The 115,343-nt window shown below is 39.0% G+C and carries 123 protein-coding genes, 1 other RNA gene, 1 pseudogene and 1 riboswitch (2 of these 126 only partly in view); of the genes and pseudogenes, 86 read left to right on the top strand and 39 right to left on the bottom strand.

The features are described from left to right. Window positions 1-80, bottom strand: the 5' end (the start) of a protein-coding gene (locus tag O1450_RS12095; protein WP_269228611.1) for an agmatine deiminase family protein. It extends 1,018 nt beyond the left edge of the window; 80 of the gene's 1,098 nt are visible here — the first part of the coding sequence; its start codon is at window positions 78-80; its stop codon lies beyond the left edge, outside the window. Between the two features lie 232 nt (window positions 81-312). Between O1450_RS12095 and O1450_RS12100 the strand changes: the two genes are divergently transcribed. Together O1450_RS12100 and O1450_RS12105 are read left to right on the top strand one after the other, a co-directional pair. Then, complete coding sequence (locus O1450_RS12100; protein WP_269228612.1) at window positions 313-1,518, top strand: acetyl-CoA C-acetyltransferase; 1,206 nt, start codon at window positions 313-315, stop codon at window positions 1,516-1,518. A gap of 277 nt (window positions 1,519-1,795) precedes the next feature. Beyond that, window positions 1,796-3,931, top strand: a complete 2,136-nt coding sequence (locus O1450_RS12105) for a 3-hydroxyacyl-CoA dehydrogenase NAD-binding domain-containing protein (RefSeq protein WP_269228613.1) — start codon at window positions 1,796-1,798, stop codon at window positions 3,929-3,931. 90 nt (window positions 3,932-4,021) lie between these two features. Here the strand turns inward: O1450_RS12105 and O1450_RS12110 are convergent, their stop codons facing one another. Beyond that, on the bottom strand, window positions 4,022-4,372 hold the full coding sequence (locus O1450_RS12110) for a hypothetical protein (protein WP_269228614.1): 351 nt from the start codon (window positions 4,370-4,372) through the stop codon (window positions 4,022-4,024). Window positions 4,373-4,576: 204 nt separating this feature from the next. On the opposite strand from O1450_RS12110, the gene O1450_RS12115 reads away from it, so the two are divergent. Next, window positions 4,577-4,798 (top strand): hypothetical protein, encoded by a 222-nt coding sequence (locus O1450_RS12115; protein ID WP_004664735.1) that lies wholly within the window; start codon window positions 4,577-4,579, stop codon window positions 4,796-4,798. A 66-nt stretch (window positions 4,799-4,864) separates the two neighbouring features. Next, a complete protein-coding gene (locus tag O1450_RS12120; RefSeq protein ID WP_269228615.1) occupies window positions 4,865-5,719 on the top strand; it encodes a patatin-like phospholipase family protein in 855 nt (284 codons plus the stop codon). Between the two features lie 146 nt (window positions 5,720-5,865). Here O1450_RS12120 and O1450_RS12125 read toward each other — a convergent pair whose 3' ends face one another. Beyond that, window positions 5,866-6,561 (bottom strand): IS1 family transposase, encoded by a 696-nt coding sequence (locus O1450_RS12125; RefSeq protein ID WP_269228460.1) that lies wholly within the window; start codon window positions 6,559-6,561, stop codon window positions 5,866-5,868. 234 nt (window positions 6,562-6,795) lie between these two features. On the opposite strand from O1450_RS12125, the gene O1450_RS12130 reads away from it, so the two are divergent. Continuing rightward, a complete protein-coding gene (locus tag O1450_RS12130) occupies window positions 6,796-7,035 on the top strand; it encodes a hypothetical protein (protein ID WP_269228616.1) in 240 nt (79 codons plus the stop codon). Between the two features lie 68 nt (window positions 7,036-7,103). On the opposite strand, the gene O1450_RS12135 is transcribed toward O1450_RS12130, so the two are convergent. Both O1450_RS12135 and O1450_RS12140 read right to left on the bottom strand, forming a co-directional pair. After that, window positions 7,104-7,529: a GNAT family N-acetyltransferase gene (locus tag O1450_RS12135; protein WP_269230469.1), complete on the bottom strand. Its 426-nt coding sequence runs from the start codon at window positions 7,527-7,529 to the stop codon at window positions 7,104-7,106. Between the two features lie 17 nt (window positions 7,530-7,546). After that, window positions 7,547-8,764, bottom strand: a complete 1,218-nt coding sequence (locus tag O1450_RS12140) for a class I SAM-dependent methyltransferase (protein WP_269228617.1) — start codon at window positions 8,762-8,764, stop codon at window positions 7,547-7,549. 101 nt (window positions 8,765-8,865) lie between these two features. On the opposite strand from O1450_RS12140, the gene trhA reads away from it, so the two are divergent. The 3 genes from trhA (at window position 8,866) to lpxO (ending at window position 11,980) form a co-directional block, all read left to right on the top strand. After that, entirely contained in the window at window positions 8,866-9,507 is a 642-nt protein-coding gene (gene trhA, locus O1450_RS12145; protein WP_269230470.1) for a PAQR family membrane homeostasis protein TrhA, read from the top strand. A 103-nt stretch (window positions 9,508-9,610) separates the two neighbouring features. Continuing rightward, complete coding sequence (locus tag O1450_RS12150; RefSeq protein ID WP_269228618.1) at window positions 9,611-10,921, top strand: MFS transporter; 1,311 nt, start codon at window positions 9,611-9,613, stop codon at window positions 10,919-10,921. Window positions 10,922-11,074: 153 nt separating this feature from the next. Then, window positions 11,075-11,980, top strand: a complete 906-nt coding sequence (gene lpxO, locus O1450_RS12155; RefSeq protein ID WP_269228619.1) for a lipid A hydroxylase LpxO — start codon at window positions 11,075-11,077, stop codon at window positions 11,978-11,980. A gap of 58 nt (window positions 11,981-12,038) precedes the next feature. On the opposite strand, the gene O1450_RS12160 is transcribed toward lpxO, so the two are convergent. Further along, window positions 12,039-12,413 carry a hypothetical protein gene (locus tag O1450_RS12160; RefSeq protein WP_269228620.1) on the bottom strand — a complete coding sequence of 125 codons (375 nt, stop codon included), beginning with the start codon at window positions 12,411-12,413 and terminating at the stop codon, window positions 12,039-12,041. Between the two features lie 145 nt (window positions 12,414-12,558). Further along, on the bottom strand, window positions 12,559-15,294 hold the full coding sequence (secA, locus tag O1450_RS12165) for a preprotein translocase subunit SecA (RefSeq protein ID WP_269228621.1): 2,736 nt from the start codon (window positions 15,292-15,294) through the stop codon (window positions 12,559-12,561). Between the two features lie 335 nt (window positions 15,295-15,629). Here secA and O1450_RS12170 point away from each other — a divergent pair, with 335 nt between their 5' ends. The 3 genes from O1450_RS12170 to O1450_RS12180 all read left to right on the top strand — a co-directional run bounded on the left by O1450_RS12170 (window position 15,630) and on the right by O1450_RS12180 (window position 17,943). Then, entirely contained in the window at window positions 15,630-16,271 is a 642-nt protein-coding gene (locus O1450_RS12170; RefSeq protein ID WP_269228622.1) for a peroxiredoxin, read from the top strand. Between the two features lie 273 nt (window positions 16,272-16,544). Then, entirely contained in the window at window positions 16,545-17,354 is an 810-nt protein-coding gene (locus O1450_RS12175) for an MBL fold metallo-hydrolase (RefSeq protein ID WP_269228623.1), read from the top strand. Between the two features lies 1 nt (window position 17,355). Continuing rightward, complete coding sequence (locus O1450_RS12180; RefSeq protein ID WP_269228624.1) at window positions 17,356-17,943, top strand: dual specificity protein phosphatase family protein; 588 nt, start codon at window positions 17,356-17,358, stop codon at window positions 17,941-17,943. A gap of 154 nt (window positions 17,944-18,097) precedes the next feature. Here the strand turns inward: O1450_RS12180 and O1450_RS12185 are convergent, their stop codons facing one another. From O1450_RS12185 to trpA, 5 genes are all read right to left on the bottom strand, one after another. After that, window positions 18,098-19,033 (bottom strand): DUF6929 family protein, encoded by a 936-nt coding sequence (locus O1450_RS12185; protein WP_269228625.1) that lies wholly within the window; start codon window positions 19,031-19,033, stop codon window positions 18,098-18,100. An 88-nt stretch (window positions 19,034-19,121) separates the two neighbouring features. Then, a complete protein-coding gene (locus tag O1450_RS12190; RefSeq protein WP_269228626.1) occupies window positions 19,122-20,216 on the bottom strand; it encodes an SPOR domain-containing protein in 1,095 nt (364 codons plus the stop codon). After that, the gene (gene folC, locus O1450_RS12195) at window positions 20,207-21,493 is read right to left on the bottom strand and encodes a bifunctional tetrahydrofolate synthase/dihydrofolate synthase (RefSeq protein ID WP_269228627.1); all 1,287 of its coding nucleotides are present in this window, start codon (window positions 21,491-21,493) and stop codon (window positions 20,207-20,209) included. The genes O1450_RS12190 and folC overlap by 10 nt, the downstream gene beginning before the upstream one ends. Then, a complete protein-coding gene (accD, locus tag O1450_RS12200) occupies window positions 21,490-22,386 on the bottom strand; it encodes an acetyl-CoA carboxylase, carboxyltransferase subunit beta (RefSeq protein ID WP_004664767.1) in 897 nt (298 codons plus the stop codon). The genes folC and accD overlap by 4 nt, the downstream gene beginning before the upstream one ends. Further along, window positions 22,383-23,186: a tryptophan synthase subunit alpha gene (gene trpA / locus O1450_RS12205; RefSeq protein WP_269228628.1), complete on the bottom strand. Its 804-nt coding sequence runs from the start codon at window positions 23,184-23,186 to the stop codon at window positions 22,383-22,385. Before trpA ends, accD begins: the two co-directional genes overlap by 4 nt. 276 nt (window positions 23,187-23,462) lie before the next feature. On the opposite strand from trpA, the gene O1450_RS12210 reads away from it, so the two are divergent. Beyond that, window positions 23,463-24,794, top strand: a complete 1,332-nt coding sequence (locus tag O1450_RS12210; protein WP_269228629.1) for a Na+/H+ antiporter NhaC family protein — start codon at window positions 23,463-23,465, stop codon at window positions 24,792-24,794. Between the two features lie 35 nt (window positions 24,795-24,829). Here the strand turns inward: O1450_RS12210 and O1450_RS12215 are convergent, their stop codons facing one another. Then, complete coding sequence (locus tag O1450_RS12215; RefSeq protein ID WP_269228630.1) at window positions 24,830-25,852, bottom strand: AraC family transcriptional regulator; 1,023 nt, start codon at window positions 25,850-25,852, stop codon at window positions 24,830-24,832. Between the two features lie 114 nt (window positions 25,853-25,966). Between O1450_RS12215 and O1450_RS12220 the strand changes: the two genes are divergently transcribed. Next, the gene (locus O1450_RS12220; RefSeq protein WP_269228631.1) at window positions 25,967-26,842 is read left to right on the top strand and encodes a metal-dependent hydrolase; all 876 of its coding nucleotides are present in this window, start codon (window positions 25,967-25,969) and stop codon (window positions 26,840-26,842) included. A 385-nt stretch (window positions 26,843-27,227) separates the two neighbouring features. Here O1450_RS12220 and O1450_RS12225 read toward each other — a convergent pair whose 3' ends face one another. From O1450_RS12225 to O1450_RS12245, 5 genes are all read right to left on the bottom strand, one after another. Then, window positions 27,228-27,671, bottom strand: coding sequence for an immunity protein YezG family protein (locus O1450_RS12225; RefSeq protein ID WP_269228632.1), 444 nt, complete (start codon window positions 27,669-27,671; stop codon window positions 27,228-27,230). 221 nt (window positions 27,672-27,892) lie between these two features. After that, a complete protein-coding gene (locus O1450_RS12230; protein ID WP_269228633.1) occupies window positions 27,893-28,888 on the bottom strand; it encodes a DUF2804 domain-containing protein in 996 nt (331 codons plus the stop codon). A gap of 18 nt (window positions 28,889-28,906) precedes the next feature. Then, window positions 28,907-29,932: a GGDEF domain-containing protein gene (locus tag O1450_RS12235; protein ID WP_269228634.1), complete on the bottom strand. Its 1,026-nt coding sequence runs from the start codon at window positions 29,930-29,932 to the stop codon at window positions 28,907-28,909. Window positions 29,933-30,174: 242 nt separating this feature from the next. Continuing rightward, a complete protein-coding gene (gene trpB, locus O1450_RS12240) occupies window positions 30,175-31,419 on the bottom strand; it encodes a tryptophan synthase subunit beta (protein WP_269228635.1) in 1,245 nt (414 codons plus the stop codon). Further along, complete coding sequence (locus O1450_RS12245; protein WP_269228636.1) at window positions 31,400-32,059, bottom strand: phosphoribosylanthranilate isomerase; 660 nt, start codon at window positions 32,057-32,059, stop codon at window positions 31,400-31,402. The genes trpB and O1450_RS12245 overlap by 20 nt, the downstream gene beginning before the upstream one ends. Window positions 32,060-32,176: 117 nt before the next feature. Then, window positions 32,177-32,389: riboswitch (cobalamin riboswitch) on the top strand. A gap of 37 nt (window positions 32,390-32,426) precedes the next feature. Between O1450_RS12245 and O1450_RS12250 the strand changes: the two genes are divergently transcribed. The 3 genes from O1450_RS12250 (at window position 32,427) to O1450_RS12260 (ending at window position 35,672) form a co-directional block, all read left to right on the top strand. Beyond that, window positions 32,427-34,250, top strand: coding sequence for a TonB-dependent receptor plug domain-containing protein (locus O1450_RS12250; protein WP_269228637.1), 1,824 nt, complete (start codon window positions 32,427-32,429; stop codon window positions 34,248-34,250). A 95-nt stretch (window positions 34,251-34,345) separates the two neighbouring features. Next, window positions 34,346-34,933: a cob(I)yrinic acid a,c-diamide adenosyltransferase gene (locus O1450_RS12255; protein ID WP_269228638.1), complete on the top strand. Its 588-nt coding sequence runs from the start codon at window positions 34,346-34,348 to the stop codon at window positions 34,931-34,933. Window positions 34,934-34,952: 19 nt separating this feature from the next. After that, window positions 34,953-35,672, top strand: coding sequence for a glycerophosphodiester phosphodiesterase (locus tag O1450_RS12260; RefSeq protein ID WP_269228639.1), 720 nt, complete (start codon window positions 34,953-34,955; stop codon window positions 35,670-35,672). Window positions 35,673-35,701: 29 nt separating this feature from the next. Here the strand turns inward: O1450_RS12260 and O1450_RS12265 are convergent, their stop codons facing one another. After that, a complete protein-coding gene (locus O1450_RS12265; RefSeq protein WP_269228640.1) occupies window positions 35,702-36,229 on the bottom strand; it encodes an META domain-containing protein in 528 nt (175 codons plus the stop codon). Window positions 36,230-36,440: 211 nt separating this feature from the next. Between O1450_RS12265 and O1450_RS12270 the strand changes: the two genes are divergently transcribed. The 4 genes from O1450_RS12270 to O1450_RS12285 all read left to right on the top strand — a co-directional run bounded on the left by O1450_RS12270 (window position 36,441) and on the right by O1450_RS12285 (window position 40,736). Then, a complete protein-coding gene (locus O1450_RS12270; RefSeq protein WP_269228641.1) occupies window positions 36,441-37,610 on the top strand; it encodes an acyl-CoA desaturase in 1,170 nt (389 codons plus the stop codon). Window positions 37,611-37,752: 142 nt separating this feature from the next. After that, window positions 37,753-39,195 carry a protein adenylyltransferase SelO gene (locus O1450_RS12275; protein WP_269228642.1) on the top strand — a complete coding sequence of 481 codons (1,443 nt, stop codon included), beginning with the start codon at window positions 37,753-37,755 and terminating at the stop codon, window positions 39,193-39,195. 10 nt (window positions 39,196-39,205) lie between these two features. Further along, window positions 39,206-39,787, top strand: a complete 582-nt coding sequence (locus O1450_RS12280; protein ID WP_269230471.1) for a L,D-transpeptidase family protein — start codon at window positions 39,206-39,208, stop codon at window positions 39,785-39,787. 73 nt (window positions 39,788-39,860) lie between these two features. After that, complete coding sequence (locus tag O1450_RS12285; protein WP_269228643.1) at window positions 39,861-40,736, top strand: hypothetical protein; 876 nt, start codon at window positions 39,861-39,863, stop codon at window positions 40,734-40,736. A gap of 3 nt (window positions 40,737-40,739) precedes the next feature. Here the strand turns inward: O1450_RS12285 and O1450_RS12290 are convergent, their stop codons facing one another. From O1450_RS12290 to baeS, 4 genes are all read right to left on the bottom strand, one after another. Continuing rightward, complete coding sequence (locus O1450_RS12290) at window positions 40,740-41,813, bottom strand: hypothetical protein (RefSeq protein WP_269228644.1); 1,074 nt, start codon at window positions 41,811-41,813, stop codon at window positions 40,740-40,742. A gap of 38 nt (window positions 41,814-41,851) precedes the next feature. Beyond that, entirely contained in the window at window positions 41,852-43,237 is a 1,386-nt protein-coding gene (locus O1450_RS12295) for a hypothetical protein (protein WP_269228645.1), read from the bottom strand. Window positions 43,238-43,397: 160 nt separating this feature from the next. Then, window positions 43,398-44,084, bottom strand: a complete 687-nt coding sequence (locus O1450_RS12300) for a response regulator (RefSeq protein WP_004664800.1) — start codon at window positions 44,082-44,084, stop codon at window positions 43,398-43,400. Between the two features lie 46 nt (window positions 44,085-44,130). Next, window positions 44,131-45,801: a sensor histidine kinase efflux regulator BaeS gene (gene baeS / locus O1450_RS12305; RefSeq protein ID WP_269228646.1), complete on the bottom strand. Its 1,671-nt coding sequence runs from the start codon at window positions 45,799-45,801 to the stop codon at window positions 44,131-44,133. Window positions 45,802-45,932: 131 nt separating this feature from the next. Between baeS and O1450_RS12310 the strand changes: the two genes are divergently transcribed. The 4 genes from O1450_RS12310 to O1450_RS12325 all read left to right on the top strand — a co-directional run bounded on the left by O1450_RS12310 (window position 45,933) and on the right by O1450_RS12325 (window position 50,982). Beyond that, window positions 45,933-46,286, top strand: a complete 354-nt coding sequence (locus O1450_RS12310; protein ID WP_269228647.1) for a heavy-metal resistance — start codon at window positions 45,933-45,935, stop codon at window positions 46,284-46,286. Between the two features lie 330 nt (window positions 46,287-46,616). Then, the gene (locus tag O1450_RS12315) at window positions 46,617-48,419 is read left to right on the top strand and encodes an acyl-CoA dehydrogenase C-terminal domain-containing protein (RefSeq protein ID WP_269228648.1); all 1,803 of its coding nucleotides are present in this window, start codon (window positions 46,617-46,619) and stop codon (window positions 48,417-48,419) included. A gap of 161 nt (window positions 48,420-48,580) precedes the next feature. Then, window positions 48,581-50,362: an acyl-CoA dehydrogenase C-terminal domain-containing protein gene (locus O1450_RS12320; protein WP_269228649.1), complete on the top strand. Its 1,782-nt coding sequence runs from the start codon at window positions 48,581-48,583 to the stop codon at window positions 50,360-50,362. A gap of 122 nt (window positions 50,363-50,484) precedes the next feature. Then, on the top strand, window positions 50,485-50,982 hold the full coding sequence (locus tag O1450_RS12325) for a phosphate-starvation-inducible protein PsiE (protein WP_269228650.1): 498 nt from the start codon (window positions 50,485-50,487) through the stop codon (window positions 50,980-50,982). A gap of 40 nt (window positions 50,983-51,022) precedes the next feature. Here the strand turns inward: O1450_RS12325 and O1450_RS12330 are convergent, their stop codons facing one another. The 3 genes from O1450_RS12330 to O1450_RS12340 form a co-directional block, all read right to left on the bottom strand. After that, window positions 51,023-51,373 (bottom strand): RcnB family protein, encoded by a 351-nt coding sequence (locus O1450_RS12330; RefSeq protein WP_269228651.1) that lies wholly within the window; start codon window positions 51,371-51,373, stop codon window positions 51,023-51,025. A 356-nt stretch (window positions 51,374-51,729) separates the two neighbouring features. Further along, window positions 51,730-51,927 (bottom strand): hypothetical protein, encoded by a 198-nt coding sequence (locus O1450_RS12335; protein WP_269228652.1) that lies wholly within the window; start codon window positions 51,925-51,927, stop codon window positions 51,730-51,732. A gap of 1 nt (window position 51,928) precedes the next feature. Further along, on the bottom strand, window positions 51,929-52,666 hold the full coding sequence (locus O1450_RS12340; RefSeq protein WP_269228653.1) for a hypothetical protein: 738 nt from the start codon (window positions 52,664-52,666) through the stop codon (window positions 51,929-51,931). A gap of 148 nt (window positions 52,667-52,814) precedes the next feature. Between O1450_RS12340 and O1450_RS12345 the strand changes: the two genes are divergently transcribed. The 48 genes from O1450_RS12345 to O1450_RS12575 all read left to right on the top strand — a co-directional run bounded on the left by O1450_RS12345 (window position 52,815) and on the right by O1450_RS12575 (window position 85,129). Continuing rightward, window positions 52,815-53,090 carry a helix-turn-helix domain-containing protein gene (locus tag O1450_RS12345; protein ID WP_018678313.1) on the top strand — a complete coding sequence of 92 codons (276 nt, stop codon included), beginning with the start codon at window positions 52,815-52,817 and terminating at the stop codon, window positions 53,088-53,090. Further along, window positions 53,087-55,252: a Mu transposase C-terminal domain-containing protein gene (locus O1450_RS12350; RefSeq protein ID WP_269228654.1), complete on the top strand. Its 2,166-nt coding sequence runs from the start codon at window positions 53,087-53,089 to the stop codon at window positions 55,250-55,252. Before O1450_RS12345 ends, O1450_RS12350 begins: the two co-directional genes overlap by 4 nt. Before the next feature lie 56 nt (window positions 55,253-55,308). Then, complete coding sequence (locus tag O1450_RS12355; RefSeq protein ID WP_269228655.1) at window positions 55,309-56,049, top strand: ATP-binding protein; 741 nt, start codon at window positions 55,309-55,311, stop codon at window positions 56,047-56,049. 18 nt (window positions 56,050-56,067) lie between these two features. Next, entirely contained in the window at window positions 56,068-56,742 is a 675-nt protein-coding gene (locus O1450_RS12360) for a hypothetical protein (RefSeq protein WP_269228656.1), read from the top strand. Then, window positions 56,735-56,980 carry a hypothetical protein gene (locus O1450_RS12365; RefSeq protein WP_269228657.1) on the top strand — a complete coding sequence of 82 codons (246 nt, stop codon included), beginning with the start codon at window positions 56,735-56,737 and terminating at the stop codon, window positions 56,978-56,980. Before O1450_RS12360 ends, O1450_RS12365 begins: the two co-directional genes overlap by 8 nt. Beyond that, window positions 56,946-57,296, top strand: a complete 351-nt coding sequence (locus O1450_RS12370) for a LysR family transcriptional regulator (RefSeq protein WP_269228658.1) — start codon at window positions 56,946-56,948, stop codon at window positions 57,294-57,296. Before O1450_RS12365 ends, O1450_RS12370 begins: the two co-directional genes overlap by 35 nt. Further along, window positions 57,293-57,613: a hypothetical protein gene (locus tag O1450_RS12375; protein ID WP_269228659.1), complete on the top strand. Its 321-nt coding sequence runs from the start codon at window positions 57,293-57,295 to the stop codon at window positions 57,611-57,613. The genes O1450_RS12370 and O1450_RS12375 overlap by 4 nt, the downstream gene beginning before the upstream one ends. A 9-nt stretch (window positions 57,614-57,622) precedes the next feature. Then, on the top strand, window positions 57,623-58,240 hold the full coding sequence (locus O1450_RS12380) for a DUF3164 family protein (RefSeq protein ID WP_269228660.1): 618 nt from the start codon (window positions 57,623-57,625) through the stop codon (window positions 58,238-58,240). A gap of 9 nt (window positions 58,241-58,249) precedes the next feature. After that, window positions 58,250-58,417, top strand: coding sequence for a hypothetical protein (locus O1450_RS12385; protein WP_269228661.1), 168 nt, complete (start codon window positions 58,250-58,252; stop codon window positions 58,415-58,417). Beyond that, window positions 58,416-58,482: hammerhead ribozyme type II (locus tag O1450_RS12390), an RNA gene on the top strand. The genes O1450_RS12385 and O1450_RS12390 overlap by 2 nt, the downstream gene beginning before the upstream one ends. A gap of 4 nt (window positions 58,483-58,486) precedes the next feature. Then, a complete protein-coding gene (locus tag O1450_RS12395; protein ID WP_269228662.1) occupies window positions 58,487-58,738 on the top strand; it encodes a hypothetical protein in 252 nt (83 codons plus the stop codon). A 65-nt stretch (window positions 58,739-58,803) separates the two neighbouring features. Continuing rightward, window positions 58,804-59,007, top strand: a complete 204-nt coding sequence (locus O1450_RS12400; RefSeq protein ID WP_269228663.1) for a hypothetical protein — start codon at window positions 58,804-58,806, stop codon at window positions 59,005-59,007. Next, a complete protein-coding gene (locus O1450_RS12405; protein WP_269228664.1) occupies window positions 59,004-59,423 on the top strand; it encodes a hypothetical protein in 420 nt (139 codons plus the stop codon). Before O1450_RS12400 ends, O1450_RS12405 begins: the two co-directional genes overlap by 4 nt. Beyond that, complete coding sequence (locus O1450_RS12410) at window positions 59,420-59,818, top strand: gp16 family protein (protein ID WP_269228665.1); 399 nt, start codon at window positions 59,420-59,422, stop codon at window positions 59,816-59,818. The genes O1450_RS12405 and O1450_RS12410 overlap by 4 nt, the downstream gene beginning before the upstream one ends. Window position 59,819: 1 nt before the next feature. Beyond that, entirely contained in the window at window positions 59,820-60,236 is a 417-nt protein-coding gene (locus O1450_RS12415; RefSeq protein WP_269228666.1) for a Mor transcription activator family protein, read from the top strand. Between the two features lie 110 nt (window positions 60,237-60,346). Beyond that, window positions 60,347-60,811, top strand: coding sequence for a D-Ala-D-Ala carboxypeptidase family metallohydrolase (locus O1450_RS12420; protein ID WP_269228667.1), 465 nt, complete (start codon window positions 60,347-60,349; stop codon window positions 60,809-60,811). Between the two features lie 3 nt (window positions 60,812-60,814). Next, entirely contained in the window at window positions 60,815-61,396 is a 582-nt protein-coding gene (locus O1450_RS12425) for a DUF7940 domain-containing protein (RefSeq protein ID WP_269228668.1), read from the top strand. Next, window positions 61,393-61,737, top strand: coding sequence for a hypothetical protein (locus O1450_RS12430; protein WP_269228669.1), 345 nt, complete (start codon window positions 61,393-61,395; stop codon window positions 61,735-61,737). Before O1450_RS12425 ends, O1450_RS12430 begins: the two co-directional genes overlap by 4 nt. Continuing rightward, window positions 61,734-62,045 carry a hypothetical protein gene (locus O1450_RS12435; RefSeq protein ID WP_269228670.1) on the top strand — a complete coding sequence of 104 codons (312 nt, stop codon included), beginning with the start codon at window positions 61,734-61,736 and terminating at the stop codon, window positions 62,043-62,045. The genes O1450_RS12430 and O1450_RS12435 overlap by 4 nt, the downstream gene beginning before the upstream one ends. 2 nt (window positions 62,046-62,047) lie before the next feature. Beyond that, a complete protein-coding gene (locus tag O1450_RS12440; RefSeq protein ID WP_269228671.1) occupies window positions 62,048-62,593 on the top strand; it encodes a DUF3486 family protein in 546 nt (181 codons plus the stop codon). Further along, complete coding sequence (locus O1450_RS12445) at window positions 62,590-64,140, top strand: hypothetical protein (RefSeq protein WP_269228672.1); 1,551 nt, start codon at window positions 62,590-62,592, stop codon at window positions 64,138-64,140. Before O1450_RS12440 ends, O1450_RS12445 begins: the two co-directional genes overlap by 4 nt. Window positions 64,141-64,284: 144 nt before the next feature. Further along, entirely contained in the window at window positions 64,285-64,464 is a 180-nt protein-coding gene (locus O1450_RS16565; RefSeq protein WP_442865374.1) for a Com family DNA-binding transcriptional regulator, read from the top strand. Continuing rightward, window positions 64,442-65,380 carry a DNA-methyltransferase gene (locus O1450_RS12450; RefSeq protein WP_269228673.1) on the top strand — a complete coding sequence of 313 codons (939 nt, stop codon included), beginning with the start codon at window positions 64,442-64,444 and terminating at the stop codon, window positions 65,378-65,380. The genes O1450_RS16565 and O1450_RS12450 overlap by 23 nt, the downstream gene beginning before the upstream one ends. Before the next feature lie 76 nt (window positions 65,381-65,456). Beyond that, window positions 65,457-67,031, top strand: coding sequence for a DUF935 domain-containing protein (locus tag O1450_RS12455; RefSeq protein ID WP_269228674.1), 1,575 nt, complete (start codon window positions 65,457-65,459; stop codon window positions 67,029-67,031). Further along, window positions 67,031-68,626, top strand: coding sequence for a phage head morphogenesis protein (locus tag O1450_RS12460; RefSeq protein ID WP_269228675.1), 1,596 nt, complete (start codon window positions 67,031-67,033; stop codon window positions 68,624-68,626). Before O1450_RS12455 ends, O1450_RS12460 begins: the two co-directional genes overlap by 1 nt. A gap of 11 nt (window positions 68,627-68,637) precedes the next feature. After that, window positions 68,638-68,928 (top strand): hypothetical protein, encoded by a 291-nt coding sequence (locus O1450_RS12465; RefSeq protein ID WP_269228676.1) that lies wholly within the window; start codon window positions 68,638-68,640, stop codon window positions 68,926-68,928. Continuing rightward, a complete protein-coding gene (locus O1450_RS12470) occupies window positions 68,928-69,371 on the top strand; it encodes a phage virion morphogenesis protein (protein WP_269228677.1) in 444 nt (147 codons plus the stop codon). Before O1450_RS12465 ends, O1450_RS12470 begins: the two co-directional genes overlap by 1 nt. 196 nt (window positions 69,372-69,567) lie before the next feature. Further along, window positions 69,568-70,635 carry a phage protease gene (locus O1450_RS12475; RefSeq protein WP_269228678.1) on the top strand — a complete coding sequence of 356 codons (1,068 nt, stop codon included), beginning with the start codon at window positions 69,568-69,570 and terminating at the stop codon, window positions 70,633-70,635. A gap of 2 nt (window positions 70,636-70,637) precedes the next feature. Then, a complete protein-coding gene (locus O1450_RS12480) occupies window positions 70,638-71,039 on the top strand; it encodes a hypothetical protein (protein ID WP_269228679.1) in 402 nt (133 codons plus the stop codon). Beyond that, complete coding sequence (locus tag O1450_RS12485; RefSeq protein WP_269228680.1) at window positions 71,036-71,947, top strand: Mu-like prophage major head subunit gpT family protein; 912 nt, start codon at window positions 71,036-71,038, stop codon at window positions 71,945-71,947. Before O1450_RS12480 ends, O1450_RS12485 begins: the two co-directional genes overlap by 4 nt. Before the next feature lie 10 nt (window positions 71,948-71,957). Further along, window positions 71,958-72,383 (top strand): gp436 family protein, encoded by a 426-nt coding sequence (locus tag O1450_RS12490; protein WP_269228681.1) that lies wholly within the window; start codon window positions 71,958-71,960, stop codon window positions 72,381-72,383. Window positions 72,384-72,385: 2 nt separating this feature from the next. Next, window positions 72,386-72,997, top strand: coding sequence for a phage protein Gp37 (locus O1450_RS12495; protein ID WP_269228682.1), 612 nt, complete (start codon window positions 72,386-72,388; stop codon window positions 72,995-72,997). Window positions 72,998-73,008: 11 nt separating this feature from the next. Then, window positions 73,009-73,692 carry a hypothetical protein gene (locus tag O1450_RS12500; protein WP_269228683.1) on the top strand — a complete coding sequence of 228 codons (684 nt, stop codon included), beginning with the start codon at window positions 73,009-73,011 and terminating at the stop codon, window positions 73,690-73,692. Window positions 73,693-73,719: 27 nt separating this feature from the next. Then, window positions 73,720-74,013, top strand: coding sequence for a hypothetical protein (locus O1450_RS12505; protein WP_269228684.1), 294 nt, complete (start codon window positions 73,720-73,722; stop codon window positions 74,011-74,013). A gap of 83 nt (window positions 74,014-74,096) precedes the next feature. Continuing rightward, window positions 74,097-74,492 carry a hypothetical protein gene (locus O1450_RS12510; protein ID WP_269228685.1) on the top strand — a complete coding sequence of 132 codons (396 nt, stop codon included), beginning with the start codon at window positions 74,097-74,099 and terminating at the stop codon, window positions 74,490-74,492. A gap of 9 nt (window positions 74,493-74,501) precedes the next feature. After that, a complete protein-coding gene (locus O1450_RS12515; RefSeq protein WP_269228686.1) occupies window positions 74,502-75,311 on the top strand; it encodes a phage tail sheath C-terminal domain-containing protein in 810 nt (269 codons plus the stop codon). A gap of 121 nt (window positions 75,312-75,432) precedes the next feature. After that, a complete protein-coding gene (locus O1450_RS12520; protein ID WP_269228687.1) occupies window positions 75,433-75,807 on the top strand; it encodes a hypothetical protein in 375 nt (124 codons plus the stop codon). A 5-nt stretch (window positions 75,808-75,812) separates the two neighbouring features. After that, a complete protein-coding gene (locus tag O1450_RS12525; protein WP_269228688.1) occupies window positions 75,813-76,121 on the top strand; it encodes a hypothetical protein in 309 nt (102 codons plus the stop codon). A gap of 183 nt (window positions 76,122-76,304) precedes the next feature. Next, window positions 76,305-78,599: a phage tail tape measure protein gene (locus O1450_RS12530; protein WP_269228689.1), complete on the top strand. Its 2,295-nt coding sequence runs from the start codon at window positions 76,305-76,307 to the stop codon at window positions 78,597-78,599. 32 nt (window positions 78,600-78,631) lie between these two features. Then, entirely contained in the window at window positions 78,632-79,180 is a 549-nt protein-coding gene (locus tag O1450_RS12535; protein ID WP_269228690.1) for a hypothetical protein, read from the top strand. A 79-nt stretch (window positions 79,181-79,259) separates the two neighbouring features. Further along, complete coding sequence (locus O1450_RS12540; protein WP_269228691.1) at window positions 79,260-80,483, top strand: DNA circularization N-terminal domain-containing protein; 1,224 nt, start codon at window positions 79,260-79,262, stop codon at window positions 80,481-80,483. Then, window positions 80,473-81,609 carry a phage baseplate assembly protein gene (locus O1450_RS12545; protein WP_269228692.1) on the top strand — a complete coding sequence of 379 codons (1,137 nt, stop codon included), beginning with the start codon at window positions 80,473-80,475 and terminating at the stop codon, window positions 81,607-81,609. The genes O1450_RS12540 and O1450_RS12545 overlap by 11 nt, the downstream gene beginning before the upstream one ends. Beyond that, a complete protein-coding gene (locus tag O1450_RS12550) occupies window positions 81,606-82,046 on the top strand; it encodes a phage baseplate assembly protein domain-containing protein (RefSeq protein WP_269228693.1) in 441 nt (146 codons plus the stop codon). The genes O1450_RS12545 and O1450_RS12550 overlap by 4 nt, the downstream gene beginning before the upstream one ends. Then, window positions 82,046-82,420: a hypothetical protein gene (locus O1450_RS12555; RefSeq protein WP_269228694.1), complete on the top strand. Its 375-nt coding sequence runs from the start codon at window positions 82,046-82,048 to the stop codon at window positions 82,418-82,420. The genes O1450_RS12550 and O1450_RS12555 overlap by 1 nt, the downstream gene beginning before the upstream one ends. Window positions 82,421-82,422: 2 nt before the next feature. Further along, window positions 82,423-82,785: a phage GP46 family protein gene (locus O1450_RS12560; protein WP_269228695.1), complete on the top strand. Its 363-nt coding sequence runs from the start codon at window positions 82,423-82,425 to the stop codon at window positions 82,783-82,785. Then, window positions 82,786-83,829 carry a baseplate J/gp47 family protein gene (locus O1450_RS12565; protein ID WP_269228696.1) on the top strand — a complete coding sequence of 348 codons (1,044 nt, stop codon included), beginning with the start codon at window positions 82,786-82,788 and terminating at the stop codon, window positions 83,827-83,829. It begins immediately after the preceding gene. Continuing rightward, window positions 83,829-84,359, top strand: a complete 531-nt coding sequence (locus O1450_RS12570; RefSeq protein WP_269230472.1) for a hypothetical protein — start codon at window positions 83,829-83,831, stop codon at window positions 84,357-84,359. The genes O1450_RS12565 and O1450_RS12570 overlap by 1 nt, the downstream gene beginning before the upstream one ends. Further along, entirely contained in the window at window positions 84,359-85,129 is a 771-nt protein-coding gene (locus O1450_RS12575; protein WP_269228697.1) for a phage tail protein, read from the top strand. Before O1450_RS12570 ends, O1450_RS12575 begins: the two co-directional genes overlap by 1 nt. Before the next feature lie 145 nt (window positions 85,130-85,274). On the opposite strand, the gene O1450_RS12580 is transcribed toward O1450_RS12575, so the two are convergent. Continuing rightward, window positions 85,275-85,784, bottom strand: coding sequence for an RcnB family protein (locus O1450_RS12580; RefSeq protein ID WP_269228698.1), 510 nt, complete (start codon window positions 85,782-85,784; stop codon window positions 85,275-85,277). Between the two features lie 181 nt (window positions 85,785-85,965). On the opposite strand from O1450_RS12580, the gene O1450_RS12585 reads away from it, so the two are divergent. Further along, on the top strand, window positions 85,966-86,406 hold the full coding sequence (locus tag O1450_RS12585; protein WP_442865414.1) for a hypothetical protein: 441 nt from the start codon (window positions 85,966-85,968) through the stop codon (window positions 86,404-86,406). 25 nt (window positions 86,407-86,431) lie between these two features. Here the strand turns inward: O1450_RS12585 and O1450_RS12590 are convergent, their stop codons facing one another. Together O1450_RS12590 and znuD are read right to left on the bottom strand one after the other, a co-directional pair. Then, a complete protein-coding gene (locus tag O1450_RS12590; protein WP_269228700.1) occupies window positions 86,432-87,895 on the bottom strand; it encodes a phospholipase D family protein in 1,464 nt (487 codons plus the stop codon). 78 nt (window positions 87,896-87,973) lie between these two features. Then, on the bottom strand, window positions 87,974-90,040 hold the full coding sequence (gene znuD, locus O1450_RS12595) for a zinc piracy TonB-dependent receptor ZnuD (RefSeq protein WP_269228701.1): 2,067 nt from the start codon (window positions 90,038-90,040) through the stop codon (window positions 87,974-87,976). A gap of 135 nt (window positions 90,041-90,175) precedes the next feature. Here znuD and O1450_RS12600 point away from each other — a divergent pair, with 135 nt between their 5' ends. The 10 genes from O1450_RS12600 to O1450_RS12645 all read left to right on the top strand — a co-directional run bounded on the left by O1450_RS12600 (window position 90,176) and on the right by O1450_RS12645 (window position 100,177). Then, the gene (locus tag O1450_RS12600; RefSeq protein ID WP_269228702.1) at window positions 90,176-90,949 is read left to right on the top strand and encodes a DUF4184 family protein; all 774 of its coding nucleotides are present in this window, start codon (window positions 90,176-90,178) and stop codon (window positions 90,947-90,949) included. A 140-nt stretch (window positions 90,950-91,089) separates the two neighbouring features. After that, window positions 91,090-92,871: an aspartate--tRNA ligase gene (gene aspS, locus O1450_RS12605; protein ID WP_269228703.1), complete on the top strand. Its 1,782-nt coding sequence runs from the start codon at window positions 91,090-91,092 to the stop codon at window positions 92,869-92,871. A gap of 126 nt (window positions 92,872-92,997) precedes the next feature. Continuing rightward, window positions 92,998-93,219, top strand: coding sequence for a hypothetical protein (locus tag O1450_RS12610; RefSeq protein WP_004664817.1), 222 nt, complete (start codon window positions 92,998-93,000; stop codon window positions 93,217-93,219). Window positions 93,220-93,224: 5 nt separating this feature from the next. Continuing rightward, a complete protein-coding gene (locus O1450_RS12615; protein WP_269228704.1) occupies window positions 93,225-94,085 on the top strand; it encodes a lysophospholipid acyltransferase family protein in 861 nt (286 codons plus the stop codon). A gap of 104 nt (window positions 94,086-94,189) precedes the next feature. Next, on the top strand, window positions 94,190-95,248 hold the full coding sequence (gene rfbB, locus O1450_RS12620) for a dTDP-glucose 4,6-dehydratase (RefSeq protein WP_269228705.1): 1,059 nt from the start codon (window positions 94,190-94,192) through the stop codon (window positions 95,246-95,248). After that, a complete protein-coding gene (gene rfbA, locus O1450_RS12625; protein WP_269228706.1) occupies window positions 95,248-96,123 on the top strand; it encodes a glucose-1-phosphate thymidylyltransferase RfbA in 876 nt (291 codons plus the stop codon). Before rfbB ends, rfbA begins: the two co-directional genes overlap by 1 nt. Continuing rightward, window positions 96,120-96,980, top strand: a complete 861-nt coding sequence (locus O1450_RS12630; protein WP_269228707.1) for a WxcM-like domain-containing protein — start codon at window positions 96,120-96,122, stop codon at window positions 96,978-96,980. Before rfbA ends, O1450_RS12630 begins: the two co-directional genes overlap by 4 nt. Then, complete coding sequence (locus O1450_RS12635) at window positions 96,977-98,095, top strand: DegT/DnrJ/EryC1/StrS family aminotransferase (RefSeq protein WP_269228708.1); 1,119 nt, start codon at window positions 96,977-96,979, stop codon at window positions 98,093-98,095. The genes O1450_RS12630 and O1450_RS12635 overlap by 4 nt, the downstream gene beginning before the upstream one ends. Further along, the gene (locus O1450_RS12640; RefSeq protein ID WP_269228709.1) at window positions 98,092-98,937 is read left to right on the top strand and encodes a glycosyltransferase family 2 protein; all 846 of its coding nucleotides are present in this window, start codon (window positions 98,092-98,094) and stop codon (window positions 98,935-98,937) included. The genes O1450_RS12635 and O1450_RS12640 overlap by 4 nt, the downstream gene beginning before the upstream one ends. Before the next feature lie 19 nt (window positions 98,938-98,956). Continuing rightward, window positions 98,957-100,177, top strand: coding sequence for a glycosyltransferase family 61 protein (locus O1450_RS12645; RefSeq protein WP_269228710.1), 1,221 nt, complete (start codon window positions 98,957-98,959; stop codon window positions 100,175-100,177). Window positions 100,178-100,208: 31 nt separating this feature from the next. Here O1450_RS12645 and O1450_RS12650 read toward each other — a convergent pair whose 3' ends face one another. The 5 genes from O1450_RS12650 to O1450_RS12670 all read right to left on the bottom strand — a co-directional run bounded on the left by O1450_RS12650 (window position 100,209) and on the right by O1450_RS12670 (window position 104,697). Beyond that, window positions 100,209-100,988 (bottom strand): glycosyltransferase family 25 protein, encoded by a 780-nt coding sequence (locus O1450_RS12650; protein ID WP_241340057.1) that lies wholly within the window; start codon window positions 100,986-100,988, stop codon window positions 100,209-100,211. 81 nt (window positions 100,989-101,069) lie between these two features. Next, window positions 101,070-101,987, bottom strand: a complete 918-nt coding sequence (locus O1450_RS12655; protein ID WP_269228711.1) for a glycosyltransferase family 32 protein — start codon at window positions 101,985-101,987, stop codon at window positions 101,070-101,072. A 6-nt stretch (window positions 101,988-101,993) separates the two neighbouring features. Beyond that, a protein-coding gene (locus O1450_RS12660) for an IS5 family transposase (RefSeq protein ID WP_269228712.1) occupies window positions 101,994-102,795 on the bottom strand; the annotation gives its coding sequence in 2 pieces (ribosomal slippage) (window positions 101,994-102,530 and window positions 102,532-102,795; 801 coding nt in all). Window positions 102,796-102,936: 141 nt separating this feature from the next. Then, the gene (locus O1450_RS12665) at window positions 102,937-103,695 is read right to left on the bottom strand and encodes a glycosyltransferase family 25 protein (RefSeq protein WP_269228713.1); all 759 of its coding nucleotides are present in this window, start codon (window positions 103,693-103,695) and stop codon (window positions 102,937-102,939) included. Between the two features lie 3 nt (window positions 103,696-103,698). After that, window positions 103,699-104,697: a Stealth CR1 domain-containing protein gene (locus tag O1450_RS12670; protein WP_269228714.1), complete on the bottom strand. Its 999-nt coding sequence runs from the start codon at window positions 104,695-104,697 to the stop codon at window positions 103,699-103,701. A 375-nt stretch (window positions 104,698-105,072) separates the two neighbouring features. Between O1450_RS12670 and O1450_RS12675 the strand changes: the two genes are divergently transcribed. From O1450_RS12675 to O1450_RS12685, 3 genes are read left to right on the top strand one after another with little or no spacing between them, the layout of a single operon-like run. Continuing rightward, window positions 105,073-105,954 carry an ATP-grasp fold amidoligase family protein gene (locus tag O1450_RS12675; RefSeq protein ID WP_269228715.1) on the top strand — a complete coding sequence of 294 codons (882 nt, stop codon included), beginning with the start codon at window positions 105,073-105,075 and terminating at the stop codon, window positions 105,952-105,954. A 35-nt stretch (window positions 105,955-105,989) separates the two neighbouring features. Next, window positions 105,990-107,159 carry a nucleotide sugar dehydrogenase gene (locus O1450_RS12680; protein WP_269228716.1) on the top strand — a complete coding sequence of 390 codons (1,170 nt, stop codon included), beginning with the start codon at window positions 105,990-105,992 and terminating at the stop codon, window positions 107,157-107,159. Continuing rightward, the gene (locus tag O1450_RS12685) at window positions 107,156-108,181 is read left to right on the top strand and encodes an NAD-dependent epimerase (RefSeq protein WP_269228717.1); all 1,026 of its coding nucleotides are present in this window, start codon (window positions 107,156-107,158) and stop codon (window positions 108,179-108,181) included. Before O1450_RS12680 ends, O1450_RS12685 begins: the two co-directional genes overlap by 4 nt. Window positions 108,182-108,266: 85 nt before the next feature. Here the strand turns inward: O1450_RS12685 and O1450_RS12690 are convergent, their stop codons facing one another. From O1450_RS12690 to O1450_RS12710, 5 genes and pseudogenes are all read right to left on the bottom strand, one after another. Further along, window positions 108,267-109,022, bottom strand: coding sequence for a glycosyltransferase (locus tag O1450_RS12690; RefSeq protein WP_269228718.1), 756 nt, complete (start codon window positions 109,020-109,022; stop codon window positions 108,267-108,269). A gap of 173 nt (window positions 109,023-109,195) precedes the next feature. After that, a pseudogene (locus O1450_RS12695) lies at window positions 109,196-110,355 on the bottom strand (nucleotide sugar dehydrogenase). 143 nt (window positions 110,356-110,498) lie between these two features. Beyond that, entirely contained in the window at window positions 110,499-111,425 is a 927-nt protein-coding gene (locus tag O1450_RS12700; RefSeq protein ID WP_004664837.1) for a branched-chain amino acid transaminase, read from the bottom strand. Between the two features lie 26 nt (window positions 111,426-111,451). Then, entirely contained in the window at window positions 111,452-114,199 is a 2,748-nt protein-coding gene (glnE, locus tag O1450_RS12705; protein WP_269228719.1) for a bifunctional [glutamate--ammonia ligase]-adenylyl-L-tyrosine phosphorylase/[glutamate--ammonia-ligase] adenylyltransferase, read from the bottom strand. Between the two features lie 65 nt (window positions 114,200-114,264). Continuing rightward, window positions 114,265-115,343, bottom strand: partial view of a sensor histidine kinase gene (locus tag O1450_RS12710; RefSeq protein WP_269228720.1) — the 3' portion only. The gene runs 199 nt beyond the window's last position; 1,079 of the gene's 1,278 nt are visible here — the last part of the coding sequence; its start codon lies off the right edge, out of view; its stop codon occupies window positions 114,265-114,267.

Below are 115,343 nucleotides of genomic sequence, written 5' to 3' on the forward strand. Positions count from 1 at the left end.
ATATTCCGTCCAGATGAATCGCATCCACAAAATGGCAGCATGAATGCTATCAGGGCATAGTAAGACTTTGGTTTTATCATGTGCTTTCGCCCATCTTTTCTATCAATCATTTCCAAACATTAGTCTAATCGAAGATGTCGCTAGACATGTAAAAGAGCACCAAAGTTAACAATTTGATGGATCACTTGCTTAACCCATCAAATTGGCGAAAAACATCAAACTTGCCAATGTTTATCATCATTGCACTGCCACTTAAATTGAGTACACTCGAAGCACAATGATTTTTAATTTAAGGCAATACAAGGAACAGCTATGAGCGAGGCCTATATTATTGATGCCATTCGCACACCACGCGGAAAAGGAAAAAAAGACGGCTCATTACATGAAGTAAAACCAATTACTTTACTCACAACATTATTGAATGAATTACAACAACGTCACCAACTCGATACCTCTAAAGTCGATGATATCGTTTTAGGTTGTGTTACACCAATTGGTGATCAAGGTGGCGATATTGCCAAAACTGCTGCGATTGCCGCAGGTTGGAATGATGATGTTGCGGGTGTACAAATCAACCGTTTCTGTGCTTCCGGTTTAGAAGCAGTAAACTTGGCGGCACAAAAAGTTCGCTCAGGCTGGGAAGATGTTGTGGTTGCTGGCGGTGTAGAGTCCATGTCGCGTATCCCGATGGGTTCAGATGGTGGACCGTGGGCGCTTGATCCTGAAACCAATTTAAAATCATCTTTTGTACCACAGGGTGTGGGTGCAGACTTGATTGCAACCTTGGATGGTTATAGTCGTGCAGATGTCGATGCTTTTGCAGTTGGCTCACAACAAAAGGCCGCTGCTGCTCAAGCAAATGGTTATTTCGATAAATCAGTTGTGCCTGTGAAAGATCATGCAGGTGTAACAATCCTAGAAAAAGACGAATTTATCAAAGGAACGACCACTGTTGAAGGTTTGGCAAAACTGAATGCTAGCTTTGAAATGATGGGTCAAATGGGCTTCGATGCTATTGCTTTACAGAAGTATCCTGAAGCGCAAAAAATTAACCATGTGCATCATGCAGGCAACTCATCAGGCATCGTCGATGGTGCTGCGGTGGTGTTATTGGCTTCTGAAAAAGCAGTCAAAGAACAAGGTTTGAAACCACGTGCAAAAGTACTTGCAACTGCATTGGTGGGTACTGACCCAACCATTATGTTGACTGGTCCTGCTCCTGCTGCACGTAAAGCATTAGAAAAAGCAGGCTTAAGCATCGACGATATTGATTTATTTGAAGTGAATGAAGCTTTTGCTGCTGTGGTGATGCGTTTTATCACTGAATTGAAAGTTCCTGCCGAGAAAGTCAATGTCAATGGTGGTGCAATTGCGATGGGACATCCTTTAGGCGCAACGGGCGCTATGATTCTAGGTACGTTATTGGATGAATTAGAACGTCAAGGCAAGAAGCGTGGTCTAGCAACATTATGTGTGGGTGGTGGTATGGGCATCGCTACCATTATCGAGTTGGTGTAAATCACTCAAAACCTCCCTGAAATATGAGACTCGGAAACGTCATTCGCAACCTGCATAGTATCTACAATATATTGTTTCTGCGATAAATTGTATAAATGAAAGAATTGAACAGGTTTTGCGAATGACAATGGTTTTGCCTACTTTTGACGAAACAAAAGTAGGTCGAACCGAAGGTTTATCCTAAAACTAGATGAGAGCTTAACAAGACGCTGCGATGCTTATATTTACTTATGCAGGTCACTTACGATTAAGCTCATAAAATATTGGACGATGATGTATGAGCGCTATTAAATACGAAAAAAACGCTGACAATATTGTAATTCTTACCCTTGATTCATCGGGTCAATCTGCAAATACCATGAATGCAGAATTTCGTGACTCACTCAATGAAATCAGCCAAAAGCTGAAAGCTGAAACTGATCTAAAAGGCATTATTTTCCGTTCTGCGAAGAAAACCTTCTTCGCTGGTGGTGACTTGGATGAACTGATTCAAGTGCAACCTGAACATGCGACTGAATTTTTCAAAATGATTGAAAAACTCAAAGGTGACTTACGCACGATCGAAACTTTAGGCGTACCTGTCGTTGCCGCTTTAAACGGTACAGCACTTGGTGGTGGTTGGGAAATTGCTTTAGGTTGCCATTATCGTATTGCGATTAATGATCCAAAAACCAAGTTTGGTTTACCTGAAGTGACTTTGGGCTTACTCCCAGGCGGTGGTGGTATCGTCCGTATGGTACGTTTGCTTGGCTTACAAAATGCATTCCCGTTCCTCATGGAAGGTAAGCAATTTGGTGTCGATAAAGCAAAATCACTGGGTTTGGTACATGACACGGCTGAGAATGAACAAGAGCTTTTAGAAAAAGCGATTGCTTGGGTGAAAGCTAATCCGAAATCACAACAACCTTACGATGTGAAAGGTTACAAGATTCCAGGTGGCGACCCTAAAACCCCTGCGGTTGCGCAAGTGCTTGCGATTGCTCCTGCCATGCTGCGTGACAAAACCAAAGGCTGTTACCCTGCGCCCGAAGCAATTATGGCTGCCGCAGTTGAAGGTGCGCAAGTCGATGTGGATACCGCTTTACGTATCGAGTCACGTTACTTCACTCAACTGACTGTCGGTCAAGTTTCTAAAAACATGATCGGTACATTTTGGCATGGTCTCAATGCTATTAAATCAGGTGCCAGCCGCCCTGCTGATGTTGCAAAATGGCAAGTCACCAAAGTCGGAGTGCTGGGTGCAGGCATGATGGGTGCAGGGATTGCCTACTCAACCGCAATCAAAGGTATTCCTGTCGTACTCAAAGATGTGTCTGTGGAAAATGCAGAAAAAGGCAAAGCTTATTCACAAAAACTTCTTGATAAGCGTGTTTCACAAGGTCGTATGTCAGCCGAAAAACGCGATCAAGTGTTAGCACTGATTACTGCAACGGCGGATGCGGCAGATTTGCAAGGCTGTGACTTAATCATTGAAGCAGTATTTGAGAATCAAGAACTCAAAGCTAAAGTGACTCAAGAAGCTGAACAATATTTGGTTGAAGGTGGTATTTTTGCTTCAAATACCTCAACTTTACCAATCACAGGTTTGGCAACTGCAAGTAAAGATACCAAGAACTTTATTGGCCTACATTTCTTTAGCCCTGTAGACAAAATGCAATTGGTAGAAATCATCAAAGGTAAAGAGACTTCTGCTGAAACATTGGCTAAAGCCTATGACTTTGTTCAGCAAATTGCCAAGACTCCAATTGTTGTCAATGATAGCCGTGGCTTCTTTACCAGCCGTGTCTTTGGTACGTTCATTCAAGAAGGTATGCGTCTTCTTGCCGAAGGTGTTCATCCAGCGAAAATCGAAATGGCAGCGCTCAAAGCAGGTATGCCTGTGGGGCCTCTTGCGATTCAGGATGAGGTTTCTTTAACTCTCACTGAGCATGTTGCAAGCGAAACCCGCAAAGCGCTACAAGCTGAAGGGAACGACTTACCAAAAACCCCTGTAGATGAAGTGGTTCACACCATGATTCACGAGCTGAATCGTAAAGGTAAAGCAGCAGGTGCAGGCTTCTACGACTACCCAGAAAATGGCAAAAAACATTTATGGGATGGACTCAGCCGTTGGAGCAAAGACAATCAGATTCCTGAACAGGACATCATTGATCGCTTCTTGTTTGTGCAGGCACTCGATACCTTACGCTGTTATGAAGAAGGTGTTTTGGAGTCTGTCATTGATGCCAATGTCGGCTCGATTTTCGGAATCGGTTTTGCGCCGTGGACAGGTGGTGCGATTCAGTTCTTGAATCAAAATGGCGTTGCGAAATCGCTACAACGAGCAGAGGAATTAGCAGCTAAGTACGGTGAACGTTTTACAGCACCTAAGTTACTCAGAAAACATGCTGAATCAGGTGAAATATTTAAATAGTATGACGCTTTTACACTAAGCTGTTTGTATTTCCTCCCTCTTTGATCAAAGAGGGAGGAATATTTATTTTAGACTTTTAAAAATTAAGGTTTAACCTAAGAACCAAACTCTTTGAGGCTCAGGTCTTTCGACCACTTTTTTAGGTTGTTCCGCTGCGGCAACAGGCGCTTTCACGATATTAAAAGACCGTGTTAAATGATTTACATGACTTTGCAGTTCGGTATCATCAACTGTTTTTGCATAATCAATTAGGTGCTGAGCATACTCTTGATTTTCTACCATATAAAGAACATCAACCACACGCCCCGTTACTCGTCTTAAACGTACATAAAATTGTGTAACAGCTGCAAAAACATCCGTATCTGTTGAATCCAAAATCATTTTTTTCTCCATCATATTTTGTTTTTCATCAATCTTGTTATGACCTTCAAAGTAGACCATTATCCTGATACTGCTCAGCTTCTTATCTACCTTGAAAGAATCTGTCTTCATTGGATTGAATACTCTTCCTATTTTAACAATCTCATAATGCAATCCATATTCGACAAAAGTCGATTTTTAATTTGCTTATTAACATCTGCACACGGAGTGGATTATACTGTTATGTTATAAGGCTATTTATTTTCTCTCTTTAGGAAAAATCGTATGTCTGAAAAACTCTGTCCAGAAACCTCTCCTTGGGGGTGGAAAGCACTCATTATCACATGTATTTTAAGTTTTCTTTTTATGGTGATTTTTTACTTGGCAATGAATAACGAACCAGATTATATGCCAATGAATCAGAAGAAAGCAGCAGCTCAATCTGAAATGTCAGAGTCATCGATGACAACCGAAACAATGCATGCTGAGCATGAACATCATCACTAAAATATTATTGTCGATCATGATGAATCCGTGTTAAACAGGGATTTATCATGTTATTCGAGATTTTCAATGCTTCACCAAAATCGTCAGGCACTGGTTGTTGAAGGTGGTGGAATGCGTGGTGCATTTACCAGCGGTGTCTTAGATGCATTTTTACAGCAACAATTTAATCCTTTTGACCTTTGTGTTGGTGTTTCTTCTGGTTCAACCAATGTCGCAAATTACTTAGCTGCTCAACAAGGTCGTACTTTGCAAATTTATTTAGACCACTCACTTCGTTCTGAATTTATTCAATATGGTCGTTTCTTTAAAGGTGGCGATTTACTGGATTTAAAATGGATGTGGGATGTAGTTGAAAAAGAATATCCTTTAAATCAGACACATCTATTTGAAAATCATCCTGAATTTTATATGGTGCTCACCCATGCGATTTCAGGCGAAGCTACTTATATCAAGGCATCTAAAGACAATATTCTAGATGGATTAAGAGCATCTAGTTCGATTCCAGTTTTGACACGTCAAGCAGTTGACGTATTTGGTGAACCCTATTTTGATGGTGGTGTTGCAGATGCCCTACCCGTACATTGGGCAGCTCAACAACATGATGTTTCAAAACTCATGGTACTGCGAACACGTCCTCAAAATTATTATAAAGCTAGCAGCAAAGGTGATCAGTTACTCGCTAAATATATGTTTCAACAAAAGCGTGGTTTTGCAAAAAGCTTACTTTCAAGAACTCAACGTTACAATGATTCTGTACAATTTGCACGTTCAGCATTAGGACAAAAAATTCTTGAAGTTTGCCCCCCTGATCTAAAAAACATGGCAGGTCGACTTTCTAAAAATAAAGCAAAAATCCGCTATAGCTATGATGTCGGGATCGAAACCGGCTTAAAAGCAATTGAAGATTGGAAAAATCTTTAAATAAAGTAACAACCAAGTCTTGAATGACCCAAATTTAAGACTTGGCTTTCCCACCCACTTGATCAAATCATTTACTTTCTGTGATTTTTTATCTTAGATGGAATTCAGGTGGTGTTTCAAAATGTATGCTGATCATTTTAACATCACTATACAAAACTGTGGTTAATGTAAAAGAATCCAAGATTAAAAGCTTTTACATGATTCAATACCTTCTTCGAAAAACAGCATGTTCTTCTTACTGCTCGCCTTATGCGGTGTCTTAATCGGCAGTTGTTTCCTTCTATCCCGACTGTATAATATTTCCCTTCTTGGTCCGGCTTAAAAATTTTGATGAAACTTTCCCAATGATCACTCGATATACAATCATAAGTAATACCCAGTTCTTCTAAACGGTTTTTTAGCCTTTGTGCTGTATGAGCATCTCTTCCTCCCCATACAAAAGCCACTATTTCTCCGCTACTTCTATCATAGACGTACTGTAGCCAATGCTTATCTTTCTTGTTGCCTACAAATGTCCAAAATTCATCAACTTCCAAGCATTTATAATGAGTTCTTTGAGGAATTATTTCATGATTTGATTGTGTAAGCGTTTTAAGTATCTTGCCAATACTAAACCTCGTAATCTTTGCAATATCCCGAATGCCACAACATCGCACAAGCATAAGCAAAATCAATTTGACCGCTTTTGAATGACAGCCTAAATACGTCAAATTATGGTCACCCACAAACTGCCTATTACATTCTTTACAACGATAGTTTTGCTTACCATCGTGTTTAATGCCATTCTTCTTTATACTTGTACTCTGGCATCGAGGACAATGAAGTTCTATTTCGATTTTCACACATTTAAATATAGCTGAATTGTTCCTCGTTGCCTCCTTTTCTTATGAGCATACTTTTTAGAACACCACCGGAATTCAAAGCACTGCCTTTTGTAAATCCATGCTTTTAATTCAGTCAAAATATAAATAGATAAACGCCACTCAAATGAATCAGAAAGCCATATAATATTTAAGGTTTTATTAATTTTATTGATTAATGCTACAACCTTAAAATTTTAATTTTTGGAATTTATTATGAGCAACCAACCATCACCACAAAAAAACTCAAATGAAGAAACGGTATTAGGATGGAAGTTTGTCATCATTGTCGGTGTACTAAGTACGATTTTTCTCAGCTTTTTCTATCTAGCGATGTCTCAAGAGCCTGATTATATGCCGGGTGCACAACGTAAAGCCCAACAAGAGAAAGAGCTTGCTCAACATGAACATGCTTCTGCTGCATCAGAAGTTATTGAGGATAAGCAACAAAAGTAGCATCAGAATATGGGCTTACATGATCTTGATCACGCTCCATAGATAAGCCCTTTCAACACGATTTTCATTTATAAAGTATTTAGATTCATCGTCATTTCAATATGCGGAATTCCGCACTCATCATATTCATCACCTTGCACGATAAAACCAAGCTGTTGATAAAATGAAACTGCATGGATTTGTGAGAAAAGTCGCAGATGAGGTCGAGCCTGTTGTTGTGCATAGGCAATAATCTCTAGCATGATCATTCGTCCAATGCCTTGCCCCCGATAGGCTTTAACAACAGCCACTCGCCCTACACTGTGATTCTGCAACAAACGTCCTGTGGCAATCGGCTGATCTTGATCATAAATCACAAAATGTTGTGAAATGGCATCGTGATCATCCCATTCCTCTGCTTCAGGAATCTGTTGTTCAACAATAAAAACCTGTGTTCGGATCAATTTAGCATCTTGCTGTAATTGATCCCAACGTCCCTGTTTAAAGTGATACATCTTATTCTCAGAGTCGATTAACACTTACAGCCCAAATTTTCGATCGGCATTTGATCTTGCAACAATAATTCTAGACTTTGTTTTTCAATGCCATACATCGCTTTTAAAGCTTGGATTTGCTGCATGATCTGAGGATCTGGTTGCTGAAGTTCTTTACGTTTGGTCGCCAAAATCATTTTATTTTTACTGGTATGCTCCAAAGCCACAAACTCAAAGACTTTGGTTTCATAGCCATACGCTTTCAGTAATAAAGCACGTAAGGTATCGGTCAACATTTCCGCTTGTTGCCCTGCATGGATACCAAATTGCAGCATCGGCTGTAATACTTCTGGGCTGTGCAATTGGGGACGCAGCTCTTTATGACAACATGGCGCACACATAATCATGGATGCATTGAGGCGAATACCCGTATGAATCGCAAAATCCGTGGCGATATCACATGCATGTAGTGCAATCATCACATCCAATTTCTCAGGCTGATAGCTACGTACATCACCTTCAAAGAAATCGAGATGATTAAAGCCTACCTGATCGGCAACATTTTGGCAGAACTCAACCAAGTTTGAACGTAATTCAACTCCCGTAATCAACGGTGTTTTCTGTTGTGCTTGTAAATAATCATACAACGCAAAGGTTAAATAGCCTTTACCTGAACCAAAATCGACAATATTCAATTCTTGTTGTGATGCATCAATCTGCTCATACGCATGCGAAAAAATTTCAATAAATTTATTAATCTGTTTCCATTTCCGCGCCATACTTGGGACAATCTGCCCTTTTTCATCAGCGATACCCAAATGTTTTAAAAATGGACTGTGCTGCTGTACATAACGTTGCTTTTCACGATCATGTTGTTGCTTTTCAACTTTAAGTGTTGTGGCTTGCTTTTTTTGGCGATTCAACATGGCTTTCTTTTTATTCTTCTTGAGCTGAATATCTTGATCTAAGCTAAATAAATTGGCTTGCTTAGACAATTGCAAAAGCTCGGCAATTTTTTCCAAGCCCTCCACAATGGTATAATTTTTGGTAATATCTTGGGTCGTATAATGGTACAAACAAGAAAGTGTTGCCTGTCCTTGCAATTCAATCACCCGAAAAGTCATCTTTTCTAATTCTACCTGTTCACCTTTGTATTGACTGATGATCAGCCGATCAAAGCCTTTATTTTCAATAGATTGCTGAATATCCAAGAAAAACTGCTGTTCTTGTTCAGAAGAAAAGTTTGGCGCAAACATAATGAAAACCTAGCAAATAGAAACTAAATTCTAAAGCGTCTTACTTTAAAAGGGAAATTGCATTACGATACAGTTGTATTTTTATGCAAACTATAAATCTGATGACTGCAAATACTCTCACAAGCTATGACCCCAAAGAAGAACTCATCAACGCCTATAGTCATGGTATTGGGGCAGCATTAGCACTGGTTGCTTCTATTTTACTGATTATTAAAGGGCAAGATTTAGCACTAGGGCAATGGATCAGTTTATGGGTCTATGGATTTAGCTTAGTCTTATTACTCAGTAGTTCAATGCTCTATCACTTTGCTCAAGATGAACGCAAACGCTATTGGTATAAAAAATTAGATCATACTGCAATTTATTATCTGATTGCAGGGACATATACCCCCTTTCTCAGTATCGCAATTCCAACTGCCAAAGCACACTATTTACTGATCGCTTTATGGGTGATTGCACTGATTGGCACGCTGTTTAAGCTCGTTTTTATCCATCGCTTTCAAAAAGTTTCATTGGCAGCTTATCTCTTGATGGGATGGCTAGCGGTTTTGGTCATGGATGATATGCAACGTTATCTCTCTAAAGATGCGGTACAACTCTTGATTGCAGGTGGACTCGCCTACACTGTCGGCACATTGTTTTATGCGTTAAAAAAGGTAAGATATACCCACGCAATTTGGCATGTTTTTGTGCTATTAGGGGCAGGTTTACACTTTTTAGCGATCTATTGTTATGTATTATAAGGTAATACATCACATCAGGTTTGTTAAGTAAACCCCGCATTTGAAAGGGCTTTTCAAGGTCGTGATCGCTCTGCATCTTGAATAAATAAAATTAAGGTTATGTATGTCGTCAAGTACTACGACAGTCACTACAACAGTGGCTAGCAACTCAAAAGTACGGGTATTATTTGCCAGCCTTGTGGGCACTACGATTGAGTTTTTTGACTTTTATATCTATGCCACTGCCGCTGTACTGATTTTTCCACATCTCTTTTTCCCTGAAAGTAGCGATAGCGCTGCGGTACTCAAATCACTGGCAACTTTTGCCATCGCCTTTATTGCTCGTCCAATTGGTGCAGCAATTTTTGGGCATTTAGGTGATCGAATTGGGCGTAAAGCAACATTGGTTGCAGCCCTACTCACCATGGGAATTTCAACCGTGTGTATTGGGCTATTGCCAACCTATGCACAAATTGGACTTGCAGCACCACTACTGCTCGCCTTATGTCGTTTAGGGCAAGGTTTAGGTCTGGGTGGTGAATGGAGTGGTGCTGTTTTACTTGCCACTGAGAATGCCCCTGAAGGCAAACGTGCTTGGTATGGCATGTTTCCACAATTAGGAGCCCCTATTGGCTTTATCCTTGCAACAGGCTCATTTCTATTACTGAATGCCTTTATGTCCGAGCAAGATTTTATGGCTTGGGGATGGCGTATTCCATTTATTTCCAGTGCTGTATTGGTTCTTGTTGGTCTCTACATTCGTTTGAAACTGCATGAAACACCAGCCTTTCAAAAGGTGCTAAATAAGCAAAAAGAAGTCAATGTGCCATTTAAAGAAGTCATGACCAAGCATCTACCGATGTTAATTCTCGGTACGATTGCGGCAATCTGTACTTTTGTGGTGTTTTATCTCACGACAGTATTCGCTCTAACATGGGGAACAACTCAATTAGGCTATACACGAGGTGAGTTTTTGCAACTACAACTGGTTGCAACCTTATGTTTTGCTGCATTTATTCCAGTTTCAGCCATTTTAGCTGAAAAATTTGGACGCAAAACCACATCAATTGCCGTATGTATCTTGTCAGCTTTGTTTGGACTATGCTTCGCCCCTTTACTCGGTTCAGGTAGCCCGATATTGGTCTTCTTGTTCTTATGTATCGGACTCTCGATTATGGGGCTCACCTATGGGCCTATTGGAACCGTGCTTTCAGAGATTTTTCCAATCTCAGTCCGTTATACGGGTTCAGCATTAACTTTTAATTTAGCGGGTATTTTTGGCGCATCCTTTGCACCATATATCGCCACTAAACTTGCAGAAAGTTATGGTCTAGGCGCTGTAGGCTTATATCTTAGTTTAGCGTCAATTTTATCTTTGATTGCATTTTTACTGATTCGTGAAACCAAAAATGATGATGTAAATAACCAAATTTAATCACACCTCTTATTCTCGGATGATTTACTTAATTAATCATCCGAAAACCATTTATCGGGCAATCTCAAGCCTTTTACACTTGGTCTAACAACATTCTGCAAAATATTTTTTATGCTAAAATAGCTCCCTCCTATTTTTTAGACGACTGTATTTATGTACGCAGTGATTATCGTTGCCGTATTTTTAGTCAGCTTCCTATACACTTATTATCGTGGCAAGGAACGATTAAAAGCATCTCGACAATTATTCGACCATTCTACATTCCTAGCACCAGTGAACATGTTTATGACTGGTTTCTCTAAACTGCCAAACCAACCGTTCTTTGATGTGGCACAGTTCCCAGAACTGAAACCATTACAAGATAACTGGCAAGTGATTCGAGAAGAAGCGATCCAACTTCAAAATCAAATTAAAGCTTCAGAAAAAAATAATGATGCTGGTTTTAATACTTTTTTTAAACGTGGCTGGAAACGCTTTTATCTGAAATGGTATCAAGATAGCCACCCATCAGCACAACAACTCTGCCCTAAAACAGTCGCTCTGTTGGAAAGTATTCCTTCAGTAAAAGCAGCCATGTTTACTGAACTACCATCTGGGAGTTATCTTGGTAAACATCGTGACCCTTATGCGGGTTCTGTCCGCTACCACTTAGGTTTAGTCACCCCGAATAGCGATGATTGCTTTATTGAAGTCGATCAAGAGCGTTATTCTTGGAGAGATGGCGAAGCAACTGTTTTTGATGAAACTTATGTCCATTGGGCACATAATCAAACTGATGAAACTCGTATCATCCTGTTCTGTGATATTGAACGCCCGATGAAATGGGGTTGGGCGCAGAAAATAAATCATTGGTTTGGACGCAATGTCATGTCTGCTGCAAGCTCACCCAATGATGATCAAGATAAAACGGGGTTCATTAACCGTATCTTTAAATATGGTTATGCAGTTCACCATTATGGTCGTGGATTAAAAGAGCGTAATCGCCGCTTGTACTATGTTTCTAAATGGCTCTTATTCGGTATTATTATTGGCTTAATTCTACTTCCAAGTTTTTTATAATCAGATTTTTACATAAAAAAAGAGATGCTAAGCATCTCTTTTTTTTGATATTAAATATTTATTTAGGTGCTTGAACACTGGCTGTTTGTACCGCAGCTTCGCCAATCAGCGCAACTTTGGCTTTTTCTTGGCTTCTTGCCGACAATGCTGGATTTGATGCCACGATACGATTGATATTGGCAGAATTTGCAGGGGCAATTGCCGCTGTTTGCAACACAATTGGGCGATTACCTGTATCACCTAAAGTATAGCGAATACCTGTGCGTGGACTAATGACGGTAGTCACTTCACGTTTCACTTGAGCTTCAGCAGTAGTCGCTCCTTTTGCTGCAAGAACTTTATCGACCGTAGTCGTTTGAGGAACGTTGTCTGCAAGTGCAACGCCAGATAATGCAGCACTCGCTAAAATTAAAAGTTGTAATGGCTTTTTCATTGTCTTCCCGCTTTTAATGCGAATCCAATCAAGGAGGATAATTCTCATAATAAAACTACAAAGTTGCTCTAGACACAAGTTACTTCTCGTAAAAAAGCAGAGCGAATGCTCTGCCTTTCATTTGAATATAAACTAAGTCAAAATTTTAAATCTTACCGTGGCATTGTTTATATTTTAAACCTGAACCACATGGACATGGCGCATTACGGCTTTCTGGTACTGGAAATACTGCATTTCCAGATAAGCTACCACTCTCTTCAGAAATCGTCACTTCACCAGTTAAACCATCAACATCATCATGTTCAAAAGAAAGACGCATAGATTCAGCTTGACGTTGTTGTTGAGCTTCTAATTCAGCTAACTCTTCTGCTGTCGGTACGTGAACGCGGGATAGATCAGTTACAACATCTGATTTAATAATACCCAGCATATTCACAAACAAATTAAACGCTTCTTTCTTATACTCTTGCTCAGGATTTTTCTGAGCATAACCACGTAAATGGATGCCTTGACGTAGATAATCCATCGCAGCTAAATGATCTTTCCAATGACGATCAAGTGAGTTCAACATAAAGTGACGTTCAAGCATTGCAGCAGACTCATCACCCATTTGCTCACGGCGTTGACGATAACGTGCAATTACTTCATCAGAAATACGTGCGACCAAGCCTTCCTCGTCTAAACGACGATCTTGATCAAGCCATTGCTGAACAGGAAGCTCAATACCTAGATCTGTACGTAGTGCATTTTCTAGACCTTGAATATCCCATTGATCATGAATTGATTCAGGTGGGATAAAGTTAGCAATCACCCCTTTAATAACTTCATGATGCATTTCTTCGATATAGTCTTGTAAGGTACTTTCTGCCAAGACTTCATCACGTTGAGTATAAATAATCTTACGTTGTTCGTTATTGACATCATCGTACTTCAATAAGTTTTTACGAATATCAAAGTTACGTGCCTCAACTTTACGTTGTGCATTTTCAATCGAGCGGCTCACCATTTTATGTTCAATGGCTTCATTTTCTTGTAGGCCCATTGCACGCATCATGGCAACAACACGATCACCCGCAAAGATACGCATCAAATCATCTTCAAGTGATAAATAGAAGCGTGATACACCTGGGTCACCTTGACGACCTGCACGACCACGAAGCTGGTTATCAATACGGCGTGATTCATGACGTTCAGAACCGATGATATGTAAACCACCAGAACTTAAAACATCTTCGTGGTCTTTTTCCCACTGCGCCTGTAAACGAGTTTCATCTTCAGATGTTGGATTTTCAATTTTGGCAAGTTTCGCTTTCCAGTTACCACCGAGCAAAATATCCGTACCACGACCCGCCATATTGGTTGCAATCGTGACAGCATTTGGGCTACCAGCTTGTGCAATAATATCTGCTTCACGCTCATGTTGTTTTGCGTTTAAAACTTCATGATGGATGCCTGCTTGCAGCAATTTTGAAGATAAAATTTCACTCGCTTCAATCGTTGCGGTACCAATCAAAATAGGTGCAACACCTTTTTGACGAATATTACTGATCTCTTCAATAATGGCATTGTATTTACCATTACGATTTAAATAAATTAAATCGTTATGATCTTGGCGCACCATTGGACGATGTGTTGGAATTAGTACTACATCCAAACCATAAATTTCTTTCATCTCTGAAGCTTCAGTATCAGCAGTACCTGTCATCCCTGAAAGCTTTTTATACAGACGGAAATAGTTCTGGAATGTTGTGGTTGCCAATGTCTGGTTTTCTGGTTGAATTTCCATATTCTCTTTGGCTTCAACCGCTTGGTGCAGACCTTCAGACCAACGACGACCTGGCATAGTACGACCAGTACTTTCATCCACAATAATGACTTCTTCTTTTTGAGTCTGTGGATTTACGCCAATAATATAATGTACGTTCTTTTGATATAAGTAATGCGCGCGAATTGCAGCAGTCACATGGTGAACCAAATTCAAATTGGTCGCTGAGTAAAGACTCTCACCCTCAGCCAACAATCCCATACGAATTAATTCTTGTTCAACAGTCTCGTAACCGACTTCCGTCATTTCAACTGAACGTTGCTTTTCATCTACCCAGAAATGCCCACCATCAGCTACTTTTTCTTCTTTCTGTGGGCGTAATGTTGGAGGGATACTGTTAATCAGCTGATAAAGATGAGATGAATCTTCACTTTGTCCAGAAATGATGAGTGGTGTACGTGCTTCATCAATCAAGATTGAGTCAACTTCATCGATGATCGCATAGCTTAAGCCACGTTGTTTTTTCTCTTGTAGAGAAAATACCATGTTGTCACGTAGATAATCGAAACCAAATTCGTTGTTGGTACCGTAAGTAATATCGGCGAAATAAGCTTCAGCTTTTTCGGCTGGCATTTGCATTGAATAAATCACGCCAATGCTGAGACCTAAAAATTCAAATAACGGACGATTCAGCTCAGCATCACGTTGTGCCAAGTAATCATTCACCGTAATCACATGAACGCCTTGACCACTCAATGCATTGAGATAGCATGCCAAAGTACCCATGAGGGTTTTACCCTCACCTGTACGCATTTCAGCAATTTTACCTTCATGTAAGGTAATACCACCGATCAACTGCACATCATAGTGACGCATACCCATGACACGTTTCGCTGCTTCACGGCAAACCGCAAAGGCTTCAGGCATCAATTTATCTAAACTTTCACCGTTATTAAAACGCTGTTTGAATTCTGGAGTTTTTGCAGAGAGGTCTGCATCGCTAAGAGCAGATATCGTCGGTTCAAGCGCATTAATTTGTTCAACAATTTTACGCATGCGTTTGAGCTCACGCTCATTTTTTGTACCGAAGATACCTCCGATCAGACTTGCCAACATGAATAAACTCTCTAATCCTGTTTGTTTAAATAAGTAATTTTTTCTTAGGTGTTATTATGGAGTCAGAAATAAGAACTACAAGGGCTTTGCATCCAAACAGGTAAAAAAACTGCGAGGCGACTCTGACATCACACAACTAAGCAGCGTTAATGTAGCAAATTTGCATTTAACTTACACGGCTTTACATGTGAATTTATGATCAATTTTTTAGCTTCACTTCATTCTATTATCTTAAATCTTCATAACAAAATGAAAAAACAATAATTTTATTTATAACGTGATTCCTGCATATTGAATATACACAGAAAACATTAAGAATATATTGAGGATGAATCATGACACTTCGTTTAGGCGACATTGCCCCCAATTTCCAACAAGACTCAAGTGATGGCTCTATTGATTTTTATGAATTTTTAGACAGTGATTGGGGGATTTTATTTTCACATCCAGCGGATTTCACCCCAGTTTGTACCACTGAGCTTGGTTTTACCGCTAAACTGAAAGATGAATTTGCAAAGCGTGGCGTAAAGGCAATTGCACTTTCTGTTGATGATGCTGAATCTCATAAAAGCTGGATTCAAGATATTAATGAAACACAAAATACTACCGTTAATTTCCCAATTATTGCCGATAAAGACCGTAAAGTTTCTGAGTTGTACGGCTTCATTCATCCGAATGCCAGTGAAACCTTAACGGTACGTTCGTTAGTGATCATTGACCCCAATAAAAAAGTCCGCTTAATTATTACCTACCCTGCGTCAACAGGTCGTAACTTTAATGAAGTACTGCGTGTTGTTGATTCATTACAGTTGACCGATAAACATAAAGTGGCAACACCTGCCAATTGGCAACATGGCGAAGATGTCGTCATTGTACCGTCGTTGAAAGATGAAGAGGAAATTAAACAACGTTTTCCTCAAGGCTATACCGCAGTGAAACCTTATTTACGCCTAACACCACAACCTGAGCAAGATTGAAGCCGACTAAAGGCTTCAAGCGCAGCGCAAGACAAACGAAGTGCGTCGTACACAAAACGAGCAACGCTCGTTACGAACGCAAGTCGAACAGCGATGCTGTGAGTTAAAAGATTGAAGCCGACTAAAGACTTCAATCACAGCACAAGACAAACGAAGTACGTCGTATTGAAACGATCCCTTAGATTCAATCAAATTTAGGGGATTTTTAATCTTGGTATTTTCACATCAATACGTTATAAAAATAATTATCTTCAAAATAGAATAACAATCACGATGATCTATAACATCCATCATCTCCATTGCGGAAGCTTCTGCCCTGTTTGTGCGCCCCTATTTGGACAGAAAGGCTGGAAAGCACATCTAGTTTGTCATTGCCTACTTATTGAAACTGATCGAGGTCTGGTTTTAATTGATACAGGCTTAGGTACACAGGACTATTTGCACACTGAACAACGTCTAGGTTCATTACTGACTCAATTTGGTTCGATTGTGCCCAATCTCAAATTAAGTGCCATCGAACAAATTCAAAAATTAGGTTTACGCCCTGAAGATGTGCAACATATCTTTGTCACACATCTTGATTTTGATCATGCAGGTGGTATCTCAGATTTTCCTAATGCAACCGTGCATATTTTAGCTTCTGAGTTTAATGCAACGCAATCGCTCTCTGCTAAAGGAAAGCTCCGCTATAAAACAGAACAATTTAAACAACATCGCCATTGGAATTTTGCCGAACATACAGATGGTGAGGCGTGGTTTAATCTACAAAAAGTCCAAGGTCTTCCTTTTTTCCAAGATGAAATATTGATGATTCCATTGATTGGTCATACTGCTGGACATTGTGGTATTGCAATTAAAAAAGCTGAAGGCTGGATTTTATTTTGTGGCGATGCGTATTACACCCATTTAGAACTCAATCCAAAAAACAAATTGAGAGCCTTAGATCTTACTGAACGTTTATTGGCAGAAGATAATCGACAAAGGTTACATAACCTTAAACAGTTACAATATCTTGCTCAACATGAACCGAGTATTGAGTTAATTTGTGCGCATGATCCTGTTGAATTTGATCGTTATCAATAATATGAAAAAAGTGCTTACCACCGTTGTTCTTTTATCAACGCTTAATGTTTCAGGGTGTATGCAGCATTCGAGTTTAGAAAAAGACCAACGTCCTCAAAATTGGGGAACTCTTATTTCTAACAGCCATAATTTTTATCAAATTAGTTCAGATGTTTTTCGTAGCGAACAGCCGAATATTGATTTGATCCCAAGCCTTGAAGCTCATCAAATTAATACGATTATCAATTTGAGAGCTAGAAATGAAGATGCCAAAGTTTTAAAAGATCAGCCTTTTAATATGGTACACATTCCAATCAATACTTGGGCAATCAATCGTAAAGACTTGTTAGAAGCAATGCGTGTTATTCAAACTGCTAAACAACAAAACCAGAAAATCTTAGTGCATTGCTATCATGGCTCAGATCGAACTGGTGCCACAATTGCGATGTATCGAATTATTTTTGAGCATTGGGCAATTGAAGATGCGGTTAAAGAAATGAAACAAGGAGGCTACGGCTATCATATCATTTGGAAAAATATTGATCAGCTCTTTACCCCTGAAAATGTAAAATGGATTCAACAACAACTTTCGAATCCAGCACCTATTTAGTTTGCGAGATGAGCTTTAGATTAAATCCAATTTTTAGAGAGATAGATGTTGGACGTGTAAGATCTGTTTCTTTAATTTTTGGATTTTATACATTTTTTATTGGGCTTTAAAAACCCTAATTTTATAAGTTGAATGGTAAGCCAAGAAATACGAACTAACTTGAAGAATTTGCAAAAACAGAGTTACTAAGTAATATTTTAAAAACTTCAGAATCACCACCATCGCTATCCGTGACCAATAAAAATACTTCACCATCGGATGTTGATTCTAGCCAAGTAATCCCTTCTACTTTAATAGCAAGAGTTTGTCCTTTCGTATCTTGAATCAAATGCTTATATAACGTTTCACCCTCAGGTGAGATCAGTAAAATAAAACTGCCTAGCACCGCGCCATCATCATACGTATTTAATGTTTGCTCAACAGCAGCGGTGGCAATAATTAGATTTTTCTCCACAAAAAAATAAGCATCAGAAATACCACTTGCTGCCCCTTCAAGCTCTGGTAATGTCAGATTGAATGAATTTTTCAGCGCACTTTCTAATGATTTTCCATTTTGAAGTTTTATTAAATCAAAGACTAAAACACCATGAAAACGATTAATATTGCCACGTTGAAAAATGTATAAATTGTTTTGATCTGAACAAACTGCTTCTATATTGAGCTCAGCGCCACCAGTCAACGCCAAACAATGTTCTAAGAAATCATAATCCGAGGTATCAAGTAGAACATGAACCTGATGATCAGCTGGATTATACAGTAATGCTTTTTTTCGATTTTCTGTAGAACCTGAACCCATCACTAGTAACTGAGGCTGTCCATCAAAGCGAATACAGCTAAGCGCTTCAAAGTCTGGTTTAGTTTTTTTACTAAATACCGTTAGTGTCGTATGTTTAGGCTGTTCAAATAATGGAATTTTTTCAAAATTAGTCGCACGATTGATGTTATTTTTTCGATCGGTTTTGAGTAAGTAACCCACATCATCTCCAACCAAGTAGAGATCATCTCCCACACAAGCCGCGCCAGAAAGTGCACTAACACTCGAATCCTCTGACAATATAAAGTGTTCTAATATCTTAAAGCCGCTACTCATATTGTACTCACTGCCCGCAGAAATAGAACACTTGTAACAAGGTCAAAACCAGACGCTTTCCAGCTTTGATCTCGTCGCCTATCTTTTGTTATCGCTGATCAAGTGGAACCCAATCAATCACCCACGCTGATTTCATATTTAAACTTTCATCAGAGGTAATTTTTTTTCGTGCGGCATCTGCAACATCTCGATCCTTCGATGGCCCAACCATGATACGAATTCCTTTTGAAGTCGGGCTTGTTGTAACCTTATAGCCTTTAGCACGCAATTTAGATACAACTGCATCTGCATTGGCTTGGTTGGCAGCCAATGCCACTTGTACCATCCACTTTTTATCTCCATTTTCCATGAGATCACGAGCCTTTTCAGCTTCGGCTTTTTTCTCAGCGTCAGCTTTACGCTTTTTCTCGTCAGCCGCTTTTTTATCAGCTTCTACTTTATGCTTTTTCTCGTCAGCCGCTTTTTTATCAGCTTCTAGTTTATGCTTTTTCTCGTCAGCCGCTTTTTTATCAGCTTCTGCTTTACGTTTCTCTTCAGTCGCTTTCTTATCTGCTTCTGCTTTACGTTTTTCTTCCTCAGCCTTTTTTTCAGTTTCAGCCTTACGCTTCTCTTCGGCTAACTTTTTTTCAGCGTCTGCCTTACGTTTATCCTCAACTAACTTTTTTTCGGTATCCATTTTCTGCTGATCTACTTTTTGTTGTTCAGCTTTTTTCTTTTCTTCAACAAGTCGTTGTGCTTTGGCTTTATCATCTTCGCCAAGCTCTGGAGGAATGTTATCAGAGCTTTCCTGTTCGGCTGTACGGCGTGCATTAATTGCAGCATATTCTTCCGCAGCCTTGCGTGCCGCAGCTGCTTCTGCTTCTTGCTGCATTTTTAGAAAATCAGCTGCACGTGCTTCTTGTTCAGCAACGGCTTTCTCACGAGAACGGCGTTGTTCTTCAAGCAATCTTTTTTCTGTCTCGACATCTACGGCTAATGGTTGTAATGAAACCATTTCACCTTCTTGGGTCGATTGAGCTGTTTGAGTTTTAGGTTCTGTTTTAGGAATTGGGTGTGCAATTGCCGTTTGTGTTTTGTCATGTCCTATTTCGTCATTACCTTTAAGGAGTAATGCTGCCAATAAAACACCTCCACCCAATAGAACAACGCCTCCCATCCAGCGTTGTTTGTTATTCATTGACATTGTTCTAAATACTCCCAAACCGCTTCTAAGGTATGAAACGATCCACAGACTAAAATCAGCTGATTGTTATTACTTTGCTTCAGCACATCTTCAAAGGCTTGCTGGATATTACCGTACTCATGTACTTGTTGACCTTGTAATGCATCATGCAACTGCGACAACACTGCTGCTCTAGGTACATTTAAAGGAGCAATAAACCAATCTTTTACGGTTGTTTTAAGAAAATCAGTGACAGATGAAATATCCTTATCTGCCAGCATTGAAAATACTGCGACAACATCTGTGTACTGTTTATTGTATTTTAAGAATTTTCGCAACTGATTCAATAGAAATTCGACACCATGTGGATTATGTCCAGCATCAAAAATAACTGTTTTATCTTGAATTTGCCGTATTTCAAAACGACCTTGCAAACGTGCTTGCTGAATACCTGTTGCAATCGCTGCCTGAGAGACCTCAATACCACTCACCAGTACCGCTGCAACAGCAGTCGAAATATTATCTAATGCAAGCTGACCGATTGGCAGTTTTAACGTTGTGCCAGAGGATGCAAATGACCATGTTTGACCATCGTCATTAAGTTGATAAAAATAATCTCGATTCAGCGCATATAGATCTGCTTGAGTTTCAGCTACTTTAGCTTGAATCGCTTCGGGTAATTGTTGTTGACCCGCAAATACCACTGGAATATTCGGACGAATAATCCCTGCTTTCTCAAAGGCGATTTTTTCTATCGTGTCACCTAACCAATCGACATGATCTAAACCAATATTGGTAATCACAGCAATATCAGGATCAATCACATTCACGACATCCAGACGACCACCTAAGCCAACCTCAAGTACCCAGACATCACATTGTTTTAGTTTAAAAATAAGAAAAGCAGCCAAAGTGGTTGCTTCAAAGAAAGAGAGTGATAAACCACATTCTCGACGGGCTTGATCCACCAACACAAAGGCATCAACTAAGCTTTGATCATCAACTTCCAATCCTGCAAGTTTTACCCGCTCATTAAAACGATAAATATGCGGTGATTGGTACAAACCGACTTTATAGCCTTGCGCATTTAAAATTGCAGCCAAAGTCGTTGTGGTTGAGCCTTTGCCATTGGTTCCTGCCACAGTAAAAACTTTTGCTTGAGGTTGCATAACTCCCAACTTTTCAGCAACGGGAATTACGCGCTCTAAACCTAAATCAATGCCTGTAACATGAACATGGCCCCAATAATCGAGCCATGTTATTAATGTATCTGTAGAATGTGGTGCGTCCAGTTTCAAGGTAAATTCATCAGTTTAGCTACGAGTCGATATACAGTATCACGTAATGCATGACGATGAACAATTTGATCGACCACGCCATGATCAAGCAAATATTCTGCACGTTGGAACGGTTCTTCCAACTTCTCGCGAACTGTTTGTTCAATGACGCGTTTACCTGCAAAACCAATCATCGCTTTCGGTTCAGCAATATGTACGTCACCTAACATTGCTAATGATGCGGTTACACCTCCATAAACGGGATGAGTCAATACAACAAGATATGGAACACGAGCTTCTTTCATTTTTTGAATCGCAGCAGAGGTACGTGCCATTTGCATTAAAGACAACATACCTTCTTGCATACGAGCGCCGCCTGAAGCAGCAAAACAAATTAACGGTTGATGTAGTTGGATTGCTCGTTCTGCCGCTTGAATAAAACGATCACCAACAACGGTACCCATTGAACCACCCATAAAATCGAACTCAAATGCACAAGCCACCAAGTCCAAACCTTTCAATGAACCTTGCATTACAACTAATGCTTCAGTTTCACCTGTTTTATCTTGTGCTTCACGCATACGCTCTGGATAAGGTCTGCTATCGACAAACTTCAATGGATCTTTAGCGCTAAATTCTTGACCTAACTCTGCATTGACTTGATCAAAGAACCAATTCAAACGATCACGTGCACGCATACGCAAATGCTCATCGCATTGTGGGCATACATAGGCATTAAATGACATTGCCGTACGTGTTACTAAGGCATGACATTCAGGACATTCAATGGTTGGTTCCGTAAATGTTGCTTTGAATGTTTGTTGTTCATTCGCAACTTGAATACCAGGAACTTGACGCTCTGTCCAAGGCGTTGATGGGTTCAGAACCTTCCCTGCTGTTAACTCTTGACTCATACTAACTCATCGAGCGCGGCTCGAAGCTCCTTCACTTTATTCACCGTCTGTTGCACAGCTTCGTCTGCTGGCAATGTCGCAAAAGATTTAACGAAAGCACTTCCTACGATTACGGCATCAGCAACTTGACCCATTGCTTTTGCAGAAGCTGCATCACTAATCCCAAAACCAACCCCAACAGGAACGTTGGTCATGCTCTTAATTTTCGCAATACGAGCTGCTGCTTCAGAGGTATCTAGTGTTGCTGCACCTGTCACACCTTTTAACGACACATAGTAAACAAAGCCACTGGCTTGATTTACAACATGCTGAATACGTTTATCAGTTGATGTTGGTGCGAGTAAGAAAATTTGATCCATCTCATTTTGTTTTAAGACATCACCAAATTGCTTTGATTCTTCAGGCGGTAAGTCCACCAAAAGTACACCATCAACACCACAATCTTTCGCATAAGCAACAAACTTTTCATAACCAATCACTTCAACAGGATTTAAATAGCCCATTAAAACAACGGGTGTCGTTTGATCTTTTTCGCGAAATTCTTTCACCATATTCAAAGCATCGAGTGTGCTCGTTCCACCTGCTAAAGCACGTTCAGCAGCTAAGGCAATCACTGGACCATCCGCCATTGGGTCTGAGAATGGCAAACCCAACTCAACCACATCAACACCTGCTTCAACCATCTGGTGAAGCAATGGAACCGTGACTTGTGGATGCGGATCTCCTGCCATAACATAAGAAACAAGCGCTTTACGGTGCTGAGATTTAAGCTGTTCAAAACGAGTGGCAAGACGTGACATAGGATTATGCTTTCCTTGATTTATATAAATTGAGGAGTTGTTTGTAGTCATACAATAACACTGCATTGTAACGCTATTTTTTGTTCATTGAACAGAGTTTGACGTGATTGCAACAGTGAATGTTGCTACTTACAACTGCCCTGCTACATTTATCTATATTTTCAGCTTTTTCTCAATGATCAAAGCTTCCTAATTTTAGCTTCATCGAGGCTGATTTTAGAAATGAGCTCAGCTCCTTTATACTACCCGCAATTTTTAAGTTTTCTTTTTATTTTTATGTCTGCCCACACTCAGAAAAAAGTACAAAGCAATGCCCTTGCTTTGCTACCACTATTGGTATTTTTGATCATCTTTCTCGGGAGTGGTCTCTATCATTCGATGATCGGGACAGAATTTGCATTCTATCAAGTCAAAGCACCTATCGCAGCAATTCCAGCTGTTATTCTGGCATTACTACTTTATAAACAGAAACTCAATACGGCGATTGAAGAGTTCCTACAAGGCGCTAGTCATCCAAATTTGATTTTAATGTTTATGGTATTTATGTTGGCAGGTGCTTTTGCCAGTGTCTCCATTGCCATAGGCAGTGTCGATGCGACAGTACAGTTGGGACTTTCGCTGATTTCGCCTGAATTTGTGTTACCCATGTTATTTATTATTGCTGCATTTATTGCAACAGCAATGGGAACGTCTATGGGCACCATCGCAGCTTGTGCACCAATTGCATTCGGTTTTTCCCAAGCAACAGAGATAGCACCTCTCTATGCCATAGGTGCAGTCGTGGGAGGTGCAATGTTTGGTGATAATTTATCCATGATCTCTGACACTACGATTGCGGCAACACGTAGCCAAAATGTTGAACTTCGAGATAAATTTAGAGTTAATGTCTGGATTGCATTCCCCGCGGCTATCATTACTTTAATGGTTTATATTTCAATGAGCCATCAAGCAGAAGCCATTCAAGCAAAGCCTTATGATTTATTGCTTATTTTGCCTTATTTAGCTGTTTTTTTTCTTGCCTTTACACGATTGCACGTACTTGCTGTATTAATGATTGGTGTTATTTTGTCAGGTGTGATTGGTCTTATTGAAAAACCTGAATTTGATTTATTAAAACTCAATAAGTCAATTTATGATGGCTTTGTTGGCATGTTTGAGGTGGCATTACTTTCCATGTTGCTAGGTGGTTTGTCTACTCTGATGCAAAAAGAAGGCGGTTTGCAATGGCTTATTCAACGTATTTATACGATTACGCGTCTATTCAAATTTGGCAAACAGCGTGCAGGTGAATTAGGCATTAGTTTTCTAGTCATATTCTCAAATTTATTTGTCGCCAATAATACCGTTGCGATTATTTTATCTGGAGATATGGCACGTGAAGTAGCAAAAGAATATGGTGTTGACCCTAAGCGAAGTGCAGCTTTACTTGATATTTTTTCTTGCGTAATTCAAGGGATTATTCCCTACGGTGCTCAATTACTGCTTGCTTGTTCAATTGCCAAACTTTCGCCAGTTGAACTAATTGGCAATATCTACTATTGCTGGATTCTCGCAGTGTGCGCAATCCTTGCAATTGTTTTTAATTATCCACGTTTAAAAACACGCTAAAAGTAATCCATAAATCTCTTTAGTTTGCTTTAAAGTTAAAGAGATTTTAAAAATTGCTTGGGTGTAATGCCTGTCCAGCGTTTGAACGCTCGCCCAAACGCACTTTGATCTGCATAATTCAAGCGTTCAGCAATTTCAGAGAATGATTTCCCTTGCTGTAAATAAAGCTTACTTTGTTCCAAACGATACTGATCTAAAATATCTTGAAAATTAAGCTGATAGGTTTTGAGTTGGCGTTGCAATGTTCGTTCTGAACAATGCAAACGCTTTGCCACATAGCTGAGCAGTAGTTCTTCTTGCTGCAAAAGCCCTTGTTCAATATGCGTTTGTATTTTTTGACGGAACTGTTGTTGCTGAATCTCAAAAGAAGCAATGCTATCCAATGATTGCTGAGCTTGAGTCGAGAGTACATAGTTTAATTGTTGGTCTGCCGCGATACTTTTTGCTTTTAAAATTTGATTTGAAAAGCGAATGGCATATTGCCCAGCTTGAATTTGAATCGGACAGCCATAAAATTTTTCAAAGTGATATAAAGCTGTATGTGGTGCGTAGCCAAATTGAATCATCTGTGGCGGAACGAGGGCATCTTGTACAATAGACTGAGAAATTTTAAAGATCAGCGCCAGATTTAGCTCATACATTTCTCGATAATCACTATAGGATGCTCCCCAAACAATTTGAATATAATCAGAAAACTGCTGAACATTCAGTTGTTCTAAATTGGTCTGTTTAAAAACCAAAGAATAATAACGTTGTAAAAGCTGTAACGCCTGTTGCAGATCTAAACTGGTTGAAGCCAAATATCCCATTAAACCCAAATCTTGCAAATTGGCATGTTCAGCCAATACTAATGTAATCGGTCGAGGGAAATAAGCTTGTGCCGATTGCAAAAGCAATGCATAACGTTCGACATCAAAATCCTGCTCATCTGGATTTTCCAAACAAGCATGAAAAGCTTGCCAAAGCTCAGGTGCAACAACTTTAGACAAATCAATGTGTTCTTGTTGTAAAACACGATTAAATAATCGTAGGTATCCAATGATAATTTTAACTGACATATCCCGATCTCATCCTGATCTGTCGTTATTTGTATAAAACTTGGCTGTAACTGTCAAAACATTTCATCGAACTTTTTTCATACTGAGTTTAAGAAAAGACAAGGAATGGTAAAAATGAATGCACACGTTTCCTATCAAGTTGAACCTGTTGTAAGAACAAAATTAGATTTTCATTTAGATCAGGCACCACGTTTTTGGTTTGGTGGTGATCCGTTCCGTACTCGTATGTTTGATGCGTTGAGCCTAACTTTCCCTGATGGCGAACGCTATTTTATTGAATGTGTGCGTTTATTCCGTGACAAAATTAATGATCCTGACTTGCAAGAACGTGTGGCTGATTTTATCCGTCAGGAAGCACAGCATGGTATTGCACATGACAAAATGAATCAGATCATGAAAGAGCAAGGTATGCCTGTAGATCAATTCACCACTCGGTTGAAAAAGATTTTTAGATTTGAATTAAAAAATCGCTCAGCTCAATACAACATTGCCATGACCGCAGCCGCAGAGCATTTAACTGCATTAATGGCAGATACCTTTTACAGTAAAAAGGAAACTTTAGCGGAGGCAGATCCATTTGTTCGTGCGTTATTTGCTTGGCATGCGATTGAAGAAATGGAACATCGTGATGTTGCTTTTGATGTAATGAAGCAAGTTGGTGATGTACCAGAAGCAACTCGACGCTTTGCGCTACTATTCACCACCGTCATGATGTTTGGTTTTACTTTGTATCGTACGGATGTAATGCTAAAAACTGACGGTTTTAATTTAAGACAACGCTTTGATATGGCACGTAAAGGTTTACCGTGGTTCTTCGGTCGTAACGGTATTTTGACTGCAAAAAGATCTCAATATAGTGACTGGTTTAAAAAGGATTTCCATCCAAATCAACATCCAGTGATTCGCCAATATGATGTTTGGATTGATACGTTAGCGAAGACCAATGATCCAATTGCTGCGGGTGAAGCTTTTTGGCAAGCAGGGCTTTGATACGCTTTAAATAAAAATCTTCTGAGACATTCCACTGCTATTGATCTGCGATGTGGTGGAATGTTGCGGAATAATACCCTTATGGTTAGCATCTGATTGATAAAAAATATCTTAAAGACCCAACCCAATTAACTAAAAAAAACCTTACCCTATTTTCTTCACGATGGGGTACCAAACTGGCTTGAGCAAATTAAACAAATCTCATTTAAAATCATATCATCAACTAGTTTGACATTACGCTCTATAAGGACGTAACGAGGCAAAAGAAAATATCAAAAATTTTTACTGTCTTTAATCTTGATATTCTTGGCACCAAGATTTATTTAATTTATCTATACAAATTAAAGCTCTGAGTCAAAATCCAAGGCTACACAAAATTTAATTTTTATTTACTCTGATTTTTAATTCTAACTCTCTCTTCCCATCGTTCTCTAGGGATTTGAGAGTAGTCTTTCTCCCATTCTTCTTCACTTAAATCACTAATTCCTCTCATATAAAGGCTTACCCAATCATCCTCCTCTGGAATATATGCGAAGTTAAAACCAATCTTCCCCTCTTCTGTTAAAGAGACTTTAAAATGTGTCCATTCTTCTTTAAATATCTCCAAATCTCTTAAATCACACACCAAATCTTTTATTTTTAATTCAATATTAGTTGGTTCTTGTCCAAAATCAAATGTACCTCTACTTCCTTTTTTTAGAAGAAAAGTAGTTCCCCACCCCTGAAAATCTGGATAAACCTTTCCTGTAAAATAAATAACTTCAGCCTCCTGTGGCATTATTGACCACAATAATTCACCTATTTGCTGATATATCTCTTGATCTTTCATAAACTACTTTCCGGTTGCTGTATTTTCCAGTTGAACTGTTGGTTGATTAATACCATTAATACTCTGTTTAACAATAAAACGGCTTTGTTTCATAAAGATTTTAAATATAGAGCTTTCCTAAGTTGCTCAAATTTAAGTGACAACTTGGGTATTGCCTCGTTCCACCGCTGTGCAATGAGATCTTGCGGAATAATATTCCTCATGGTTGATATTTTTAAACATCACCATTTCGCATAGTGCTGTTCTAGTAATCCATATTCATTGTTCAACATCACTAATTCCACATTTTCATGCTCAATCGTACCGCTAACTTTCGCTTGCCATTGATTAAACTGGCTACCAATCAGGCGTAGGTTAATATTCTCAAAACGACACCACCCAGTTTCAACTAGCAAATTCAATCGCTCATCTAAAGAACGAATTGACCAACAGTTTTCATTTTGTTGTTCAAATAAAATATCCGTCAGTGGATATAAACGACCATCAACCCACAACGCATTTTCATTACCAAAACTTTCATTGACACCTGATGCGAGATTCAAACCAATACGGCGATCATTTGTATCACGGAACTGACAAGACAACCAAAACCAAGCGGTTTCAGGTCGTAAAAAACCACAGGTATCATCGAGTGCAGCTAGGCTGTGAGAATTAAATTCAATCTGCTGTTGATCTGGGCTAATGAAAAAACCTTCTACAGCCAAAGTGGTTTGTTTTTGTGTATATGTCCAGCCATTGATCCCAGTTGGGCTACATAAACTGAGTGCATCCGTACCTGCACAGAAAATACGTGCTTTCAGTTGTACTTCGCCATGTTTGGTCACTTGGAGATAACGCACACCATTGGCGTGTTGCATATCAAATTGATAAGCCGATTTTTTAAAATAGCTTTGACTAAATAAAGGTTGTTCATCGAGTTGAGTTTTCAAAGCTAATGGCTGAATCGCATTCCATTCGATTACTTTTTCAGAAAGATGATCATAAACATAGAAAAAGCCATGCCCTGCCCATGATAGATCGACAATCGCAATACCAATACTGTAATGCTCATGTTGTAAACCACAAAACTTAAATTTTTTATACTTAAGTTGCTTACGCCAACCTTTTAGCACCTGACCATAAGGTGTTTTATAAATATAGTCATCTAGATTAATTTTTGAGGGTATCTGATCAAAACGCCCATAACGAGGCTGACCATTCTCTTGTATTAATTTCACAATATTCCCCAAAATAAATTAACGTGCATGGACTGTTCTGACCTGATTTTTACCATTATGTTTGGCTTCATATAATGCTTTATCTGCTTGTTCAAATAAACGCATATAATCAAAACCGCTATGAACTGTACTACTTACCCCAAAGCAAGCTTGAACATAAATAAATTCCGTTTCATTAACTTCAATTGCACTTTGCTCTAATGCTTTACGACAGACTTCTGCTACGGCAACCGCATTTTCAATTAAAGTAAATGGCAATAAAATAACAAACTCCTCACCACCATAACGTCCAATCACATCACTGGCTCGCAAATTTCTTCTTAATATATCGGCAACATGCCTTAAAACCAAATCACCTTGATGATGTCCATATTGATCATTAATTTTTTTAAAATTATCAATATCGACCATAATTAATGATGTTTCACGATGAGTAATTTTTGCCTGCTGCATCTGTAAATCAATAATTTGATTCACCCCACGACGATTAAGCAGATTCGTTAATTCATCAGTGCAACTCAGTTTTTCTATTTTTGAGTTATATCTACGCCAACGCTCTACACTAATATCAAATAAAGTAATCGTAAATGCTGCATATAATGTTGTATAAAACATGGAATAAATGATCTGAGCATTTTGCACATCTTTATGCATCAAGGTATAAGGTTTATACGCAATTGCATAATCCAAATACCCAGCAACCGTTAGTCCTGCTAAAAGATAATATACAATGATGTAAGAAATTAGACCGAAATAAACAACAAAACGAGGAAATAACAATAATGCCGTGAAGGCAATCCCCATAAAAATAATTCCATTAAGAATATTGAGCAAACCAATACCAATCGGCAAGCCTAACAATGAAAATGGGTAGTAAACAGATAAAAATAATACATAATACATATGGGTATTTGGCTTATTTTTAATAAAAAAGCCAAACAGAATTAAAAATGCATTTAAAAAAAATATACTAGGATACAACCACTGAAATTTAGTTAATAACTCAGTATTTGCTAAAGGATGATACATATATTTTATTTGCATAAAATAGATGATCACAGCAGTAAAACTAGCATAAAGTAATATAGATTGGGATTTTTTAACTAAATCCCAATCCAAAATGACAAGAAAAACTTTACTTATATATTTGGGTAAGGAGTATTTCATCCCCTACAATCCTGTATGATTATTATCGTGTTATACGTCCATGTATAGCTAGTCAGCGCATAAAAATCAATGCTGCTTTAGCACACTATTTATTCAATAATATCACACAATATTCAGTTTTATAAGTCGACCATCGGAATACCATCAATTTTAGCAACGGTCATCAAGTCTTTATCGCCACGACCTGAAACCGTTGCAATAATGATTTGATCTTTTGACATCGTTGGCGCAAGTTTAGTGACATAAGCCATCGCATGTGAACTTTCAAGTGCCGGAATGATGCCTTCAATCTGAGTTAAATCACGGAAGCCTTGTAAGGCTTCATCATCTTTAATCGGAACATATTCAACGCGTTTCATATCTTTCAAGAAACTGTGTTCTGGTCCGACACCGGGATAATCCAAACCTGCTGAAATACTGTGTGTTTCAATGATTTGACCTTGTGCATCAGACATAAGGTAAGTACGGTTACCATGCAATACACCAACATGACCTGCATTCAATGGAGCAGAATGTTTGCCTGTTTCAATACCGTAACCAGCAGCTTCAACGCCATACATTTTGACATCTTGATCATTCAGGAATGGATAGAACAAGCCCATCGCATTTGAACCACCACCGACACAAGCAACCAAGGCATCAGGAAGACGACCCGCTTGCGCTTGGATTTGTTGACGTGCTTCACGACCAATGATTGATTGGAAATCACGAACGAGTTGTGGATATGGGTGTGGCCCAGCAACCGTACCAATCACATAATAAGTCGTATCGACATTGGTTACCCAATCACGCATCGCTTCATTCAATGCATCTTTTAATGTTTTTGAACCGCTTTGCACAGGAACTACCGTCGCCCCAAGCAAACGCATACGATATACATTCATCGCTTGACGCTTTACGTCTTCAGCACCCATGTACACCACACATTCCATACCTAAACGTGCAGCAATCGTCGCGGTCGCAACACCATGTTGACCTGCACCAGTTTCTGCAATAATACGTTTTTTGCCCGACAGTTTTGCCAATAAAGCCTGACCAATCGTGTTGTTGACCTTATGTGAACCTGTATGATTCAAGTCTTCACGTTTCAGGTAAATTTGCGCACCGCCGAGGTGCTGAGACCATCGCTCAGCATGATAAAGAGGACTAGGACGACCAACATAGTACGCGAGATCACGGTCAAACTCTGCTAAAAACTGAGCATCATTTTTCATACGACCATAAAGACTTTCTAAGTCTTCAAGTGCAGCCATAAGCGTTTCTGACACAAAACGCCCACCATGAATACCAAAATGCCCCTGAGCATCTGGAAACTGGGTGTAGTCAATCGCCTGATTTTGTTGACTAAGGTTTTGCTGATCCACGTTGGACTCCTTGCATAAATTTTTCAATGAGTTGTTGGTCTTTTATACCTTTAGCGGACTCTACGCCTCCGCTGACATCCACAGCAAAAGCTGCTGTAGTATCAATAGCGTCACTCACATTTTCAGGGGTTAAGCCCCCTGCCAAGATTAGTGGAATATCAAGTTTTGGAAATTTTTTCCAATCGAAACAGTGGCCTGTTCCACCTTTTAAATCAGGATGCCACGCATCAAGTAGAACCGCACTGGCTCCCACAGCTTGATAGCGTTGAATTTCGGTCAAAATGTCTAAATCGGGTTTAACCTGAATGGCTTTATACCAACGGCGTTTGCAATACAACGCAATTTTTTGGCATTGTTCAGGTGTTTCATCACCATGTAGTTGTAATACATCCAACGGAACTGAATCAAGCACTGTTTGGATTTCTTCTGCGCTTGCATTTACAAATAAACCGACCAATTGAACATAAGCGGGTACTGAGCTTGCCAAGATTTGCGCTTGTTCAATACTGACATGACGTGGGCTTGGGGGAAAGAATACAAAACCAATTGCATCTGCTCCTGCTTGCACAACAGCATCAATATCTTGAGTCCGAGTGATTCCACAAATTTTGGCACGAGTTCGGAGTTGGGTTTGGCGCATTTGATGTCCAATCTGAGATGGCTATTTACTACTCTTACATTGTAAAGCAATTTGACATACTTTGGTCAAAGTTCATTTCCAAATGCAATTGTTTAAAAAACGTGAACACTCTATACTTCGCGTCATCTCGCAACAAGTCTAAAGCAAATTCTTTTGCTTATAGGGAAGTTGGTGTAAGTCCAACACTGCCCTCGCAACGGTAACACCGAATTATTAATCTTAGCTAAGCGCCAAATCACTGCATCTGAATGATGTGGGAAGATGATTAATAGCATCATAATTGTGATGATATAGTGAAGTCCGGAGACCTGCTTGTTGTTTATTTCCACTTTAACATTCACGACGGGTGAATGTATGGAGCGACATCATGTCTACTATTTTTCAACCGACACGCTTAGTTGGTGCTATCGCTATTGCGATGGGGTTTTCTTCAACTACTTTTGCTCAAGATCAATCAAGTACTAAAACTGCGACGCTAGATACGATTGTTGTAACGGCATCTCGTACTGAACAAAAAGTCAGTGAAGTTCCTGCTCGAATCAATATTATTGAACCAAAGATTCTAGAACAATCTCCAATTGCCTCTTTACCACAATTACTCCAAACCGATGCTTCGATCAACATGGTACAAAGCGGCGGATATGGACAAATGGCATCTATCTTTTTACGTGGTGGTAATTCAAACCAAACGCTTGTTTTAAGAGATAGCGTCCGTCTAAATTCAAATACTTCTGGTACAGCATCATTACCATTTATTGATACAACTGATATTAAGCAGATCGAAGTATTAAAAGGTCCTGCATCAGTTTTATATGGTACTGATGCAATCTCAGGTGTAGTTCAATTGATTTCTAAAACACCAGAGAAAAGCGCTGCTTTTGTAACAGGTGAAATTGGTGAAAATAAAACTTATAAATCTGTAGTCGGTGCAGATCTGGCTGAAAATGGTTTCTATGCACAGATTCGTGGTCAACGCCTTGAAACTGATGGAACACCTGTCAAAGATATAAAAAATGCAGCCGATGCCTCATTTGATCAAAAAGGCTATAGCGCAAAAATTGGTGTAGAAAAAGAACAGTACGCAGCTTCTGTTGATTATAGTGAGAACCAAGGTTATAGCGATTACGATAGCTCTGGCAAACTCGTTTCTCAAGATTTTAAAAATGAAATCATTAACATTAAAGGACGTTTAAATATTCTTGAGAATTTAGCTCTACATGCCCGTTTTTCTCAATTCAAAGATGAAATAGATCAAAATAATTCAACAGATTTTGTCCATAGTAAAACGCAAGAATCTGAAATCTATGGTCAATGGGGCTTTACACCAAATCAAAAGCTTCTAGTTGGTGCAACACATCGAAATATTGATGGTGATGTGATCTCCTATGGAACACCATATCAAGAAGATATTGATTCAACAGGTTATTATATCCAACACAAATATGATCAAGCAGGATTAAACACTCAGGTTGGTATCCGTGTAGAAGACAATGAAAAATTCGGCACACATACTGTTGCTCAAGGATCTGCTCGTTATCAAGTGCTACCTTTAACCAGTGTTTATGCAAATATCGGTTCAGCATTTAAAGCACCAACTTTAAATGATATGTATGCTTTTGGTGGAAATCCTGACCTTAAACCAGAAGAAAGCTTGTCTTATGAAATCGGTCTAGACCAAAAACTGGCTTACAATATTTCAACAGGTTTATCTCTTTATACAACAGAAGTAGATAACCTGATTGCTTTTGATGGCGTTCTGAATCAAATGAGTAACGTTGAAAAAGCTAAAATGGAGGGTAGTGAGCTATATGTGAAATGGCAAGGTGAAAACCTATTTACAAATTTAAGTTATAACTATGTTCGCGCTAAAGACAAGAAAAATGATGAAGATTTAAGTCGTCGCCCTCGTCAGAAAATTTCCTTGACTGCTGGTTGGGCAGATGAACAATATACTTTCTCGACCACAATGTTAGCGAATGGTGATTATGACAACAGTGCCTTTGACAATGTTCAAATCCCTGGACACTTCCGTGTAGATATGCATGGACAATATAAAGTGAATAAAAATGTAGATGTTTTTGCGAACATTCAAAATGTCGGCGATTCAAAATATCGTACAGCCTATGGTAGCGGTAGTTACTACATCAACGGTGGTCGCCAAGCTTCTGTAGGTGTCACTCTTCGTTATTAATCGTGCAATCTAGACAATAAAAATATTTTCTTAACTCCAATTTCGGGGTAATGTTCTGACCGACATTATCCCCTTTTTATTTATAGGACAGCTTGATGGGACATCGTTTAAGTAAAATCTATACGCGCACAGGCGATTCAGGTACAACAGGTCTTGGGGATGGCTCACGTGTCGCTAAAGATGACTTACGAATTAATGCGCTAGGTGATGTAGATGAACTCAATGCCACGATTGGCGTGCTTCGCGCACAAATCAGCACATCTCAAATTGAAAATAAAGCTGATTGGGATAAAAGTTTAAGCTTGATTCAACATTGGTTATTTGATTTAGGCGGTGAGGTTTGTATTCCGAACTATCATTTACTCCAACCGATTTGTATCGAATTTCTCGAAAAAGAAATCGATCACATGAATGAATCTCTGCCAATGCTCAAAGAGTTTATCTTGCCTTCGGGTAGCCTAGCATGTAGTTATGCACATCAAGCTCGTGCTGTATGTCGCCGCGCAGAACGTGCTTTGATGTCAGTACACAATCGTGATCAAAATATTCAAGCTACTGCTTTACAGCTTTTGAATCGTTTATCCGACTGGTTATTTGTTGCTTCGCGTGCTTTGCAGCGTGCAGAAGGCGGTAGTGAAGTGCTTTGGCAAAAAAACATTAATGATAGTATTGATCAAGCATAATTATTTTAAGGTAATCAAAATGCGAATCATTGGTCATCGTGGTGCACGAGGCGAAGCACCTGAAAATACGTTAGGTGGTTTTCGCTATTTGCATGATTTAGGTATACGTGCAGTTGAATTTGATGTACGCCAACTTAAAGATGACCAATTGGTTGTAATTCATGATGATGATTTTGTTCGTACCACGGGTAAATCACATCATGTTGAAAGCTGTAATTTATCTGAAGCTCAGCAATTCGATCATCGCCACCAATGGCAGGCGTGGGCATTTGAAGAATACACACCCAGCCTGCCCCATGTAATGGCTTGTTTAACTGACTTTGAACATATTGAAGTTGAAATTAAAGCAGTTGCAGATGAAGCAGCGGCTGAGCGTTTAATTCTGCAATTACATCAAGATCTAGTCGACTTTGAACAGGCTGCTACGATTACCAGTTTTGATGTGAAAATTTTAGCTGCATTACAGCAATACCAAAGCCCTTTTAAACGTGGTCTGTTGGTTGAAATCCCGATTGGGGAATACGCAATCGAGCTTGCTCAACAATATGAGTGCGACCAAATTGGTTGGAAAGATCAACTGGCAACCGATCAAATCATTCAGTTTACACAGCAAGCCGAACTTGCTGTGAGTGTTTGGACAGTTAATGACGTTGAACGTGCCAAACATCTACAACAATTAGGCATTCAAGGCTTGATCACCGATGTTCCGAGCACCATGTTGCAACATCTAACTTTATAAAAGTATGGAATTTATTCCGACAACTAATTTTATTTTTTAGATTGCGCCTGAATTAAACGCTGTCCTTTTGCATCTAATAAATACAAATTCGTCCCTTCAATTTGGAAACGTTCAATCCGCTGCATCGCATCCATCAGATCTGCTTCTTGTGCGAGTGCTTTATCACAACTTAAGTGCTGCGCTCTCACATCAAAACTCATTTTCCTTTGGCTAAGATCATATTGATAACTTCCATAAATATTATTGCAGCCCGTATGACCTGAAATGGTTTTAGTCACTGAATTCAGCATAAAACTTGGGTATTGATTGAAGAATAAAGCACGTTTATTTTGAATCATGGTTATTTGCCAATTCACCTCTTGAATGCCATCGTTGCTTTTACGAACTTGCATAGGAGGCAATTCACTTACACGTTTGGGATGTAAGCTATTTTTAGTGATCTGTGTCGGTTGACTTTGGCATGCAGTAAGTAGCAAAGCACAAGATAATATTAAAGTTTTGTGAAAAAAATTATTCAAAGAATAAATTGTATTTTTCACGCTTATTTGTTCTGACATTGATTTATTTCGCCTTTTAATTTATTGATTAATTCAACAAACGAATTCTGTTACTGTTCTTTCAGTACAACTGTAGAATAATACTAGTGTTATCTAATCTGAGCATGCTAATATCGAGCATAAAATAGCAATATATCGTCATGATTGGTTTTGCTATCTCGTTTGGTTTTTATATCTTGTGTAATCAAGGTTTTTAGGAGCGCTGACGGATATGACTTCCGCCCCACTCAAGAAAGCACCCATTAATTGGATTGCAATTTTCGCATTGGTATTTTTACCAGTTGTTGCACTCATTTCGATTCCAATTTATACCTATTATCATGACTTTAGTATGGGCGCATGGATTAGCATGTTTGTCTTACTAGGTGTAAGCAGTTTAGGTATCACTGCTGGCTATCATCGCTTATGGGCACACCGTGCTTATGAAGCAACCCTACCTTTAAAAATCATTCTTATGATTATGGGTACTTTTGCAGTTCAAAATAGTATCTTATTTTGGGCTTCAGGTCACCGTACTCATCACCGTCATGTTGATGATATCGATCAAGATCCTTATTCGATTAATAATGGATTCTGGTATGCACATATGGGTTGGATGTTACGTAACTACCCTGCTGCCGAACCAAATTATAAAAACGCACCTGATTTGTTAAATGACAAATTAGTCATGTTCCAAGATAAATATTATGTTCCTTTAGTTATTGCTGTCCATGCAGGTATTTTGTTGCCTGTCGGTTGGTTGGTTGGTGATATCTGGGGTGTATTACTTTTAGGTGGTTTAGTTCGTTTGTTCCTTAGCCATCATGTCACCTTCTTCATTAACTCTTTATGTCATATGTGGGGTAAACGCCCTTATACTGACGAAAATACCGCACGTGATAATTTTATCTTAGCAATTCTCACTTGGGGTGAGGGCTATCATAACTATCACCATATTTTCCAATACGATTATCGTAACGGCGTAAAATGGTGGCAATATGACCCTACAAAATGGTTAATTTGGACAAGTTCTAAGTTAGGTTTAGCCAAAAATCTACGTCGTATTCCAAGCTTTAATATCCAAAAAGCAGAGCTTGCGATGAAGTTTAAATATGCTGAACAAGACCTCGCGATTTATGGTCACGATGTAAATACTGATATCGCTCAGATGAAACAACGTATTGCTCAAGAATATGAAGCATTTACCAATACATTAAATGATTGGGCTAAATTGAAAGAGCAAGAACTACAAGCGAAAAAAGCGGCAATGGCTGAAAAAATCCATCAAATGGATCATAAGCTTAAAGTTGATTTCCAACTGCTTGAACATCGCCTTGCACACCATCGTGAATGTCTAGAAACTTTAGTGCGTAATATCAAAAAAGCACCAGTTTCGGAATAAAAGTTAAAGATGTTCAATAAAATGGTCTCTTTAGAGGCCATTTTTTATGCCTATTTAAAAACTCAGCTCATAAGCACAATTCACTATTTTAGACCTATCTTTGTTATAGTCATCTTTCAGCTCCTTGCCATGATATTGACCTATGCATTTCAATCCTCGCTATTCATCGCTTAATTCAAAACTCTATCATCAGCAACAACCAACTCCTTTACATGGCGCAAAAGCAGGTCATTTCAACGAGGCTTTGGCAGATGAGTTACAATGGAGTGATGAAGATAAAGCCAATTGGGTCGAGATTTGTAGTGGGCAAAAAACTTTTGCTGAATTCACTCCCTTGGCAATGGTGTATGCAGGTCATCAATTTGGTCAATGGGCAGGTCAATTAGGTGATGGACGTGGTTTATTGATTGGACAAATTCTAAATCAACATGGGCAAACCATTGATCTACACCTCAAGGGTGCTGGCTCTACCCCCTACTCTCGTATGGGCGATGGTCGTGCCGTACTTCGTTCAGTTATTCGAGAATACTTAGCTGGACATGCACTCAATGCGCTTGGTGTCGCATCTAGCCATGCGGTTGGTTTCACCACATCTACACAAGGTGTACAACGTGAAACCTTAGAACTTGGTGCAATGTTGTTACGCACTTCAGAATGTCACATTCGCCTCGGTCATTTTGAGTGGATCAATCAATATGCACCTGAACTTTTAACTGAATTTACGCAAAAGTGTATCGAATGGCATTATCCAGAATGTTTAGAAGCTGACAATCCAAACCTTGCGTTTGCTAAAGCTGTCATTGAGCGTACAGCAATCATGATCGCCAAATGGCAATTGGTCGGTTTTGCGCATGGTGTGATGAATACCGATAATTTGAATATTACAGGCTCAACCTTAGATTTTGGTCCTTATGGATTTATGGAACGCTTTCGACCAAACTGGATTAATAACCACTCCGATTATCAAGGTCGCTATACCTATCAAAACCAACCGAGCATTGGACATTGGAATTTATGGACATGGTTGAACAATCTTATTCCTTTAGCTAAGCCTGAGCATAAAGAACAATTCAAACACGATTTAGCAACTTGCTTAGAACAGTTTGAGCCGACCTTCTTACACCACTATGGTCAAGGACTTTGTGAAAAGATGGGACTCCCCCATTTTCATAAAGACAGTTTAGATTGTAGTTTTGCATTCTTACGAATTTTACAAACGGAACAACTCGACTATACGCAAAGTTTTATTCGCCTACAAAACAAGGCATATAAAGCACTCCGTGATGACTGCTTAGACCTACGTCAGTTTGATGCTTTTCTACAACAATATCAGGGCATTCGTAACAATCAGGATACGGATGAGTTAGATCGAATTATGCAAGGTGCCAATCCACATTATATTTTACGCAACCACATGGCACAAAAAGCGATTGAACAAGCTGAACGTGGTGATTTTAGTGAAGTTGATCGTTTATTTAAGCTACTCAATCAGCCTTATCAAAAACAGCCTGAGTTGGAAACTGAACAAGATACCGCACCTTTACCAAGTGATGTGCCTGAAATTTCAGTAAGTTGTTCATCGTAGAAGATCAATGATGAAACTCAGGTTTGTGGTTGGATTTATCATACTAATTCTTTTCAGTGGGCTGGCTTTTTATCAGTATGGAAAGTTTCTGCCTACATTCACACCAACACACAAACCTCTTTCAGCACAAGTGATACAACAACTCAATCAAACCAAACCTGTGACTTCAATTGAAGTGTTTAAAAGCCAACGACTTCTACAATTGAAACATCAAGATGAAGTGATTCGAAGCTATCCGATTCGTTTAGGCTTTAACCCAATCGGGCATAAACAATTTGAAGGTGATGGCAAAACACCTGAAGGAACATACTCAATCGACTGGCGCAATCCTCAAAGTTCATATTATAAATCGCTACATATTTCCTACCCGAATCAAAATGATCTGGCTTTCGCCAAACAGCAGCATCAATCTACAGGTGGAGACGTCATGATTCATGGAACAGTGCCTATACGGGCAGCTTCATTGCCTTCAAGTGCGAGATATATGCCTCGTAAAGATTGGACTTTGGGCTGTATTGCTGTCACCAATTCAGATATGGATGAAATATGGGCACTCGTCACCAATCATACAGAGATCAATATTCACCCATAATTTTTTAAAACTATCCACATTTTCTGTGGATAATATTGTGGCTATCCACAGGATAAAATGAGATTGATAAAAAATGTCCCAACAACAAAGCTATAGTGAATACTTTTACCTCACCATTACCCAAGACAGTGAACAAGATGTTCAACAGATTATTGAACAATATCATTTTGATCGAATGTGTGGCTATGAAGCTTGGAATAAAGGTCAAATCAGTGATGATGGTACACATCAATTTCAACAGATGTGTATTCGCTTTGATGTCGATGACTGTCAAGATGATGCACAGCAATTATTTCATTGGTTTACTCGTCTTAAACATAACACTTCTATCTTACAAATATCACCCGATTTCAACTGTACTCTGCATTTGGTCACGCATGATGTAAATACGCAAGGCGCTGGTTTTCATCTTAATATTGATCTATTACGGGAGCTGAGCGAATTAAATGCTAGATTTCATTTACATGGTCATTTGGATCAAGATGATGGACACGATTATCCATATGCAAAACCAATAGTAACAATAGAAGAATCAAGACCATGTAGTGAATATGCTTATTTCTGTATTTGGTCTAAATTACCAGCAAAGGAGTTACAACAACTGTTTCCTGAATTAACTTTTGAAGTATATTTTGATCAGGGGTGTAACATCTTACGACCAAATGCAGTGATTAGACCAAGGATCAACCATCGTAATTCATCAATAAATCTTTCTTCACGTTTAAATCGAGAAACAGTAAAACTGAATGAGCATATCAGTGATGTACTCGAACAGTTACAACCTTATCAAAGTACCTTACAGCAGCTATTTTTTAATCCCCAATATTCACTCGGTATCAGTGCAACTGGGAATGTTGAAAATCCACATCACCGACTCGTCAGTGCAGCCAATATTCAACAATTGTTTGCACTAGGTTTGAGTTTAGATGTGGATTACTATTTTGCTTAATCTCTACCATTGATATTGCGCAAATAATTGTGCACCCATTCTCTTAGCCTGATTACTATTTAGATTATCTGTAATATATTTCACACCAAAATAATCATGTTGAATTGATAACCCCAAGGCATGAGTCTGTGGTTCAAAATGGATTCCCCATTGCAACCCTGCATCCCAATAAGCATTCAGTTGCCAAAGACTATTATATTGATTACTGATTGAGCTTATACCTAACTGCCAAGCCTGATCCGACTGATAATTGAAATCAGTATAAATTTTAAATGGCAGTTTTTGGGTGTATTGATGGTGCTTACTAAATTGTCCGTGAATATCAAAGCGGGGGCGCTTATCTTGATCATAAGCAATCTGATACTGTGTATAAGGTGCATCTTGCCAATATAAATAAGCCATTGCATCCTGAATATTAATGTTTACTTTCCAGTGATTCGCAATTGTCCCTTGTAATGAAGTATCAAATGCAAAACCATAACCCTGATTTGCATGCTCATTCCACCCCATTTTATCTTCTTTTAGTGCTGGCTGGTCATAACTATAGTCAATTTGGCCATTCAGCCATTTAACGCGGTCCATGAGTTGCTTTTGATCAGTTGTTTGAGCCAAAGCATTGACTTGACCATCTACATAATGCCGCCCAATTAATGCAGTTGCACCCGTTGTTAAACTCCAGTTCGGACTCAACTGCCATGTATAGGCAAATCTAGAGCCGACAGTATCAACATGCTGCGCCTCAAGTTGTAAATTATATTGAGTACTGGCATCAATCAATTTTTCATTTTTGATCTGATAATATAATGTTGCAGTATCTGGACTAAAATGTAGGACATAATCATAACGCCAAATCCAGCTAAAATCCCATTGGCCCTGTTTAATACCCAACTGCATTAAACCATGAGCAAAAGCATTTTTTCCTGATTTAAAATACGTATCATCCCAATCATCTGTAAATGCGTGAATCGACACAGGTTCACTATATACATTTGCCTGCACTTGATAATAGATTTTTTCCTGAGCATGAGAGTAGAAAGGAATAAGCATTCCCAATACAGCTAGACTTTTTTTGAGCATATAAAAAGGGGGATTTACTCCCCCTCTCCTTTTCATGATTATGGTGCAATCGCTTTAACGGTATTATCTGTGAATTTTGCAGAATATACATTATCTGACACTTTACTCACTGTGCCATATGCGGTATTACCCACTTTAATCTGGGCTGATGAAAAATTATCAAGATTAGCAATTTCCACATATGCCCCATTAGGATGAGACAATTTTGCCCAAACGACAGGTACATCTGTTGTAATCAAATTATCAGTTTTAAAGTCAGTCGTAAGCATATCTTTATCTACAGCAATCTTAATCGTTGCTGTACCTTTCCGATACTCATTACGTTTAGCAGTTAAATCAACACTAAATGGTTTAATACTTGTGCCACCACCTTTAACATTACCACTGAGTTTCACATTAAGATCAGCATTGATAAATGCAGCAGCAGATTCACCATTAGTCACATCAATCACTTTGGATAAATCATTATTTAATTTAACACTTGCATCTAAATTCAGGTTCTCAGTTCCAGCAACAGCCTTACCTTTAAAATTGAGTTCAGTTGGAATAATTTCTGTAGATGTGCTTGAACCATCTTTAATTTGAACTTGTTTAGCCTTGCTTGAAAACTCAGTTAAACTCAATTCAGCACCTGTACCTACGGCAGTCAACACAATATTCATAAACTTAAATTGTGCAGTTATAGGAGTTTGATCACTAGAACGATCAACCAGTTTTGCTGGATTGTTATAAACGACTTGAGCTGTACTATCACTATTTACTGCTAAAATTGCTTCTTTTTTACTCATAACATTCTTAGTGGCAATTTTCCCACCAGCAACCAATTTAAAATCGTAAGTTGATTGAGATGCCGAGAATGGTGCTTCTAATTTCAAATTGGTTACAGTCACGTTGGCTTCATCACCAAAAACATCATGACGTTTCTGAGTTTTATAGTCCCAAACATAATCTGTCCAATATTTAGCTGTAACACCACCTGTTACAGTAACGGAATCAGGCTTCACACTCACTTTCAGCGTATTATTACTCAACTGATAATGAGGGTAATAATCCCCCCCATAAGTTGAGTCCTCTTTCAATAGGGCTTCCAACTGAGCTGCATTATATTCTTTTTCCGAACCTTGGGCATTTTGTTGTGCCAATGACGCCAAAGTCAAAATCAAGCTACTGGCATTACCAATATCGCTACCTACATCACTAACTGCATCAAATGTTGGTTTATACTGTGATTGCAATCCATCAAAACTATCAAAATAAGAAATGATATTATTGGTTGTATCAATCAACTGTTTTGCTTTATTTAAATCTGAAACAGGAGCAACTGGATTACCATTATCAGTATTATTTGAAGAAGTACTACCACCACCTCCACAAGCAACTAAAAATGTAGAACAAGCGAAAGCTAAAAATGTTTTTTTAAACATTTGACAACCCTTTTATAATAAAGTTATTATCTAAATATTTTAAATTTAGGATTTAATAAAAGTCATATATTGACTTTAAACAAATAATAGCTACTTATGATTATAATGACAATTTATTATTTAATAAAAAGCCCTTTATTTACAAAAGGGCTTTTATATTTTACTCATCAGGATATTCAAAACGATAACCTACACCATAAACCGCTTGAATCCATTCATGGCGATTACCTGTTTCGGCAGCTTCAGTAATTTTACGACGAAGATTTTTAATATGACTGTCAATTACACGATCTGCGACATCAAAACTATCTGGATTAATATGATCTAATAATTGCGCACGAGAATAGACTTGACCGAGATGTTCCAAGAATAATTCCAATAAACGGAATTCAGTCGGTGTTAAAGTTAATGCTTTTTGTTGATACCAAATACGTTGCTGTGCTTTGTCGATACGAAATAAATCATTTTGATCAGGTTCTGCCTTACGCTCTAAACGACGTAAAACAGCTTGTACACGTGCAACCAACTCTTTCGGACTAAATGGTTTACAAATATAGTCATCTGCCCCCATATTTAAACCTAAGACACGATCAATTTCTTCAGTACGCGCAGTTACCATAATAATAGGTAAATCAGATTGTTCACGGACTTTACGGCAAATGGTTAAACCATCCATACGTGGAACCATCAAGTCTAAAATCATGAGACTGGGTTTACGTTGCTGGAACTGAGTATAAGCATCTTGACCATCATGAAACATACTGACTTCAAACCCAGCCGCTTCTAAATAATCACGAACTAACTGCGCCAGTTCAACTTCATCTTCAACCAACATAATATGCTTCATGGTTTTCATCCTATCCATCGTCCTCAAGCAAAGAGGATCAAAAAAGTTATTTAATTAATTTTGGGAAAGTCAGCACACAACGCAATCCACCTAAAGGTGAATGATTAAAAGTAAGTGAACCACCTAAAGCCTGTGCAAGTTTACAAGACAAAGCCAAACCTAAACCTGTTCCGCCAGTGCTACGTGTGCGTGAATCATCCACACGATAAAAGCGCTCGCCTAAACGCGCCAACTGCTCATCACTTACCCCAAATGGGCTATCATCTACATACAGTATCCATTCATGCTCATTTTGTTGAGTATGAATCTGTATTTTTCCACCTTGTTCTGTGTAACGTACACAATTTCCAAGCAAGTTAACAATGATCTGTTTAAAACGATCTCGATCTAAAGATAGGCTTATTCCTTCGCCTGAGAGTGAAAAATCAAACTGCTTTTGTTCAAATGTAGGTTTAAAATTTTCAACTTCTTGCAGTACTACATCCCATGGATTGACTTCAGCAAAATAGCATTTCAACTGCTGCACATCTGCCTGTGCCAAATCAGCCAAATCTTGTGTTAGCTTCTTTAAACTACTCACTTGACGCATCATTGCATCAAGATGCTCAGGTGTTGCTTTACGAATTCCATCCTGCATCGCTTCAATCTGTGCTTGTAACACAGCCAAAGGCGTTTTTAATTCATGAGAAGTATCTGCGACCCATTGACGGCGCGATTCCTCATGTTGATGCAAAATATCAGCCAAATGATTCAGTTGATTAGATAAATCTCCCAATTCATCATTTCGCTTAATCACAACCTGATGTTGGTAATTTCCACGCGTTAATTCCAAAGTCGCATTAAGCAAACGTTGAATTGGCTTTTTAAAATAAGTCGCCATCAATAATGCAGCCACCAAACTGGAAAGCACGGTTAAGGCATAAACTAAAAGCAAATAACGCTTTTGATTACTAAAGAAATTGATACTTGATGCATCATCCTGATCCAATACGGGTTTTAAGCCGAGATAACCCACAACTTTTTGATCGACCAGAATTGGACGGTAGGCTATTTGATCAGTTGCAGGTTCGCCCACAATAAATTGGTGTTTTTCATCATATAAAGACAGTCTTGAACTTAAACCTAAACGATCTGGAATTGATACAAAACGCTTTTTAACATGTTCAGATGATGAACTAGATTTGGTCTCTTGCTTGTCATCTTTCGCATCTTTCTTTAACCGAAATTGGCTCGGGCTCAAAGGAAAACGTAAGCCTTCAAAGGGTTGATATTCTGAGGGTAAATTTTGTTTAAGAATCTTTAATTCTTCATCATTAAAAATCTGACGATTTTTTATTTCGGTGTTGTTTTGAGCTAACGTGGGTGAAAGCGTTAATAAGGTATGGTCATTGAAATAACGTTGTTGTAAGGCAATATCATACTGACGGCGCAACCACCACTGAGACAAACGATCATAATCATCAGGTGCTGCGTTGCCTTCAATTTGTAAAATCTGCGCCTGAATGGCATTCCCCCAGTCATGATAAACCGTATAAACATTACCTAGATTCGCAATCAAACGATCTAATTTTTGCATTTCCACATCAGCAACATAACGAGCGAAGTTCTTTTGCATGGTCCAATGCAATACCCCTAAACTGATTGTTGCAATCACTAAGGTAGTCAGTAATACCGTTAAAAATAAACGTATGGCTAAAGGCATGCGACGAACATTCAAAAGCTAAATCTCAATAGTGTTCTATTTATGGATTGTAACCAACATGGTTCAAAAAAACTCTCCATTCTTTCTTCATCTTTATTATCTAATCTTTAACAATCGAATCTTAACTGACTACGCAGGATAAAATAATGAACAAGACAAAAATTGTATTAATGACAACTCTTCTCGGTTCTGTTTTAGGTTTGGCTGCCTGCCAAGTAACACCTTCAGAACAAGGAATGAATCATGACCACCACCGCCACGAAATGCAACGTCAACCGCTAACCCCTGAACAACGTGCAGAATGGCAAGCTAAACGCGAACAACGTGAAGAGCAACGAGAACAAATGCGTGAAGAACATCGACTACAGAGAGCACAGATCGAGAAAGCCTGTCAGGGTAAACGCATCGGTGAGCGTGTGAATGTTCAGTGGAATAATCGTGTAATTGAAGGTACTTGTGACGTTCGCTTTACGCCTGAGAAATCACAATTCAAACGTTAAACCTATGTAAGAACATAATATTATTTCGTTATCAAGGCGCCTCAAGCGCCTTTTATTTATTTGCAGAGTCAATTATTTTTAATTACACAGCTGCTTACGATTTTTTGCATATTATTACGAGCGAATTCAACGCAAACTGCCTACAATCAATACGCTTTAAAATAATTTAAGCATTATCTTTGACTTTACAGTCACTAAGAAATGCCCTGTTAAAGCTTGTACGGAACTATAACTTGTTGCACGATTAGCAACACAAAATGATACCCTTTGGGTATATTTACTATTGACTAAGATTATAACTCTGGTTTAACCAGTATTGAGGAAAATGCTATGCCACAATACAAAGCACCCTTACGTGATATGCAGTTCGTATTGCACGAATTATTAAATGCTGAAGCACATTACGCAAAACTTCCTGCATTTCAAGGCACCGTAAGCCGCGAATTGGTTGATCAATATTTAGAAGCAGCAGCTGATTTCTGTGAGAATGAACTTTCTCCTATCAACCAATCAGGCGATCGTGAAGGTTGTACTTGGAATGACGGTGTTGTTACTACGCCTACAGGCTTTAAAGAAGCGTATCAAAAATATATCGAACTTGGTTTCCCATCTCTTTCTGCTGATGAAGAATTTGGCGGTCAAGCATTACCAAACTCTCTAGGAATCACAATTTCTGAGATGGTTGGTACAGCCAACTGGTCTTGGGGTATGTACCCAGGTCTTTCTCATGGTGCTGTTCGTACAATTGAACACCATGGTTCTGATGAACAAAAAGCGACGTATATGCCAAACCTTGTATCAGGTGTTTGGACAGGTACAATGTGCTTAACTGAATCTCATGCAGGTTCAGACTTAGGTATTACCCGAACCAAAGCTGAACCAAATGATGATGGTAGCTATGCAATTTCTGGCGAGAAAATCTTTATCTCTGCTGGTGAACATGACATGGCTGAAAACATCATCCATATCGTACTTGCTCGTTTACCTGGCGCACCTAAAGGTACTAAAGGTATTTCGCTGTTCATCGTACCGAAATTCAATGTAAATGCAGATGGCTCTATCGGTGAGCGCAATACTGTTCGCTGCGGTTCAATTGAACATAAAATGGGTATCCATGGTAACGCAACTTGTGTGATCAACTTTGATAAAGCAAAAGGTTACTTGATTGGACCAGAAAACCGCGGCCTAAACTGCATGTTCACATTCATGAATACTGCACGTATTGGTACAGCCGTTCAAGGTCTTGCTGCATCTGAAGGTTCTTTCCAAGGTGCTTTAGCATATGCGAAAGATCGTTTGGCAATGCGTTCACTTTCAGGTCCTAAAGCACCTGAAAAAGAAGCAGATCCAATTATTGTTCACCCTGCTGTTCGTAATATGCTTTTAACTCAAAAAGCATTTGCTGAAGGTGGTCGTGCACTTGTTTACTTATTGGCTCAGTATGCAGATATCGTTGAAAAAGGCGAAACTGAAGAAGAGCGTAAGTTTGCTGACAACATCTTATCTTTGTTAACGCCAATTGCTAAAGCATTCTTAACTGAAACTGGTTATGAATCTGCAAACCACGGTGTGCAAGTATTTGGTGGTCACGGATTTATTTCTGAGCACGGTATGGAGCAAATCGTACGTGATACACGTATTGCTTGCTTATACGAAGGAACAACTGAAATTCAAGCACTTGATCTTTTAGGTCGTAAAGTATTGCAAACTCAAGGTGCAATGTTGAAAGACTTCACCAAGATCATCCATAAATTTGTTGAAGCAAATAAAGACAATGCTGCAATGCAAGAATTCCTTGCACCATTGGCTGCTGCAAACAAAGAATGGGGCGATATCACGATGCAAATCGGTATGCGTGCAATGCAAAACCCTGATGAAGTTGGCGCAGCTGCGGTTGACTACATGTACTTCTCTGGTTATGTAACACTTGCATTCCTATGGGCACGTATGGCACTTGTTGCTCAAGAGAAATTGGCTGAAGGTTCAACAGAAGTTGACTTCTATAATGCGAAAGTAGCAACTGCTCGCTTCTACTTCAAGAAGATCTTGCCACGTGTTCGCTCGCACGTAGATGTACTTTCAACTGGTGTTGCACCATTGTTTGAACTTGATGCGGAACACTTCGCGTTCTAATCATAGATTAGAATGAGATGCAACGTTCATCACAGAAAAAGGACTGGTCAGTTTTGACCGTCCTTTTTTTGTTTAATCAATGCTAAATTTACACTATTCAATTTATTTGTTCGTTTTATTTGATCACTTTGCACATGACCTGTGCATAAAAAGGAACGATTATGCCAATTTACAATGCACCTTTAGCAGACATGAAATTCATCTTAAATGATGTATTTAAAGCTGAACAATTTTGGCAGTCTAATGAGAATCTTGCTCATGTAGATGCTGCAACAGCTGAAGCAATTTTAGAAGAAATGGCTAAATTTGCTCAAAACGTAACTCACCCACTTAACCGTACTGGTGATGAAGAAGGTGCGCGTTGGGTTAACGGTGAAGTTTTCACGCCAGCAGGTTTTAAAGAAGCATTCCGTCAATACGCCGAAGGTGGTTGGATTGGCTTAGGTGCTGATGAAGAATGGGGCGGTCAAGGCATGCCAAAAATGCTGACAGTATTGTCAGATGAAATGCTCTTTGCCACCAACCCATCATTCTTGTTGTATCCACTACTGTCTGTCGGTGCAGGCATGGCGTTAAGCAGTTATGCATCACAAGAACAGAAAGAAACGTATTTACCTAAAATCTACTCTGGCGAATGGTCAGGTACCATGTGCTTAACTGAACCGCATGCAGGTACAGATTTAGGGATTATTAAAACTAAAGCTGAACGTAACGAAGATGGTACTTATAACATTACAGGTACTAAGATCTTCATTACAGGTGGTGATCACGATCTCGCTGAAAACATCATTCACTTAGTTCTTGCAAAAACACCTGATGCACCTGCGGGTTCACGTGGTATTTCTTTATTCATCGTACCGAAATACATTGTAAATGCAGATGGTTCTTTAGGTGAGCGTAACCCTGTTGGCCCTGGTTCAATCGAACATAAAATGGGGATCAAGGCATCTGCAACTTGTGTCATGAATTTTGATGCTGCAAAAGGTTATCTCGTTGGTAAAGAAAACGAAGGTCTTGCAGCAATGTTCGTAATGATGAACTACGAACGTTTATCAATGGGTATCCAAGGTCTTGGTGCTTCTGAATTTGCTTACCAAAATGCAGCTCAATATGCGACTGATCGTTTACAAGGTCGTAGTGCTTCTGGTGTTAAATCTCCAAGCAAACCTGCGGATAGCATCTTAGTTCACGGTGATGTTCGTCGTATGTTATTGAATGTACGTGCAAATAATGAAGCATCTCGTGCATTTGCAGTATATGTAGGTCAACAGCTTGATATCACTAAATTCTCTACTGATGCAGAAGCAGTGAAAAAAGCCAATGACCGTGTTGCGCTGTTAACACCAATTGCAAAAGCTTACCTCACAGATACTGCATTCCAAGCAACTTTAGATGCGCAAATGGTATTTGGTGGCCACGGTTATATTCGTGAATGGGGTATGGAACAGTGCATCCGTGATCTTCGTATTTCTCAAATTTACGAAGGAACAAACGGCGTTCAATCTCAAGACTTAATTGGTCGTAAAACGATTAAGTGTGGTGGTGCTTTCATCGCTGAATATATCACTGAGATTCGTGATTTTGCCAATGCATTAGACACTGACTTAAACTTCATTAAAGATGCGACTTTAGATGCTGCAACTGAAATCGAAGCAATCACTCAGTTCATCATTGAACAAGCGGCTGAAAATGTAGAGTTCCCGAACTCTACTGCAGTAGATTACTTAAGCGCAGTTGGTCTACTTAGCTTTGCTTATATGTTTGCTAAGATTGCTGCTGCTGCAAAAGACAAGTCTGGTGACTTCTACCAAAACAAACTTGCTTTGGCACAGTACTTTGTTGACCGTATTTTGCCAGAACTTGATTCTCGCCTTGCGAAGATCAAAGCAGGTTCTGACTTAATCATGAACTTCAGCGAAGATTATTTCACAAACCAAGCTTAATTCTAGTTCGGTTTTAAAAACTGCCTAAATCAGTTGGTTTAGGCAGTTTTTTTATGGCTATAATAAAATCAGCATAAAACTTGCATAACATTTTAATGATCATGTTGAGAATATAAGTCGGTATGTCAAACTCCAAAGATAAACTCGAAAATTTACAACGTTTATTTGACCGTCTAGGTCATTATGCGGTTGAAGCCTTTCACTATTTAGCTCTGTTTATTATTGGCTGTATGATTGCTTGGTCAGCAGTACATACCGTCATTGAAATTTTGACGGTTAAACAATACGCTACCATTGATGACATCCTATTGTTGTTTATCTATTTAGAACTAGGGGCAATGGTTGGTATCTACTTTAAAACCAATCACATGCCTGTACGCTTCCTCATCTATGTGGCAATTACTGCACTAACTCGTTTACTGATTGCTGATATTCAACACAATCATAAAGCCTCTATGGATTTGGTCATCATTACGGGCTCTATTCTGATCTTAGCTTTGGCAATTTGGGTGGTACGTTTTGCTTCATGGAACTACCCATCTGTTATCCGAGGTAAAGACCATGAACAACAACTCCCTGCAAATAAAACACCAAGACCACAAGATGATGAACTAGCATAAATAAAAAAGCAGGTGAGATGCCTGTTTTTTATTACTTAGTTTAAGCCACTCTCAACACGCGATATTTCGAGTCGACTAAAACATATTTACCTTGTACCTGCATCCAGTTATAGCCGCGCGGTGGTTCATACAAACGGTGAGTCCGATAGTTAGAAATCACATAGCGGTTACTACGGAATTCTGACGGTAAACGCTCGCCACGTTTAAGGCTGATACGTTGACCATAATGATGACCACGGTCGCCATTCGACCAGCGTGGTTGTTCACGATGATCGTAACGGTGCTCATAGCGATCTTTATGATCATGGTTCCAACGATTTGAATCTGCCATTGCTGAAGCAGATACACCAAGTATCATCGTTGATACCAATAACACGACTGTCTTCTTCATTGTTTGATCCTCTGTTTTTCGATCTAAAATTAGATTAAGAAAAACTCAAGGAGAAAGCATGAATAAAACCCACGACATTGCAAAGCTTTGTAATGAAAGCCAAGAAATTATGGAGATTTCTATTTTGAATAAAATTCAAAAAAACATTTAAAATCAGCGAATAATTGTGACTTTCTAATTGATTCTGCACTAGGGAGAACTGGGAAGATGTGGGAAGTAATGGGATGAAGCGGGATGAAGTGATTGAACTGTAAGGATTTGAGGATTTTTTTTTGTTGGGTAAAGCTAGATCATGACTTTACCCTTTTTTCTGCACTAAATTATTTGAATTTGGCGGCGGCGGATTTTTTTAATTATTATTTTGCACTAGCGTGGGAGGACGTAGAAGCAGTTCTTAGACAAGTTTCAAGAAAATCCTTTATTCCTGTATTGTCTTTACCATAGACATCCATTTCAATTTTTACCCCATAGATTTCAACCTTTAAAGATGTTCGTTGTGTTTGTAAATCCTCTGCATTTTTGTTGAAGAAACGGACAATATTTGAATCAGGCATATTAGGCGGCACTCCTTATTAAATTTTTAATCGAAAGTTCTAATGCTTCTACGTTTGAAGCGCCGTCAATATACAGCGTGTAAATAGCTATAATCAATAAAGTTTTTTTATCAGGCGACATAATATGTCGCTGAACAGACAATTCATTCTCTACCAAGTAAATCGCTGTATTTAATAATTTTTTATCAAAATTCTGCTTTTCATTATCAATTAATGCCGTATAAAGCATGATAATAAATTCAGCCTTTGGCTCAGGCTTCATGGTCTTATGTTGATCATTAAGTGCTTGTTCTGTTGTCTCAAATGCCTGCTGTAGTTTGTCTTTATCAATCGCAGTTGTAATCGTTAGCCCTTCTGTTTCAACCTTATTCGTATCCGAATTATTATTGCTATGTGTCACAGCATTGTGCGCAGTAAATGGTTCTCCAATACCATTCTGAACCCATTGCTCATTTGCACCTGTTGCCGCTGCGATCTTCTGAGCTACAGAACTATGCATTGTTGCATTGCCTTTGTTGAATATTCCGAATGCAGTAGATCGGGAAAGCCCTACTCTACCACTCCAACTATAAAGTGATTCCCCTTTTCCTCTCTGCATTTCACTATGCATCATAAGGAAGTACATCCGCTTTTGAATATCTGTCATTTCATGTTCGCAATTAAATTCCTTAAATTGCGAACACTCTGCAAAATTAAATTCAGAATAACGAACAATTATATCTTCTTTATTTTCAATCATTTGCTAGAAACACCCTTAAATTTGTTCGTAAATTAAATTACGAACTATTTACAACGAACTAATTACGAATTAATCTAGCGTTAGATTCGACAAACGTTGATTCTAACGATTTAAAAAAATGCCATTTTTGGCAGGTTAAGGAGTTCTTATGGGTGCAATCACACAAAACCCAAGCGAACAAATTTGGGACAGATACTCGATTAAAGCTGCAATTTGCCGTAAGGGCGGCAGTCTTGCAGCTTTAGCGAGAGTTCACCAAATGCCTGAATCTTCTATTCGCAGCGCGTTGATTAAACCGAGTTTAGAAGCAGAGCGTGTTATCTCTAATTTTCTTGAAAAGCCTTTATTTGAGCTATTTCCAGAGCGTTGGACTACTGATAACAAGCGTATTTATCCACGTTACAACAAGAGTGAATGTAAATGAAAGCGTACTACAGCATTGCTGATTTACAAGCACTTGAATTGGTTGGTTTACCCACTACTCGTAGAGGGTTAGAAAAATACGTCTTAAACAAGCAATTCAAGTATAGAGAAGTTCCAAGTCGAGGGAAAGGAGGTTTAAGAAAGGAATACGAACTAAATGATGAATTAACTCAGTTAGTCGTGCTTAAACAAATGAAAAGCGAACTAAACAACATGGTTAATTACGAACAATCTTTAGAGATTGCTGTTGCTCAAAATTTACCAAATGCGAATGATCTAATGGAATGGCAACGCGAAGTTGCAGAAAACCGTTTATTTGTAGTGCGCTATATTCAAAACAGCGTCACTTCAGGAATTAAGAAAACTAAAGCAGTTGAGTCATTTATTTCTCAAGCTGTGGCGAAAACTTTACCTGAAGAAATGCTTATTGCAGTTCGTAAAGCAAATGCAAAAGCTGGCGAAGATCGTACTGTTAGCCGTCGTTCAGTTTTCGATTGGATCGGTGCTGTTGATGATGCTGAAAAGCATAAGCTTAATTTATTGAGTGTTTTAGCACCGAAACAACGAGCGACAACCCTACCAGCTTGGGCAAGTGCCCTGTTAAAAGTTTGGGGGCAACCACAAAAACCAACTTTAACCGCTGCATTGGAACTGCTTCCTAGTTATTTAGATAGCAATATCGAATGCCCTAGCTATGCACAGGCTTATCGTTTCTTGAATGAGAAGATGGGCAATGTTGAAGTTCAAAAAGGTCGGATGGGGGCGCGTGAATTAAAGAATATCAAGGGCTTTATACGTCGTGATACTTCTGATCTTTTTGCTACAGATGTTTATACAGCCGATGGTCATTGTTTTGATGCTGAAATAGCACATCCAATTTCAGGCAGACCATTCCGACCTGAGATCACATCGATTATTGATGTTGCAACACGTCGGATTGTGGGCTGGTCTATTGATCTATCAGAAAACCGTTGGGCTGTACTTGATGCAATCCGAATGAGTGCGACTGAGTGCGGAGTACCAGCGGTTTTCTATGTTGATAACGGATCAGGCTATAAGAATGAGCTATTAAAAGGTCGTGCCAACGGTATTTTAAGCCGTTTGAATGTCACTGTTACTCATGCTTTACCTTACAACTCACAAGCTAAAGGCTTGATAGAACGTAGTCATAAAACGTTATGGGTTAAAGCTGCCAAGAATTTACCGACTTATATGGGTAAAGATATGGATGCTGAAGCCAGTAATAAGGTGCATAAGCTGACACGTGCTGAAATCATTAAGTTTGGTCAATCTAAAGCGTTAATGTCATGGACTGATTTTGTGATTTTTGCTGAAGGTGTTGTCAACAGTTACAACAACAATCCACACAGTAGCTTAAAGCGTATCACTGACCCTGTGACGATGAAAAAACGTTACATGACCCCGTTAGAAATGTGGGAAGTATCGTTAGATCAAGAATACCCCATTGATCGTGTTGATGATTGGGACGTTGAAAACTTCTTTAGACCAACACTCGAACGTAAGGTTCGTCGTTGTGAAATCGAGTTGTTTAGTAACCGATATTTTCACCGTGATCTTGAGCAATACCACGATGAGTTGGTGCAAGTTGGTTATGACATCCATTGTGCTGAGAAAGTCACAGTACGCGATATGGATGGTCGCTTGATCTGCGTTGCTATATGGAATGACAACAAGCGTGATTACTTTCCTAAATCTGTTATGGAAAAAGCTCGCGAACAACGTGCGGCTGGTCGTATGCGTCGTTTAGCTGTCAAACAGTCTGAAGTCATGGCAGAGCTTAACCCACAGAAAGTGATTGAGCATATCGAGCAACAGACAGTCATTACTTTCCCTACCCGAAAGGCAACTGCTGAAATTTTTGCGGAAATGGATGCTTTACCAGTGCGTCAAGAAAAGCAAATTTTTGACGTGAAGCACGTCATACCTACTGAAAGAAATGAATTGCAATCTGATGACAAAGTAGCTCGTTGGATGCTTTTAGATCACGCAATTTTAACTGGTGAATCGCTCACTGAGGAGGATAGAAAGTTTTGGGAGTTATTCCAACAATCTAAAAAATTCAAGCTTTTATGTAATGAGGATAAACAGTTGCAACAGCACTTGGAAACTACTGAGCAACTGCGTGTATCCAATGATCTTTAGTTTTGCTCGAACAAAACCAAAGTGATGACCTTTTGAACAATTTAAGGATGTACGAAATGAATATTTCTGTCAATAACGGCATTGCAAAGACTCGTAACATTGCACAGTGCTATGACGCTGTAATGCGTACTTTGAACCGCAACCCTAACTTGCCTGGTCTTGCTGGGTTGTATGGCCCAAGCGGCTACGGCAAGTCATTTGCTGCAAACCATGTAGCGACTATGACTGGGGCTTTCTATGTGCAAGTGAAATCAACTTATACACGTAAGTCATTTCTTCAAGCCGTATTACGTGAAATGTGTATCCCTGTTCCGCCAACTTTAAATGAGATGATGGAACTAGCAAGTGCAGAACTGGCAAAAACTCGCAAGCCTTTGATCGTTGATGAATTTGATCACCTTGTTAATAGCTCAAAGGTTGAAATAGTACGAGACCTTTATGAAGCATCTCAGGGAACGATTTTGGTTATTGGTGAAGAACTTCTACCAAGAAAATTAGAAAAATGGGAGCGTTTTCATGGGCGCGTCTTGAACTGGGCTGGCGCATTACCTACCGATCTAAATGATTGCGTACTTCTTAAAGATATTTATGCACATGATATTGAAATCGAGTCACCAGTGCTTGAACAGCTTATTGCATCAGTTAAAGGCTCAACACGTCGCGTGTCTAGCAATCTTGAAATGATGAATGAATTAGCTCTCGAAAACGGCATAGACCTAATCACAGTAAAAAATCTTAAAGATGTTTTACATCACGGTTTCTTAACTGGCGAAAGCCCTAAGCCACGTACATTTTAATAACGGATTATTTAAAAAATGAACACTCAAGTAAAAGCAGTTAAACAAGCTCCATACGCAGCGCCAAGACAGCGCCTGTGGACTGCTATACGCAAAAATGCTTCTGAATTTACAGCAAAACAAGTTTGTGCAGAAGCTCGAATGAACTATACGAGTGCTCATGACTATATCAAAGGATTAGAGCTTGCGGGTTTCATTAAAGAAATCCGCAGAGAGCCTGTGAAAGGTCGCTCTAAGGCAATTCAAACGATCTTTTATTCGCTTGTTAATGATGTTGGATACTCTGCTCCAATGGTGCGAAAAAATGGTGAAGTTGTTGAGTCTATGTCCGCGCACCAAGCGATTTGGAACACGCTCAGAATAACAGGTAACGCTTTTTCTGCCGATGAAATTGCAAAAATTTCAAGCACTGAAACGCTCGAAATTAAAAGTAGTTCAGCATCATTGTTTTTAAAAGCTTTGTTAGATGCTGGTTATGTTCGCATAACCAAACAGTCTACATACCGCAAAAATGGTCAAGCGAAATACCAGTTAATCCCATCAATGAATACAGGTGCTAAGCCACCATCCGTGCGTCGTGCAATTCAAGTATTCGACTACAACTTAAACAAAATCATGTTTCAAGATACACCGATTCTCGAAGAAGAACGTAAGCACGGTGTGTCTGAGAGTAAGGAATTAGAGAATGAATAACCAAGTTCAAACAAGTTTTACAGTTTCAGAAGATAAAAAAGGTTTTTTACAACGTGATCGTGCGCGTTTGGTTGCTGAGCTTGATCGTGAGCGCAAACGTACTGCAATGGCTCAGGATGAACTTGTGTATAGCAAACGTTTTTACCCTGCTTTTGTAGGCATTTTAATAGCCCTGATTGTAGTCATGTACGGAGGACTTTGGTATGCAAAATCTGTCTTGTCAGCAGCTTGCTTCTGAGGATCAACCGCTTTGGAAGCAACTCCTACATGCCCGTGTAAAAGAATTGGGAAGTATTCAAGCGGTTGCTAATGAATTGGGCTATGCCCGAACAAGCTTATCACTTGCTCTTAGAGATAAGTACATCGGCAGCACTGAAAATCTTGAGAAGCACGTTTTAAAAATGCTTGGACAGGTAGGTTGCCCATTTTTAGAAAAATCTATTAGCCCTGCTGAATGTAAGGCTTTTAAAGAACGTGATGCCCCTACGCACAATCCCGCAGAAATGCGGCATTGGCGAGAATGTCAGAGCTGTGAATTGAGGACGAAAGTATGACAGCTATTAAGTGGTCTCGATGGTCGGGTTGGGAAATAAACAAGCTCATTGAAATGCGGGAAGCGGGTCTGTCAGTTCCCGAAATTGCCGAAGTTTTAGGGCGCACCATTTACGGGGTAAATAGAGCGATTCGCACACGTTTAGAACTGGAAGATATTCAGCTTAAAACCCCGCGTTGGTCTGACGAGCATACGGCTCAATTGATCAGTATGTATCGTGAAAAACGTTGTCATAAGTTGATAGCACAATCATTGAATCGTACATCCATTGCCGTAGGTAACAGAATTAGATATTTGAAAATTTTAGGAAAAATTTAGGTGAATTATATGAATACAGCAATGCAAGTACCTGAAGGTTATTTACAAGACATGAGAGGTCGTTTGATTCCATTGTCTCAAATCAAGCAAATGGACTTAGTACGTAGCGACTTAGTGGTACGCCTTTGTGAAAGTGCAAAAGCTGAGCAAGAACGTTTGCGTGATTTTAAGGGCTTAGCTTTTGGCGATATTGGCGCATTTGTAGAGCTTTCGGCTGAACAGTATGACGTTCAGCTTGGCGGTACTAAAGGAAATGTAACGCTGCATAGCTTTGATGGTCGCTTCAAGATCGTTAGACAGATTCAAGACTACATCCGTTTTGATGAGCGCTTACAAGCTGCAAAAGCCTTAATTGATGAGTGTATTCAGTCTTGGTCGACTGACTCAAATATCAACTTAAAAACGTTGGTTCTTGATGCTTTCCAAGTTGATAAAGAGGGAAAAATCTCAACTGGTCGTGTGCTTGGGCTGCGTCGTCACAACATTGATGATCCGAAGTGGCTTGATGCCATGAGAGCAATCAGCGACAGCATCATCATTACTGATAGCAAAGATTATATCCGCTTTTATGAGCGTGACGCTGAAGGCAAATACCAGCCGATCTCGCTTGATCTAGCTAATGTTTAAGGTGCTGTTATGAATGCAATCACTGCTTTTCTAACTCAAAACGACTTGAGAGTTGAAAAGAAATTTAATCTTTCAGGTTACTTCGAGTACCACATTTTGAACTATGCGAATCAAACAATTGCAAAGAATACCGTTCTTCAGTTTGCAATTGATTCAGCGGTTCAACTTTACAAATAAGCGAAACACGGGCTTCTGCCCGTGTCTGCCAAGCGTCGTGACTTGGTACTGATGAGCAGCGAGGATTTTATGAGTGATGGTGCAGAACTTTTAATTGATGGAGACCGTGATCATGTGTACTTGATCATGGACGGTAAAGAATACCCTGAGCTAAATGATAGTGACCTAGTTCCTGAACGTGGATTTGTTCTTGATACAGATGGTGATATTTCGACTATGGAAGGTATTAACGGGCTTTTAGTAAGCGTGAGATATAGTTCTGCGAAGAATTTTACAAACGTTAGAAAAATATTTAGCGCAATTCCAACAGGAAAAAAATAGATGATCAAAATTGAAGATTTAGAGAATTTACCGCCTGAAGTGGTGGAAAGTTTGGGAGAAGTCGCATGATTAAAACCAAACTGAAGAAAATTACTGAATCCAATCAAAATAAAGTTACAAAGCAATGTGAAGCTGAAGTCGCTGTATGGAAACAGATTGAGGCAAAGGACTATAACACCGCTTTAACAGATTATTTTGATTTCTCGGTTCACCTGTTAGTTGAATTAGCTGATGCACGTGCAAAGCTGGCAAGGTTAGGTAAAAAATGAAAACTTTAACTAAAGCTCAAAAGGACTTTGCTATTGAACGGCTCAAAAGCCAATGGAAACAAGTAAAACTGAAGTGCGACGGTCACACCGTAGACCTTCAGTTGGTTCAAGTAAAAAATACGAAGCTTGCAATCAGTGTTTATGTAAATAGCTATTTTAAAGGTGTTTGGTTCACTAAACCTGATGAGCATGTGGAAAGTAAATTTTTACCGATTATTACCAAGGCATTTTATAGCTCAGTGGAAAAGAAAAAAATTATCAAAGAATTTGGAAAACGTAACGCCTATAAATATTTTCCTAATTTAGATAAGAAATATGTCGGAAAAGGTAGTCATTTCCTATCAGGACGTACAGCAATCAATCACCTGATCAAAGTTAGTGACTCTATTGAGCTGGTGACGGAGATGCCAGCATGATCAGCCGTAAAAACAGGATTGCTGCAATTCACATGGGCAAAAAGTCGCTTGGTCTTGATGATGATACCTACCGTGACATGCTTGAGCATGTCACGGGCAAGCGATCTGCTAAAGACATGAGCGATGATCATCTTATTCATGTTTTACAGCACATGGAGACTTTGGGTTTTAATCAACGTAAAGACTTCGGGCAAAAGCCTAAAGTCAAACTTTCTAAAGAGCAGCTTATAGCAAAGATTGAAGCATTGCTTGCTGATGCGGGCAAGCATTGGAACTATGCAATCGGTATTGCCAAAAAGATGTTTAACAAAGAAGCGTTAGAATTTTGCACTGAGCATGAACTTTGGAAAATTGTAGCGGCATTGGAATATCAAAAAAAACGGGGGGCAAAATAAGATGAATGATGAATTTTTAGATAAGTTACCCGAAACGTTAAAAACGATGGTTCGCTTAACTGATCTAACGACTACGCTTGCCATAGTTCAGCAATATGGCGGGCGTGATTTAAAACTACCCACGACAAAAATGGTGAATGACCGTCATGAGCTGGCGCACCTGATCGGTTTTAATAATCTCAAAAAAATCTGTGAATATTGGAATGGGGATATGATTTATATTCCCTATGCCCGCGAATATGCCGAATATTTGCGACATGAAAAAATACGTCTTGATAGTGAAAAGCTCCATGATGATGAGGTCGCTAAAAAGTATGGAATTAGTTCACGTTGGGTTAGAGAGTTAAAACGAAGATGGAAGCAGCCCAAGCAGCAAGACGGAAAAAATAATGACAGACAGCTTGATATGTTTGATTGATTAAAAGCCACATTTAAAAATGTGGCTTTATTTTTATAGGAACTCATTCCATCTAAACTACTTAAATTATAAATATAAAAATGTACCCAATAACAAAATTGGGGTTACTCATGCAAGTCACAAAGAATTTTACATTAGCCGAGTTATTACATAGTAATACTGCGGTTCGTAAAGGGATTGAAAATATCCCATCTACTGATCATCAAGCAAATTTGATTACAGCTTGTCATGAGCTATTCCAGCCGACGCGTGATGTATTGAATAAACCTATTTTAATTAGTTCAGGCTATCGTTCAATTGCCGTGAATAAAGCTGTTGGGGGTAGTAAATCATCGGCTCATTGTGTTGGTTATGCGATTGATTTTATCTGTCCCTCATTTGGTACGCCTAAAGAAGTTGCAACATTTTTGGCTGAAGAATTAACAAAGCGCGGCATTAAATTTGATCAAATCATTCTTGAGTTTAATGAATGGGTTCACATTGGTTACAAAAGCCAAAAAGGTGAACAACGTGGGCAAGTTCTAACGGCTAAAAAAGTAAAAGGCGTAACTGAATATTCTCAAGGGATTAAATAATTCATGACCAGTAAAGTTAAACGCCCTGCCCGCCCTTTGGCACAGCTCAATAGAGTTGAACGGCATATTAAAAAGCAAGTTCAGATGTCTAACATCATTGAACGCTTACATGCCGAACATAATGAGCAGTTGGATTTCACTCACGAACAAGCCCTTAAAGAAGGTTACAGTGCTGGACGTTTGAAAGGTGAAAATGAGCTTGCTAATCAAAAATCAACTTTAGAAAAAGCGCATAGAAAGCAGATGCTTGAGCAGTCTTTAGCTCATAAAGCCAGCGTTTCAACATTAAAAAATGAAATTGATTTTTTAAGTTCTGTTAATGCTAAAGATGCTTCATTTTTTGAACCACAACAAAAGTTTTTGGTCGAAAACTGGCGACATGGTTGGAAATGGATATCTACGTGGGCATTTGGGTTGATCACAGTAGCAGCAACAGTACCGATCCCGCCTGAAGTTTTAGCGGTATTGCCTGATCACATCCGCTTAGCCGTGATTGCTGGTATTGCAATCAGTGGCGGGATTCTACGCTTTGTCAATCAATCTAAACCGTTGCCCCCTGCTGATGATAATAAGGGGGCTGCATGACATTCCAGCTTGAAGCCTATCAAGTGTTTTTAATCCTTGCCACAGTCATTGGGTCTGTGGTCGGGATGGTTAAAATTTTGGGTAATCAGATTAATCGCAACATTCAGCAAAACTTTGAATCTACAAATCAAAAAATTGAAGAAGTTGCCAAGCAAGCCGCCAAAGGTCAGGAAGAAATTCGCGCTTTGGAGCGCCAATTTTTAGAGTTTAAAGCGGATATGCCTTTTCGCTATATCGCACGTGATGACTATATTCGTGGTCAAACCGTACTTGAATCAAAGCTCGATGCTTTGGCTGAAAAATTAGAGAAAGTACAAATTAAACAAGGGGTTCAACAATGAGCTTTGATGTTCAAAAAATCCGTCGCGAAGGGATGCGCTGGCACTTATTAAATGCGTTGGACAAAGCCCGACCATTGGGGGCGTTAGATACGTTGCTGCTCGATGTGATGCAAGCAATTTATTCAGATACTACCCCTCAAGAGTTGCACATCCAACTGGACTATCTACAAGAGCGTAAGATGGTCGAAATCACAAAACGCCCCGATGGTCATTGGCACGCAAAGCTTGATCGTCTTGGTATTGATTGTGTTGAGTACACGATTGATTGCCAAGCTGGTATTGCACGCCCTGAAAAATACTGGAAGTAATTATGGGGCGTGAGTCTGCAATTGATCAATTAAATCCTGAAGATAAGCAATGGCTAGATCGTCGCTTTATGGATTGTGGCTTTAATGGCTATGAAGAAATTGCAGCCATTTTAGCTGAACGTGGTTACAACGTTGGCAAATCCAGCGTACACCGCTATGGACAGAAACTTGAGCAAAAGTTAGCGGCAATCCAAGCCAGCACACAAGCCGCTTTGCTGTTTAAAGACGCTGTCAAAGATGATGGTGAAGCACTTAACTCTGCAATGCTTTCAATGGTTCAGTCTGAATATTTCGAGTGTTTTATTGCTTTGCAGCAGTTGAATGAAAACACCAAACCTGAAGAACGTCTAACGTTGTTGGCTAAAGTTAGTAAAGGTGTTGCGGAAATTTCCAAAGCTTCAGTGAATCAGAAAAAATGGGAATTGGAAGTTCGTGACAAGGTCGAAGCTGCTGCCAAAGCGGTTGAAAATATTATTAAAAAAGGCGGTCTATCCAAAGAATCGGCTGCTGAAATTCGATCTCAAATTTTGGGGATTGCGAAAAAATGACGATGAACCCGACCCCACTTGCCGACTTGATGCCTGAGTTTGACCGCGTTCCAGCGGTCTTATTGCCGTACCAACAGCAATGGGTAGCAGATGATAGCCCGCTTAAAATTGCGGAAAAGTCTCGTCGTATCGGTCTGACTTGGGCTGAAGCTGCTGACGTTGCATTGATTGCGTCAACTGATCGAAACGCGGGTGGACAGAATATCTATTATGTTGGCTACAACAAAGATATGACTGTCGAATTTATCCAAGCCTGTGCAATGTGGTCAAAAGCTTATGACCTTGCTGCGGCTGAGATAGAGGACGGCATTTGGGAGGACGGTGATAAACAGATTCAAACGTTTATTATTCGTTATCCGAAATCGGGTTTAAGAATTGAAGCGCTCACCAGCCGACCATCTAACTTGCGTGGTCGACAAGGTATTTTGGTACTGGATGAAGCCGCGTTCCATGATGACCTAGATGAGCTGATTAAGGCGGCTATGGCTTTCTTAATTTGGGGCGGTAAAGTTCGGATTATTAGTACACATGATGGTGAAGATAATCCGTTTAATGTACTGATCCAAGAGATTAGAGCTGGAAAGCGTAAAGGTACAGTACATCGAGTCACCTTTCATGAAGCTGTTGAACAAGGGCTTTATAAACGTGTTTGTATGCGTAAAGGTACGGACTACGATTTAGAAGAAGAAAAAGTCTGGGTAGAGGAAATCTATTCATTCTATGGTGACGGTGCTACTGAGGAACTGGATGTAATTCCTAGCAATGGTGGCGGCAAATGGCTATCCGTTGCTTTACTGAATAAGCGTAAAAACTTTGATATTCCTGTTTTACGGTTCACAGCTCCAAAGCATTGGGAGCATCAAGATACGTCTGAGATCAGCCGTATGGTTGAGATGGAAGAATGGTTTAATGAACATCTTAAACCATTACTGGAAGCGCTGCCTCGACAAGAGGAAAGCTACTACGGCTTAGACTTTGCACGTAAGAAAAATGCTTGTTCACTTTGGATGAACCAGCGTAAACAAGACGGCAGACGCTATTGCCCATTTGTTTTTGAAATGTTTAACGTGCCGTATAAGCAGCAAGAAAAAGTCATGCTGCTTATTTTAGCTATGTTGCCGAACCTAAGAAAAGGCGCACAAGATGCCACGGGTAACGGTGGCTTTTTAGCTGAAGCATTAAAGATTGTATACGGTGAACGTATTGAAGCAGTCATGCTGAATGAGGGCTGGTATCGAGAGAATACACCGCATTTCAAAGCGGCTTTAGAAGATGGTGAAATTATTGATATGCCAGCGGATCGGGATATTCAAGAAGATCATCGGGCATTTGTATTAGTTAAAGGCGTTGCCCGTATTCCTGAAGCTGGAAAGTCTAACACTGATAAAAACCGACATGGTGATAGTGGTATTGCTCACTTGCTTTGTGACTTTGCAAGTTGCAATCCTGAAGCTCCAATTGAATTTATGTCTATTTCAATAAACCTAGATTCTGATGAGTTCGGTGATGATTTAGAAAGCTTACTTTCAGATTTTAAATATATGTAATTGAACGGGGTGACGTTAGATTGCGGGAACAATCTAACGCCCCTTTATGACAACCTAAGCTTGTCGCAAAGCAAAGCCCCGCTACTGTGATCACAGCAGCGCAAGGCTAACAGTAATTCTAACGCTACGCGAGAAGGTAAACCGATGGAGCATATTAAATGCAATTCATGTGATCGACTTTTACTCAAAATTGGGTATTTTGATGAGATTGAAATCAAATGCCCACGTTGTAAAACTTTAAATTATTTGAGCGTCAAGAACGCCTTGCCCGATTGCCCAGAGCAACGATGGGATAAAACCAGTGTTACAGGACAAACAAATTAATTTGTTTAAAACCGATTGTTTAACATTATTGAAGCAACTACCTGATCAGTCGATTGATGCCATTGTCACTGATCCTCCTTATTTCAAGGTCAAAGAAGATGCATGGGATCGCCAGTGGAAAAATGAGGATACTTTTTTTGATTGGCTTGAAAGTATTGTTTCTGAGCTTGCACGTGTTTTAAAGAGAAATGGCTCACTTTATTTATTCTGTTCAAGTCACTTACAGCATAGAACAGAATCAATTATTGCCAAGCATTTTAAAGTTCTAAATCATATTTTATGGGTTAAAACTTTTGGTAGACACATGGCTTGCCACCCCCCAGCATTACGACGTTATTTTTCTCAGACTGAAAGCATTATTTTTGCCGAACATCGTAATGCTATAAAACCTGATGGATATGTATGCGAAGCTGTTTTACAGTATTTACAAGAACAATGGAAAGCGGCTGGTCTAAAATATCGTGATGCTGAGTTAGTTGTTGGATCGATTGCTCGTCATTACTTTTCACATTCGCAGTGGCTTATGCCTACGCGTGAAAAATATCTATTGATGCAGAATCATGTTGGTCATGATTATTTGAAATTATCTTATGATGAATTACTTGCATTAAAACAGGCTGATCAATATCAATTTGATAAGTCTAAATTACGTTGCTTTACTCCACCAACTAAAGCTGATTTAGTCAATCGTTCTCATACTAATATTTGGACGTTTGTACCAGTTCAATATTATGAAGGTAAACATTCATGTGAAAAACCAAGTGCGATGCTTGATCATATTTTGCTGACTAGTACCAAAGAAAATGACATTGTACTCGATGTGTTCGCAGGGAGTTGCAGTACAGCTAAAGCTTGCTTAAAGCTCAATCGGAAATTTATTGGTTGTGATTTAGATGATCGTTATTTCATTAAATAAATTGGAAGTAGTTCCATCTAAACAATAAAATCCTAAACATCAAAAATAATGCCAATATCAGTATTGGCATTTTTTTATGGCTAAGAAAGACAAAAATTCTAAAGATAATCGCGCTGCTTTAGATGCCCCGCAAACTGCCGACATCGGCTGGATCAATCAGCAAGACCATCCTGCACTCAATCTAACGCCTGCCCGCCTAAATCAACTGTTACGAGCTGCTGAAGCTGGTGACTTAACCGCACAAGCCGATCTTGGTGCGGATATGGAAGAACGTGACGGTCATATTTTCAGCGAATTAGATAAACGAAAACAAGCCGTTAAATGCCTTGAATGGTCAGTAATACCACCTAAAAATGCATCAACAGAAGAAACAAAATTAGCTGCTGAAGTACAAGAATGGATTGATGATATTGAAGATTTTGAGACTGTAATCTTTGATGCACTGGATGCGATTGGTCACGGTTATAGCTGTCAAACAATCGAATGGAAACGGGTTGGTAGCTTAATACTACCCGCATCTTTTGAGCATTGCTTAGCCCGTGATTTTAAAACACCGTTAAATAAACCGAATGAATTACGGCTCAATGATTATTCAGTTGATGGGGCTGAGTTTTGGGATTATGGCTGGCTGAATCATTTCCATAAAGCAAAGTCGGGCTATATTTCTCGTTCAGGTTTACACCGTGTTTTATGTTACCCGTACTTATTTAAAAATTACGGTGTTAAAGACATTTTAGAGTTTTTAGAGATTTACGGCTTGCCAATTCGTGTTGGTACGTATCCCGCTGGAGCAACCCCACAAGAAAAATGGACGCTATTAAAAGCAGTTTTAAGTATTGGTCGAGATGCAGGCGGTATCATCCCACAAGGTATGAAAATTGATTTTCAGAAAGCCGCAGATGGTGACACTGAAAATCACATGGGTTTCATTAAGTGGTGTGAACAAACTCAATCTAAAATCATTGTTGGTGGTACTTTGCTCAGTCAAGCAGATGGCAAAACCAGTACCAATGCACAGTCTAAAACCCATGAGCATGGTTTTAAAACAGTAACAAAATCAGATGCAAAGCAGCTCGCACGATCTATAACGGGTACATTAATTGATTATTTAATGCGTTTAAATCGTCCCAATATCAGCAAAGATCGTTATCCAAAGTTTAAATTTGATACTAACGACATTGAAGATATTGAGACTTATAGTAAAGCATTGCCTGAACTGGTTGATATTGGAATGCAAATTCCCGCTGATTGGGCGCATGAAAAACTAGGCATTCCACAGCCTAAAGATAAAAATACAGCGGTTTTATCCCGTGCAACTCAGCAAAGCATTGCTGCAAATAATCAGCAATTTAAAGGTTTTCGCTTAGCCGCATTGTCTCAACAACTTCAAACAGAACTATTTCAAGATCAAGTCGCGTTAGATGATGCAATTAATCAGTTAGATAGTGGAAAGCTTAACGCTCAAGCGCAAGTCATGATTCAGTCTATCCTGAAGCAATTAGAAGCAGCGAAAACGATTGATGACGCGCTGGGCATTATTGCAAATATCAGCCCTGACCGAACCGCAGATCAGATGCAAGAGATGCTTGCTAGTTTGTTATTTGCGGCTGAGACGTGGGGTGCAATTTCTGCTCAAGCGGAGTTGCAATAATGCCCGCACTTGATTCTAAAACGTTACATGGTTTTTTTGGTCAGCCACCTGAAGCCGCGATTAGTTATTTAGAAAATAAGCAATTAATACCTACAAAAAACTGGTACGACATACGTGATGCTGCCCATAATCAAGCGTTCACAGTTGCAAATCTCGCGCGGATCGACTTGCTAGGTGACATTAAGCAATCATTAATTGATGCTCAGAAGAAAGGGCTAACGTTAGAAGAATGGCGTAACAATATTACGCCTACGCTGCAAAAAAAGGGCTGGTGGGGTAAAGATGATCAAGGTCGAGACATGGGTAATCCGTGGCGACTTGAGACCATTTACCGAACAAACCTACAAGCTGCTTATATGGCGGGTCGTCGGCATGAAATGCTTCAAGCGACTGATACGCACCCTTATTGGCGATATATTGCCATTATGGACAATCGTACTCGTCCAGCTCATAAAGCATTGCATGGGCGTGTCATGCGGGCTGATGATCCCGCTTGGGATACTATTTTCCCTCCTTGTGGTTGGAATTGCCGTTGTCGTGTTTCACCGATGAAGGCTGGAGCTGTAGAGCGTGGCGGCTATACAATCGAGTCAAGCGAGGGGTATTTATTTACTGACGTTGTGAGCGTTAGTCATAATGAATCGGCAAATATTACGCGGCTTAAACTCCCAAGTATGGAGATTCCTTTTAAGACTGACGCTGGTTTTAATGCTGCCCCGTCCACAGGCGCAACAACTCAACTGATTAAAAAGACTGCCCCCGATATTATTAAACAGTTACCAGAGCATCCAGTTTTTAGTCCATCGAATGCTACTGTTGATGATTTTGTAAAGCTTGGTCAGCAACGTTTAAATGATGTGTTTAATATTCCAGCGACAGCAAATAAAAGCATCAAAGAAATTTTAGAATCAGCTAAGTCACCAGTGGATTATTTAGAACATCATGAAAAAGTACAAAAATGGGTCGTTAGAGAATTAGAGCGAACTCGACAGGCTGGCACAGTCAAAGCTGAAATCAAAGGCGGTGCGCAAGCTAAAAATATGATGAAAGAAGCCACTAAGGGATACCCCGCTTCGTGGGTGAAAGCGGCAAATGAATACGGCAAGTTGAATGTAAAATATAGTACAGATCGTGGCTGGGCTTATACATCACAAAAAGCTGAAATGGTACGATTGCCTAAATTCGGTGTTTTAAAAACAGAAAAAGGCGAAGGCTTTATTGTTGCGGGTAATATCAGTACAGCGGTACATGAGTTCGCGCATCGTATACAAGCTGCCCGCCCTGATCTTGATGACCTATTTCAACAAGAACATCGACTACGCACCAAGCATGAGAAGCTACAAAAACTTAGTGATCTAACGGGTATTAAAAGCTATGCAGCAACAGAACTTGCAAAGCCCGACGGTTATTTTGATGCTTACATGGGCAAAGAGTATAAAGATTCAGTCGGACATGAAGCGTTAGAAGTTATGACGATGGCATTGCAACCAATCTTGGGGGTTGAGAGACGTGATGCTAAAATGTTATTTGATATGTATAAAAAAGATACGCGTATGCTAGAATTAGCACTTGGCATCTTATTTCACTGTTTATAAAAGGAGGCAGTATGGATATTGAATTAAAACATAACGATTCTGTCGTCTCTTTGGCGTGGGATCAAGAGAAAGGCAAGCTTGCTGGTGATGATGAAACCATCCGTCAAATTACTAAACTCGCTCAATATGCAATTGAAGACGGGTACATAGCTCATGTCATTAATGGCGTTAATTTTCCTGTTACCGATCCTTTAAAAAATAAAGATGAACTTGCTTTAGTTCTTGCGTTTTTGGACTTTAGCTGTGAACAATTGCCCGTTCCAGTTGTTAATTCTGATCATTCTGAGATTGTTATTTATTAATGCAAATCATCATCGACGATTCTGCTTTACAACAAAAATTAGAAGATGCTGCCGACAAACTAGCCGACACAACCCAACTTATGCAGCGTATTTCTATGACGCTGTTAAATGTTACTGAAGAAAATTTTAATGCTGAAGGTCGCCCCAAGTGGGCTGGTCTCAGCACTGCTTATGCAGCAAAACGTAAAGCTGGAAAAATTCTACAAGTGTCAGGACAGCTCGCGGGGAGCTTAACAGCATTTCATGGCGCGGATCATGCGGGTGTCGGTTCTAATAAAGTTTATGCAGCGATTCATCAATTCGGTGGAATGGCTGGTCGTGGACATAAAGTAAATATCAAAGCCCGTCCCTATTTACCAATGGATGCGAATGGAAATTTACAACAAGAAGCGTATGTTGAAGTCGCTGAAACAATAGATTTATATTTAAAAAGTATTTTATAAGCCCGCATAACAAATAAAACTAGCGTTAGACAGCGTTAGATAGGCGTTAGAAACTTTGATAAGAATAAAAATGATAAATGATAGCTTTGACATTTATTCATGTCTTAAATCGCATCTTATTAGCTTTTAAAAATCAAAAAACTATAGGAACTGATTCCATCTAAACCGCCCTTTTTGTCTCTGTCATTCTTGAGACATGAAAACAAAACTTTTAGTCGCTGCATGCGCATCCGCCCTAAACCAATCTGAAGAATGGTTGGTCATCATCCCTGAAGGCAACTTTAAGGGGATAGATGGTCGTCCTTTTGAAGCAGATTCTTGGTTCTTAACGCCTGATCGTGGTCGTCAGATTGTTGCAGCTTTAAATAGCCGCAAAATCGACATGGTTGTGGATTATGAACATGGAACTCTCAAATCAAAAGAAACGGGTGAACCCGCACCTGCGTCTGGCTGGTTAAAAAAGTTCACTTATATAGAGGGGGTTGGAATATGTAGTTCGGATTTCAAATGGACGGATAAAGCTCAAAGCTTTATTGATGCTGAAGAATATAAGTATTTATCCCCTGTTTTTTCTTATACCACAACTGGCGAAGTCACAGGCTTATTGTGCGTCGCTCTAACAAACACACCGAATCTTGACGAGTTGCCTGCATTACTTGCAGCCGCAGCACAGGATTTATTTGCCCAAAATAATCAACAGGACGAGAGTTCAACCATGAATGAAGAACTTTTAGAGCGTTTGCGTTGGATGCTGAATTTACCAGTATCAGCAACCGCTGAAGAAATCATTGCTGAGCTTGCTAAGTTGCAAAGTCAGATCAGTGAAAAAACTGGCGTTGCTGTGGCAGCGAATAGCAAGAATTTATTTGATGCGCTTGCTGCTATTGATCAAATCAAGATTGCTGCAAACAGTCAGCAAAAGCCTGATTTGTCTCAGTACGTACCAATTGGGGTTGTTACCAGTTTGCAAAATGAAATTGCAACTTTAAAAGGTGCAGCCCAAACGAATGAGATTGAAACACTCATTATCGCGGCATGTGCTGATGGGCGTTTATTAGGTGAAGGTATGAAAGATTGGGCGACTAATCTTGGTGAATCGAATCCTCAAGCTCTAAAAGAGTTTCTAGATAAAGCGCCAAAAATTCCAGCATTGAACGGCAAGCAAACTGAAACGATTGCAGCCAACAGCCAACAAAAACCGAACCAACATACAGCCGAAGATTTAGCAGTTGCGGCAATGTTTGGTCATAGCTTGGATAATTAATTATGACAGCAGCTATTTCTGACCGTAATACGCCCCGTCGTGAGCGCGGGCTATTAGTTGTCGCAATTGCAGCAGCAACCACAGTGCATAACGGCTTGATTGCTTGTGTTAATGCAAATGGTTATGCGGTGGAAGGTTCGACAGCAACAGACCTAATTTATTTAGGTCGCTTTGAAGAAACCTTAACCAATGCAGGTGCGGCTGGTGATGTTTCAGTGCGTATTCGCACTAATGAAGCTTTCCAATTTGAAAACAGTGCTACTGATCCAGTGACACAAGCGAGCTTCGGTGCATTTTGTTACATCGAAGATAACCAAACCGTTGCTAAGACGGATGGCGGTGGTACTCGTTCTAAAGCTGGTCGAGTAGTTGGTATTGATGAACATGGGGTATGGGTAGAATGAATGTAAACGCGGCAGCTTTGTCTGCAATCTTTTTAAATTTAAGTACGGCTTATAACAATACTTTTAAAGATGTAACAACGTCTTATCAAAAAATCGCCATGACCGTACCAAGTACAAGCAAATTTATGGATTACCGCTGGTTGGGTAATTTCCCAAAAATGGAACGTTGGGTTGGTAAAAAAGTTATCAGCAAATTAGCTGACTATAACTATGTTGTTGTCAATGAAAACTTTGCAGCAACAATCGAAGTGAGTCGTGATGATATTGAAGACGATGAACTTGGTATCTATAAACCACAAGCCGAATCAGCAGCTTGGTCTGCAAAACAGTTACCCGATGAATTAGTTTGGGAAGCAATCAATAAGGCTTTTACAGCTAAATGTTATGACGGCAAACCATTTATCGCAACTAATCACCCAGTTGGCGAAAAAGAATCATTTAGCAATAAAGGGACTAAAAAGCTTTCAATTGAATCATTAGCTAAAGCTCAAGGCTCTTTTGGTGCTGCTCGTACTCAAATGATGAGCTTGAAAGATGATAAAGGTCGTCCGTTGAATGTAAAGCCAAACCTGTTGGTTGTACCCGTCGCATTGGGTGATACAGCCCGCGCGTTAATGACCGTTGATCGTTTGGAAGATGGTAAGCCGAACCCATACAAAGGCGTTTGCGAAGTCCATGAAGAACCGCGTCTCACTAATGATGATGCGTGGTTCTTAATGGATGTAACTAAGCCAATTAAGCCTACGATTTATCAAGAGCGCAAAAAACCAACTTTTGTACAGATGACCAATCAGGATTCTCCAAATGTATTTATGGAGGGTGTTTATTACTTTGGCGCAGAAGCTCGCGGCGCGGTTGGCTACGGTCATCCTCAACTTATCTATGGTTCTAACGGTACTGTCGACTAAGGGGTAATTTATGGGCTATATCACACGTCAAGACATGATCGACAAATATGGCGAGCGGGAAATTATCGAAATTACAAATCAAGGGAAAGGTCTCGCCATTGAGATTGATTTTGTAAAACTCGATAAAGCAATCGCGTCAGCTAGTAGCCAAGCGGATGGTCTTTTAGCTGGTCGTTATCCGATGCCATTGCAAAAAGTGCCTGAGTATCTAGTCGATATTCTGTGTGATATAGCCCACTACCGTTGCTCTGTTGGGACAAATCTAACCAAGGATTCAAAAGAACGTTACGAGCAAGCCGTTAAAGACCTAAAAGATATTGCCAAAGGCGGCGCTGCTTTAGGTGGCTCTGTGGCTGGTGAATCTAGCCCTACTCCTACATCGTCAAATAATGTCATGTGGTCAGTTGGTCGTCGTGATTTTGGACGAGGTTATTGATTATGAATTTATCACTCATTGAACAAGGAATAAAAGATGCGATTAAAGCTTTGGGTCGTGAGTATATCGCTTCAATTGAAACTTATGGGGGTGACTTTGATGAAGAAAGCTTGCCACAAACTGTTAGGAATTTTCCTGCCGTTTGGACTACTTTCCAAGGAAGCGGTAAGCCTGAACACCTGTCAGCAAATAGTTTTAGTGTACCGTTGGTGTTTGTTACGTTGGTCGGCGCACGTTCGTTGCGTAATGAAGAAGCAACGAGACATGGCGTTGAAGTGGATGGGCAGTCTTTCAGCATCGGAACGTTTCAGTTGTTGCAAGACGTGCAACTTGCATTATTAAACAATAATTTAAAAGCGTATGGGGTGTGCGGCATCACCCCTTTCACAATGGGCAAAATTGATAAAGTTTTTGATAAACGCACTCAAGGCGCAGCTATTAGCGTTTTTGCTCAGCAATGGCACACAACATTCACAATTAAAAAATCCGCTTCAGATCATGACATTGACGCTCCTGAAGCGGATTGGATGCAAAAAGTAAATATTGATTATTTCTTTAAACCAAGTGAAGACAACAACGAAGATGCTACAGATCTCGTGTTGTTGGATAAATAGCGAGTTAAAAAATGAATTTTGAAATTAGTACTGAGGTTAATTTAGATATGACAGTTCGTATTACTGGGCGAGATCAAGCCACTGGTCAAGATATTGCTAAATTAAATGCTTTGATGAAAGCAGTGGAAGACTTAGGCGGTACGATTACTTTGCCTGATTCTAACGGTGGTAATAATAATGCTAGTGGTTGGGAATTAACGAATGCAAGCTTGGCAAATGGTGTCCTAACTTACACTGGCGGAATTTTTGAAGAAGAAGGCACAGGTAGCACGTTCAACGGCTTGTTTGTCAAAAAGTCCCTCGCAGTTGGTGAGTCTGCAACAGTCGGTTTTAAGTTCGCATCTGCTGACATTACATATTTAGCTTTTGCTGTAGATGATGGCGTGAAGTCGGGTTCTTATAGCGACTTTAGTGCAGTTATTCTTCAAAACAACTTAGCAGCTCGCTTAGTTGCAAATCGCGATTGGTCAGATGAACATAAAGTCGATCTGCTAGACAACACAACTTACACAGCACGAATTGAGCGTACAGCGATTGATACTGTTGCTTTAAGTGTTTCTGATTTAAACAATAATTTGTTGAAAGAACGTACTGTTACGATTGCTGAAGCTGACTTAAACCGCGTTTGGTTAAGTGCGCATTTTGCAAATGTGAATACTGTTTTCTCGACTGAATTAACAACTCAAGCTTCGTAAAAAAAGCCGCATAAAAAAGGAGTTGAAATGAGTATTCCAAGCAGTATCCGAACACCTGACACCTATATGGATGTCAATTTGAATGCACAGCGTAGCGGACTGCCAGCTAACATTCATCGCATCTTATTCATTACTGATGATGTTCAGCCAGATTCGACAGCTATGCCTATTTCGATTTATGACAAAGCTCAAGCAAATACCATTTTCGGTGGTACTGCTATTGCACCAGCGGAAGCTAGTCGAATGATCACAGCAGCGGTTAAGACCAATCGTATTGTGGATGTACAAGTTTTGGGAAAGTCGCTACCAGTGGAGATCTGAATTGTTTAGCAACATCAATAAACACTTCATTTCCTGAGTTTTTAACGAATGTTCCTAATGCTGTTTATTATTTAAGTTTTGAAGTGACTGAAAATAATATAACCACGACTAAAACAGCATTTTTTAATTCAGATACATCAAAAATTTATACTTACGATGCAATTTTTTCAGAGTTAATGACAGCGAGCGGTTATCAAAGCGTAGCCGCACCTGTGGGTGGTTGGTCTAACTTAACTTCTGTAGTTAGGTTAGATGTAGGCGATAATACATTGACTGGTTTTGATCAGAATGATTTCAGATGGTCTAATAATCCTAGACCGTTAGATATTTTATTTATTGAAACGCCGAATGATCAGCTCGTAAGTGTAAATGGATTACAAGCTATTGATTTATACCCGATGTTGAAAGCACCGAATGGAAATGCCCCAACTATGATCCACAGTTGCGGCTACGGTAATACGGGTTCAACTCACGTGTGAGACTAATAAATGTCAATTCAAGAAACAATTGCTCCTTTAGGGCATACCATAATTGCGTTATCTGCCCCTATTATTGGGGCAAACATGGCAACTAAAGCATTAGAATGGGCAACTTATTTAAATGAAGTAAGCGGTGCTATTGAGCAACGTCCAGCAATTTTGATTGTGCCCTTTTCTAATGTTGATGATGCTCAAGCATTTGCAGCTATAGCACCAGTTAAAACGAATTATCGGTTTGTAGCTGCTTGTTATAATGGCGCATTTGATCAAGTACCCGAAATTGCAGCTACAGTCGCAGCAGCTTTGGCAGATTCTAATGATCCCGCTGTACCATTCAACGGCTATAACCTAGCTGGATTGAAGCCCGTGGATGATCAGTACAAACTTACTTGGGATCGTACTGAAACTGCATTACGTGCAGGCGTTTGTATGATTGCGACTGGTGCAGATGGTGTGCCTGAGATTGTCCGCGCGATGTCAACGTATCAAGCTAATCCAGCGAATGGCGATCCTGATGATATTGTCGCGGATATTAATGGTGCTTTAGTGTTGGACTATACGCGAAAAGTAGTTCGTCAAGCTGTGCGTAAAAATGGTCGTCGTAAGAATACGGTTCGTCAACGTAAAAACTTACGCTCATTAATCTTGGTTGAATTACTCAAGCTTGATGATGCTGAAATTTTACAAAACGTCCGTGAACGTGCAAATGAATTGCGTGTACTTGAAGACAGAACAGATCGTTCACGCGTCAATGTTCAAATTCCAGCAGATTGGGTGCGTGGTATGCACGTCATCGCAGCAACGTTAGATGTTTATTAAATTCTAACGCTAAACTTTAAAAAGCCGCTTAATTGCGGCTTTTTTATTGGAAGCAGTTCCATCTAAACAACGAATTAGACAACAGCAACAATAAGACATCTTTTATAAAAAGGATTAGCAAATGTCTGATGATGAGTTAGTCGGTACGATTGTTTTATATGTTGATGGTCAAGAAATTGATTGTGCTTCTGTCAGTACCAATCTACAGGGTCTGCGGAAAGCAGTTAAGACAATGAATAGTAAAGGTCATGCGAATAAATCTGCAAGTACGACTTCAGATGGTTCAATTCAAATTGATGCTTTTATCCCCAAAAAAGGTGCGGTAGATTGGGGAAGAATTAGCGGTGCGACAGTGATTATTGAATCACAAGATGACGGCTCATATCGTGAAGTATATAGCGGTGTAGGTGTGGTCACTGTTGGTAAAAAATATTCTGTTGATGGTGAAGCAACTCAGTCTCTTGATTGTTTCTATAAAGATTATGTAGTTGAGTAATAAATATGAATATTTTTGTTGATGGTGCTTTACCCGTTGCTATCAAAGTGATAGCTGGTGATAAAGAGTTAAAGTTAAAGAAGTTTGAAATGTCTACTTTAACTGTGCGACAAGCGTTAGATTTACAATCAAAATTAAAACCTGATCAATATACAGGCATTGCTGAAGTATGTGAGCAAACAAAGCTTGTTGATGAGAGTGGTAATTGTCATGAGCTTTCTTATGAAGCCCTTATGTCATCTAGTTCACAAAACTTAAACTGTCTAACAACTAAAAAAGCCGAACTTGATGCAAAGGAACAAGCCGAGAGTTAAGTAGCATTGCTGTGTTAATCGGTGCATTACTTAAAGTTGGTGTGCCATATAGCGAAGCTCTAATAATGCCAGTGCCCTTAGCACTGGCATTGTTAAATGGACTTAGTAAAAATGGGCGGCAGAACAATTCCCATTCAAATGGTGGCATCCGTAAAGTAGCAACTAGACGTAAGAGTAAAGAGAATGAGTAACGGCAATACAACAGTCAACTTAACGTTAAAATTGCGCGGGCAACAAGCAAAACAAGTGCTTGAGCAAATGAATAAAGCTCAAGAACGTTCTGCTGCTGAATTGCTTAAAACAAACCGTTATTTGGAAGGTGTATTAAGACAACAGGCTCAACAAACAGGTATACAAGCTCGTCAATATCAACAGATGAATACGCTTGTACAGCAACAACGCAGCGCACTTACTCAAACGGCTACACAAACTCAAGCAAGCTTACGCACAAATCAATTATTAGAACGTGTGTTGCAGCAACAAGTTAGACAATCAACTCAACTAACACAACAAACTAGAAATCAGAATCGAGACTATCAATTACAAGTCAATATGTTGCGTCAACAAGCTGCTGCTGCTGAGCGTTTACGTCAACAACTTGAAGCAGCTAGTCGTGCCCAACGTGATGCCGCAGGCGGCGGACGTATGGGCATGATTGGTGGTATCGGTGGCGGTATTGCTGCTGGCGCAATGGCTGCTTATGCGATTACTAAAAATCCATTAGAAAAAGCTCGGTCATTTGAAACCAAAATATTTGATGCGAATACCAGTATCAACGGTGGTTATTCAAATATGACCCACCAGCAAGTAGTTGCTAGTAACTTGCAGTTATCAGGTTATGCCCGTGATGCCGTAAGACAGGGTCACGGGACAGTTGATGGTATCGGTGATGCTGCTGGGATTCTTGCTGCATCGGGTTTATATAAGAAAGTAGATGAGTTAAAAGTTCCATTGCTTGCAATTGCTAAAACTGCATTTGCAAATGGTGCTTCTGAGCAAGACGTTGCTATGCTAACGCAACAAATTCGCCAGTTTGGTATTGTACCTGATCGTACCCAAGTTGCGTTGGATCGAGCTACACAATCAGGATTCTCAGGCGGTTTTGAGCTTAGAGACATGGCTCGCTTCTTACCCGAAGTTTTACCTTTTGCGAAGACCGCTGGTTATAGTGGTGAAGAAGGTCTTAATCAAGTCACTACTCACATGCAGTTAGCACGTAAGTACACTGGGTTACCATCTCAAGCAGCTGATAATATGAAGGATTTATATAACCTGTTTTCACAGGGACATTTTGCGTTAAGCATTGGTAAATACATTAAATTACAGGATGGCGATCCGCTCAAAAAGATCGGTTTAAAAGGAAATCGCACTGGATTTGATATTACGACATATCTAGCAAATCAAAAATTGAAAGGCGTTGATACAGTTACAGCAACAGTCATGCTGATGAATCGACAATTATCTAAAAATAAGCGTTTTGTAGAACTACAGAATCAAATTGCAACGGCTGAAAAATCAGGCGACCAAGGTAAAGCTATCAGTCTTAAACAAGAAGCTGCAAATATTATTGCTGCTGGCGAGTTTGGGAAGATTTTTCATAACCAACAATCTTTATCAGGTTTAATGTCAATTATCACAGGCTTAAACAATGGTGACTTTGATCGAATTTCTAAACAATCATGGAATGGTGTGGGTAGTAATGAAAGAGTTGCAAAAGAAAAGTCAGTGATTGAACCAGCACAAGCCCACGCCTTAGAGCAAGAAACTATTCTTGCAACGATCAAAGTTTACGATCAGGTCAAAGGTACACTTGGAGGATTTGAAAGTGGTTTAAAAGATACTATGGTAGCAAATCAAGCACTTGCAGCATCTGCTTTGGCTGCTGCTGGAGTTTTATCAGTTCTAGCCGCTACTGGTGTTGGCGCTAGAATGGCTGGAGGTTTGGGTGGAAGTGCTGGCGGAGGTGCTTTAACAGCTTTAGCATCAAAAGCAGTGCCATTTTTGAGAAAATCCGCTGCGCCTATTGCTGTTGGTGCTGGGGCGTATGAATTGTATGACACAGCACAAAATGACTCGCTCTCGCAATATCAAAAAAATATCAATTACTCTAAAACAGTTGGCGGTACTGGTGGTGCATTGGCGGGTGCTGCGGCAGGTGCTGCATTGGGTTCAGTTGTTCCAATTCTAGGCACTTTAGTTGGTGGGCTTGCAGGCGGTGCTTTAGGATATTGGGCAGGATCAGAAGGTGGTGAAGCTTTTGGTGAATATTTTAATGAACAAAATGGAATTATGGAAAATCAATCACAACTTTTAGAAGAACAGAATAAACAAATGGGGCAAGTAGTTAAAGAACTACAAAAGCTCCCCAATGCACTGAGCGGTGCAATCAATGTTAATTTTAGCAATTTTGGCTTAAATACTGGTAATCGTGAGGGTGCAGTTCCGACTAAACCTTTGGTTTTTCAAAACCCTTATTGATATAGTATTTTCTTTTTTATTAATCGGGATATATGAAAAAGCTTATTTTAGTTGCATGTATTAGCTTATCTATTATGGGGTGTTCTAAGAGTGAGCCAACACAAGCACCCACCCCATCTGAGCAAACACAAACAATACCAGCAGAACAATCAATAATAACTGAACAAGAAGCTCAGAGTTTTGCTAAAAATATATACAAGAAAATAGAACTTGATGAGCCAGTTATAAAAAAAGCTTATGAATCAAAACAGTTTTTGATATTAGACCAATACTCAAAAACATTTATTGCTTTTACAGAAAAACCCTATGGCGAAAAAGAAGCTAAAAAAGAATATGGTCAGCGTTATTTCCCTGAAGACCCTATAACTGAACCTTATGCAATCTGTGATAGAGCATTAAATGAATTGGGATCACTTGCTAATACTATGAAAATGGCATTGAAATCTGATTCAAATGAATTAACACAAGCTTTAAAAGAAAAAGAAATCTATTTCGAAGAATCAAAACATATCTGTAAAACTCGAATTAACATGAGTTATCAGCAAGCTGCTGAAGCTTATGAGAAAAGCGATAGCCTTTAATTTTTTAGGAACTAGTTCCATCTAAACTATATAAACTAGATTTTAAATAATAGCCTTATCGTTGGATTGGGCTTTTTTTATGGGCTGGAAAACAGATTTACAGCAAGCAAGTTTTAGAGGTGTGAAGTTTGATTGTGTATCAACAAACAATAGCATTTCTAAATCTTTGGCTGTACAACAAGCACCCTACTCTAACGATGCAAAAATAGAAGATATGGGGAACGATGCCGAGAGAATCAGCATGCGTATTTTCCTTTCAGGCACTGACTATCTTATCTATTTAGATGCCCTAAAAGCAGCGTTTGCAATGGCTGGTGAAGGTGAATTAATTCACCCAATCGACGGTATTAAGAGTGTGCATGTTCAAAACTGGAACATTGTGCATGGTACAGAAACCGTAGACGGCTGTGATATTGATGTCGACTTTCTTGTTGCTAAAGCTGAGCGCAAAACATTATTTATTCCGCGTAGTTTACCGCCTGAATTAAAATATACTCACGTTATTCTAACGCCAGCGGCAGCATTTCAAAGTGAACTAGAGAAATTAAAAAAACTTGATCCTAATAAGTTCTTTAAAGTCATTAATCGCATTCGCAACGGTTTACAGAAAGCAAGACGGTTTTTAAATACTGTGCGTGCCAAGATTGATAATTTCTTGTCTCCACCTAAATGGGCGGTTGGCTTAGTTGATGATGTTGTACGTTTAGCGACATTTGAACTTAATGATATTTCAGCGATCAGCAAATGGCGCTCAATGTTTGATCGTATTAAACGTGTCAGTAAGATTTTTGAAGATGATGATGATCAGCTAGATAGCCCAGCATTTAAGCAGCTATGGAGAGCTGTTTCCGTAGCATCGAATGCCGCTATTGTTCAAACTATCGTCAAGCAAACACGCTCGAATCTATCAAAAAATCAGAATCAACAAGATACAACTTATGTGATGACACCTATCGACTTGGCTGTCATTCGTCAACAAGTACGCAAAGATATTCAAGCGGTAATTGTTGCAGAACGTGAAATTACTCAAGAGCAAGCTAAGCAATCAAATATTGATCCAGCTTTACAAGTCGCTCAATACAAAACTTTAGCAAACGATGTACATGAGCAAATACAAGCATTAATTGAAACACGTCCGCCGATCCGTAATACACCAGTTTTATTGCCGTGTACTGCCCATTGGCTTGCCCATCAATTATATGGGGATATGAATCGGGCTGAAGAAATCAAGCATTTAAATCCGACTGTCGTGAATTTTGCTGTTCTGAGATCAGGCATGGAGTTAATTACTTATGCAAGATAATCACGGCATTGAAATTAAACTTGCTATAGGCGGCTTTGAATGTGGCGACTGGGACGATGTAGTTATAGACAGTCAAATTGATGTGCCCGCTGATGGGTGGTCTATGACTTTGTTTAATCCTCCTGTTGGAAATTTACCGCCTAATGTTAAAGCTGGAGCTAAAGCAGAGATTTACTATGGTAGTGAATTAATTCTAACGGGAATTGTAGATCGACTGACTGAAGCTGTCAGCCGATCAGGGCGCGCTTTACAGATTACAGGGCGTGACATGGTGGGTCAGCTCATTGACTGTTCTGTGCCAATTAAAAATTCAAGACAGGTCAATTTATCAACTCTACTAGAGCAATTTGTACTTGCTGATCTCAGCTCTATTTTTGAAACAGTGCGAGTACAAGATGATAAGTGGCTGAAAAATAAAGTTACGGTTGAACCGAGTGAATCTCTCTATGACGCTATCGCTAAAGCGGCACAGGTCACTGGTCAATTCGTTTGGTACGATGTAAAAAATGGGTTGCAAATTGGTGATCCATTTAAATACTCAGATCAAAATATTCAGACTTTAAAGCTGATGCGCTCAGGTGTTGATAACAATGTCATTAGCATGAGTTATGAAGAAGATGTTTCTAACGTTTTTAATGAGATCAAGATACTCAGTCAAGACGAAAAAGGCGGTGCTATTTCTGCAACTACGACAGCAAATACCCCTTATTCATTTAAGCGTCTAAAAATAGTCACTATGAGTGATATTGAAACACAAGCAGAAGCTCAAGCGGCTATCAATAAGATTCAGCATGATAATGATTTAGAAGCTTACACGCTCAGCGCTATCGTTCCCGACTGGACGATTGGCGGTCAAGTCTGGAAAACAGGCGGTCAAATCAATCTACAAACTGACGTACTCATTCGTGCGAATGCGACTTGGGTCATCATGGGGCGCACGCTTAAATTGTCACGTAACAACGGCAAATCAACAGAGTTGAAGCTTAAACGTAAAGGCGATTGGGTACAGCCGTTGACCCATAAAGAACCTGAATCTAAGCCAAAAAAAGCGAAAAACAAAAAAACAAATGCTGATCTTGGATTAGATGAGGGCGGTTACGGCACGTATCACGGAGATCAAGAATGAGCAAAATCTCAAGAGCTATTAATCAAGTTCGGCAAGCATTTTTCGGCATTATTGCCCGCGCTGGGGCTAAGGCACAAATTACGGGCAACGATGGCGAAGTACTGGACGAAATGGAAATTATCCAACAAGTCGGTTTTAGCTCATGGATACCTGAAGGCAGTCGGGTGGTCATTATTCCATTACTTGGAAAATCATCAAGATCAGTCATTGTGGGTTCTACTGAAGCACCAGTGATGATCACGGTATCTGAGGGTGAAACCTGTATTTATGATCAGTTTGGTCATCAAATTTTACTCACTGGGTCGGGTGTGAAAATCAAAGGTAGTGTACAAACCGATCAAAATTTTGATGTTGCTACAGGTGCAACGGGTACTTTTACGTCAGCTATGGGGCAAATTATTACTGTCGCCAACGGCATTATTGTAGGAATCGGATGATGACTGGATTAAATACAGAATTTCTTAATGCACTTAAAGAACAAGCTGAAGGTTGTAATTCTTGTGCTGATTTACAAGAAGTATCAGCAAAGATTTTAGCAACATTAAATACGCAACTGTCGGCGATTACTGAACAGCTTGCGTTTTTAGAGCCTTTGCAAGATTTACTTCAGTTGCCGACATCGCCAGCAGATGTAATTGATTGGGTTGAAAAACTTGTTAAAAGTCTTATTGAACCGATGCTGAAGCCGATGCTCTCGTATCAGTTGCAGTATGTTCAATTAACAGCATTTATTGCTGAAATGACGCAAGTGATTCAGAGCCTATCTGCTAATTTTACAAGTTGTGAAATTACACCCCAGTCAATGGTGTAAACATGGCGAAAATTGACTTAAAAACTCGTGATTACATAGTCGAAAGTCTTGATGAAAATTTCAGTACTGATTTATTACAAGCAATCATTTTAAGACTTTCAATTCATCGCGGTAAGTATTGGGCTAATCCAAATTTAGGCAGCCGCTTGTACTTGTTGGGACGGTCAAAGGACGTACCACGTATACGTTTATTAGCTATTCAATACGCTAAAGAAGCGCTTGAAGATTTAATGCCAAGTCGTGTTGCTGATATTCAAATTTCAGCATCACAAAGCGAACGTAGCCGCCTTGACTTACACATAGAAGTCACGCTTTTGACAGGTCAGAAGCAAACTATTATCTATTTCGTCCCTGTAGGTGGCTAAATGTTTACTATTCCGAATTTTCAACAAATCAGAAATACGATTCTTCAAGAAATCAGAGGATTAACAGGCATCAATGCACTTGATGATAGCGATGCTGCTATTCGTGCAGACGGTACGGCTTCAGCAGTAGACGGTTTATATAGTCACCAGTTATATATTCAAAAACAATTGTTTATTGCTACGGCTGATGAACCATATCTATATATTCATGCTGAAGAATTAGGCTTACCACGTCTAGGCGGTAATTTCGCTTCAGGAACAGCCAATGCAATTTCTAACGTTGATCTAACGATCAATGCGGGCAGTAAGTTGACTAACGGTAAAGGCTATTACTGGAGCGTTGCTAACGATGCAGTGTTAAAAACTAATGTACCTTTAATTGTTGATGTTGTCGCTGATCAAAAAGGCGCGGCTTGGAATTATAACGGTTCTTTACTATGGGTTAGTCCTCAAGCTGGACTTAGTAATATCGTTACTAACGTTTCTATTGGTAGTGGTTCAGATCAAGAAGAATTAGAAGTATGGCGAGCTAGACTTTTAGAACGAAAGCAGCTCGGTTTATCACGTGATCGTGAAGCTGACTTAGTTGGCTTCATGAATGGAGTTACAGGCGTTCAGCATGTCTATGTTTATCCAAAGCGTCGCGGACTTGGTTCATTAGATGTAGCAATCACTGCTGTTGGTAATCCGCCTACTCTACCGAGTCAAACTTTACTTGATGCAGCCCAAGCCGCATTAGATACTTACGCGGGCTTTTGGGCTGATTGTCGTGTCTATTTACCTACTTTACAAATAGTAAATATCACGGCTGTTGTCTCAGGCATCGGCATAAATCTCAATCAAGTTGAGCAAGTGATTCGAGATTATTTCGCTGAGCTTGCACCCGCTGATACATATCAAGTCGCTATTTTAACAGCTCGTATCGTGGCTTTGCCGAATGTCACGGATGTAACTTTGACACCATCGTCTAACGTTGTGCCTGTCGTGGATTGGATGAATACAAACTGGTTACGGCTTGGTACTTTAGTAGTGAGCGTTGCATGATGGCTTTAGAAGAAACAACAAAAATCTATGCTTCAGTATTGCGTCAGTTGTTGCCTGTTGGCGGCTATGATAATGCCGCAAATACAACAGTTTCAGACGATATATACGGTCATGCAAAAGCACTCGCTCAATGTGACTTAAACGCCAAACGATTATTAAAAGTTTTGGAAGCAGTTCCATCTGAACTATTAACAGAATATGAACAAGAATATGGTTTGCCATTGAAATGTCAGACTAATGTCGCTCAAACAATTGAAGAAAGGTTGCAAGTGATCAACTGGATTAAAAATACCAAAAATGTTTTTAATCTTGATTACTTAGAGCAGCTTTTAGCGATTTTTAACATTGATTTTGAGCTAATTACTTATAAACCAATGCAATGTACAGCGCCTTGCAATTCAGCAGTCAATACTGAGCAGCTTAGGTATAAAGTCAAATTCAAGCTACAAAGCCCTGTTTTAGCTGATATTGATTGCATTATTTCAAATTTTTTACCCGCGTTTTTACGCTACGATATTGAGGAAATCTAATGGAACGTATTAATAGCGTTAATGCACGTGCTAATGTGAATGGTGCAGGTAAAAAAGGCTTTCATGATAATGCTGATTTAAGCGGACAAGATGCTACTTACATTAGCCCATCATGGTGTAATCATATTCAAGAAGAAATTGCTGGTGTAGTTGAGGTACATGAGCCTCTTGATCCGAATAACAAAAACCAATTAAAAGCTGCTCTATTCGCGTTGTTTGCAACAAATGAGAACGTTCAAGAAGTTGATAGCAGATTAACGGCTGCAATAACGGCTTTAGCTTCAGCTATTCAACCATTTCTTATAAAGACTGGAACGATGGAGTTATGGACAAATTCAGTTTGTCCAGCGGGATATCTTGAATGTAATGGGAATATATATCCGATTTCATCCTATCCAAATTTATTTGCTGTGATTGGCAATACCTTTGGCGGTGATGGTGTGACAACCTTTGCTGTACCAAACATGAAAGATAATTTTGCACGAGGTTGGGATCATATTCGAGCCTTCGGTAGCTTCCAAAAAGCGACCAGTGTATTTATGGGAGATCCTTCCGTTACTGCTGGACGTATTGCTAACTTATACAACACCGCTGACGATAATCAACAGACAATGATGAATGCACTGAACGGTGAAGCCACCACAATTGATTCAACAAATCTTGTCGTTTTATCTAGTGCAGCAGAAGTACAAGACCCAGTTACAGCAGTTCAATCCACTATGTCAGTACGCCCACGGAACTTGGCATTAATGTTCATCATTAAAACTTAAGTGTTTTAATGATGAACCAATATAGATTTGCTCAGCTTATTAATAAGTAATTGCTTTGGGAGTGAATAAGGGGTTAAAACTAGTTGTTTATTTATATTCTAGTGCAAAATAATATATAAAAATTCAGTGCAAAATTAAAAATGAATTAGTGCAAAATTGGGCGAAAACTTACAATAATTTCAATCCTAAAATTATCATCTGTCACTAAAAGATAACGACCATCAACGATCACCCAGTGCCGACCTCTTGGTGGTTCACGCAATGAATATGAATCCCAATCTCGAATCACATAACGCTCACTTCGAAATTCACTAGGTAACTCATTTCCAACCACAAAAGACTCACGGCGATAGCTATGCTCATATTGAGTTTCGGGATAGTATTCAATACGAACACCGGGTCGATGGCTCGGATAAGGATAATAATTATTTTGATTCGGTTGATAATAATAGCCTTTCGGCGGTGCAGTCGGCGTGTAGCGCTGATTTGAAAATGCAAAAGGATCTTGTGCGGGTGGCTGATAAGTAGGTGTTTGGGGATATGAACGTCGTTCGACACCACTATACCCTCCCCATGCATTATCGGCATAACTCATGATAGGGAGATAGCCCAAAAGACCTGCCAAGCCATAAATATACAATTTAGATTGCTTCATCCTTATCGCCCTAGATCATCAGAGTATTGTTATATTTTAGAATAAAAACTAAGCATGACTGTTGTAATAATATTTTTTCAGATCAATTGTTCTTTTCCCTCGACCGATTACATCGGCATATACATCCAAAGAGATATGTTAAAATAACTTTTTTGGTTTTGAGACAACATCTGTGGCTGAAATGAATTTTGATCGTCTTTATCAATTCTTCTGTAAAGTGCCAAGTGTGCAAGAGGCTCGTATCGTTGCACATGGTACAGATGGTCAACATGCGTGGTGGTTTAAATTTAATATTGATGTTGCTCATCCACTTGCATGGCAAACCGTTCAAGAACTTGGTCATGTGCTCAACTATTTGTCCACCAATGAACGCTTACCTACTCAATTTTTCCCAGTTTCACCACCGCCCTATATGAATGGCGAAGCAAAAGACTTTTTAGCTTGGGTGATTCAATGCAACCATCCAGAGTTCAATCCTGATGTGGTCTGCGATTGGTTGGAAGCACGACTGCCAACACCTGTTGAAGATGAAATTCAGTGGAAAATTAAAACAGATTTAAGTGAACTGGATCAGATGGCTGATAAAGATTTAGATCAGTTGATTCCACCAAATCCGCAATAAAAAAGAGGCTTAAAGCCTCTTTCTTTTAGAAAGTAGATAAACCCGACCATTCCATAAAGCGATAGAGCCAGTATTTCACGTTTGACTCATCCGCATATTTTGCATAATCAACCGTGATCTGACGACCATTCGCATTACTCCAAGCAGCATCAAAATACTGTCCTGCATCTTTAAAGACCTGTGCTTGTGCTGAACCTAAAACTCGCATGTCTGTCTCAAGATTATAGTTTTTAAGATTTCGTGCCGTGAAGTTAGCTGAACCTAAAATAATCTCAGCTTGCTGAGCGTTATATTTAAATAGCATCTTACTATGGCATTGTTCACCATGGGTATCACACCAACGAATTGGAATCCCTGCGGCATTGAGTTCTGAAGCTACTTGACGGTTTGGAATACCATTCTTTTGACGACCAAATGCATCTTTATTTGGATCAAGCATGATACGGATACTTACACCACGCTGTTTAGCCTGTTTTAATGCCTCAATAATATTTCGCTCAGACAGATAGAACATAGCTATGTCCAAATGCTCTTCACTTTTTGCAGATTGAATCATCTTCAACACAGCATCATAAATGGCTTTTTCAGTCAGTAGCTGTACCTGTGGCAAGCTTTTATCTTCAGCCAATCCCCCCATGATCACAAATGGGCTAGAGCCTTGTGACATATTGGCAACGGTTTGCTCAGTTTGTAATACATCAATCGCGGTTGGGCCATCCACGACCAGTGCAACATTACTATGATGTGAACTTCCATCATGAGGATTCGCTGAGGTCACTAAACTCTTCCAACCTTGAGCCGTATCTACCACCAAGGTTTTACGATGATTGGCTTTAAAATTGAGTAACTCCAAATAACTCCGTATTGTTACTTTATCTTTTCCAAAAGGATTATTTAGCCAACCGCCTTCTGGATTATTGCCTAAATTTTGACAGCAGATATACCAAAAACCCGACCACAATGGATTTGAAGCACGCAAAGGTTTTAAATCTGTTTCAATAACATCTACACCTGCTTGGCGAAGCTGACGATAGTGCTGAGGCGTTATACCACCATAAACTGAATTAATTGGATCGGTAATCACCACAATTTGAACTGTCGGATAAAGCTTCCGTTTCAGAATCAGTGCATCTGTTAATTGCTGCGTCAATGGAAATTGCTTAACCTTAGACGCACCCACTTCCTGATTAAATAAGAACATATCCAACACAATCGTGGTCTGTGCTTCATCAATCAATTGAAAAATTTCTTTGAAAATGTGTTGATCAACTTGCTGTTGACCTTGTGCATCAAGATAGGTCTGATCGGCCAAAAATTTCACATTGGCATGGCGAAGTTGCCCCGTAAAATCCAGTCCTTTTGGGAGTGGTTTTACAGTGTGATAAATTGCAGAAGCAATATACCCAATCGCAAAAATACTCAATATGACTGCCATGTAACGTCGACCTGACCAGTTTAATTTTTGATGAATTCTTTGGAAGATACGCATATAACAGAAAAAGCCCTAGCCTAATGGACTAAGGCTAGAGCTTATACTTTGATTTTTCAATAAGATTTGAGTGACAAATTAGAAACTAAAATTCACACCAACACTAAAATTACGTCCAACTTGTGGAATCGTCGATAAGAACGATGCATGTTGATAAACCTGATCATCCAACACGTTATTAGCATTTAGGAATACACGATAATCATTCAATTTACTATATTTACCAGAATAAGCCACACCCAAATTTAACATGTTATAACTTTGTGTATCAGTTTCATAAGCAGCGATCTTATCTTGTTGGAATACATGATAATACTCAGCTGAACCGCTAAAACCATCGCCAAAGTCTGCATTCACTTTTGTACCTAAACGGCCCGCTGGTACACGTGGTGCATTGTCATTGTCGATCTTGCCGCGTACATAATCACCAAATGCACTGAGTTTATAAATTGAAGAGACTTGATAACCTACTTCTGCTTCAGCACCGTAGAACTTGGCTTTATCTTGTGCATACTGAACCAAACGAAAATCTTTATAACGATCTAAGGTTTGGGCATAGATGTAGTCGTCAAACCAGTTGTGGTAGACATGTACATGGTAATCAAACTTGTTATCATCGTAATGAAAACCAAGTTCGACATTATTTGACTGCTCTTTTTTAAGCTGATCATTCCCTAGTTCATAGGTATTGGTGGCGAAATGGCCTCCATTGGCATATAACTCTTGTGCTAAAGGTAAACGCTCTTGGTGTGACGTAACCAAAGAAAGTTTGTAGTTCGGTGCAAACTCCCAATTGGCGGCACCAGAAACAGAAAAGGCTGAACCGTCGAAATCTTTTTTCGTTGCATCATCAATATTAATTTTTTGCTGTTCTGCACGAGCAGCTAATTCAACATGTACATCATTAAATTGCGCATGTTCTAATGCAAAAACACTCCATTTTTTAGTGGTATTTGGCGCTAAAAAGGCCTCTTCACCTGTAAGTTTTAATTTTTGTTGTCCATATTGTGTACCAATGACCCCTTCCCATGCACCCAGCGGGTTGTGTACTAACTCTAAGCGTCCATCATAACCTTTATTTTTAAAACGAGTCGCGATGCTCTCTTCTTCAATCTCATCATGTTGATAATCGGTATAACTGGCTTGCGCACGTAAAGTTTTAAAACCTGCAAATGGATTATCTAACTCAGTACGAACATCATAACGCTCCGATTTTAAATCAATCCAAGGACCTGCATCATGTGCATGCTCATGTTCCTCATGATCATGATCATGTCCATCATCTGGATCGTGATCACCACAATGTAAATGTGGTCTACCACTCAAATGTGCATCGCAGCTTTCATATTCATGGCTATGTCCAGGCAAGCCATACTGATCCTGACGATTGCTATATGAAATACCCGTAAAGCCACGATCATAAATCCACGATAGACCGACATTTACAGTTTGCCCTTTGGCAAAAGTATTATCGACTCGACGTTCTTTTTCGCCTTCATGGAAATAATCAGGTGCAATATAATCATTGGCTTCACGTTTGAGCCCTTCAACACGTAATGCCACTTGATCACCTAAACCAACAGTAACACCCGCGCTTGCTAATTTTTCATCACTACCCGTGTTATAGCGTAGCCCAACATTTCCCTCATAACCATTTTCTGGCATCTGTGTCGGAATTTTGCTGTCTGTGACATTAACTAAACCACCTACAGTACCAGCACCATACAATAAAGTAGATGGTCCTTGAATAACTTCTATTTTCTTTGCTAATAATGGATCAACCGTGACCGCATGGTCGGGCGATAATGTTGAGACATCAATATTTTCAGAGGCATTTTGCAACACTTTGACTCGAGCACCATCTTGTCCTCGAATCACTGGACGACTTGAACCAGCGCCAAACTGATTGGTATGTACACCAACCTCACCGCTCAAAGCATCTCCTAAAGTTGCACTTCTTTCAACTAAATCCTTTTGTTCAATTACATGATCTGCGACAGCAAAATCGGCCGCATTTCGCTCTAAAGGGTGCGCTTTAATTTCAATCGTAGCAAGTTGTTGAACCTTTGCTTGTTCTTCTGCAAAGGTAGCGCTGCTCGCTACTGCTAGAATAGATAAAGTCAAAATATTTTTAGGAAATGACATGCCACGTCTCAAATTAGCTTAAACATAATTTGTTATATTATAACGTTTCAATCATTTTGCAATAAAAAACATCTCAACAAAAAACATTTGCTACACTGCTGATCCATTATTCAATATTTATAACGCTCCAAGAATATGCCATTTACTCTTTCTCACGCTGTTCTTGCACCACCTCTATCAAAATTGAGTAAAGGTCATTTGCCTGTCGCAGCGCTTGCAATCGGCTGTATGACCCCAGACCTGCATCGTTTATTTACTCAAGAAACAATTGCATTAACACATCAGTGGTCTGGCATATTACTCCCCAATCTTCCGATTGGATTATTCTTTTGTGCATTGTGGTATTTGATCTATCGACCTGTTAGTTATCGCTTTTTGGGTATAAAAGACCCCATAAAGATCAGCAATTTTGATGATGCAGTGGGCTTTATTCTTATGAATTGCTTTGCGATTATTCTAGGCACAGCAACACATTTAATCTGGGATGGATTAACCCATCTGGACTTTCGGACCTTCGCTTTTAAAGATTTACTCGCACAAGATATTTCTCTCTTTGGTTTGCATTATCCATTACATTTCATTTTGCAGATTGCTTCATCCATTCTCGCCTTACCTTTTATCTTCTGGATGTGCAAAAGCTATTACATCAAATATAAACTAGCTCAACCTGTACCGATTAAAATCAAAGGATTTATCACGACAAGCTTAATCATTTCAACAGTTGCTGGATTGTTGTCGATTTGGGACTATAGTCGTCATATTTCATCAGAACTCTGGTACACCGAACGATATTTTTTTATTGGTAAATCAATTAACGAATTTACTCAAACAGCGCTTTGTGTTTTTACCGCAGCATGTCTGTTGCTACTATTATTTGATCGAAAAGGTCAAACAAGATCATTTTTTTAAAAAAGCGTCGCTTTAAAATTCTGTTGAAAACATTAAGACTTGAGACAATATGTTCAACAAGGCATAATCTCCCCTTCATTGGTGATGCGCTGTTTACGCATTCACCTTCTAGCCAATATAGTTTGGATAAATAATTCAATATGATGCGCACTCATTACTGTGGCTCTTTAACTGAAGCCCAAATCGATCAAACAGTTACTTTATGCGGATGGGTTCATCGTCGCCGTGACCATGGTGGTGTAATTTTCCTTGATATGCGTGACCGTGATGGTTTAGTTCAAGTCGTAATTGATCCTGATACACCAGAAGCTTTCTCAACTGCGGATAAAGCACGCTCTGAATTTGTGTTAAAAATTACAGGTCGTGTACGTCGTCGCTATGAAGGTACTGAAAATGCCAACATGGTGAGTGGTCAAATCGAAGTTTTAGCGAAAGAAATCGAAGTTCTCGCTGCTTCTGAAACACCTCCATTCCCATTAAATGACGAAAATACTAATATTTCAGAAGAAATTCGTTTGAAATACCGTTTCTTGGACATTCGTCGTCCAGAAATGTTAGATCGTTTACGCTTCCGCTCTAAAGTTACAAACTTAATTCGTAACTATTTCGAAGATCACGGTTTCCTTGACGTTGAAACACCAATCTTGACTCGTGCAACACCTGAAGGCGCACGTGATTATTTAGTTCCAAGTCGTGTTTCAAATGGCAGCTTCTACGCGCTTCCACAATCACCGCAATTGTTCAAACAGTTGTTGATGGTCGGTGGTATTGATCGTTATTACCAAATCGCGAAATGTTTCCGTGACGAAGATTTACGTGCGGATCGTCAGCCTGAATTTACCCAAATCGACGTTGAAACATCGTTCATGAGTGACGATGACATCATGGATTTAATGGAAGGCTTAACGGTTAAAATGTTCAACGAATTATTGAATGTAAAATTCGATAAATTTGAACGTATGACCTATAACGATGCAATGCGCGACTATGCATCTGACAAACCAGATATGCGTATTCCTTTGAAACTTGTTGACGTTGCAGACTTAATGCAAGACGTTGAGTTCAAAGTTTTCGCTGGTCCTGCAAAAGATCCTAAAGGTCGTATTGTCGCTTTACGCGTTCCTGGCGCGGGTTCATTGCCACGTAGTGCGATCGATGAATATACTAAATTCGTAGGTATCTACGGTGCGAAAGGTTTGGCTTACATCAAAGTCAATGAACTTGAAAAAGGCATCGAAGGTTTACAATCACCTATCGTTAAATTCATCGAGCCAATCGTACTTGATCTACTCAAACGTGTTGGTGCTGAAAATGGCGACATCGTATTCTTCGGTGCGGATAAAGCTAAAGTTGTAAATGATGCTATGGGTGCACTTCGTGTAAAAATCGGTCATGACTTGAATCTTTCAACTTGTGAGTGGGCACCACTTTGGGTTGTTGATTTCCCAATGTTCGAAGAAACTGATGACGGCAAATGGACTTCTGTTCATCACCCATTCACACTACCAAAATCAAGTGTTGAAGATGTGAAGAACAATCCAGGCGCTGCTCTATCAGTTGCATATGACATGGTATTGAATGGTACAGAAGTTGGCGGTGGTTCACTGCGTATCTATACTTTAGAGATGCAAAAAGCAATCTTTGAAGCATTAGGTATTGGTGAAGAAGAAGCAGAGGAAAAATTCAGCTTCTTACTCAATGCATTACGCTACGGTGCTCCTCCTCATGGTGGTTTAGCATTTGGTCTTGACCGTTTGATCATGTTGATGACAGGCGCATCGTCGATTCGTGATGTGATTGCATTCCCGAAAACCAAGACGGCTGAATGCCCATTAACTCAAGCGCCAGCGCCTGTTGAAGCGAATCAATTACGTGACCTCGGTATTCGTTTACGCGAAAAAGCAAAAGCTGAAGAAAAGTAATTTTTTCAATTGATTGCTGAATAAAACCCTGCTTAATGCAGGGTTTTTTTATATTACATGGTTTTACTTTGCGATCATGCAGCGTAATGGCATAATAAGCTGCTTTTTTATTGAGAGGTCAGTCTTATGGCAATGCGTCCTGATGTACGTCGACACACAATTGTGATTATTGTGTTTTCACTTGCTCAATGGTTTTTTATGCGTTACATCTTGGCAAATGAACTTTTCAATATGACCACCAATCAACGTATTTTATATTTCTGCGTCAGTAGTCTTGTAGGTGCGTTATTGATTTTTGTAGCACTGATTTATATGGTGCTCAAAGGCAATACAGATAAGCAAGATTAATTGCGATGTCGTTTTACAGTACTTTACTCCGTATTCTCCCTCTAACATTTTTGCGTAGTATTGCAAAAGTGGCTGCCTACTTTATCAATCAAAATCCTGATAAAAGTATGCTTTGGAAAACCAGAATTAATATTGGTTTAGCCTACCCAACACTTTCTTCCGAGCAAAAAGAACAGCTTGCTCGAGAAAGTGTGACCAAGCAATGTTTGAGTTATATTGAATCAGGGAAATGCTGGGCAATGCCTCCTGAATGGAGCATTCAGCAAATTCGTACTGTACATAATTTAGAAGTATTAACAAATGCTTTAAGTGATCCGCGTGGTGCTTTGATTATTACTCCGCATTTAGGTACATGGGAAATGATGAATGCATGGGTCAATCAATATGGTAAACCTACCATTATGTACAAACCCATGAAAGATTCAGGATTTAATGCATTTGCTTTGCATGCTCGCCAACGGTTAAATGCCACCTTAGTTCCAACGGATGCAAATGGTGTAAAAGCCTTGTTTAAGAATCTAAAACAAGGTGGTTTTAGCGTAATTTTACCTGATCATGTCCCTCAACCTTCAGGCGGGGTTGTCGTTCCTTTTTTTGGAATTCCCTGTTTAACCAGTACACTTGCAAGCAAAATGGCGCAAAAAACGCAATGTCGTCTGGTGGGATTAAGCTGTTTCCGTCGTGAAGATGATGAAGGATTTGATGTGTATTGCGATGATCTGAATGATCCTGAACTTTATGATCGCGATATCATAATTGCAACAACGGCACTCAATAAAGCGGTAGAGCAAATGATCAACCGCTTTCCTACAGAATATATGTGGGGATATAAGCGGTTTAGAGGTGGTGATACTAAGTTTTATTAAAATATACTTAGTATTAAATAAATTCTTCTTGACGTATTTCAAAAATAATTTATTTTTCAAATGAATAATTTAATGATCCAATCATTTAAAAGGAAAATAGTTGCATGCGAATCTTGATTACAGGCGGAGCTGGATTTATTGGTTCAGCTGTAGTACGTCATATTATAAGAAATACCAATAATGAAGTTCTAAATCTGGATAAGCTTACATATGCTGGTAACTTAGAGTCGCTAAAAGAAATTGATCAGAATCCACGCTATCAATTTCAACAAGTTGATATTTGTGATGCTTCAAAACTAGAACAGATTTTTGAACAGTTTCAACCTGATGCAGTCATGCATTTAGCTGCCGAGTCACATGTTGATCGTTCAATTGATGGACCAAGTGCTTTTATTCAAACCAATATTGTGGGAACGTATATTTTATTAGAAGCAGCACGTAAATATTGGCAGGCATTAGACGATAATAAAAAAGCAAATTTTCGCTTTCACCATATTTCAACAGATGAAGTTTATGGCGATTTGGATGGGACTACGGATTTATTTACTGAAGCAACTCCATACGCACCAAGCTCACCTTATTCAGCAAGTAAAGCCAGTTCAGATCACTTAGTTCGGGCTTGGCAGCGTACTTATGGCCTACCTACCATTGTGACCAATTGCTCTAATAATTATGGTCCATATCACTTTCCTGAGAAATTAATTCCTTTAGTGATTCTGAATGCCTTAGATAGTAAAGCACTCCCTATCTATGGAACTGGTAATCAAATCCGTGATTGGTTATTCGTTGAAGATCATGCAAGAGCCTTATATCAAGTTGTCACGCAAGGTTCGGTTGGAGAAACTTACAATATCGGTGGGCATAATGAAAAACAGAATATTGAAGTGGTGAAAACAATTTGCAGAATTCTGGATCAATTAAGACCACAAAATAATGCTCAACCTTATGAAAACTTAATTACTTTTGTAAAAGACCGTCCAGGACATGATTTACGTTATGCAATTGATGCATCAAAAATAGAAAATGAACTTGGCTGGAAACCTCTAGAGACGTTTGAAACAGGTATTCGTAAAACAATTGAGTGGTATTTAAATAATTTAGAATGGTGTCGCCACGTTCAAGATGGCAGCTATCAACGTGAAAGATTAGGGGTAAATCTATAATGTCGACGAAAGGTATTATTCTTGCAGGTGGTTCAGGTACACGCCTCTACCCAATCACCAAAGGTGTTTCTAAACAATTACTCCCAATTTACGATAAACCGATGGTGTACTATCCACTTTCAGTATTAATGTTGGCAGGTATTCGTGAAGTTCTCATTATTAGTACACCTGATGATATTGACGGATTCAAACGCTTACTTGGTGACGGTTCTCAATTAGGGATTGAACTGAGTTATGCAATTCAACCTAACCCAGATGGCCTCGCCCAAGCCTTCATTATTGGTGAACAATTTATTGGTCAAAGTAATGTATGCCTTGTTCTTGGCGACAATATTTTTTATGGTCAGGGCTTTACACCGATGTTAGGTCAAGCAGTTGCTCGTCAAAAAGGTGCGACCGTCTTTGGATATCAAGTTAAAGACCCTGAACGTTTTGGTGTGGTTGAGTTTGATGAACAAAAACGTGCCGTTTCTCTGGAAGAAAAACCTAAACAGCCAAAATCACATTTTGCTGTAACTGGTCTTTATTTCTATGACAATGATGTTGTGGAAATCGCAAAACAAGTTAGACCATCAGAACGCGGTGAATTAGAAATCACGACTGTGAATCAGATGTACCTAGAACGTGGAGATTTAAATGTTGAATTGCTTGGTCGAGGCTTTGCTTGGCTCGACACAGGTACACATGAAAGCTTACTTGAAGCTGCACAATTTGTCGAAACCATTGAAAAACGTCAAGGCTATAAAGTGGCATGCCTTGAAGAGATTGCCTTTAATAATGGCTGGTTAAGCAAAGAACAAGTTCTACAAATCGGCCAAAGTATGAATAAAAATGATTATGGTCAATATTTGATTTCTTTGGTGAATGAAATATGAGCTTAAAGAAACTAATTGATTTACCAAACTTAGGTGATGAGCGTGGAGGGTTGGTTGCGATTGAAGCCAATCAGCACATCCCTTTTGATATTAAACGTATTTATTATATTTTTGCTGCATCTAAGGATAAGCCTAGAGGATTCCATGCACATAAAGATTTAAAACAGCTTGCAATTTGTCTGCATGGGCAATGCCGCTTCATTCTAGATGATGGGCACAATAAAGAAGAAGTTATACTCAACTCAGCAACGCAAGGCCTGATCATCGAAAGTATGACTTGGCGTGAAATGCATGACTTTTCAGAAGATTGTGTATTATTAGTATTAGCAAGTGAACATTATGACGAAAGCGATTATATCCGTAGTTATGATGAATTTCTCAGTGTTGTAAATCGTCCATTTATCCATCCTTTATCCGATGTACACAGCACCCACATCGGTCAGAATACACGAGTTTGGCAATATAGTGTGATTCTAAAAAATGCAGTGATTGGTGCTGGATGTAATATTTGTGCCCATACATTAATCGAGAATGATGTCCAAATCGGTGACAATGTCACCATAAAATCAGGTGTCTACATCTGGGATGGCATTACCCTAGAAGATAATGTGTTTATTGGTCCATGCGTCACTTTTACCAATGACAAAAAGCCACGATCTAAACAGTATCCTGAAAGTTTTGCCAAAACTGTTGTGGAACAAGGTGCAAGTATTGGAGCAAATGCTACGATTCTACCTGGTGTTCGTATTGGAGCAAATGCATTAATTGGCGCTGGAGCTGTAGTGACTAAGGATGTTCCAGAAAATGCAATTATGGTCGGTAATCCAGCAAAACTTAAAGGTTATATTGAGCAATGATCCCTTTTCTTGATCTAAAAAATGTTAATCAACAATATCGTGAACAATTGATTGAGGCTTGTACTCGGGTAATCGACTCAGGCTGGTATATTGGTGGCAAAGAACTCGAAAAATTTGAGCTGAATTTTGCCAAATTTTGTGGTACGAAATACGCTATTGGCGTCGCGAATGGTTTAGATGCTCTTATTTTGACATTAAGAGCTTGGAAAGAGTTAGGTAAATTAAAAGCTGGTGATGAAGTTATTGTTCCTTCAAACACTTATATTGCCAGTATTTTAGCCATTAGCGCTAATCAGCTTAAACCTGTCCTTATTGAGCCTGATCCAGATACTTTTAATCTTGATCCTACAAAAATTGAAGCAGCTATCACAAATAAGACAAAAGTTATTTTACCAGTTCATCTATATGGTCAGCTTGCAGCAATGCCTGAAATTATGCAAATTGCAGATCAATATGACTTATTAGTTTTAGAGGATTCTGCTCAAAGCCATGGTGCAGAAGTTAAAAGTAGAAAAGCTGGGAATTTGGGACATGCATCCGGATTTAGTTTTTATCCTGGTAAAAACCTTGGTGCATTAGGTGATGCTGGCGCAATAACAACGAATGATCTAGAGCTTGCCAATATGCTTAGAGCATTACGCAATTATGGTTCACATGAAAAATATAAAAATCTTGTACAAGGTGTAAATAGTCGTTTAGATGAAATTCAAGCAGCAATGCTTGACATTAAATTAAGTTATTTAGATCAAGAAATACAACATCGCCGCAAAATCGCACGCTTATACCTAGACAACATTAATAATCCATTCATTAAACTACCATTAAACAATATAAATGCAGAAGAATATCAACAGCATGTATGGCATTTATTCGTAATTCGAACTGAACATAGAGATCTTTTACAGAAATATTTATCGGATCATGGTGTTCAAACGCTTATCCACTATCCTATCCCTCCACATAAGCAACAAGCTTATCAAGAATGGAATAATCAAAGTTATCCTATTTCAGAGCAAATCCATGCCGAAGTCATGAGTCTACCAATCGGACCTACCCTTCAATTAGACGATGTTCAAAAAATTATTCATCTTTGTAATCAGTTTAATCCTTTATGAATAACTCAGTATCTAGCCCCTTAGTCACCATAGCAATTCCTAGTTATAATCATGGGCAATATATCCAAGATGCGATCAAAAGTGCTTTGAATCAAAGCCATGAAAACATTGAGCTTATTATCATTGATGATGGCTCAACAGATAACTCGATTGAAAAAATTAAAGAACTACTTTCACAATGTGAAGAGCGATTCGTACGTTTCGAATTTAGACATCGGGCAAATCGAGGGTTATGTAATACGCTTAATGAAGCAATTGAATGGGCTGAAGGACAATTTTTTTGTACTTTAGCTTCAGACGATATTATGTTTCCAGAAAAAACAAGTTTACAACTTGAAGCATTTCAATTAGATCGAGAAATTGTCTGTATTTGTGGTGGAAATCATTCTATAGATTCACATAATCAAACAATTAAAGTGAATGTCAACGATTATGGTGAATATAAATTCCATCGAATTTTCATGCACAGATTTGATCTACCAGCGTCATCTCAAATGATTAAAACAGACATACTTCGTGAAGTTGGTGGATTTAACCCAAATACCAAAGTTGAAGATTGGGATTTATGGTTAAAACTCAGTAAATTAGGTAAAAAAATCATTTATATCCCCCATGCGCTTATTGGTTATAGGTCACATGAAAATAATATTAGTAAAAATTTGGAATTAATGCATAGCGAAGTAATCAAAGTTGTTAATCAATATAAGAATGAACCCGATTATGCTAAAGCGGTGTATCGTATCCAAAAAAAATACAAAGTACGACCATACCAGAAGAAAAATCCTTTTAAAGCGCTAGTCCTTAGATTAAAGTACTATCTAATTTATTTAACGTCTAAATAATTTTCATAGAGTTTCTAGTATGCTTGGTCGCGTTCTTATAAAGTATTTAATAAAAAAGAATACTCACATTTCTCAATATTTAAAGATATTACTAAAGAGAATGAAAAGGATAGAAACAAGAAAAATTATATGGCTAGATGAGTTAAATGATGAAAAAATTCTAACATTCAAACATAGTAGAAATGACTTAAATTTTCAGCCAAAAATGCTCATGCTTAACTCTAATCAAAAAAATGATTTTATTGCTAAAATACCAGAGGTCAATTTATACAAACTCACCAATGTCATTATAAATACCAACTCGAGCAATTTCATCACCACTTCAAATGCGATTTTTGAACGAGTAAAAGGAGCCAATATTGCATATTGCAATTATTCAACCGGAATTATTAAATGGCATAATCATGAAAATATGATACTTCGGTACAATAAAAAAAAAGAAAGCATTTCAAATGCTATTTTTTTAGGTGGAAATGGCATTTTTAATTATTATCATTGGTTAATAGAAGTATCTCCAAAAATCCTTTTGTTAAATTCCGATCTACTAAAGAAATATAATATCAAACACCTTATACTTGATAAGAGAGTAAAAAAAATCTCCTCTTTTCAAAAGATTTTAGCACTTTACTTCAAAGAAAAAGATCTAAATCTAGAAATTATGTATTCAGATCATAATATTGATTTACATGTAAGTGAGTTATTTTATATCAACAATGAAAACAATATTGTTTTTAACTCTAAAGAAGTTTTATCTTCCTCTGATTTTTCTATACTATCTAAATCACTGCTTAGTGAAATACGAGAAATTATTTTAAAATCTAATACATGTCTCTCAAAAGATTTTCCAAAAAGAATTTTTCTCGCAAGGAAAGAAAATGCTGCTAGAAGCTACAACCAAAATGAAATATTAGAATATTTTATCAGTAAGGATTTCACATCTATTTATTTAGAAGATTATGATTTTTATGAGCAAGTCAGTATTTTTAATAATGCTGAGTTTATTGCAGGCCCAAGCGGTGCAGCTTGGTCTAATATTATATTTTGTAATTCACATTGCAAAGCGATAAGCTGGCTTCCAAAGCATCTCTCAGAATTTTCTATATTTTCAACATTAGCAAAGATTAATGATTGTGATATGAGATTTATCTTAACATCATCTGATAATCCAAATGATATACATAGCTCATATTATTTGGATATTGAAAATATAAAAAACCTTTATGAAAATTTTATTTCATAAAGGTTAAAATTAAGATCACTGAAAACTCAAGTTATTTAAATCCGACTGTCTTAAAAAAAATAAGGTTTCTAATCTGTAGAAAAATTCGGCTTAATTCTAAAAGAATTTTATCAACTCCACGCTTTTTATTAGATTTCATTCTAGCTTGACGTTCTTTATATAAATGACTAGCAAATCTTACACTATCTTTTGTTGAGTAAAGTATCACATCTTGAATACATAAGGCCGGTTTCATTTGACATACAGATAAAATTTTATCTTTAACCAATTTTTCAAACATTAAATGGTCTAGAGCTATTAGTTGATCCAACGACTGGATATAGTCGAGTAGTTTTTTAGCACCACTGAGAGATAAAATGTAGCCTGCTGTTCCTAAGTTCTTACTTTTTAACTCAAAAATAGCTCTATCTGGGTTACTATTGAACACCTTCAATTTGGGACCTAGTGCAACTTTTTGAGTAAATTCCTCAACTTTAATAAGATGCCAATTGGAATCTAACCACAAGGTATCTGAAAGAAACTCTTTAATGTTTTCCCCTAAGTAAATATCATCCTCAAAAATAGCCATATAAGGTATATTTTCTTGGATCATTTTATTCCATAAGTAAACATGACTCATAAAACATGCAAGTTCCCCCTTTGTCAAAATAGTATCATCAATTCGTAAGCCAAGATGATTAGCAAACTCTCCTGCAGGTTCAGGTGTTAAGGCATCAAAAAAAGTAAAATCCAAGTTTTTTTTAGCAAACTCTTGGTTTATATGCTGTCTTCTTTGACTTGCCGTGGACAAACTTATGACAAATACTTCCATATCAATCTCTAACATCAATTTTGTAGACAATTTTACACTTCATCCTTAGATTACAATAAATAAAAACTTAAGACATATAGCCTATATATCTAAAAAAGAATCTTTAAAATAAAAATTCTTTGCATAAAATTTATTTAATATATTTCTTTCTTTTGCTGCTAACTTAAGTAATTTTGGATTCTGATTTGGTGGATAGTTAATTGCAAAATCAATCAGTGTTCTTTCTTTTACCCACCTATTTTTTACTTGATAAAAGAAAGCATTTTTGTCACAGTTAATCAAAGTCATACTTGGCATATATTCTCTCATCACCTTCTGACATACGACATAAACTGCTAAATACTCTAAACGACCAATGTTTTGAAAGAGATCTTGGCTATTATCTTGAGTATCTGCAATATTTTGAATATATCCTTTAGGAGTAAGTTCAATTGCATTCCACAACTCCTCCAACCAGTATTTAAAAAACATATTGCCCTGAATACTAGCTAATAGCCAAGTTTCTATAACAGGATAACTCATATTGGTAGTGTTATTTTTTCTATAGTAAGCAAAACAGTTTGTTCTTTCTTTCCCGATCAAATCTTGAATCCAATCTAAATTTTCATAAACTATAGTACTCGCATCAAGCCATATACCACCATGTAAAAATAAAAGATTAAATCTGATTAAATCTGATCGTTGTTGTGGAGTTGCTTTTTTATAAAGAATTGATTCAAAATCAATAGTACAAAACTTAATTAAGTCTTGCGGTTTTAGAAATAATACCTCATAGCTTGGATGCAAACGTCTAAGTTGCTCTACACATTTTTCTACAATAATTGGTAAATCCCCTTCCCAATACATCCAAATTTTTTTGGGAATAACAGCATTTGAGCTTATTGGATTTAATACAATAATATCTGCATAATTATCTACTGCATCATTCACATCTCTCTTTTTATTCGAATACATCGTATAGAACTTTAAGAGATAGAATATTTTTTTAAATATCTTCATAAGAACCTATCCAGAATATTTTCTATCCACAAGTAGCCTTAAAAAGGCTAAATTAATGAACTGAAGGCTCGTATTTAGGTGCTTTTCACAGTTTTTCCAAAGCCTTCTACATTTTTCTAACCAAGCAAATGATCTTTCAACAACCCAGCGTTGTGGTATGACTGCAAATTTATGTAATTCACTTCGTTTAGCAACTTCAACTCGCGCTCTGATTAAATCATTAACAGCCAAAGAAAAGGGTTCACCTGTATAACCACCATCAACAAGTACAACCTCTACATTTTGTAAGGTATCTCTATGCAAATTTATCGCATTTAATGCACCTTGACGATCTGTTTTATCTGCTGTTGTAACAAATATTCCATGAGGCAGACCTTGAGTATCAACAATGATATGTCTTTTAATCCCTGAAACTCTTTTACCAGCGTCATAGCCTTTATTACGTGCGGTATCTGTGTTTTTTACACTTTGTGAATCAATGATGATAAAGCTCGTTTGTTCTTTCCGTCCATTGTTGATACGGGCCTCGCCAACCACATTTTTTTAAAGCCTGCTCAAGTATGCTAGGTTCAGTTTCTGATGGTTTTCTATTCCAAATCGAGAAGTAATAATGCACAGTGCTTTTAGGTGGAAAGTCTCGAGGAAGCATACTCCATTGACATCCACTTTTTAGAATATAGAGCAAGGCGCAAAACACTTCATAGACATCAACGACTCTTGGACGTGTTTGTTTTCTTCCGCTCAATAGTAACGGTTCAATTTCTTTAAAGGCTTCTCGACTAATGTCGCTGGGATATGGTTTTCTCATGGGGGAGAATTTAACAAATTATTTTTCCAATTGCCAAAAAAGAATGAAATTAATACTGGATAGGTTCTAAGGAAACTCAGCTAAAAACTAAAGCACTTTCACATTTCATTTCACGTCAGTGATTTGGATAGACCATTTACATTAAAAGAAAAGATGCTTAAAAGCATAAAAACGATCACGCCACATTCTTTTCTGTTTCTTTAACGCATGAGAAGAATCACGTTTTTCCAAATCTTTACGCTGAATCCCCTGCGTTGCAACAGTACCTAAAATATCACTGTCCAATCCCGCAGGTTTGACAAAAGGCTGCCAAACGCCTAGACCTTTACCATTCTTGCTGAGCCAACCTTGGAAAAAAATATCAACAGGTACATGAATATTTTTACCTAATTTCACAAACTCTTCAGCCCCTTTGCGAGACCAAAGCAAGCCGACCCCACGGATAGGGAAATAATAAGCATGCCAAAGGCTATAATTTTCCATCTGTACAATATCTTTAGCGAGTTTTTTCTTTTTCGCCGCCATATTCACCACATACCAATCTAGTTCTTTATGCTGATCCAAATAAGTGAGGAGTGACTTAAGATTATGTTTAAAGTTGGGTAAAACCTGAATATCATCTTCTAAAACCACTAAATAATCGGCATCAGTTTCCAGAAACTTTTCCGCACAAGCATAATGACTTAAATAGCATCCTAATTCGGAGTTGATCAAACTACGACCAAGAATTCGTTGAGCCTCAGCATCATCATATTGTTTAAACTCAGATAGGGCCTTGCCACGTCCATCATAGGCCGAAAAACGGGTAAATGGCCATTCTTGTTGCTGTAATTGTGCGGTCGCACTGGCTAGACGCTGATCACTGCCATCAAGGTTAATTAGATAAGTTTCAACTTTCATCATTTATCCTTTGGCCGTTTCAGCCAATAAAACGTTGGGTATATAGCCTGCCAATTTTTGATTTAAAGCTGCGTAAATTTCTACCGCCGCCACATCACTCAATTGATCCAGACTTTGCATACACCCATATTTAATCTGTTCATTACCCAAGTTTTGCAAGAAGCTGCTTAAACTGCTTTCATTTTTCAAGTAGGCAATCTCAAGATCAGGCTTTAGCAAAGCCTCACCCTTTTGAATCTTCAAATGATTCATCAATGAAATCGGATTGATTTGTTCGACACTACGGAACTTATGCTGAATCTGTTTTTCTAAAAACTTAGGATGAGCAAGTAAATAGTCTTGTAATATTTTACGGTCAACCACATGTGGATAATGGTGAATCTCAAAAAACTTTTTAAGCCCAAGCATATCTGCACCTAACATTTGCGCAATCATATGTTTTGGTTGTATCGGCTTATTAAAATATTGATTTAAAAGCTGACGATACCAAAGCTTGGCCTTGAGCACAAAACTGCTTTGCCAATGCCCGTAAATCACCATTTTCTGATCAATAAGAATATCTTTTAATTGCGCTGGCGCGTTAAAAAAGAAATCATCATTCAAATAGAAAAAGTAATCGGATACGCCCTGAATATTCCAGAGCATGGTTTCAATCGAACGCGTATTGAAAGTGGGTAAGTATTGCTCATAACCCGCAAAAATTTCACGGTGGTCAACAATCCGAATTTTACCCGCCTCACAAATCCCATCCTGAACAAAGTCATCAATCCATTGCGGTTGCTGGCCATCTGTCACAATATAGATATGTCGACAAAATGGCACATATTTTAAAATAGATGCAACGTTATAATAAATTTCATGGTTGCTGGCAAAACGGGTATCACTGACGGCATCAGAAGCTTGTGTTTTACCCTGATACTGCATGCGCTTCTGTTTTAACTTCGGATCATTGCCATCCACCCAAGCAATCACCACATCAACCGGTTGCATCATTTCACTCATCAATTCACTCTTAAACGATCCGAAAAGCCAAAAAAACAGCTAAACATGTGTAATCTAGGAGCATATGATAACACCACAGATCTGTTCAAAGGCAGTCTCATTTCGTAATGAAAGACATCTTGATGATGTAATCATTTTATATAAATCAATATATTGTAATTATTTAAATTTTAATACCGATGAGCTAATCAGCAGATATATAATTCCACCTTGTTTAGTGACTTGATTAACCTCAGCTTACCCCCTGACAATCCCTAACAAAATCAAACCTTTTGGAATCATTTTACACCTAAAAACGCCACATTTTTATTAGACGAATTTAGGTATTTTTATTATAATTACAGCTTACTTTGACGGGATTTAATCTTTTGACTGATGATTTATAACTACTTTGAGTATCAAGCAAAAATAATTAGAACTAAATTTGTTTCAGATAAAGCGTACCTCACTAAACGGTTTATCTGCAAATTAGGTTATACCCCTGATTTTTGCTCGCCAAAAAGCTTCAATGAAAAAGTCACTGCCCGAATGATTTTTGAGCGGAGCCCTCTGTTCACAAAATTAGCAGATAAATGTGCAGTCAGACAGCTGGTTTCGGCAAAGGTTGGTGATGCCTATTTTGTTCCATTGATTGGCATTTACAAATGCATTGATGAGATTGATTTTAACCAGTTACCCGATCAATTTGTTTTAAAATGTACACATGATAGTGGCAGTGCCATGGTTTGCCTCGACAAGAGTACGTTTAATATCGAAAAAGCTACAGCTAAAATTAAAAATCATCTTAAAATGAACATGTATTTTAGAAAGCGCGAATGGCATTACAAAGATATTTCCCCCAAAGTCTTAGTTGAACAGTATGTTGAACTCTATGTAGATCCTGCTAGTCAATTAACCATTACCACTTGTCGTGTACACTGTTTTGAAGGTCGCCCAGAATATTTGGAAATTGATGTTCAAGATGATCAGGGCAATGACTATTCCAACATATATGATACACAATGGGCATTACAACCATTTCGTGTTGATCTTAAAGATAATTCACCATCGACTCTAGCTACACCAAAACAACTAGAGGATATTATTAAACTTTCTGAAAAACTCTGTTTGGCGTATGGTTATAGCCGTGTAGACTTCTTACTTTCCCAACATCATGTGTATTTTAGTGAGATTACACTCACTCCGAACGCAGGACGAATGGTCATTACACCCGTAGAATGGGATTTTAAATTAGGTTCCCTCTGGTTATCCTATTAATCGTCCATCATGTATGTAGAATCTGTTAGGTACTTATGAAAATAGCAATTGCTGGAACAGGATATGTCGGGTTGTCAAATGCAATGCTATTTGCTCAACACCATGAAACCATTGCACTTGATATCCTACAAACTAAAGTGGATTTACTGAATAACAAAGTATCACCAATTCAAGATCATGATATTTCACTTTTTTTGAAAGAAAAAAAGTTAAATTTCACAGCGACGGTAGACAAGCAACTCGCTTTTCAAAATGCTGACTTTATTATTATTGCTACGCCAACTGACTATGATCCTCAAACGAATTATTTTAATACCCAAAGCGTAGAAAGTGTTATTCAGGATGTACTAGCAATTAACCCCAATGCGACCATGATCGTCAAATCGACGGTTCCTGTGGGTTTTACTGAGCATGTGAAAAAAAAATATCAAACGCAAAATATTATTTTCTCTCCTGAATTTCTGCGCGAAGGTAAAGCATTACACGACAATCTCTATCCTTCTCGAATAATTGTAGGGGAGCAATCTGAACGCGCACAACGGTTTGCTAATTTATTAGTAGGGGGTGCAGTAAAGCAAGGTATTCCTGTACTTTTGACTCATTCAACTGAAGCCGAAGCAATTAAACTGTTCGCCAATACCTATTTGGCAATGCGTGTGGCATTTTTTAATGAGCTGGATACTTATGCACAAAGCTTTGGCCTAGACACCAAACAAGTGATTGACGGGGTCTGTCTTGACCCACGTATCGGTAGTCATTATAACAATCCATCTTTTGGTTACGGCGGCTATTGCCTGCCCAAAGACACCAAACAATTACTAGCAAACTACAACAATGTGCCCAGCAATCTGATTAAAGCGATTGTCGATGCCAACAGAACCCGCAAAGATTTTATTGCCGATTCTGTGCTTGCACGAAATCCAAGCACAGTGGGTATTTATCGTCTGGTGATGAAGAGTGGCTCAGACAATTACCGTGCCTCTGCGATTCAAGGTGTGATGAAACGTCTCAAAGCCAAAGGCATCGAGATCATTATTTATGAACCCACCTTCCATGAAGACAGTTTCTTTAAGTCCAAAGTGACCCAAGATCTGAATGAATTTAAGCAATCGTGTGATGTGATTATTGCCAATCGCCTCTCCAGTGATTTGCTCGATGTACAAGATAAAGTTTATACCCGAGATATTTTTGGAGGCGATGAATGAAAGTTCTAGTCACAGGTGCTGCTGGATTCATCGGCTTTAGTGTTGCAAAAAAACTGCTGGAACGTGGTGATGATGTAGTCGGTTTTGATAATTTTAACGATTATTATGATCCATCCCTAAAAGAGGCGCGTGCTCAGCAATTACAGTTGCTGGCTGAACGCAACGATACTGGAAGCTTCACACTGATTCGTGACAATCTCGCCAATAAAGCAGTGGTGGATCAATGTTTCCAAGCGCATCACTTTGATCGCGTGATTCATTTGGCAGCACAGGCAGGTGTACGTTATTCGCTTGAGAATCCACATAGTTATGTGGAGAGCAACCTGATTGCATTTACCAATATTCTCGAAGCCTGCCGTTACGCAGCAACACCGCACTTGACCTATGCCAGTACCAGCAGTGTCTATGGCGCCAACACCACCATGCCTTTTAGTGAACAGCATGGCGTTGATCATCCACTGCAATTCTATGCCGCAACCAAACGCGCCAATGAGTTAATGGCACATAGCTACAGTCATTTATTTAAATTACCTACCACAGGGCTGCGTTTCTTTACCGTCTATGGACCGTGGACACGTCCAGATATGGCACTGTTCAAATTCACCAAGAACATTTTTGAAGGCAAACCGATTCCTGTGTTTAATCATGGCAATCACACCCGAGACTTCACTTATATAGACGATATTGTTGAAGGGATTATCAGAACCAGCGATAAGATTGCCATGCCTGATGCCACGTGGGACAGCAACCACCCAAACCCTGCAACCAGCAATGCCCCATTTAGGATTTTCAATATTGGTAACAACCGTACGGTGAAACTGATTGAATATATTCAGGCCATTGAAAAAGCAGCGGGTAAAGAAGCGATTTTAGATCTGCTTCCTCTCCAACCAGGCGATGTACCAGACACCTTTGCCGATAGCACTGCGCTAGAAAACTATGTGGACTATAAACCAGCCACTTCGGTGGTCGATGGCGTGAAAAACTTTGTCGATTGGTATCGCCAATACCACAATATTTAACAACCCTTAAAGCAAAAAAATCAGGCATTCCACCTGATTTTTTTATTGATTCATCTCTTCATGTTCAGGATGAATAACACTTGGATTACTGCCAAGCATCTTTAATCCAGTCAGAGGGCAATACATAACGATACCATTTACCACCACCACCATTTACGGCATCGGGCGGATTAATTTCGCCATGGAAAATAATAATTTTTGCACCTTTCGGTTTTACAGGCGGCTTCACATATGCTAATGGAATCTTTTGTAAACAGTGATATTTATAACTTTTACACCAATCTTCATTCCAATAACTCAATGTTCCATGTGCATCAACGAACCATGATAAATAAGCTTGCTCATTACGAAACTTTTGACGAATCTCATCAAAATGCTCACGGAAATACGGTAAAATTTCAGGAAAACTACCTAATTTAAACCGATAAACAGAACTATTGCCCGTGATACGCCAAGGTCGCTTCCAATCATGAATAATTAAAAACTCGCCTTTCTCTTGAAAAAAGCAGTCAATATTATCCACAATCACAACATCAAGGTCTAAGAATAAAGCATTACCTTTTAAACCATATAAATCTGGTTCAAAAGTGGAAAGTTTGTTCCAACCACGTTCTGGGCTACCCGCAGGCAAATCCAAAGGCGGTATCGGAAAGCACTGCACATTTGGATCAATACCCTCGCTACGATCTGTCAAACAAACCATTTTAAAGGGTAAAGTCAGATGACGTTTGACCATGTTATAGAGACGATTAACATATTCTGGACCGTACTTCGTTCCCCATTTCATGCACAAAATAATATTGTCTTCATGAGTTGCTGAATCTTGTTGAATGTCTGCCATCTGATAACCTTAATGCCTTAGATATTATTTTCGCGTTGCGATTTTCGTACCAAGCGTTTTAAAACAATATGCACTGAATATTGGGCTATCTTAGCATAGGCATTATCAAAAAAATTATTATTAATTCACCAAACTAGGAGGATTGTTTATAGTTTTGTTTAACAATTACAGCTCTAATTTATCCCAAATAAATCTCGTGTATATATTTTTTCCATGACATCACTAAACATCGGCACCATACGATTGACAATAATCAAATCAGAGATTGCTTTAAATTTTTGTAGACTCGATACCAAAGGATGACCGAGGTACGCTTTTGCACCCAATGTTGGTTCATAGATCACGATTTGGATTCCCGCATCCGCCAAACCGCTCAACACATCATGTACAGCAGATTCTCTAAAATTATCTGAATCGGCTTTCATGGTCAGTCGATAAATACCAACACAAGTGACATTCCGACTCAGAATATCTTCAATAATCGCTTGCTTACGAGTCTGGTTAGAACGAATAATTGCTGAAATCAACTCTTGTGGTGTGTCATGATAGTTAGCTAAAAGCTGCTTGGTATCTTTCGGCAAACAATAACCGCCATAACCAAAGGATGGATTGTTATAGTGATCACCAATACGCTGGTCTAAAGCAACGCCTGTAACGATGTCTAAAGCACTCAACTTATTTTTTAGACAATAGGTATCCAACTCATTAAAAAAAGCCACTCGCATCGCCAAATAAGTATTTGAAAACAGCTTAATTGCTTCTGCTTCCGTTGAGTCAACACATAACAGTACCGCATCTTTTTTTATGGTTGCTTTCAAGTAAAGCTTGGCAATTTTCTCAGCTCTCTTTGACTTTTCCCCTACAATAATCCGTGACGGATATAAATTATCTTGTAAAGCTTGCCCCTCTCTTAGAAATTCAGGAGAAAAATCAGATTTTTTAACGCAAGTTTTTTAGAAAGTTCCTTGGTATAGCCGACTGGAACTGTAGATTTGATCAGCATCAACGCTTTAGGATTTATTTTTTGAATATCACGAATAACGGTTTCAATACTCGATGTATCGAAGTAATTTGTTTCAGGGTTGTAGTTGGTGGGTGTTGCGATAATGACCAATTTAGCATGTTGATACGCCTGTTCTTGATCACAAGTCGCTTCAAGATTAGATTCAGATAAATAGCTTTGAATACAGGTATCGCTAATCGGGGATACGCGCTGATTTATGTTCTTTACGCGTGTTTTATCAATATCGAAGACCATCACATCATGTTGTTTTGAAAATAATAAAGCATTGGATAAGCCGACATAACCTGCACCTACGACAGTAATTTTCATTGCTTCTCTATTGTTTTAATTGCACTTAAAGTTCACCGTAATCAAGTTCAATGAAAGATTGATGATGATTTAGTTGCAATCTATTGACAGCTCAGCAATAAAAAAGCGAAGCCTGAGCTTCGCTTAATTGATCTGGTTTGATCTTATTTTACGTAAGTCAACCAATGTGCATATTTATCGTTACGACCTTGTACTGCATCAAAGAAGGTTTTTTGAATAACTGTGGTAATCGGGCCACGTGAACCACAACCGATTTCACGGTCATCATATTCACGGATTGGCGTCACTTCCGCAGCCGTACCGGTAAAGAATGCTTCATCTGCAATGTAGAATTCATCACGCGTGATACGACGCTCAACCACTTCATAACCAAGATCTTTGGCAATGGTAATTACGGTTTGACGGGTAATCCCTTCTAACGCACCACCTGCTAAATCAGGTGTATGTAAAACGCCATCTTTGATTAAGAATACGTTTTCGCCTGCACCTTGACAAACAAAACCTTGAGGGTCAAGTAACATTGCTTCGTCATAACCTGAACGTGCAACTTCTTGGTGTGCCAAAATAGATACAGTATAGTTACCACATGCTTTTGCTTTACACATCGTCACGTTTGGATGGTGGTGCGTAAATGATGATGTTTTAACACGAATACCACGTGCCATCGCTTCTTCACCAAGGTATGCACCCCATGACCAAGCCGCTACAGCAGCATGGATGGTATTGTCTGTTGCAGCAATTCCTAGTTTCTCAGAGCCAATCCAAATGAGAGGACGCAAATAAGCTGATACCAATTTATTTTCACGCACGACATCAATTTGTGCCTGCTCTAAAGTCGCTTGATCAAATGGTACATTCATTTGATAAATTTTTGCTGAATTTAATAAGCGTTTAGTGTGGTCTTGCAAACGGAAGATTGCTGTACCATTTGGGGTTTCATAAGCACGGACGCCTTCAAAAACACCCATACTGTAATGTAATGTGTGTGTTAAGACGTGAATTTTTGCATCACGCCAATCAACTAATTTTCCATCTTGCCAAATAAAACCATCACGATCAGCCAAATTCATGGCACATACTCCAAATTTTTACACAATCATTCACTTTCCAATGCTATTGCAGTTGGATCAATTAACCTTTGCCATAACTTGCAAACGATCTCTCGGGTATCGTGCCAATCCGCAGCATTGACTTGCATAGATTGATTTGCAAGCGCTAAACGGTGGCTCTCAGCTCGTTCACGGAGATAAGCATGGATGAGTGCTGTGGCATCTTCACTGGATAAGCAGCCTGCTCGAGCAGCATCTTCAAGAATTCTTACGTTATCAGAATAATGGGCGAGATCTGGATTTCTCCCACCCCATGCAAGCACTGCATACTGTGCCATAAATTCGATGTCAACGATACCACCTGCATCCTGTTTTAAATGAAAAATGCCATGTTTTTTTTGTTCAGAAGACGATCCCAAATGGTCTTTCATTTTTTGACGCATTTTCAGCACTTCATCACGTACAACATTTTCATCACGGGTTTGGGTCAAAATTTGGCAACGGATTTTTTCAAACTGCTGACATAATTCTGCCTCACCTGCGATTGAGCGCGCACGAACTAAGGCTTGATGTTCCCATAACCACGCACTTTTTTGTTGGTATTGTTCATAGGCTTTTAAGCTAGTGACTAACATGCCTGCTTCACCCGATGGACGTAATCGAGTGTCAATTTCATAAACTCGCCCATCTAAGGTTTGTGTCGTCATCAAAGACATAAACTTTTGTGCCACACGAATTGCAAACTCAGCCCCGCTAATGCCTTTACGACCATCAGTTTCACTATGCTCTTCAAAAGCATGGATAAAAACCAGATCTAGGTCTGAACCATAACCTAATTCGATTCCTCCAAGCTTGCCATATCCAATCACGGCGAAGCCTTTGTTATCTAAACTACAGCGCTGACCATTATTCCCCAAAGGATAGCCATGGCGCTCGGCAACCGCTTCATAAGCTAAATTAAGAGTCGCTTGGACGCTAACTTCAGCAATATCCGTCAATGCATCTGACACTTTCATTAATGGACTTTCTGCCAATACATCACTGGCTGCTACGGTGAGTACATTGCTCTTTTTAAATAAACGCAACACTCGCATCTGATCTTCAACTTGATCAATTTCGATGCGCAATAATTGTTGACGTAATGAATCTTCTAAGTCTTTACGCTTCGGTAAACCAAAATCCATAGAAAGAAATTCATCTAATAGCACTGGATATTGTGCTAATTCTTCACAAATCCACGGACTAACCGTCGCCATCTTGACTAAGCGCTGTAAAGCACCACGGCTTTCCATGAGCATGACCAAATACACAGTACGGCGAAGTACAGATTCAATCAAAGGCATTAATCGCAACAAAGCGACTTGTGGCTGATCTGACTGTAAAATCGCTTCGATCAAGTGTGGCCAAAATTTCTTTAAGCGCTCTAAAGCACTCGCGGGAATTTTTCTTAGTGCTTGTCCATGCCAAAAGTTTTGAATTAGATTCTTTGCACCATCATCCAATACAGTATTCAGTTTTTGCTCAAGTTGAACAAAGTCATCTACAGGCTCAGCAAATTCCTTTTCCTGAATAAGTTGTTTAAACTGAACTTTAACTTTGTCGCGTTTTTGATTCAAAACCGCTAAGAAAGCAGACCAATCGTTAAATCCTAAAGTATCTAACATGCGTTGTCTTAATTCAGGTTCAGTCGGCAGAGATTGGGTTTGCTGGTCATTGAGTGCTTGAATCGCGTGCTCAATCCGTCTTAGAAATAAATAAGCATCTTCAAGATCAATTACAGCCTGTTGATCAAGTAATTCAGCATTTCCCAAATGATGTAGACTTACCAAACATTGACGATCTTGTAATTCACGTTTCGAGCCTCCGTAAATTAACTGAAAAACTTGAACAATAAATTCAATTTCACGGATGCCACCCGCACCCAATTTAATATCATCTTCAATATTACGGCGCATGACTTCACGCTCAATCATCGCTTTCATTTCACGCATCGCAGCGAAAGCAGAATAATCGACATAACGGCGAAAAACGAATGGACGCGACATTTCCATGAGTTCTGCGCCAGCTTTCTCACCTGTAATCACACGTGCTTTAATCCAAGCATAACGTTCCCATTCACGCCCATGCTGACTTAAATATTTTTCTAACCCGCTGTGGCTAATCGCTAAAGCTGAACCATCGCCCCACGGACGTAAGCGCATATCGACACGGAATACAAAACCATCTGCAGTAATGTGATCAAGCAGATAAATCAGCTTCTGCCCCCATAGAATGCAGAACTGCTGTACATCAATAGATTTACGACCATTGGTTTCACCTTGCTCATCAAAGGCAAAAATTAGATCAATATCACTGGAAAGATTGAGTTCCTGCGCCCCCAGTTTCCCCATACCAATCACGATCAAATCTTGAAGCTGACCTGAATAACCCATTGGTTCGCCATGTTTGGCTAAGAGAGGCGGTAATGCAAAAGCCTTTGCAGCGCAAATACAGGCATCAGCAAAATCTGAAAGTTCACGTGTTAATGTCACCACATTGGTCAGTTGATTAGCATCTTGCCAAATCCAACGAAACATCAACTTGGCACGCAAAGCACGTAATGCTTTCATCCAAGCGTGCTCATCTGTTACATCGGCAACAACTTGTTGAACTTTTTCATGAATACTTTCAGTAGAAAGTGATTGGAGAAATTGATCTTCGCAATAATCTTGTTCTAATTGTATTTGATATAAATTTAAAACTTGTTCAGCATATTGACTGGCGACTAAAGTTTTCTGTAGCTGTTCGGCATTCATAAAAAGGCTCGACTGATGTCATCTAGATTAGTTATATCAGTTACAAGCTTATCTTTAAAATCTCTTTAGGCTAATTTCGCTTTACTTTTATGCTGTTCTACACATAAATCTATTGGTTCATTTGCAGCAGGCAATACAACTTTAAAGATTGTGCCCTCACCCTCATTCGAGCTAACACTAATTTCACCATGATTTAGATCAACGAATCGTTTACATAAGCTCAACCCTAAACCAGCACCCTTTTCTCCAGCAGTGCCTTTAAAGCTCATTTTAACGCGAGGTTGGAACAAATCTTTGATTTGCTCTTGGGTCATGCCCAGACCCGTATCTTTAACATAAACCTCAATATAAGTCCCTTTGTTTTGTGCTTGGATATAGACTTTCCCAGAGCCATCAACATCAGTAAATTTCAGCGCATTCGAGACTAAATTTTGAATGACCGAAGTGATCATATTCATATCAGCATAAACTTTAAGATTTTCATCAACTTCATTGATCAACTGGATATTTTTCTTGATCGCTAGTGTTTTTAAAACATCTGTAACAATATTGGTAATCTGTCGTAGCTTAAAATTCATCGGGTGGTAAACAAAGCGTCCACCTTCAGCCATCGACCAATTTAATAAACTTTCCAACAAGTTATAGGTCGACTGAGAAGTATCGTAAAGATAGTCCGCTATATTCTGAATGCTAGATTCATCCAAAGTGTCACGCTCTTTTGCCAATATTTCAGAGAAACCTAATAGACCATGAAATGGTGCTCGTAGATCATGAGATATTATCGAAAAGAATTTAGTTTTACTAAAGTTTAATGCAGCTTCTTGCTCGTATAGTTCTTTCAATTCGTCATGATTGACCTTTAACTCCAGTTTCTGCATAAAACTCATACAGTGCTCTTGAAGTAATTCTTTTTGTAATTCGCTGAAATCTTGTGCAACATCATCAAATAAAACCAGATACCCTAATGAAGTTTGATCTGGATGCCTTAAGTGTATTGCAATTGCAGTTTGTATTTTACGTTTGAATGGCGCTAGAAAGGCCAATAAACTCTGATACTGATATTGAGGGTGTTGTTGATCGATCAAATCACAATTTACAAATAATGTATTTAGACTTTTACTAATTTTTGAAATATCAATTGCTT

It is taken from the genome of Acinetobacter sp. TR11 (genome assembly GCF_027105035.1).
Lineage (GTDB): Bacteria > Pseudomonadota > Gammaproteobacteria > Pseudomonadales > Moraxellaceae > Acinetobacter.

Coding starts and splice junctions, on each gene's coding strand:
- O1450_RS12330 (WP_269228651.1), bottom strand. CDS start 51,373: ATGAAGAAGACAGTCGTGTTATTGGTATCAACGATGATACTTGGTGTA.
- O1450_RS12650 (WP_241340057.1), bottom strand. CDS start 100,988: ATGGAAGTATTTGTCATAAGTTTGTCCACGGCAAGTCAAAGAAGACAG.
- O1450_RS12235 (WP_269228634.1), bottom strand. CDS start 29,932: ATGCAAATAAAATATATGTATCATCCTTTAGCAAATACTGAGTTATTA.
- O1450_RS12640 (WP_269228709.1), top strand. CDS start 98,092: ATGAATAACTCAGTATCTAGCCCCTTAGTCACCATAGCAATTCCTAGT.
- O1450_RS12680 (WP_269228716.1), top strand. CDS start 105,990: ATGAAAATAGCAATTGCTGGAACAGGATATGTCGGGTTGTCAAATGCA.
- O1450_RS12690 (WP_269228718.1), bottom strand. CDS start 109,022: ATGGCAGACATTCAACAAGATTCAGCAACTCATGAAGACAATATTATT.
- O1450_RS12530 (WP_269228689.1), top strand. CDS start 76,305: ATGAGTAACGGCAATACAACAGTCAACTTAACGTTAAAATTGCGCGGG.
- O1450_RS12395 (WP_269228662.1), top strand. CDS start 58,487: ATGAGTGATGGTGCAGAACTTTTAATTGATGGAGACCGTGATCATGTG.
- O1450_RS12150 (WP_269228618.1), top strand. CDS start 9,611: ATGTCGTCAAGTACTACGACAGTCACTACAACAGTGGCTAGCAACTCA.
- O1450_RS12430 (WP_269228669.1), top strand. CDS start 61,393: ATGACATTCCAGCTTGAAGCCTATCAAGTGTTTTTAATCCTTGCCACA.
- O1450_RS12615 (WP_269228704.1), top strand. CDS start 93,225: ATGTCGTTTTACAGTACTTTACTCCGTATTCTCCCTCTAACATTTTTG.
- O1450_RS12685 (WP_269228717.1), top strand. CDS start 107,156: ATGAAAGTTCTAGTCACAGGTGCTGCTGGATTCATCGGCTTTAGTGTT.
- O1450_RS12375 (WP_269228659.1), top strand. CDS start 57,293: ATGACAGCTATTAAGTGGTCTCGATGGTCGGGTTGGGAAATAAACAAG.
- O1450_RS12435 (WP_269228670.1), top strand. CDS start 61,734: ATGAGCTTTGATGTTCAAAAAATCCGTCGCGAAGGGATGCGCTGGCAC.
- O1450_RS12425 (WP_269228668.1), top strand. CDS start 60,815: ATGACCAGTAAAGTTAAACGCCCTGCCCGCCCTTTGGCACAGCTCAAT.
- O1450_RS12345 (WP_018678313.1), top strand. CDS start 52,815: ATGGGTGCAATCACACAAAACCCAAGCGAACAAATTTGGGACAGATAC.
- O1450_RS12215 (WP_269228630.1), bottom strand. CDS start 25,852: ATGTCAGTTAAAATTATCATTGGATACCTACGATTATTTAATCGTGTT.
- O1450_RS12260 (WP_269228639.1), top strand. CDS start 34,953: ATGCGAATCATTGGTCATCGTGGTGCACGAGGCGAAGCACCTGAAAAT.
- O1450_RS12420 (WP_269228667.1), top strand. CDS start 60,347: ATGCAAGTCACAAAGAATTTTACATTAGCCGAGTTATTACATAGTAAT.
- O1450_RS12670 (WP_269228714.1), bottom strand. CDS start 104,697: ATGAGTGAAATGATGCAACCGGTTGATGTGGTGATTGCTTGGGTGGAT.
- O1450_RS12140 (WP_269228617.1), bottom strand. CDS start 8,764: ATGTTTGCGCCAAACTTTTCTTCTGAACAAGAACAGCAGTTTTTCTTG.
- trpA (WP_269228628.1), bottom strand. CDS start 23,186: ATGTCACGTCTTGCCACTCGTTTTGAACAGCTTAAATCTCAGCACCGT.
- O1450_RS12675 (WP_269228715.1), top strand. CDS start 105,073: ATGATTTATAACTACTTTGAGTATCAAGCAAAAATAATTAGAACTAAA.
- O1450_RS16565 (WP_442865374.1), top strand. CDS start 64,285: ATGGAGCATATTAAATGCAATTCATGTGATCGACTTTTACTCAAAATT.
- O1450_RS12210 (WP_269228629.1), top strand. CDS start 23,463: ATGTCTGCCCACACTCAGAAAAAAGTACAAAGCAATGCCCTTGCTTTG.
- glnE (WP_269228719.1), bottom strand. CDS start 114,199: ATGAATGCCGAACAGCTACAGAAAACTTTAGTCGCCAGTCAATATGCT.
- O1450_RS12135 (WP_269230469.1), bottom strand. CDS start 7,529: ATGTATCACTTTAAACAGGGACGTTGGGATCAATTACAGCAAGATGCT.
- O1450_RS12500 (WP_269228683.1), top strand. CDS start 73,009: ATGAATTTTGAAATTAGTACTGAGGTTAATTTAGATATGACAGTTCGT.
- O1450_RS12505 (WP_269228684.1), top strand. CDS start 73,720: ATGAGTATTCCAAGCAGTATCCGAACACCTGACACCTATATGGATGTC.
- secA (WP_269228621.1), bottom strand. CDS start 15,294: ATGTTGGCAAGTCTGATCGGAGGTATCTTCGGTACAAAAAATGAGCGT.
- accD (WP_004664767.1), bottom strand. CDS start 22,386: ATGAGTCAAGAGTTAACAGCAGGGAAGGTTCTGAACCCATCAACGCCT.
- O1450_RS12290 (WP_269228644.1), bottom strand. CDS start 41,813: ATGCTCAAAAAAAGTCTAGCTGTATTGGGAATGCTTATTCCTTTCTAC.
- O1450_RS12320 (WP_269228649.1), top strand. CDS start 48,581: ATGCCAATTTACAATGCACCTTTAGCAGACATGAAATTCATCTTAAAT.
- O1450_RS12445 (WP_269228672.1), top strand. CDS start 62,590: ATGACGATGAACCCGACCCCACTTGCCGACTTGATGCCTGAGTTTGAC.
- O1450_RS12645 (WP_269228710.1), top strand. CDS start 98,957: ATGCTTGGTCGCGTTCTTATAAAGTATTTAATAAAAAAGAATACTCAC.
- O1450_RS12415 (WP_269228666.1), top strand. CDS start 59,820: ATGAATGATGAATTTTTAGATAAGTTACCCGAAACGTTAAAAACGATG.
- O1450_RS12555 (WP_269228694.1), top strand. CDS start 82,046: ATGACTGGATTAAATACAGAATTTCTTAATGCACTTAAAGAACAAGCT.
- O1450_RS12100 (WP_269228612.1), top strand. CDS start 313: ATGAGCGAGGCCTATATTATTGATGCCATTCGCACACCACGCGGAAAA.
- O1450_RS12255 (WP_269228638.1), top strand. CDS start 34,346: ATGGGACATCGTTTAAGTAAAATCTATACGCGCACAGGCGATTCAGGT.
- O1450_RS12280 (WP_269230471.1), top strand. CDS start 39,206: ATGAAACTCAGGTTTGTGGTTGGATTTATCATACTAATTCTTTTCAGT.
- O1450_RS12550 (WP_269228693.1), top strand. CDS start 81,606: ATGAGCAAAATCTCAAGAGCTATTAATCAAGTTCGGCAAGCATTTTTC.
- O1450_RS12470 (WP_269228677.1), top strand. CDS start 68,928: ATGCAAATCATCATCGACGATTCTGCTTTACAACAAAAATTAGAAGAT.
- O1450_RS12300 (WP_004664800.1), bottom strand. CDS start 44,084: ATGAAGCATATTATGTTGGTTGAAGATGAAGTTGAACTGGCGCAGTTA.
- O1450_RS12285 (WP_269228643.1), top strand. CDS start 39,861: ATGTCCCAACAACAAAGCTATAGTGAATACTTTTACCTCACCATTACC.
- O1450_RS12340 (WP_269228653.1), bottom strand. CDS start 52,666: ATGATTGAAAATAAAGAAGATATAATTGTTCGTTATTCTGAATTTAAT.
- O1450_RS12220 (WP_269228631.1), top strand. CDS start 25,967: ATGAATGCACACGTTTCCTATCAAGTTGAACCTGTTGTAAGAACAAAA.
- rfbB (WP_269228705.1), top strand. CDS start 94,190: ATGCGAATCTTGATTACAGGCGGAGCTGGATTTATTGGTTCAGCTGTA.
- O1450_RS12120 (WP_269228615.1), top strand. CDS start 4,865: ATGCTTCACCAAAATCGTCAGGCACTGGTTGTTGAAGGTGGTGGAATG.
- O1450_RS12355 (WP_269228655.1), top strand. CDS start 55,309: ATGAATATTTCTGTCAATAACGGCATTGCAAAGACTCGTAACATTGCA.
- O1450_RS12275 (WP_269228642.1), top strand. CDS start 37,753: ATGCATTTCAATCCTCGCTATTCATCGCTTAATTCAAAACTCTATCAT.
- O1450_RS12190 (WP_269228626.1), bottom strand. CDS start 20,216: ATGTCAATGAATAACAAACAACGCTGGATGGGAGGCGTTGTTCTATTG.
- O1450_RS12130 (WP_269228616.1), top strand. CDS start 6,796: ATGAGCAACCAACCATCACCACAAAAAAACTCAAATGAAGAAACGGTA.
- O1450_RS12570 (WP_269230472.1), top strand. CDS start 83,829: ATGGCTTTAGAAGAAACAACAAAAATCTATGCTTCAGTATTGCGTCAG.
- O1450_RS12410 (WP_269228665.1), top strand. CDS start 59,420: ATGATCAGCCGTAAAAACAGGATTGCTGCAATTCACATGGGCAAAAAG.
- O1450_RS12585 (WP_442865414.1), top strand. CDS start 85,966: ATGAATTTTGATCGTCTTTATCAATTCTTCTGTAAAGTGCCAAGTGTG.
- O1450_RS12630 (WP_269228707.1), top strand. CDS start 96,120: ATGAGCTTAAAGAAACTAATTGATTTACCAAACTTAGGTGATGAGCGT.
- O1450_RS12350 (WP_269228654.1), top strand. CDS start 53,087: ATGAAAGCGTACTACAGCATTGCTGATTTACAAGCACTTGAATTGGTT.
- O1450_RS12460 (WP_269228675.1), top strand. CDS start 67,031: ATGCCCGCACTTGATTCTAAAACGTTACATGGTTTTTTTGGTCAGCCA.
- O1450_RS12370 (WP_269228658.1), top strand. CDS start 56,946: ATGCAAAATCTGTCTTGTCAGCAGCTTGCTTCTGAGGATCAACCGCTT.
- O1450_RS12295 (WP_269228645.1), bottom strand. CDS start 43,237: ATGTTTAAAAAAACATTTTTAGCTTTCGCTTGTTCTACATTTTTAGTT.
- O1450_RS12665 (WP_269228713.1), bottom strand. CDS start 103,695: ATGAAAGTTGAAACTTATCTAATTAACCTTGATGGCAGTGATCAGCGT.
- O1450_RS12455 (WP_269228674.1), top strand. CDS start 65,457: ATGGCTAAGAAAGACAAAAATTCTAAAGATAATCGCGCTGCTTTAGAT.
- O1450_RS12245 (WP_269228636.1), bottom strand. CDS start 32,059: ATGCGCCAAACCCAACTCCGAACTCGTGCCAAAATTTGTGGAATCACT.
- O1450_RS12545 (WP_269228692.1), top strand. CDS start 80,473: ATGCAAGATAATCACGGCATTGAAATTAAACTTGCTATAGGCGGCTTT.
- O1450_RS12440 (WP_269228671.1), top strand. CDS start 62,048: ATGGGGCGTGAGTCTGCAATTGATCAATTAAATCCTGAAGATAAGCAA.
- O1450_RS12490 (WP_269228681.1), top strand. CDS start 71,958: ATGGGCTATATCACACGTCAAGACATGATCGACAAATATGGCGAGCGG.
- O1450_RS12405 (WP_269228664.1), top strand. CDS start 59,004: ATGAAAACTTTAACTAAAGCTCAAAAGGACTTTGCTATTGAACGGCTC.
- O1450_RS12335 (WP_269228652.1), bottom strand. CDS start 51,927: ATGCCTGATTCAAATATTGTCCGTTTCTTCAACAAAAATGCAGAGGAT.
- O1450_RS12635 (WP_269228708.1), top strand. CDS start 96,977: ATGATCCCTTTTCTTGATCTAAAAAATGTTAATCAACAATATCGTGAA.
- O1450_RS12540 (WP_269228691.1), top strand. CDS start 79,260: ATGGGCTGGAAAACAGATTTACAGCAAGCAAGTTTTAGAGGTGTGAAG.
- O1450_RS12465 (WP_269228676.1), top strand. CDS start 68,638: ATGGATATTGAATTAAAACATAACGATTCTGTCGTCTCTTTGGCGTGG.
- O1450_RS12325 (WP_269228650.1), top strand. CDS start 50,485: ATGTCAAACTCCAAAGATAAACTCGAAAATTTACAACGTTTATTTGAC.
- O1450_RS12225 (WP_269228632.1), bottom strand. CDS start 27,671: ATGAAAGATCAAGAGATATATCAGCAAATAGGTGAATTATTGTGGTCA.
- O1450_RS12110 (WP_269228614.1), bottom strand. CDS start 4,372: ATGGTCTACTTTGAAGGTCATAACAAGATTGATGAAAAACAAAATATG.
- O1450_RS12495 (WP_269228682.1), top strand. CDS start 72,386: ATGAATTTATCACTCATTGAACAAGGAATAAAAGATGCGATTAAAGCT.
- O1450_RS12170 (WP_269228622.1), top strand. CDS start 15,630: ATGACACTTCGTTTAGGCGACATTGCCCCCAATTTCCAACAAGACTCA.
- O1450_RS12475 (WP_269228678.1), top strand. CDS start 69,568: ATGAAAACAAAACTTTTAGTCGCTGCATGCGCATCCGCCCTAAACCAA.
- O1450_RS12590 (WP_269228700.1), bottom strand. CDS start 87,895: ATGCGTATCTTCCAAAGAATTCATCAAAAATTAAACTGGTCAGGTCGA.
- aspS (WP_269228703.1), top strand. CDS start 91,090: ATGATGCGCACTCATTACTGTGGCTCTTTAACTGAAGCCCAAATCGAT.
- rfbA (WP_269228706.1), top strand. CDS start 95,248: ATGTCGACGAAAGGTATTATTCTTGCAGGTGGTTCAGGTACACGCCTC.
- O1450_RS12365 (WP_269228657.1), top strand. CDS start 56,735: ATGAATAACCAAGTTCAAACAAGTTTTACAGTTTCAGAAGATAAAAAA.
- O1450_RS12560 (WP_269228695.1), top strand. CDS start 82,423: ATGGCGAAAATTGACTTAAAAACTCGTGATTACATAGTCGAAAGTCTT.
- O1450_RS12610 (WP_004664817.1), top strand. CDS start 92,998: ATGGCAATGCGTCCTGATGTACGTCGACACACAATTGTGATTATTGTG.
- O1450_RS12535 (WP_269228690.1), top strand. CDS start 78,632: ATGAAAAAGCTTATTTTAGTTGCATGTATTAGCTTATCTATTATGGGG.
- O1450_RS12575 (WP_269228697.1), top strand. CDS start 84,359: ATGGAACGTATTAATAGCGTTAATGCACGTGCTAATGTGAATGGTGCA.
- O1450_RS12160 (WP_269228620.1), bottom strand. CDS start 12,413: ATGAAAAAGCCATTACAACTTTTAATTTTAGCGAGTGCTGCATTATCT.
- O1450_RS12515 (WP_269228686.1), top strand. CDS start 74,502: ATGTCAATTCAAGAAACAATTGCTCCTTTAGGGCATACCATAATTGCG.
- O1450_RS12315 (WP_269228648.1), top strand. CDS start 46,617: ATGCCACAATACAAAGCACCCTTACGTGATATGCAGTTCGTATTGCAC.
- O1450_RS12360 (WP_269228656.1), top strand. CDS start 56,068: ATGAACACTCAAGTAAAAGCAGTTAAACAAGCTCCATACGCAGCGCCA.
- O1450_RS12480 (WP_269228679.1), top strand. CDS start 70,638: ATGACAGCAGCTATTTCTGACCGTAATACGCCCCGTCGTGAGCGCGGG.
- O1450_RS12175 (WP_269228623.1), top strand. CDS start 16,545: ATGATCTATAACATCCATCATCTCCATTGCGGAAGCTTCTGCCCTGTT.
- znuD (WP_269228701.1), bottom strand. CDS start 90,040: ATGTCATTTCCTAAAAATATTTTGACTTTATCTATTCTAGCAGTAGCG.
- O1450_RS12385 (WP_269228661.1), top strand. CDS start 58,250: ATGAATGCAATCACTGCTTTTCTAACTCAAAACGACTTGAGAGTTGAA.
- O1450_RS12600 (WP_269228702.1), top strand. CDS start 90,176: ATGCCATTTACTCTTTCTCACGCTGTTCTTGCACCACCTCTATCAAAA.
- O1450_RS12380 (WP_269228660.1), top strand. CDS start 57,623: ATGAATACAGCAATGCAAGTACCTGAAGGTTATTTACAAGACATGAGA.
- lpxO (WP_269228619.1), top strand. CDS start 11,075: ATGTACGCAGTGATTATCGTTGCCGTATTTTTAGTCAGCTTCCTATAC.
- O1450_RS12105 (WP_269228613.1), top strand. CDS start 1,796: ATGAGCGCTATTAAATACGAAAAAAACGCTGACAATATTGTAATTCTT.
- O1450_RS12185 (WP_269228625.1), bottom strand. CDS start 19,033: ATGAGTAGCGGCTTTAAGATATTAGAACACTTTATATTGTCAGAGGAT.
- O1450_RS12655 (WP_269228711.1), bottom strand. CDS start 101,987: ATGAAGATATTTAAAAAAATATTCTATCTCTTAAAGTTCTATACGATG.
- O1450_RS12520 (WP_269228687.1), top strand. CDS start 75,433: ATGTCTGATGATGAGTTAGTCGGTACGATTGTTTTATATGTTGATGGT.
- O1450_RS12580 (WP_269228698.1), bottom strand. CDS start 85,784: ATGAAGCAATCTAAATTGTATATTTATGGCTTGGCAGGTCTTTTGGGC.
- O1450_RS12250 (WP_269228637.1), top strand. CDS start 32,427: ATGTCTACTATTTTTCAACCGACACGCTTAGTTGGTGCTATCGCTATT.
- O1450_RS12400 (WP_269228663.1), top strand. CDS start 58,804: ATGATTAAAACCAAACTGAAGAAAATTACTGAATCCAATCAAAATAAA.
- O1450_RS12265 (WP_269228640.1), bottom strand. CDS start 36,229: ATGTCAGAACAAATAAGCGTGAAAAATACAATTTATTCTTTGAATAAT.
- O1450_RS12525 (WP_269228688.1), top strand. CDS start 75,813: ATGAATATTTTTGTTGATGGTGCTTTACCCGTTGCTATCAAAGTGATA.
- O1450_RS12310 (WP_269228647.1), top strand. CDS start 45,933: ATGAACAAGACAAAAATTGTATTAATGACAACTCTTCTCGGTTCTGTT.
- trhA (WP_269230470.1), top strand. CDS start 8,866: ATGACTGCAAATACTCTCACAAGCTATGACCCCAAAGAAGAACTCATC.
- O1450_RS12485 (WP_269228680.1), top strand. CDS start 71,036: ATGAATGTAAACGCGGCAGCTTTGTCTGCAATCTTTTTAAATTTAAGT.
- O1450_RS12700 (WP_004664837.1), bottom strand. CDS start 111,425: ATGAATTTGGCTGATCGTGATGGTTTTATTTGGCAAGATGGAAAATTA.
- O1450_RS12565 (WP_269228696.1), top strand. CDS start 82,786: ATGTTTACTATTCCGAATTTTCAACAAATCAGAAATACGATTCTTCAA.
- O1450_RS12270 (WP_269228641.1), top strand. CDS start 36,441: ATGACTTCCGCCCCACTCAAGAAAGCACCCATTAATTGGATTGCAATT.
- O1450_RS12115 (WP_004664735.1), top strand. CDS start 4,577: ATGTCTGAAAAACTCTGTCCAGAAACCTCTCCTTGGGGGTGGAAAGCA.
- O1450_RS12180 (WP_269228624.1), top strand. CDS start 17,356: ATGAAAAAAGTGCTTACCACCGTTGTTCTTTTATCAACGCTTAATGTT.